The 81,770-nt window shown below is 73.9% G+C and carries 79 protein-coding genes, 2 pseudogenes and 1 riboswitch; of the genes and pseudogenes, 44 read left to right on the top strand and 37 right to left on the bottom strand.

Annotated elements, in window-relative coordinates; all coding sequences use genetic code 11:
- The first annotated feature begins 334 nt into the window (after positions 1 to 334).
- Positions 335 to 790, top strand: a complete 456-nt coding sequence (locus ACGFXC_RS34630; RefSeq protein ID WP_393718880.1) for a CAP domain-containing protein — start codon at positions 335 to 337, stop codon at positions 788 to 790.
- Positions 791 to 927: 137 nt separating this feature from the next.
- Here the strand turns inward: ACGFXC_RS34630 and ACGFXC_RS34635 are convergent, their stop codons facing one another.
- Complete coding sequence (locus ACGFXC_RS34635) at positions 928 to 1,371, bottom strand: peptidase inhibitor family I36 protein (protein ID WP_393718881.1); 444 nt, start codon at positions 1,369 to 1,371, stop codon at positions 928 to 930.
- A 51-nt stretch (positions 1,372 to 1,422) separates the two neighbouring features.
- The gene (locus ACGFXC_RS34640) at positions 1,423 to 2,694 is read right to left on the bottom strand and encodes an RICIN domain-containing protein (protein ID WP_393718882.1); all 1,272 of its coding nucleotides are present in this window, start codon (positions 2,692 to 2,694) and stop codon (positions 1,423 to 1,425) included.
- A gap of 323 nt (positions 2,695 to 3,017) precedes the next feature.
- Between ACGFXC_RS34640 and ACGFXC_RS34645 the strand changes: the two genes are divergently transcribed.
- Positions 3,018 to 4,478 (top strand): catalase, encoded by a 1,461-nt coding sequence (locus ACGFXC_RS34645; RefSeq protein WP_393718883.1) that lies wholly within the window; start codon positions 3,018 to 3,020, stop codon positions 4,476 to 4,478.
- 299 nt (positions 4,479 to 4,777) lie between these two features.
- On the opposite strand, the gene ACGFXC_RS34650 is transcribed toward ACGFXC_RS34645, so the two are convergent.
- The gene (locus ACGFXC_RS34650; protein WP_393718884.1) at positions 4,778 to 5,827 is read right to left on the bottom strand and encodes an SDR family NAD(P)-dependent oxidoreductase; all 1,050 of its coding nucleotides are present in this window, start codon (positions 5,825 to 5,827) and stop codon (positions 4,778 to 4,780) included.
- The gene (locus tag ACGFXC_RS34655; RefSeq protein ID WP_393718885.1) at positions 5,824 to 7,002 is read right to left on the bottom strand and encodes a glycosyltransferase; all 1,179 of its coding nucleotides are present in this window, start codon (positions 7,000 to 7,002) and stop codon (positions 5,824 to 5,826) included. Before ACGFXC_RS34655 ends, ACGFXC_RS34650 begins: the two co-directional genes overlap by 4 nt.
- A gap of 72 nt (positions 7,003 to 7,074) precedes the next feature.
- On the opposite strand from ACGFXC_RS34655, the gene ACGFXC_RS34660 reads away from it, so the two are divergent.
- Both ACGFXC_RS34660 and ACGFXC_RS34665 read left to right on the top strand, forming a co-directional pair.
- Positions 7,075 to 7,776: a response regulator transcription factor gene (locus ACGFXC_RS34660; protein WP_393718886.1), complete on the top strand. Its 702-nt coding sequence runs from the start codon at positions 7,075 to 7,077 to the stop codon at positions 7,774 to 7,776.
- The gene (locus ACGFXC_RS34665; RefSeq protein ID WP_393718887.1) at positions 7,773 to 9,158 is read left to right on the top strand and encodes a sensor histidine kinase; all 1,386 of its coding nucleotides are present in this window, start codon (positions 7,773 to 7,775) and stop codon (positions 9,156 to 9,158) included. The genes ACGFXC_RS34660 and ACGFXC_RS34665 overlap by 4 nt, the downstream gene beginning before the upstream one ends.
- A 52-nt stretch (positions 9,159 to 9,210) precedes the next feature.
- Here ACGFXC_RS34665 and ACGFXC_RS34670 read toward each other — a convergent pair whose 3' ends face one another.
- Positions 9,211 to 10,161: an MBL fold metallo-hydrolase gene (locus ACGFXC_RS34670; RefSeq protein WP_393718888.1), complete on the bottom strand. Its 951-nt coding sequence runs from the start codon at positions 10,159 to 10,161 to the stop codon at positions 9,211 to 9,213.
- An 80-nt stretch (positions 10,162 to 10,241) separates the two neighbouring features.
- On the opposite strand from ACGFXC_RS34670, the gene ACGFXC_RS34675 reads away from it, so the two are divergent.
- Positions 10,242 to 11,111: a LysR substrate-binding domain-containing protein gene (locus ACGFXC_RS34675; protein WP_393718889.1), complete on the top strand. Its 870-nt coding sequence runs from the start codon at positions 10,242 to 10,244 to the stop codon at positions 11,109 to 11,111.
- On the opposite strand, the gene ACGFXC_RS34680 is transcribed toward ACGFXC_RS34675, so the two are convergent.
- Entirely contained in the window at positions 11,081 to 11,632 is a 552-nt protein-coding gene (locus tag ACGFXC_RS34680; RefSeq protein ID WP_393718890.1) for a MarR family winged helix-turn-helix transcriptional regulator, read from the bottom strand. The two genes, ACGFXC_RS34675 and ACGFXC_RS34680, sit on opposite strands and share 31 nt — an antisense overlap.
- Positions 11,633 to 11,816: 184 nt before the next feature.
- Here ACGFXC_RS34680 and ACGFXC_RS34685 point away from each other — a divergent pair, with 184 nt between their 5' ends.
- Positions 11,817 to 12,881: an alkene reductase gene (locus tag ACGFXC_RS34685; RefSeq protein WP_393718891.1), complete on the top strand. Its 1,065-nt coding sequence runs from the start codon at positions 11,817 to 11,819 to the stop codon at positions 12,879 to 12,881.
- Between the two features lie 160 nt (positions 12,882 to 13,041).
- Here the strand turns inward: ACGFXC_RS34685 and ACGFXC_RS34690 are convergent, their stop codons facing one another.
- Both ACGFXC_RS34690 and ACGFXC_RS34695 read right to left on the bottom strand, forming a co-directional pair.
- Entirely contained in the window at positions 13,042 to 13,398 is a 357-nt protein-coding gene (locus ACGFXC_RS34690; protein ID WP_393718892.1) for a PRC-barrel domain containing protein, read from the bottom strand.
- A 115-nt stretch (positions 13,399 to 13,513) separates the two neighbouring features.
- Positions 13,514 to 14,293, bottom strand: coding sequence for an alpha/beta fold hydrolase (locus tag ACGFXC_RS34695; RefSeq protein WP_393718893.1), 780 nt, complete (start codon positions 14,291 to 14,293; stop codon positions 13,514 to 13,516).
- Positions 14,294 to 14,464: 171 nt separating this feature from the next.
- On the opposite strand from ACGFXC_RS34695, the gene ACGFXC_RS34700 reads away from it, so the two are divergent.
- A complete protein-coding gene (locus tag ACGFXC_RS34700) occupies positions 14,465 to 15,730 on the top strand; it encodes a PP2C family protein-serine/threonine phosphatase (RefSeq protein ID WP_393718894.1) in 1,266 nt (421 codons plus the stop codon).
- Between the two features lie 30 nt (positions 15,731 to 15,760).
- On the opposite strand, the gene ACGFXC_RS34705 is transcribed toward ACGFXC_RS34700, so the two are convergent.
- Positions 15,761 to 17,221: an MFS transporter gene (locus ACGFXC_RS34705; protein ID WP_393718895.1), complete on the bottom strand. Its 1,461-nt coding sequence runs from the start codon at positions 17,219 to 17,221 to the stop codon at positions 15,761 to 15,763.
- 180 nt (positions 17,222 to 17,401) lie between these two features.
- Between ACGFXC_RS34705 and ACGFXC_RS34710 the strand changes: the two genes are divergently transcribed.
- Positions 17,402 to 18,019 carry a TetR/AcrR family transcriptional regulator gene (locus ACGFXC_RS34710; RefSeq protein WP_393718896.1) on the top strand — a complete coding sequence of 206 codons (618 nt, stop codon included), beginning with the start codon at positions 17,402 to 17,404 and terminating at the stop codon, positions 18,017 to 18,019.
- 87 nt (positions 18,020 to 18,106) lie between these two features.
- Positions 18,107 to 18,707 (top strand): annotated as a pseudogene (locus ACGFXC_RS34715) (enoyl-[acyl-carrier-protein] reductase FabV); the annotation flags it as partial.
- A 45-nt stretch (positions 18,708 to 18,752) separates the two neighbouring features.
- Here the strand turns inward: ACGFXC_RS34715 and ACGFXC_RS34720 are convergent.
- From ACGFXC_RS34720 to ACGFXC_RS34735, 4 genes are all read right to left on the bottom strand, one after another.
- A complete protein-coding gene (locus ACGFXC_RS34720; protein ID WP_393718897.1) occupies positions 18,753 to 19,145 on the bottom strand; it encodes an STAS domain-containing protein in 393 nt (130 codons plus the stop codon).
- Positions 19,142 to 20,260: a B12-binding domain-containing protein gene (locus ACGFXC_RS34725; protein ID WP_393718898.1), complete on the bottom strand. Its 1,119-nt coding sequence runs from the start codon at positions 20,258 to 20,260 to the stop codon at positions 19,142 to 19,144. Before ACGFXC_RS34725 ends, ACGFXC_RS34720 begins: the two co-directional genes overlap by 4 nt.
- A complete protein-coding gene (locus tag ACGFXC_RS34730) occupies positions 20,257 to 21,915 on the bottom strand; it encodes a PP2C family protein-serine/threonine phosphatase (protein WP_393718899.1) in 1,659 nt (552 codons plus the stop codon). The genes ACGFXC_RS34725 and ACGFXC_RS34730 overlap by 4 nt, the downstream gene beginning before the upstream one ends.
- A gap of 225 nt (positions 21,916 to 22,140) precedes the next feature.
- Positions 22,141 to 22,641: a MarR family transcriptional regulator gene (locus tag ACGFXC_RS34735; protein WP_393718900.1), complete on the bottom strand. Its 501-nt coding sequence runs from the start codon at positions 22,639 to 22,641 to the stop codon at positions 22,141 to 22,143.
- 101 nt (positions 22,642 to 22,742) lie between these two features.
- Here ACGFXC_RS34735 and ACGFXC_RS34740 point away from each other — a divergent pair, with 101 nt between their 5' ends.
- From ACGFXC_RS34740 to ACGFXC_RS34775, 8 genes are all read left to right on the top strand, one after another.
- Positions 22,743 to 23,930, top strand: coding sequence for a PP2C family protein-serine/threonine phosphatase (locus ACGFXC_RS34740; protein ID WP_393718901.1), 1,188 nt, complete (start codon positions 22,743 to 22,745; stop codon positions 23,928 to 23,930).
- Positions 23,931 to 24,021: 91 nt separating this feature from the next.
- The gene (locus ACGFXC_RS34745; RefSeq protein ID WP_393718902.1) at positions 24,022 to 24,522 is read left to right on the top strand and encodes a MarR family winged helix-turn-helix transcriptional regulator; all 501 of its coding nucleotides are present in this window, start codon (positions 24,022 to 24,024) and stop codon (positions 24,520 to 24,522) included.
- Positions 24,523 to 24,691: 169 nt separating this feature from the next.
- The gene (locus ACGFXC_RS34750) at positions 24,692 to 25,975 is read left to right on the top strand and encodes a PP2C family protein-serine/threonine phosphatase (RefSeq protein WP_393718903.1); all 1,284 of its coding nucleotides are present in this window, start codon (positions 24,692 to 24,694) and stop codon (positions 25,973 to 25,975) included.
- 119 nt (positions 25,976 to 26,094) lie between these two features.
- Positions 26,095 to 27,684 (top strand): ATP-binding protein, encoded by a 1,590-nt coding sequence (locus ACGFXC_RS34755; protein WP_393718957.1) that lies wholly within the window; start codon positions 26,095 to 26,097, stop codon positions 27,682 to 27,684.
- Positions 27,681 to 28,139 (top strand): response regulator, encoded by a 459-nt coding sequence (locus ACGFXC_RS34760; RefSeq protein WP_393718904.1) that lies wholly within the window; start codon positions 27,681 to 27,683, stop codon positions 28,137 to 28,139. Before ACGFXC_RS34755 ends, ACGFXC_RS34760 begins: the two co-directional genes overlap by 4 nt.
- A 33-nt stretch (positions 28,140 to 28,172) precedes the next feature.
- Positions 28,173 to 28,535, top strand: coding sequence for an STAS domain-containing protein (locus tag ACGFXC_RS34765; protein WP_393718905.1), 363 nt, complete (start codon positions 28,173 to 28,175; stop codon positions 28,533 to 28,535).
- 109 nt (positions 28,536 to 28,644) lie between these two features.
- Positions 28,645 to 29,166, top strand: coding sequence for an ATP-binding protein (locus ACGFXC_RS34770; RefSeq protein ID WP_393718906.1), 522 nt, complete (start codon positions 28,645 to 28,647; stop codon positions 29,164 to 29,166).
- A gap of 175 nt (positions 29,167 to 29,341) precedes the next feature.
- Positions 29,342 to 30,571, top strand: a complete 1,230-nt coding sequence (locus ACGFXC_RS34775; RefSeq protein WP_393718907.1) for a phosphatidylserine/phosphatidylglycerophosphate/cardiolipin synthase family protein — start codon at positions 29,342 to 29,344, stop codon at positions 30,569 to 30,571.
- A gap of 6 nt (positions 30,572 to 30,577) precedes the next feature.
- Here ACGFXC_RS34775 and ACGFXC_RS34780 read toward each other — a convergent pair whose 3' ends face one another.
- The 4 genes from ACGFXC_RS34780 to ACGFXC_RS34795 form a co-directional block, all read right to left on the bottom strand.
- Positions 30,578 to 30,823 carry a hypothetical protein gene (locus tag ACGFXC_RS34780; RefSeq protein WP_393718908.1) on the bottom strand — a complete coding sequence of 82 codons (246 nt, stop codon included), beginning with the start codon at positions 30,821 to 30,823 and terminating at the stop codon, positions 30,578 to 30,580.
- Between the two features lie 503 nt (positions 30,824 to 31,326).
- On the bottom strand, positions 31,327 to 32,034 hold the full coding sequence (locus tag ACGFXC_RS34785) for a hypothetical protein (protein ID WP_393718909.1): 708 nt from the start codon (positions 32,032 to 32,034) through the stop codon (positions 31,327 to 31,329).
- Positions 32,031 to 33,275, bottom strand: a complete 1,245-nt coding sequence (locus ACGFXC_RS34790; RefSeq protein ID WP_393718910.1) for a 2-isopropylmalate synthase — start codon at positions 33,273 to 33,275, stop codon at positions 32,031 to 32,033. Before ACGFXC_RS34790 ends, ACGFXC_RS34785 begins: the two co-directional genes overlap by 4 nt.
- A gap of 110 nt (positions 33,276 to 33,385) precedes the next feature.
- On the bottom strand, positions 33,386 to 34,378 hold the full coding sequence (locus ACGFXC_RS34795) for a helix-turn-helix transcriptional regulator (protein ID WP_393718911.1): 993 nt from the start codon (positions 34,376 to 34,378) through the stop codon (positions 33,386 to 33,388).
- Between the two features lie 112 nt (positions 34,379 to 34,490).
- Here ACGFXC_RS34795 and ACGFXC_RS34800 point away from each other — a divergent pair, with 112 nt between their 5' ends.
- Positions 34,491 to 34,901 (top strand): DUF3224 domain-containing protein, encoded by a 411-nt coding sequence (locus ACGFXC_RS34800; protein ID WP_393718912.1) that lies wholly within the window; start codon positions 34,491 to 34,493, stop codon positions 34,899 to 34,901.
- Between the two features lie 143 nt (positions 34,902 to 35,044).
- Positions 35,045 to 35,320 (top strand): hypothetical protein, encoded by a 276-nt coding sequence (locus tag ACGFXC_RS34805; protein ID WP_393718913.1) that lies wholly within the window; start codon positions 35,045 to 35,047, stop codon positions 35,318 to 35,320.
- A gap of 35 nt (positions 35,321 to 35,355) precedes the next feature.
- Here the strand turns inward: ACGFXC_RS34805 and ACGFXC_RS34810 are convergent, their stop codons facing one another.
- From ACGFXC_RS34810 to ACGFXC_RS34825, 4 genes are read right to left on the bottom strand one after another with little or no spacing between them, the layout of a single operon-like run.
- Positions 35,356 to 36,354 carry a GNAT family N-acetyltransferase gene (locus tag ACGFXC_RS34810; RefSeq protein ID WP_393718914.1) on the bottom strand — a complete coding sequence of 333 codons (999 nt, stop codon included), beginning with the start codon at positions 36,352 to 36,354 and terminating at the stop codon, positions 35,356 to 35,358.
- Positions 36,355 to 36,356: 2 nt separating this feature from the next.
- Complete coding sequence (locus tag ACGFXC_RS34815) at positions 36,357 to 37,613, bottom strand: MFS transporter (RefSeq protein WP_393718915.1); 1,257 nt, start codon at positions 37,611 to 37,613, stop codon at positions 36,357 to 36,359.
- On the bottom strand, positions 37,610 to 38,848 hold the full coding sequence (locus ACGFXC_RS34820; protein ID WP_393718916.1) for an acetyl-CoA carboxylase biotin carboxylase subunit family protein: 1,239 nt from the start codon (positions 38,846 to 38,848) through the stop codon (positions 37,610 to 37,612). Before ACGFXC_RS34820 ends, ACGFXC_RS34815 begins: the two co-directional genes overlap by 4 nt.
- A gap of 32 nt (positions 38,849 to 38,880) precedes the next feature.
- Complete coding sequence (locus ACGFXC_RS34825; RefSeq protein WP_393718917.1) at positions 38,881 to 40,134, bottom strand: ATP-grasp domain-containing protein; 1,254 nt, start codon at positions 40,132 to 40,134, stop codon at positions 38,881 to 38,883.
- Between the two features lie 218 nt (positions 40,135 to 40,352).
- On the opposite strand from ACGFXC_RS34825, the gene ACGFXC_RS34830 reads away from it, so the two are divergent.
- Both ACGFXC_RS34830 and ACGFXC_RS34835 read left to right on the top strand, forming a co-directional pair.
- Entirely contained in the window at positions 40,353 to 41,795 is a 1,443-nt protein-coding gene (locus ACGFXC_RS34830) for a coproporphyrinogen-III oxidase family protein (protein WP_393718918.1), read from the top strand.
- Positions 41,792 to 42,886 carry a DUF1152 domain-containing protein gene (locus tag ACGFXC_RS34835; RefSeq protein WP_393718919.1) on the top strand — a complete coding sequence of 365 codons (1,095 nt, stop codon included), beginning with the start codon at positions 41,792 to 41,794 and terminating at the stop codon, positions 42,884 to 42,886. The genes ACGFXC_RS34830 and ACGFXC_RS34835 overlap by 4 nt, the downstream gene beginning before the upstream one ends.
- Here the strand turns inward: ACGFXC_RS34835 and ACGFXC_RS34840 are convergent.
- From ACGFXC_RS34840 to ACGFXC_RS34850, 3 genes are all read right to left on the bottom strand, one after another.
- Positions 42,879 to 43,772, bottom strand: a complete 894-nt coding sequence (locus ACGFXC_RS34840) for a YihY/virulence factor BrkB family protein (protein ID WP_393718920.1) — start codon at positions 43,770 to 43,772, stop codon at positions 42,879 to 42,881. The two genes, ACGFXC_RS34835 and ACGFXC_RS34840, sit on opposite strands and share 8 nt — an antisense overlap.
- 28 nt (positions 43,773 to 43,800) lie before the next feature.
- The gene (locus ACGFXC_RS34845; RefSeq protein ID WP_393718921.1) at positions 43,801 to 45,768 is read right to left on the bottom strand and encodes an NAD-binding lipoprotein; all 1,968 of its coding nucleotides are present in this window, start codon (positions 45,766 to 45,768) and stop codon (positions 43,801 to 43,803) included.
- Between the two features lie 264 nt (positions 45,769 to 46,032).
- Entirely contained in the window at positions 46,033 to 46,701 is a 669-nt protein-coding gene (locus ACGFXC_RS34850; protein ID WP_393718922.1) for a MerR family transcriptional regulator, read from the bottom strand.
- A 155-nt stretch (positions 46,702 to 46,856) separates the two neighbouring features.
- On the opposite strand from ACGFXC_RS34850, the gene ACGFXC_RS34855 reads away from it, so the two are divergent.
- The 7 genes and pseudogenes from ACGFXC_RS34855 to ACGFXC_RS34885 all read left to right on the top strand — a co-directional run.
- Positions 46,857 to 48,188: a YhgE/Pip family protein gene (locus tag ACGFXC_RS34855; RefSeq protein ID WP_393718923.1), complete on the top strand. Its 1,332-nt coding sequence runs from the start codon at positions 46,857 to 46,859 to the stop codon at positions 48,186 to 48,188.
- Between the two features lie 176 nt (positions 48,189 to 48,364).
- Positions 48,365 to 48,495: riboswitch (cobalamin riboswitch) on the top strand.
- Between the two features lie 42 nt (positions 48,496 to 48,537).
- Positions 48,538 to 50,322: a ribonucleoside triphosphate reductase gene (locus tag ACGFXC_RS34860; protein ID WP_393718924.1), complete on the top strand. Its 1,785-nt coding sequence runs from the start codon at positions 48,538 to 48,540 to the stop codon at positions 50,320 to 50,322.
- The gene (locus ACGFXC_RS34865; RefSeq protein ID WP_393718925.1) at positions 50,319 to 50,951 is read left to right on the top strand and encodes an anaerobic ribonucleoside-triphosphate reductase activating protein; all 633 of its coding nucleotides are present in this window, start codon (positions 50,319 to 50,321) and stop codon (positions 50,949 to 50,951) included. Before ACGFXC_RS34860 ends, ACGFXC_RS34865 begins: the two co-directional genes overlap by 4 nt.
- 73 nt (positions 50,952 to 51,024) lie before the next feature.
- A complete protein-coding gene (locus tag ACGFXC_RS34870) occupies positions 51,025 to 51,324 on the top strand; it encodes a DUF2188 domain-containing protein (protein ID WP_393718926.1) in 300 nt (99 codons plus the stop codon).
- A gap of 100 nt (positions 51,325 to 51,424) precedes the next feature.
- Entirely contained in the window at positions 51,425 to 52,654 is a 1,230-nt protein-coding gene (locus ACGFXC_RS34875; protein ID WP_393718927.1) for a spore photoproduct lyase family protein, read from the top strand.
- Positions 52,655 to 52,755: 101 nt separating this feature from the next.
- Positions 52,756 to 55,119 carry a phosphoketolase gene (locus ACGFXC_RS34880; protein ID WP_393718928.1) on the top strand — a complete coding sequence of 788 codons (2,364 nt, stop codon included), beginning with the start codon at positions 52,756 to 52,758 and terminating at the stop codon, positions 55,117 to 55,119.
- Positions 55,116 to 55,334: pseudogene (locus ACGFXC_RS34885) on the top strand (hypothetical protein); the annotation flags it as partial. The gene ACGFXC_RS34880 and the pseudogene ACGFXC_RS34885, both read left to right, overlap by 4 nt.
- A 21-nt stretch (positions 55,335 to 55,355) precedes the next feature.
- On the opposite strand, the gene ACGFXC_RS34890 reads toward ACGFXC_RS34885, so the two are convergent.
- Both ACGFXC_RS34890 and ACGFXC_RS34895 read right to left on the bottom strand, forming a co-directional pair.
- Positions 55,356 to 56,204 carry an ABC transporter ATP-binding protein gene (locus tag ACGFXC_RS34890; RefSeq protein WP_393718929.1) on the bottom strand — a complete coding sequence of 283 codons (849 nt, stop codon included), beginning with the start codon at positions 56,202 to 56,204 and terminating at the stop codon, positions 55,356 to 55,358.
- Between the two features lie 428 nt (positions 56,205 to 56,632).
- Entirely contained in the window at positions 56,633 to 57,250 is a 618-nt protein-coding gene (locus ACGFXC_RS34895) for a poly-gamma-glutamate hydrolase family protein (RefSeq protein ID WP_393718930.1), read from the bottom strand.
- A gap of 242 nt (positions 57,251 to 57,492) precedes the next feature.
- On the opposite strand from ACGFXC_RS34895, the gene ACGFXC_RS34900 reads away from it, so the two are divergent.
- The gene (locus ACGFXC_RS34900) at positions 57,493 to 57,957 is read left to right on the top strand and encodes a hypothetical protein (protein ID WP_393718931.1); all 465 of its coding nucleotides are present in this window, start codon (positions 57,493 to 57,495) and stop codon (positions 57,955 to 57,957) included.
- 72 nt (positions 57,958 to 58,029) lie between these two features.
- Here the strand turns inward: ACGFXC_RS34900 and ACGFXC_RS34905 are convergent, their stop codons facing one another.
- Together ACGFXC_RS34905 and ACGFXC_RS34910 are read right to left on the bottom strand one after the other, a co-directional pair.
- Complete coding sequence (locus ACGFXC_RS34905) at positions 58,030 to 60,252, bottom strand: helix-turn-helix domain-containing protein (RefSeq protein ID WP_393718932.1); 2,223 nt, start codon at positions 60,250 to 60,252, stop codon at positions 58,030 to 58,032.
- 195 nt (positions 60,253 to 60,447) lie between these two features.
- Entirely contained in the window at positions 60,448 to 60,663 is a 216-nt protein-coding gene (locus ACGFXC_RS34910) for a hypothetical protein (protein ID WP_393718958.1), read from the bottom strand.
- A 201-nt stretch (positions 60,664 to 60,864) separates the two neighbouring features.
- On the opposite strand from ACGFXC_RS34910, the gene ACGFXC_RS34915 reads away from it, so the two are divergent.
- Positions 60,865 to 61,206: a HopJ type III effector protein gene (locus ACGFXC_RS34915; RefSeq protein ID WP_393718933.1), complete on the top strand. Its 342-nt coding sequence runs from the start codon at positions 60,865 to 60,867 to the stop codon at positions 61,204 to 61,206.
- 73 nt (positions 61,207 to 61,279) lie between these two features.
- Here ACGFXC_RS34915 and ACGFXC_RS34920 read toward each other — a convergent pair whose 3' ends face one another.
- Positions 61,280 to 61,855, bottom strand: a complete 576-nt coding sequence (locus tag ACGFXC_RS34920; protein WP_393718934.1) for a TetR/AcrR family transcriptional regulator — start codon at positions 61,853 to 61,855, stop codon at positions 61,280 to 61,282.
- 70 nt (positions 61,856 to 61,925) lie between these two features.
- Between ACGFXC_RS34920 and ACGFXC_RS34925 the strand changes: the two genes are divergently transcribed.
- The gene (locus ACGFXC_RS34925; RefSeq protein ID WP_393718935.1) at positions 61,926 to 62,819 is read left to right on the top strand and encodes an NADP-dependent oxidoreductase; all 894 of its coding nucleotides are present in this window, start codon (positions 61,926 to 61,928) and stop codon (positions 62,817 to 62,819) included.
- Between the two features lie 106 nt (positions 62,820 to 62,925).
- Here ACGFXC_RS34925 and ACGFXC_RS34930 read toward each other — a convergent pair whose 3' ends face one another.
- Positions 62,926 to 63,141 carry a DUF6243 family protein gene (locus ACGFXC_RS34930; RefSeq protein WP_393718936.1) on the bottom strand — a complete coding sequence of 72 codons (216 nt, stop codon included), beginning with the start codon at positions 63,139 to 63,141 and terminating at the stop codon, positions 62,926 to 62,928.
- A 242-nt stretch (positions 63,142 to 63,383) separates the two neighbouring features.
- On the opposite strand from ACGFXC_RS34930, the gene ACGFXC_RS34935 reads away from it, so the two are divergent.
- On the top strand, positions 63,384 to 63,986 hold the full coding sequence (locus ACGFXC_RS34935; protein ID WP_393718937.1) for a DUF2867 domain-containing protein: 603 nt from the start codon (positions 63,384 to 63,386) through the stop codon (positions 63,984 to 63,986).
- Here the strand turns inward: ACGFXC_RS34935 and ACGFXC_RS34940 are convergent.
- Genes ACGFXC_RS34940 through ACGFXC_RS34955 form a run of 4 tightly spaced genes read right to left on the bottom strand, consistent with a single transcriptional unit; the run spans position 63,892 to position 66,615 of the window.
- Positions 63,892 to 64,404: a response regulator transcription factor gene (locus tag ACGFXC_RS34940; protein ID WP_393718938.1), complete on the bottom strand. Its 513-nt coding sequence runs from the start codon at positions 64,402 to 64,404 to the stop codon at positions 63,892 to 63,894. The two genes, ACGFXC_RS34935 and ACGFXC_RS34940, sit on opposite strands and share 95 nt — an antisense overlap.
- A complete protein-coding gene (locus ACGFXC_RS34945; RefSeq protein ID WP_393718939.1) occupies positions 64,401 to 65,576 on the bottom strand; it encodes a PAS domain S-box protein in 1,176 nt (391 codons plus the stop codon). Before ACGFXC_RS34945 ends, ACGFXC_RS34940 begins: the two co-directional genes overlap by 4 nt.
- The gene (locus ACGFXC_RS34950; RefSeq protein WP_393718940.1) at positions 65,573 to 66,262 is read right to left on the bottom strand and encodes a response regulator; all 690 of its coding nucleotides are present in this window, start codon (positions 66,260 to 66,262) and stop codon (positions 65,573 to 65,575) included. The genes ACGFXC_RS34945 and ACGFXC_RS34950 overlap by 4 nt, the downstream gene beginning before the upstream one ends.
- Positions 66,262 to 66,615, bottom strand: a complete 354-nt coding sequence (locus ACGFXC_RS34955; RefSeq protein ID WP_393718941.1) for an STAS domain-containing protein — start codon at positions 66,613 to 66,615, stop codon at positions 66,262 to 66,264. Before ACGFXC_RS34955 ends, ACGFXC_RS34950 begins: the two co-directional genes overlap by 1 nt.
- Before the next feature lie 283 nt (positions 66,616 to 66,898).
- On the opposite strand from ACGFXC_RS34955, the gene ACGFXC_RS34960 reads away from it, so the two are divergent.
- Positions 66,899 to 67,306 carry an ATP-binding protein gene (locus tag ACGFXC_RS34960; RefSeq protein WP_393718942.1) on the top strand — a complete coding sequence of 136 codons (408 nt, stop codon included), beginning with the start codon at positions 66,899 to 66,901 and terminating at the stop codon, positions 67,304 to 67,306.
- Positions 67,307 to 67,347: 41 nt separating this feature from the next.
- On the opposite strand, the gene ACGFXC_RS34965 is transcribed toward ACGFXC_RS34960, so the two are convergent.
- Both ACGFXC_RS34965 and ACGFXC_RS34970 read right to left on the bottom strand, forming a co-directional pair.
- Entirely contained in the window at positions 67,348 to 69,729 is a 2,382-nt protein-coding gene (locus tag ACGFXC_RS34965) for an FtsX-like permease family protein (RefSeq protein WP_393718943.1), read from the bottom strand.
- Positions 69,729 to 70,496, bottom strand: a complete 768-nt coding sequence (locus ACGFXC_RS34970) for an ABC transporter ATP-binding protein (RefSeq protein ID WP_393718944.1) — start codon at positions 70,494 to 70,496, stop codon at positions 69,729 to 69,731. The genes ACGFXC_RS34965 and ACGFXC_RS34970 overlap by 1 nt, the downstream gene beginning before the upstream one ends.
- A gap of 108 nt (positions 70,497 to 70,604) precedes the next feature.
- Between ACGFXC_RS34970 and ACGFXC_RS34975 the strand changes: the two genes are divergently transcribed.
- A complete protein-coding gene (locus ACGFXC_RS34975; protein WP_393718945.1) occupies positions 70,605 to 71,825 on the top strand; it encodes a sensor histidine kinase in 1,221 nt (406 codons plus the stop codon).
- Positions 71,810 to 72,457, top strand: coding sequence for a response regulator (locus ACGFXC_RS34980; protein WP_393718946.1), 648 nt, complete (start codon positions 71,810 to 71,812; stop codon positions 72,455 to 72,457). The genes ACGFXC_RS34975 and ACGFXC_RS34980 overlap by 16 nt, the downstream gene beginning before the upstream one ends.
- 51 nt (positions 72,458 to 72,508) lie before the next feature.
- On the opposite strand, the gene ACGFXC_RS34985 is transcribed toward ACGFXC_RS34980, so the two are convergent.
- Entirely contained in the window at positions 72,509 to 73,087 is a 579-nt protein-coding gene (locus tag ACGFXC_RS34985) for a TetR/AcrR family transcriptional regulator (protein WP_393718947.1), read from the bottom strand.
- A 91-nt stretch (positions 73,088 to 73,178) separates the two neighbouring features.
- On the opposite strand from ACGFXC_RS34985, the gene ACGFXC_RS34990 reads away from it, so the two are divergent.
- From ACGFXC_RS34990 to ACGFXC_RS35030, 9 genes are all read left to right on the top strand, one after another.
- Positions 73,179 to 73,625 carry an anthrone oxygenase family protein gene (locus tag ACGFXC_RS34990; protein WP_393718948.1) on the top strand — a complete coding sequence of 149 codons (447 nt, stop codon included), beginning with the start codon at positions 73,179 to 73,181 and terminating at the stop codon, positions 73,623 to 73,625.
- Between the two features lie 97 nt (positions 73,626 to 73,722).
- Entirely contained in the window at positions 73,723 to 74,442 is a 720-nt protein-coding gene (locus ACGFXC_RS34995) for a class I SAM-dependent methyltransferase (RefSeq protein WP_393718949.1), read from the top strand.
- A 123-nt stretch (positions 74,443 to 74,565) separates the two neighbouring features.
- Positions 74,566 to 74,970: a hypothetical protein gene (locus ACGFXC_RS35000; protein ID WP_393718950.1), complete on the top strand. Its 405-nt coding sequence runs from the start codon at positions 74,566 to 74,568 to the stop codon at positions 74,968 to 74,970.
- 228 nt (positions 74,971 to 75,198) lie between these two features.
- Positions 75,199 to 75,882 (top strand): carbonic anhydrase, encoded by a 684-nt coding sequence (locus ACGFXC_RS35005; RefSeq protein WP_393718951.1) that lies wholly within the window; start codon positions 75,199 to 75,201, stop codon positions 75,880 to 75,882.
- 47 nt (positions 75,883 to 75,929) lie between these two features.
- Entirely contained in the window at positions 75,930 to 77,546 is a 1,617-nt protein-coding gene (locus tag ACGFXC_RS35010) for a SulP family inorganic anion transporter (protein ID WP_393718952.1), read from the top strand.
- 241 nt (positions 77,547 to 77,787) lie between these two features.
- Entirely contained in the window at positions 77,788 to 77,940 is a 153-nt protein-coding gene (locus tag ACGFXC_RS35015; protein WP_393718953.1) for a hypothetical protein, read from the top strand.
- A gap of 94 nt (positions 77,941 to 78,034) precedes the next feature.
- A complete protein-coding gene (locus tag ACGFXC_RS35020) occupies positions 78,035 to 79,351 on the top strand; it encodes a hypothetical protein (RefSeq protein WP_393718954.1) in 1,317 nt (438 codons plus the stop codon).
- Positions 79,348 to 79,875, top strand: a complete 528-nt coding sequence (locus ACGFXC_RS35025; protein WP_393718955.1) for a hypothetical protein — start codon at positions 79,348 to 79,350, stop codon at positions 79,873 to 79,875. The genes ACGFXC_RS35020 and ACGFXC_RS35025 overlap by 4 nt, the downstream gene beginning before the upstream one ends.
- Positions 79,876 to 79,958: 83 nt before the next feature.
- Positions 79,959 to 81,584, top strand: a complete 1,626-nt coding sequence (locus tag ACGFXC_RS35030) for a flavin-containing monooxygenase (protein ID WP_393718956.1) — start codon at positions 79,959 to 79,961, stop codon at positions 81,582 to 81,584.
- Positions 81,585 to 81,770 lie beyond the last annotated feature (186 nt).

Raw genomic sequence — 81,770 nt, forward strand, 5'->3', positions numbered from 1 at the left:
GGGTGAGCGGTCTACGGTCCCGGTTCGTATGTGACGTGGGTCCTGTGGGCCGCCTCACCGGGAACGCCCCCGGATCTCACCCGCAGTGAGCGGGCCGCTCCGCCCTGACACCCCCTGGCCGGGCCGGTCGCCGGGCCGTCCGTCCGCCCCCGGCGGCGGCCGCGTCGCCCCCTCCCACCTGGGGGTTCGTCCCGGGGAGATGCGGCTGCGGGGGGTGCGGCGGAGAATCGGCGAGGGGTGGGGGCCGGCGGCGGCTCATCGGCTGTCGCTTCTCCTCGAGAGGGAAGGTGATTCCATGGTTTCCCGATCCGCTCGTATACGGCGTGGGTGCACCGTGGCGTGTGCTTCGTCGCTGCTGGTACTCACCGGCGCCATCGGTGCGGCAACGGCCGGCGCGGCATCCGCCACGGCCGGCACGCGCGCCGTGCTGCCGCTCGCGAACGACCCCAACAAGATCCTCGAACTCATCAACCAGGCCCGTCAGGCGGCGGGGTGCCAGCCGCTCACCATCGACCCCAAGGTGCAGGCGGCGGCGCAGGAGTACGCCAACGACACGACCACCAGCCACACGGGCTCGGACGGTTCCTCCGTCCAGGACCGGCTGCGCAAGGCCGGGGCCACCTTCAACGCGTCCGCCGAGAACATCGCCTGGGGTTCGGGCGACGAGAAGGTGCACGTCGACGGCTGGCTCAAGAGCGGCTTCCACGCGCCGAACATCAAGAACTGCAACTACACCAAGACCGGGGTCGCCGTCTCGGGCGACCGCATCGTCCAGGTCTTCACCGACTGAACGGGCGGCGCACCGGTGCCGGGGCGGCCCGCGGCCACCCCGCCCCGTCCGCTCGCCTCCTCCGCTCCTTCGGGGTGGCGCTTCCGTGGTCCGTGACCCGGCCACGGGACCGCCGCCCCGTCGCGTGTGCGCGGCGCTCAGGAGGGCCGGCAGCCGTGGAAGCGGGCGGAGTGGACGTGGCCGAAGGACGCCGGGAGGTGTGCGACACCCCGCCCGGGGGCCAGGGTCAGGCCGCGGCCCGCGTAGCCGGGCGCGTTGTACACGGTGACGCACCGGCCGGGGGTCGCACCGCCGTCCCGCCCGCCGGCGGCTCCGTTCCACACCGACGCCGCGTCGTTGAACCCGACGTAGGCCGTCGTCTCCGGAAATCGCGGCACGTCCTGCGCCGCCAGGCTCACCACGCCCGTGTACGCGGGACCGGTCCAGCCGCAGACCCACCCCGGCGCGCAGCGCTCTTCCCTGACCGCGGGTCCTTCCGGCGCCGCCCCGGCGGCCGCGGGGGCGAGGGCGGTGCCGAGGGCGAGGGCGAGGCACGCCGCGCCGAGGGCGCCGACGCGGCGGCCGGTGGGAAAGCGCTCCATGTCTCCATCCCACTCCCCCGCCGGGAAGATCGCACCCGGCGGGGCTGCTGATCAGCCCGTCGGCACCGTCCACTTCTGCTGGGGGGCGCCGGTGCAGGTCCACAGCTGCAGCCGGGTGCCGTTGGCGGAGCCGCCGCCCGTGGCGTCGAGGCACTTGTCCGCCTGCGGGTTCACGATGTCGCGGGCGCCGGAGACCGCCCAGCGCTGGGCAGCTGTCCCGTTGCAGTCGTAGAGCTGGACCGGGGTGCCGTCGGCGGTGCCGCCGCTGGTGACGTCGAGGCACTTGCCGAGGGCCCGTACCGTCCCGTCGGAGCCGAGGGTCCAGCGCTGGGCGCCGGTGCCGTTGCAGTCGTAGAGCTGGACGGGGGTGCCGTTCGCCGGGTTCGCCCCGGCCACGTCGACGCACTTGCCGGCCGACCCGCTGATCTGGCCGGTCCGGCCGCCGGGGGCGCTGTCGTACGAGGTCACCCGGACGTGGTCGACGACCAGCTGCTGGGGGAAGGCCGTGCTGCCGTCCGGGTCCCCCGGCCAGTAGCCGCCGACCGCGAGGTTCAGGATCAGGAAGAACGGCTTGTTGAAGGCCCAGGCGCGCCCGCCGAGGTCGGCGGGGGTCCGCCGCTGGTAGACGACTCCGTCGACGGACCAGGAGACGGAGTCGGGGGCCCAGTCGACGGCGAAGGTGTGGAAGGCGTCGGCGAAGGCCTGGCCGCCGGGGAGCGAGTACGCCGCACCGATTCCGCCGGCCCCGGAGTAGCCGGGCCCGTGCAGGGTGCCGTGTACGGTCGACGGTTCGAAACCGACGTTCTCCATCACGTCGATCTCGCCCGAGGCGGGCCAGCCGACCTGGCCGATGTCACTGCCGAGCATCCAGAAGGCGGGCCACATGCCCTGGCCCCGCGGCACCTTGGCCCGTGCCTCGACGTGCCCGTACGCCTGTGTGAAGCGGCCCGCGGTGTTCAGGCGGGCCGAGGTGTACTCGCAGCGGCCGTACCAGCAGGCGTAGCCGGCGGGGTCCTCCCGGCGGGCGGTGATGACGAGGTGGCCCTGACCGTCGAGCGCGGCGTTGCGGTTGCCCGCCGTGTAGTACTGCCGTTCGTGGTTGCTGACGTTGTCGCCGGTCTCGGTCTGCCACTTGCCGGTGTCGACGGCGGCTCCGGCCGGTCCGTCGAAGTCGTCGGAGAAGGTCACGGCCGCCTCGGCCCGTGCGGCGGAGGCGGGGGCGGGCTCGGCGGCACTGGTGGCGGGCGCGGCCATCGCGCCCCAGCACATCAGTGCGAGGGCGCACGAGAGCGCGCGCCGGTACCGGGTTGGGTGCACGGTCATCACTCGTTTCTGCCGTGGGGGGAGGAGCTGCGTGGGGGCGAAGATCCGAACAAGCAAACATGGGCATGACAAGTCATCGTCGGAGAACGAACGCGGAGGCGAGCGGTCCGCGCCCCTTCCTTCACTACTTGATTGAAGGCGCGCGGTACGACCCCGTCAAGACGTCGGCATCCGCGGCCGTCGCGCGGTGCGCGGCGGCGCGCGGCGGCGCCGGCGGGCTCCGGTTGCCCGGCGCGCATGGGCCGCGTGGACTGGGTAGGCGGGTGGACACCTTCCGGCGACCGCCGGGGGGCAGGCCGATCCCGCTCCAGGAGAGGACGCCCATGACGCAGGACGCACGGCAGAACCCGGTCCGGCACACGACCGACAACGTCGGCATCCCGGTGGAGAGCGACGAGCATTCGCTCACCGTCGGATCCGACGGACCCATCCTGCTCCAGGACCACTACCTGATCGAGAAGATGGCCCAGTTCAACCGCGAACGGGTCCCCGAACGGGTGGTGCACGCGAAGGGCTCGGGCGCGTACGGCATCTTCCAGGTGACGAACGACGTCAGCCAGTTCACCCGGGCCGACCTCTTCCAGCCCGGCCGACGGACCGAGATGCTGGCCCGCTTCTCGACCGTCGCCGGCGAGCAGGGTTCCCCCGACACCTGGCGCGACCCCCGCGGTTTCGCCCTGAAGTTCTACACCGAGCACGGCAACTACGACCTGGTCGGCAACAACACCCCGGTCTTCTTCGTACGCGACCCGATCAAGTTCCAGGACTTCATCCGCTCACAGAAGCGGCGGCCCGACAACGGGCTGCGCGACCACGACATGCAGTGGGACTTCTGGACGCTCTCCCCCGAATCGGCGCACCAGGTGACCTGGCTGATGGGCGACCGGGGCATCCCGAAGAGTTACCGCCACATGAACGGCTACGGCTCCCACACCTACCTGTGGATCAACGCGGGCGGCGAGAAGTTCTGGGTGAAGTACCACTTCAAGACCGACCAGGGCATCGACTTCCTCACCCAGGCGGACGCCGACCGGATCGCGGGCGAGGACCCCGATCACCACCGCCGCGACCTCTTCGACTCGATCGCGGGCGGCGAGGCGCCGAGCTGGACCCTGTACGTGCAGGTGATGCCGTACGAGGACGCGCCCGGCTACCGGTTCAACCCGTTCGACCTCACCAAGGTGTGGCCGCAGGGCGACTACCCGCTGATCGAGGTCGGCCGGATGACCCTGGACAAGAACCCGGCGGACTACTTCGTCCACATCGAGCAGTCCGCCTTCGAGCCCTCGAACCTCGTCCCGGGCATCGGCCCCTCGCCGGACAAGATGCTGCTGGGCCGGCTGTTCTCGTACCCGGACTCGCACCGCTACCGGATCGGGGCCAACTACAGCCAGCTCCCGCCGAACCGGGCGCGCTCGCTCGTGTCCTCGTACGCGAAGGACGGTGCCATGCGGTTCGAGCCCTCGACGGCGGCCCGTCCGTACGCGCCCAACTCCTACGGCGGTCCCGCGGCCGACGCCGCGCGCTCCGGCGGACCCGTCGGCTGGGCCTCGGCGGGCGAGATGGTCCGGGAGGCCTACGCCCTGCGCGCCCAGGACGACGACTGGGGCCAGCCGGGCACCCTGGTGCGCGAGGTGATGGACGACGCGGCGCGCGAGCGGCTGGTGTCGAACGTCGCCGGGCACCTGGCGGACGGCGTCAGCACCCCGGTGCTGGAGCGGGCCCTGCAGTACTGGCGCAACGTGGACCCGGCCGTGGGTGACAAGATCGCCGCGCACTTCTGAGCCGCCCGGTGCGTGGCCGGGCTCGGCCGGGGCAAGGGCGGTGCATGACAAGGAGCCAGAGGATCCGTTTACCGGAGCTCAGCGCGCGGGTCGGGCCCGCCCTGCCCGCCTTCCAGCGGTCGGTGCTGGAGGCGGTGCTGCACGGGCCGCGCCCCCGCCGGGCCGGACAGGCGCACGTGCCGCGCCGCGCCCCGGCGGACCGCCGCCGCGCGGCCGGCTAGAGGGCCCGGGGACCGGCCGCGCCGCCCGGATGCCGCACCGGGGCCGGGCGGGCGCGGGCGGCACCCGGGGGCCCGGCGTCAGACCTGGTAGCGGTCGGGGGCGAACCGGGAGAGGTTCTCGGCGACCCACCGCGAGGTGTGGCCCAGGCCCTCGGCCAGGGAGACCTTCGGGCTCCAGCCCGCCCATTCCCGGGCCCGGGAGTTGTCCGAGAGGAGCCGGTGGACCTCGCTGCCCGAGGGGCGCAGCCGGGACGGGTCCTCGACCACCTCCGCGTCCCGGCCGGAGGCCGCGATGAGCTCCCGGGCCAGGTCGCCGACCGAGATCTCCCGGCCCGTGCCCAGGTTGACGACCTCGCCGAGGGCCCGGTCGCACGCGGCCACCGCGAGGAAGCCCTCCGCCGTGTCCGTGACGTAGGTGAAGTCCCGCGTCGGCGTCAGGGACCCCAGGCGTATCTCGCGGGAGCCGGAGTGGAGCTGCGCCAGGATCGCGGGGATGACGGCGCGGGCCGACTGGCGGGGTCCGTAGGTGTTGAACGGCCGCACCACCGTCACCGGCAGCTCGAAGGCGTGGTGGAAGGAGAGCGCCAGCATGTCGGCGCCGATCTTCGACGCGGAGTACGGGGACTGCGGCTGGAGCGGGTGGCTCTCCGAGATCGGGACGCTCAGGGCGCTCCCGTATACCTCGCTGGTGGAGGTGTGCACGAGGCGGCGGACCCCGTGGCGCCGGCAGGCGTCGGCGACGTGCTGCGTCCCGGTGACGTTGGTCTGGACGTAGGCGCCCGGCGAGGTGTAGCTGTACGGGATGCCGATCAGCGCCGCCAGGTGGAAGACGGTGTCGCAGCCCGCGACGGCGTCGTCGATCCGGCCCGGGTCGCGGACGTCACCGGCCCACATCTCCACCGGGCCGTCCGGCGCGGCGAGGTGCCCGGCCAGGTGGCCCTTCTCCGCGTACGGCTTGTAGTGCACCAGGGCGCGGACCCGTGCGCCCCGGGCGGCGAGGAGGTCCACCAGCGTGGAGCCGATGAAGCCCTCGGCGCCGGTGACGAGGACGGTACGGCCGGCCCAGGGGTCCGCCGCCGGGACGGGCGCGGCAGCGGTGGTAACGGTCGGATTCGCGGCGGTGTTCACAGGCGCTCCAGGCTCGGGAGGGGGGTGGTGGGCAGGCCGGCCACGTTCAGGACGTACGCGGCCAGCAGTTGGGCGGCCCGCGCGTGCGGGCCGGGGTCGGCGGCGCCGGCCATCGACGCGAGGCGGGCCGGGTCGGCCAGCAGCGGGCCGATCCGGGCGGCCAGGGCCGCGGCGCCGGTCTCCCCGTCGGGCAGCAGCAGCCCGGCGCCCGCGTCGGACAGCACCCGGGCGTTGTGGGTCTGGTGGTCCCCGGGGGCGTGCGGGTACGGCACGAGCACGGCCGGGACCCCGGTCGCGGCGAGCTCCGCCACCGTCGCCGAACCGGCCCGGCACACCACCAGGTCGGCGGCCGCGTACACGAGGTCCATCCGGTCCAGGTAGGGCACTGCGCGGGCGATCAGCTGCCCGCCCCGTTCGGCGAGGTCCGCCACCGCGCCGGAGAGCGCGGCCGGACCCGTCTTGATCAGCAGGTGCACGTCCCGGCGGTCCTGCCACAGCGCGGCCAGCGCGACGGCGGCCCCGGTCAGCCGCAGGGCGCCGAGGCTGCCGCCGTTGAAGACGACCAGCCTGCGCCCGTGCGGCACCCCCAGGGCCCGGCGGGCCTCGGCGCGCAGCGCGGCCCGCTCCGCGGGGGGCCGGGCCGCGAGGAGCGAGAGGGCGGCCGATATCGGCATCCCGGTGGTCAGGGCCCGCTCGCCGCCCGCGAGGTGGGGGCGGGTGCGGTCGAAGGCGACCGCGACGTGCGGGGTGAGCCGGGCCGCGAACCGGTTGGCGCGGCCGGGGACCGCGTTGGACTCGTGGATGACCGCGGGCAGCCCCGCCAGCCGGGCACCGAGCACGGCGGGCGCGCTCGGGTAGCCGCCCATGCCGACGACGACCTGTGCGCCCTGGGCCCGGATGACGGACTTGGCCTGCCCGGCCGACCGCAGCAGCGCGGCGGGCAGCAGGTAGCGCCTGGCTCCCAGGGCCGGGTCGAAGGGGATCATGTCGACGGTGTGCAGGGGGTATCCGGCGGCCGGGATCAGTTCGGTCTCCAGGCCCCGTTCGGTGCCGACGAAGGAGATCTCGGCGCCGGGCACGGCCGTGCGCAGCGCTTCGGCGAGTGCCAGTCCGGGATAGATGTGGCCGCCGGTGCCGCCCGCGCCGATGACTACGGAGAGGTGTGGGGAGGTCATGGCGAGCACCCTGCCGGTGTGCCCTAAGAGGGTTCTAAGAGTTCCGGAACCGGGGTTTGGCAGGCTTTGTCCATGAGTTCCGCGAGCAGGTACCGGATTTTGGTGGTCGACGACGAGCCCGAGGTGCGGGCCGCCGTGCAGGACGGGCTCTCCGTCGAGGGGTACGAGGTGCGGGGGGCCGCCGACGGCCTGTCGGCGCTGTCCGAGGTGGCGGCGTGGGAACCGGATGCCCTGGTCCTGGACGTGATGATGCCGGTGCTGGACGGGCTGGGGGTCTGCCGTCAGCTGCGCGCGGTCGGCGACCGTACGCCCGTGCTCGTCCTGACCGCGCTGGACTCGGTCAGCGAACGGGTCGACGGGCTGGAGGCCGGCGCCGACGACTACCTCGTGAAGCCCTTCGCCCTGGACGAGCTCGTCGCCCGGGTGCGGGCCCTGCTGCGCCGGGCCGCGCCGGATCCGGCGGACGCGGGGCCGGTCTCCCTCGGCTACGCCGACCTCGTGCTGGACCCGCTGACGCGGACCGGGCGGCGCGGGGAGCGTGCGGTGGAGTTCAGCCGGACCGAGGCGGCGCTGCTGGAGCTGCTGCTGCGCCACCCCGGGCAGGTCCTGACGCGCGAGCTGATCCTGGAGCTGGTCTGGGGCCGCGACTTCGGGCCGGATTCCAATTCCCTCGCCGTCTACGTCGGCTACCTGCGCCGGAAGCTGGAGGCGGGCGGGGAGCCACGGCTGGTGCACACCGTCCACGGGGTGGGCTACCGGCTGGACGTGCGGTGACCCGGGGGTCCAGGAGACGCCTGGCTCCGTGGCGGCGGCGCCGGCCGCTGCGCACCCGCCTCGCGATCGCCGTCACCGCGGCGGTGGCCTTCGTCGCGGTCGGCGTCTGCGGCGCGGCCTTCCTCCAGGGCCGGGCCGCGCTGTACGGGCAGCTGGACCTGAGCCTGACGGAGGCGGCCCGGCGGGCCGCCGAGGAGTACGGGAACGCGCCGCCGGGGACGGCCTCCTGGTCGTGCCAGTACCTGGCGGCGCCCGCCTGCGTGCAGATCGTGCCCGCCGATCCGGGCGCGGACCCCAAGGGCGGCGAGCACGCGTACACGATGCCGGTGGCACCGCAGACCCGGCTGGTCGCCGGGCGGAAACTGGCCCCGTTCTACACCGACATCGTCGTCGAGGGCCATCCGGCCCGGATGCTCACCACGGACTTCCTCAAGGGCCGGGCCCTCCAGGTCGCCCTGCGCTCCGACACCGTGGAGCTCGGCATCGACAGGGCCGCCCGCTGGCTCGCGGTGACGGCCGCCGCCGGGGTGCTGCTGGCGGCCGTCCTCGGGTACTGGGTGTCGCGGACCGGCCTCGCGCCCGTCACCCGGCTGACGGCCACGGCCGAGCGGATCGCCGCCACCCGCGACGCGCGCCACCGCATCGACCTGCCGCCGCCCGGCCGGGAGGACGAGATCACCCGGCTGGCCCGGAGCTTCAACACCATGCTCGGGGAGCTGGAGCAGTCGGTCACCGCCCAGCGGCGCCTGGTGGCCGACGCCTCGCACGAACTGCGCACCCCGCTCACCGCCCTGCGCACCAACGCCGAACTGCTGGCCAGGGGCGAGCGGCTGACGCCGCAGCAGCGGGAGCGGGCGTCGCTGGCGCTGGGGCGGCAGCTACGGGAGGTGACGGGCCTGGTCAACGATCTGATCGAGCTGGCCCGCGACGAGGAGCCGCAGGCGCTGGTGGAGCCGGTACGGCTCGGGGCGCTGGTGGACCACTGCGCGGAGGCCGCCCGGACGCACTGGCCCAGCACGGAGTTCCGGGTCAGAACGGTTCCGGTGACGGTCGAGGGGGTGCCCGCCCGGCTCAGCCGGCTCGTCGGCAACCTGCTGGACAACGCGGCGAAGTTCAGTCCGCCCGGCCGGCCCGTGGAGGTGGAGCTGACCGTCCGGCCGGGCGGGGCGGCGGAACTGACCGTCCGTGACCACGGTCCGGGGATCGCCGAAGGGGACCTCCCGTACGTCTTCGACCGCTTCTACCGGGCCGGGAGCGCCCGCGCCCTGCCGGGCTCCGGGCTGGGCCTGGCGATGGCCCGCCAGATCGCCCGGGCGCACGGTGCCGAGCTGACGGCCGAGGCGGCGCCGGGCGGAGGGGCGCTGCTGCGGCTGAGTTTCTGAGGGGGCGGGCGCCCCGGGGCATCGGCGCACGGTGCGGTGCGTGCGGTGCGGGTCATCCGGAGCGCGTGAGCGTGGAGCGGGTCGAGTCCCCGGCGTCGGCCGGCTGTGCGGCGGCGTATTCGGCGCACAGGCAGCCGACGCCCTTCTCGATCCACTCCTGACCGGTCCATTCCGGGTGCCGTCCGGTCAGCAGTGCCCGGACTTCGGCCACGATCTCCTCGTCGGCCGTGGCGCGGTCGCGCCGGAGCCAGGTCTCGTCGCGCAGCTCGCGCAGGTAGTCGCGGACGTCGGCGAGCACCCCGGGGCCGCCGGCCTCGCCGTGGCCGGGTACCACCAGGCGGTGGCCGTCCGCCGCCAGCCGCTCCAGGACCGCGAGCCAGCCGACGCCCGAGACGTCGGTGTCGTGCGGCGGGAACCACGGGAAGATCGCGAACTGTCCCGTCTCCGCCAGGTCCCCGGTGAACAGCACGCCGGCGTCGGGCACTTCGATCACCTGGTCCCCCTTGGTGTGGCCCCGGCCGGTGGGCCGCAGGCGCACGGTGCGGCCGCCGAGGTCCAGCTCGTGGCCGTCCTCGTGGACCACGTCGGGGGTGGGTACGCGGACCTCGTCGTCGAGCCGGTCGGCGATGCTCCGGCCGAGGCCGCGGAACATCTCCAGGTAGCCGGCTCCCTTCGTCCTCAGGTCGTCCGCCTGGGCGCGGTTGGCGATGTACGTGGCCCGGCCGGCGAAGGCGTGCGCGCCGAAGGCGTGTTCGGGGTGGAAGTGCGTCGTGGTCAGGTACAGGCTGCGGCCCGCGGCCACCTCCGAGGCCAGGGCGAGGACCTCTTCGGCATTGGCGGTGCCCAGGCCCGTGTCGACGACGAGCACGGCCGACGCGCCGCCGATGATGCCGATGTTGGGGACCAGCGGGACCCCGCGGTTCGGGATCACCAGCACGTCGGGGGCGATCTCGCGGGCTCCGGCGACCTGCACGGCGGGGTCGGGAAGCGGTGTCTCGTTCATGCTCCGATTCCACCTCCCGGCGCCCCGGCCGTCCAGGACCGATGCGGAACACCCCGATACCGGACGGGTATCGTCGCAGCATGGAGCTGCGAACGTTGCGTTACTTCGTCGCGGTCGCGGAGGAACTCCACTTCGGCCGGGCCGCCGCCCGGCTGCACATGAGCCAGCCCCCGCTGAGCCGGGCGGTCAGGCACCTGGAGGCCGGCCTCGGCGCGACCCTGCTGCTCCGCTCCCCCGCCGGTGTGAGCCTCACTCCCGCCGGCGCGGTGCTGCTGGACGAGGCCCGCGCCCTGCTCGGCCGGGCCGACCGGGTGCGCGCACGCGTGGCCGCGGCGGCCGGGCCCGCCGTCCTGACCGTCGGCCTCCTCGGCGACGGCACCGATCTGGGCGCCGTCCGGCTGGCCGACGCGTACCGGGAACGCCACCCGGGCAGCGAGGTCCGGGTCCGCGAGGGCGACCTGACCGATCCGACCTGCGGGCTGCGCGCCGGAGCGGTCGACGTCGCCCTCACCCGGGCCCCGTTCGACGAGGACGGACTGCGCGTGCGCGCGCTGCGCGCCGACCCGGTCGGAGCGGTGCTCCGGGCCGACGATCCGCTGGCCCGGCGCGCGAGCCTGGAGCTGGTGGAGCTGGCCGGGCGCCGCTGGTTCCGGTTCCCCGAGGGCACCGATCCGCTGTGGTGTGCGTACTGGAGCGGCGGCGAGCGCCGCGAGGGGCCGGTGGTGCGGGCCGTGCAGGAGTGCCGTCAGGCCGTGCTCTGGAACGGCACGGTCGGCATGACCCCGCTCGGGCACGACGTGCCCGGGGGGCTGGTCACGGTACCGCTGTCCGGCATGGCGCCGAGCAGGGTGGTGGTGGCGTGGAACGAGGGGGACCAGAACCCGCTGATCCCCCCGTTCGTCCGGCTCGCGGCGGCCGCCTACCGGCGTTCGGGCGGCGACGCGGCCTGAGCGGTCCCGGCCCCGCACTCCGGCCCGCCGGTGCGGGCTAGCTCCGTCCACAGCGTGGTCTCGACCTTGCCCAGCAGACGGGCCAGTTCCGTGCGTTCGGCCGCGTCGAGCCCGTCGAGGGTCTGGCGTTCCAGCTCCCCCCAGGCCCGGCGGACCTCGACCAGCAGCCCGCAGCTGGTCTCCGTCGCCTCCACCAGGGAGGCCCGCCGGTCGGCCGGGTCGGGGCGGCGGCGCACGTGACCCGCGTGCTCCAGGCGCTGGAGCATCTTCGTCACCGTGGAGGGGTCGAGACCGACCGCCTTGATCAGCTCCGACTGGCGTACGGCCCCGCTGTCCCACAGGTGCATCATCAGGAACTCCTGCCCCGGGTGGAGACCCAGGTCGCGCAGGGCCCGGCCCGCCGCGATCCGGTGCAGGCGCGCGACCCGGCTGATCGCATGGCTCACCGGGCCGTCCAGCACGGCGCCGGGCATCGCGCACCCCGGAGTGGTGCGCTGCTCCTGGACGGGTTCCGCAGTCATCGGGGCGCGCCTCCTGGGCGGGGTGGGCGGATCGGGTCCGGCGGGGGCGGCCCACGCCGGGCCGCCGGGTCTCTGTCAGGGGAATCCTACCCGTCGCACCGGCATTGGATTGGTCGGCCAAGTATTGCGGTACGCTGACACCACAGCCACTCATTGGCCGACCAACTAACTTTGCGAGGCGAACATGACCAGCGCTTTCGAACCGGTCCGCATCCCCGGCACCACGCTGTCCAACCGGATCGCGCTGGCGCCGATGACCCGCAGCCGGGCGGGTGGCGGCGGCGTCGCGACCGCCCTCATGGCCGAGTACTACACCCAGCGCGCTTCGGCGGGCCTGCTCATCAGCGAGGGCATCCAGCCCTCCGCCGTCGGCCAGGGCTACCCGTTCACCCCCGGCCTGCACACCGCCGAGCAGATCGCGTCCTGGCGCGCGGTGACCGACTCCGTGCACGCGAGCGGTGGCCGGATCTTCGCCCAGCTGATGCACTCCGGCCGGATCGGCCACCCCTCGCTGCTGCCCGACGGACTCGTCCCCGTGGCCCCCTCGGCGGTGGCTCCCCAGGGACAGCTGTTCGCCGGGGACGGCATGAAGGACTTCGTGACCCCGCACGAGCTGACCGGGGCCGAGGTCCGCCAGACCATTGCGGACTACGCCGAGGCCGCCCGCAACGCGGTGGAGGCCGGGTTCGACGGCGTGGAACTGCACGGGGCCAACGGTTACCTGATCCACCAGTTCCTGGCCCCCGGCTCGAACCGGCGCACCGACGAGTGGGGCGGCCCGGTGGAGAACCGGATCCGCTTCGCGGTGGAGGCGGTCAAGGCGGTGGCCGCCGCGATCGGCGCCGAGCGGACCGCCCTGCGCGTCTCGCCCGGAAACCCGTACAACGACATCTCCGAGCCCGACCCGCAGCCCGCCTACGAGGCGCTCGTCAAGGAGATCGACGGGCTCGGGCTGGCCTACCTGCACGTCATGGAGCACGGCCCCGGGGCCAGGGAGGCCACGCTCGCGCTGCGCAAGCAGTTCTCCGGCCCGCTGGTGCTCAACCCGGCGACCGAAGGCCCCACGGACCACCGCGCCCTGCCCCTGATCGAGGACGGCCTCGCCGACCTGCTGGCCTTCGGGGCCCTCTTCCTGGCCAACCCCGACCTGCCCGGGCGGCTGCGTACCGAGGGCCCGTACAACGCCCCGGACCCGGCCACCTTCTTCGGCGGCGACGCCCGCGGCTACACGGACTACCCGGCCCGCTGACCGGGGGCCGTCCCGCGCCCGGCGGGGCGCACGGGGGAGCCCGGCTTACGCTGGAAGGGGGCGGCCGGCCCGATGAGCGGCCGTCGGCCGCCACCCGTGGGCACCTGCCCCCTCCCCCTCCGAGCAGGTGCCCACCCCCGCGCCACGGCGGCGCCGGGCGTCACCGTCCGGTGCCGGTGGCCCCGTAGTAGTCCGACATCGCGAGCCGGTAGTCGGGATCACCCAGGTGACGGTCGCGGTGGAATTCCGGCGAGTCCTTGACCTGGTCCTTCGACAGGTCGACATGCACGGTGTGCGCGGCCTCGTCGATCCGGGTGACGGTGCCCGCCGGGATCAGCACCTCCCGCCCGAAGATCCACGGCCCGGTGTCGACGACGAGGTAGGCGTCCGAAACGTCGGCCGAGTGCTTGTCGACCTTGCCGATCGTGCCGTCCGCCGCCGCGACGGTGTAGCCGGTGATGTCCTCGCCCGTGGGGTGGACGATGCCGGACCGGTAGGCCCACATGTCGTCGTGCATGATCCATCACTCCTCGTGTCCGGTCTTCCCGATGTACGCGTGCCCAGCCGCACGTGCCCCCCGCGCGGCCGCCCATGCGCACCGCTCCCGGCCCGGTTCTCCGGGTCCAACGGGTTCAGCGGGCGCGCTCCACGCGGGCGAGCCACTCGATGAGGAGGGCGCGCAGCAGTTCCGGCTGCTCGTGGGGCAGGGCGTGGCCCGCGTCGTCGGCGACGGCCAGCGAGGCGTGCGGGTGCCGGGCCGCGAGGTCGACGGCGGCCGCGTACCCGACCGTCGAGTCCAGCCGCCCCGCGACGACCACGGCCGGACCGGGGTAGGGCGGTGCGCCGTCGGGGGTGAGCTTCCACCGCGCGCCGATCCGCTCGGCCGCCGCCCGGTCCTCCAGGGCGGCGGCGGGCGCGACGTGGCGCTCGTAGCGGTCGAGCATCTCCGGGGTCTGGACCACGAAGTAGCTCCGGAATCCTTCGTCGCCCAGCTCCCCCGTCCCGGCGACGACGCGGTGCCCGGGGACCTCGCGCGGGCTCGGCGTCAGCGGACAGACGAGCGCCAGACCGGCGACGCGGCGCGGGTTTCGCGCGGCCATCGCCGCCGCGTAGTACGCGCCCGCCGAGTGGCCCGCGAGGAGGTACGCGTCCCCGCCCGTGACGGCGTCGGCGAAGCCGAGCAGCGCGGCGAGGACGTCGTCGGCGCAGCGCAGCGCGGCGGGTGCGGGGGTGCGGCCCGCTCCGGGGAGGTCGGGATAGATCCGCCGCAGCCCCGGGACGCCCCCGAGGGCCGGCTCGAAACACGCCTCGGCCTCGCGGTGGTCGACGCCTGCGCCGTGGAGCACCAGCACGGGGCGGCCGCTCCCGTGCTCCACGTGGTGCACCACCACCCCGCCGGCTCGGGTCTCCATGCCCGCATGCTAACCGCGTTCCGCGTGCGGTCCGCGGGAGGTGGCGGGGCGCGGCGGCCCGTCGTGTCGGACGCGGGTCCCGGGAGGGCGGCGGCGAGGATGGGCGGGACAGGTCGGCCGGCAACAGGCGAGGTGTGCGGTGTCTCGTGAGCGCGTGGGTACGGGTCAGCGGTGACGGCTCGGGAGCCGGGCGCCGCCGCGGCGCACGAGCTGGGGGCCGTACTGGCGCGGGTGCTGGAGAAGTCCCACGGCGCGTCCGCGGCGGAGCTGCCCGCTCTGATCGCCGGGGCCGGCGACCGGCTGGGCCTCGCGGGGACCCGGCTGTACCTGGCCGACGTCCAGCAGCTGCGGCTGGCGCCGCTGGCCGGGCCCGGCCGCGCGGACGAGGAGCCGGGCGGTTTCGACGTCGACCGGTCGCTGGCCGGTCTGGCGTACCGGACCCAGCGCGTCCAGCGGGCGCGGGACGAGGACACCGTCTGGTTCCCGATGGTCGACGGCATCGAGCGGATCGGCGTGATGCGGGCCGTGGTCCCCGGCGCGGACGGTGCACGGCTGGAGGCGGGCCGGGCGCTGGCGAGCCTGGCCGCGCTGCTGGTGGTCTCCAAGTCCTCGCACCACGACGCCCTCGTCCGGCGCGAGCGGTCGCGGCCGATGACCCTGCAGGCCGAGCTGCTGTGGGCGTTCCTGCCGCCGCGCACCATCGGCACCGGCCGGGCCACCTCCTCGGCGGCCCTGGAACCGGCGTACGACATCGGCGGCGACGCCTTCGACCACAGCTTCGCCGACGGCGTGCTGCACCTGGCACTGCTCGACGCGATGGGCCACGACCTCGCCTCGGGGGGCGCCAGCGCCGCCGGGCTCGCCGCGTACCGCTCCACCCGCCTCTCCGGCGGCACGCTCCCCGACGTGGTCGCGACCATCGACCGCACCCTGGTGCGGTGGATCCCCGAGCGGCTCATGACCGCGGTGATCGCCGAACTGGACACGCTGCACGGGGACTTCACATGGATCAACTGCGGCCATCCGGCGCCGCTCCTGATCCGGGACGGCCGCGTGCTCCAAGGCGCCCTCGAACGCCCCGCCCTGCTCCCCCTCGGTTTCGGGTTCCACACGCCGGAGCCGCCCGTACCGCAGCACGTCCGCCTCCAGCCCGGCGACCGCGTGCTGATCTACAGCGACGGCGTGACCGAAGCCCGCTCCCCGGACGGTGCCTTCTTCGGCGAACAGCGCCTGGCCGACACCGTCATCCGCGCCACGGCCTCGGGCGACACCGCCCCGGAGGCGCTCAGACGCCTCATCCAGCACCTCCTCACCCACCAGGAACAGCGCCTCAGGGACGACGCGACCATCCTGATGGCCGAATGGCACCCCGCGGGACGGAGCGCGCACGAGGGCGAGCGGCGGACACCGGGCGGAGGGGACCTCCCTCAGGAGTGACCCGCCCGGCTCCGGCGGCCGTGGGGGCGGCTACGTCCCCGCGGCCGCGCGGGCGGATTCCGCCGCCGGTCCGGCCGGGTCCCGGGGAGTGAGCGGCTGCGGGCGCGGGGCGGGGATGAGGGCGGCGACGGTCGCGGAGACGAGCGCGAGCGAGCCGCCCAGCAGCAGACCGGTGCGGAAGCCGCTCTCCGAGGTGAACGTGAACCCGCCGGCCGTGGTGGTCATGTGGGCCAGGACCACGCCGACCACGGCGGCGCCGACCGAGGTGCCCAGGGAACGCATGAGCGTGTTGAAGCCGTTCGCGGCGCCGGTCTCGGCGAGGGGCACCGCACCCATGATCAGGGCCGGCATGGCCCCGTAGGCGAGGGCGACGCCGCTGTTCATGATCATGGCGGCGACCATGAGCCCCGGGGCCGTGCCGGCCAGCAGCAGCGCCGCGCCGTAGCCCGCGGCCAGGACGAGGGCGCCGCAGACCAGCGTGACCTTGGGCCCCCTGGCATTGGTGAGCCTGCCCCCGAGCGGGGACACGGCCATCATCATCAGGCCGCCGGGCAGCATCCACAGGCCCGCCGCGAGCATGGACTGGCCCAGGCCGAAGCCGGTGGCCTCGGGATACTGGAGCAGCTGCGGGACGACCAGCATGCTCGCGTACATGCCGAAGCCGATGAAGACGGAGGCGAGGTTCGTCAGCAGGACGCGCGGCCGGACGGTGGTGCGCAGGTCCACCAGGGGGTGGGTGGTGCGCCACTCGAACCAGCCCCAGGCGCCGAGGACGACGACGGCACCGGCGAACAGGGCGAGGGTGGTGGCCGAACCCCAGCCCCAGTCGGCGCCCTTGGACACGGCGAGCAGCAGGCACACCAGGCCCGCGGCCAGGCCGAGCGCGCCGGTGAAGTCGAAGCGCTGGCCCCGGGCGCCGGCCGGGACGTCGGGGACGAAGGCCACGATCATGGCGGCGACGGCCGTCGCGAGCGCGGCGGCCCCCCAGAAGAGGAAGCGCCAGTCGGCGTACTGCGCGACCGCCGCGGAGAGCGGGAGGCCGATGCCGCCGCCGATGCCCATGGAGGCGCTGACCAGGGCGATGGAGGAGCTGAGCTTCTCGGCGGGCACGAGGTCGCGGAGCAGGGCTATCCCGAGGGGGATCATGCCCATGCCGATGCCTTGCAGGCCGCGCCCGACGATCATCGGGACGACGCTGCCCGAGAGCGCGCACACCACCGATCCGACGATCAGCGGGACGGCGCACGCCAGGAGCATGCGGCGCTTGCCGACCATGTCGCCCAGACGCCCGCTGATGGGGACGCACACGCCCGCGACGAGGAGCGTGGCGGTGACGACCCAGGCGGAGTTGGAGGAGGAGGTGTGCAGGAGCTTCGGCAGGTCGGCCAGGAGCGGGGTGACCAGGGTCTGCATGACGGCGGCGGTGACGCCCGCGAGGGCGAGCGTGGCGATCACTTTGCCGGTATGCGGAGCCGTGGGCGGCTGAGGCATGGGGAGGTCCCTCTGGGCGTGGGTCGGTCGCCCCGCCGTCCGGGGGCGGTGGGGCGGGTCGGGGCGGCTGGTACGGGCCCGCTCGACGAGCGCACCCTATTCAGTAGTCAACTATCACTTCACGGCTCGCGGGGTGTCAACTCGAACTGTTGGCCGGTCATCGGTTGTTAGGCTGGGCGCGTGCCCACCGAAACCCCCAGGCCACTGCGCGCCGACGCCTTGCGCAACGTCGAGAAGATCGTGCGGGCGGCACGCGACGTCTACGCCGAGCAGGGCCCCGAGGCGCCGCTCGACGAGATCGCCCGGCGGGCCGGGGTGGGCATCGCGACGCTCTTCCGCCGGTTCCCGGACAAGGCGGCCCTGCTGCGGGCGGTGATGGAACAGCAGTTCACCCAGCAGGTGCGCCCCGTCATCGACCACGCCCTCGACGACGAGGATCCGCGCCGGGGGCTCACCGCCGTGATCGAGGCCGCCCTCACCTCGGCGGCGGACGAGCACCACGTGCTCACGGCGGCGCGCAATGCCGGGATCCTGACGTCGGAGGCCGGCGCCCGCTTCTTCGACGCGCTCGACCCGCTGGTGACGCGGGGCCAGCAGGCCGGGGTCATCCGGGAGGACCTCGTACCCGACGACCTGAAGCGGGTCATGGGCATGCTCGTGAGCGTCCTGTGGACGATGGACCCGGGCGACGGCGGCTGGCGGCGCTACGTGACCCTCGTCCTGGACGGCCTGAGCCCCGCCGCCGCCAGCCCCCTGCCGAACCCCGCTCCCCCGCTGCTCCCCCGCCACCGCCCCTGACCCGCACGGAGCTCGCCGGGCCGGCCCGCGGCCGCCGCAGCCGTGCCGGAAGGGACGGGCTGGGGAAACCCTCCAAGCCGGGACGGGCGGGCGGTGCCGGAGCCGGTCACGGCCGGGGGCGAGGGGCCGGTGGCTCTGGTGATCGGCTCGTCCGCCGGGTACGGCCTGGCCGCCACGATCGCGGGGCTGGCCCGTATCGGCATCCGCGGCATCGGCGTGTGCTTCGAGAAGGCGCCCGGGCGGCGAACCGGTACGACCGGCTGGTACCGCACCGCCGCCACGGCCCGCCTCGCCCGGCAGCACGGGCGGGACATGGTCTTCCTCAACGGTGACGCGTTCAGCGACGCGGTGAAGGAGCAGGTCGCCGCTCTTCTCACCGAGCGGTTCGGGGGGCGGCTCGACTTCCTGGTCTACTCGGTGGCGGCTGTGGGACAAGTTGATGGGCGCCCGGCCCCTCGACCTCGACGAGGAGGGCCGGGTCCGTCTCGACACCTGGGAGCTGGACCCCGCCGTGCAGGACGCGGTCGCCGAGCGGTGGAGCGGCGCCACCAGCGACAGCATCGCCGCTCTCGCCGACCTCGACTGGTTCGGCGACGAGGTCCGCCGCCTCTACGGCTTCTCCGTCCCCGGCGTCGACTACACCGCGCCGGTGGAGACCGAGGTGCCCTGGCCGACTCCGGCTTCCTGAGCCGCGCCCGGCCACCGTACGACGGGCCGTCGGGCGGCCCGCCCGTCAGGGGTGCTCGCGGCCGAGGCGATCGTCCCGGACGGTCCTGACGGGAGCTCCGGTCAGGTGCTCCAGCGTGCCGGTCAGGGTGAGCAGCCGCTCCAGCGGGGGCCGCCGCCCGTCGAGGTGGAGGGCTACGCCCGCGGCGTTCGTGCGTCGTCTGACCATCAGCAGCGCCGACAGGCCCATCGAGTCGCACATGAGCAGACCGGCGCAGTCCAGGCGCAGGTGCCGGGCGTCCGGACGCGCACCGAGTTCTCGTTCCACCGCCTCCAGCAGGAGGTGGTACGTCTCGTGGTCGAGGTCGCCTTCGAGGGCGAGGGTGACGCCGCGGCCGTCCGCCGCGTCCGGCGCGGCGGGCGTCAGGGTCAGCGGCACGGGTGGTGGGGTGGTGGTCATCGGTGTGCTTCCGGAGCCGGAGGGTCGGGGGCGGTGCGGTCGGTCAGCTCCCGGGCCCCTTGGCGGATCAGCCGGGTCGCCCGGGGAAAGTCCCCGAGCTCGGCGCCGAGCAGGTCCAGGGTCGGGAGCAGCACGTTCGCGGGGACGTGACGGGCGGTGAGGATGTCGGTGGTCCAGCCCATGAAGCCGGTGAAGAGTTCCGCGTCGTCCACGTAGAGGGCGGCGCCGAGGAATTCGACGACGTGGGCGATGTCCTGCGCCGTCTGCTGGAGCTGCCACTCGGTGTACGCGCGAAGGGCGGGCAGGAGCTCGGTGAGGCCGGTCACGACGGCCTTGACCAGTTGCGGGGCGGACCGGGCGACCAGGGTGAATTCCTGGTCGCGCAGGTGGGGCAGGTCGTCGGCGGGTTCGTCCCCCGGACGCGGGCGGGGCAGCGGGCCCGCGGCCAGCCGGTCGGCGGCGGAGCGGGCATCGGGCGCCCAGGCGTCGGCGCCGAGCATCCGCGCGTAGCGGCCGTCCCGGCCGAAGGCCGGACCCCCCGCGAAGACGGGGACCCCGGCCGCCCGGCAGGCGGCGATGGTCGCGTGGGCCGCCGGGAGCCGGGTGGCGAGGGAGCCGGAGAGGGCGACCGCGGCGGGGCCGGTGCGGTGCAGGTGCGCGACGAGGCGCGGGGGCGGGACCAGGGTGCCGAGGTGGTCGACCTCCCAGCCGCGCAGCCGCAGGACCTCGGTCAGCAGCCTGGCGGGCAGGCCGTGCCACTCCCCGTCCACGCAGGCGACGGTCACGTGCCCGGCTCGCGGCCCCGGCGGGGGCTGTGCGCGGGGGTGGCGGACGAGGGCGGAGACGGAGCGGTCGTTGATGGTCGTCGCCGCGTGTTCCTGGGCCACGCTGATGCGGTCGGCCGCCCATTCCGTGCCGACCCGGCGCTGCACCGCCCCGATGACGTCCAGCAGGGCGCTCTCCGTGCCGACGCTCTCGGCGGCGGCGATGACGGTGTCCCGGGCGGCCGTCTCGTCCTGGGCGAGGACCGCGTCCCACAGGCGGTCCGCCCACTCCCGCGGCCCGGCCTCCCGGGCGGCGGCGCCGCCCTCGGGGTACGGGAGTGACGGGCTCATGCCGTGTACCTCCCCCGGCCGTGCCCGCCGACCGCGCTGAGGTGGTTGGTCCGCGGCGCGGTGATGGCGACGAGGGCCATGTCGTCGTGGCGGCCGCCGCCGATCCACTGGGCGGCCAGCATCTGCATGCGTTCCACGATCGCTTCGGCGGGCATGCCGGCGCACGCGGACAGGGCCCGCCTCATCCGGCCCTCGCCGAACAGTTCGCCGCCGAGCGGGCCGCCCTTGGCCTCGGTGAAGCCGTCGGTGAACAGCACGCAGGTCTCGCCCGGGGCGAGTTCCGCGCTCAGCGTCACGGCCTCCACCTCGGGCAGCGCCCCGACGAGCGTGCCGCGGGTCGGTACCTCCTCCACCGTGCCGTCGCCGCGGACGATCAGGGGCTGCGGGTGGCCGGCGCTGGTCAGCCGGAGCGTGACCTTGCCGTCGTGGCGGGCGGCGGAGGCCAGTACGAGGGTGGCGAAGCGGGCGTGGTGCGAGTTGAGCAGGGCGCCGTTGAGGAGGCGGAGCATCCGCCGGTGGTCGGACGCCATGGGCAGCAGGGCCTGGAGGGTGTTGCGGATCTTGCCCGTCAGTACGGCGGCGTCGAGCCCCTTGCCGCAGACGTCCCCGAGGACGACGAGGGTCTCGCCGCCGCCCGCTTCGCCGGCGTCCGCGTCCGGGGGCGGGGCCGGGTGGACGTCGTAGAAGTCGCCGCCGATCCGGTGCCCGTCGCCGGAGGGCCGGTAGCCCCCGGCGAATTCGATCCCGTCGATGTGGTGGAGCACGGGCGGCAGCAGGTCACGCATGAGGGTCTCGGTGATCGAGGTCTGTTCGGCGTAGAGGCGCGCGGCGGACATCGCGGCGCCCGCCCGGGCGGCGAACAGCCGGGCGAAGACCTCTTCGTTCTCGTCGAAGGCAGACGTGCCGCCGTGGCGCAGCAGGACGAGGGCTCCGGCGGCCACTCCGGGGCCGGGCAGCGGGGTGACGACCATCGAGCCGACGGTGCCGAAGCCGTCCGGGACCACCCAGGACGGTGCCAGAGCCGGATCGACCCAGCGGGAGGGCAGGGGCGGGAAGCCCTGGAGGGCCTCGGCCAGGCCGGGCAGTTCCGAGGGGTCGACAGCCAGCCGGGCGGCCCGGGCTTCCGCGCCCCGGCGGCAGGTGACGACGGCGTGGGTGCGGCCCGCGGCCGGGCCGATCACGACGGCTCCGTCGGCGAGGTGTTCCGCCGCGAGCTGTGCGGTCACGGCCATGCACCGGTCGGTGTTGAGGGAGGACAGCAGCGCGTTGGACGCCAGGCCCAGGAAGCGGGTCCGGCCGCGTTCGACGGCCAGCGCCTCGGCGGCGGTGCGGCGTTCGGTGTCGTCGATGAACCACCAGGCGACGTCGCCGTGGTCCAGGGTGGTCGGGTGCGCCGCGAAACTGCGGTCGCCGACGGCCCCGTCGGCCGGGGCGGCGGGCGGGGCGGAGCCCGGGAGCGGGCCGCCGGTCTTGAACAGGCGGTGGGCGGTGGTGATCCAGCGGGGCACCGCGGCACTGAGTTCGGCGCCGATCCGCGCCCCGGGAAAGAGGACGGCCGCGGCCTGGTTCACCAGGGACAGGGTCCCCTCGGGATCGACCACGAGGACGGGGCAGGGGGCGGTGGCGCACGCAAGTCCTGTGACGCTTCGGCTCATCGGGGCGGATCGCCCTGGGGAACTGGCCATAGACAAGGACTCGCAGTGCGGGCCCCTCACCTCTTCACTTCGGACGGCAAAATAGTTTCCCCTCGGCAACTATCCATCATCGGGCACGGCGGGCGCAATCCCGCCCGGCGCGACCGGGGCCGCCTCACCCGTCGTCGCGACAGCCCGTACTGGCGTGCGTCCGGGCGGATGACGGTCCCTCACGACGCCTTCCGGTCAGGCGGTACGGGACGTCAGCCCCTCCGGGGCCGGCAGTCTCAGCGGCCGCGCGACCGCCGCGCAGAAGTCGGCCAGGCCCACGGCCAGGGCCGCCCGCGAGGCGGCGGGCATGGCGGCCATCGCCTCCGTCAGCGCCGCCTCCCTGCGGGCCCGCAGCTGCGCCAGGTAGGCCCGGCCCGCGTGGGTCAGCCCCAGCCGGATCTCGCGGCGGTCGTCGAGCCCGGGCTGCCGTTCGAGGAACCCCACGGCCTGGAGGCGGTCGCACAGCCGGGTGACCGACGGCGGAGCGGCTCCCAGCAGCCTGCCGAGCGTGCCGAGGTTCATCCCGTCGTTCCCGTCGATCAGGAACAGGACCCGGGCCTGGGCCGAGGAGACCGGTGGGGCGCAGACGGTGTCGCGGCCGCGCTCCCAGACGACCTCCAGCAGCTCGATCATGTCGCTCACCTCCGCCACCGCCGCCGTCCCGGGCCGGGCGGGGTCGACCGGCCGCTGACTCATGTGACACTCCCTACCGGATGTACGAGCCGCCGCTCCCCGACGGACCGGCGGCTTCGTGGTCCCCCATATTGGCAGTTCCGAGAGAGGCAGGACCCAGGCCGGTGGCACGACCCGAGGGAGTGGAGCGCATTCTGCGGAATGCGGCCCCGCACGAGTTGTTCGACAAGGTTCGCGACGTACTGCTCGACCGGTACCGCGCGCACTTCGTGGAACTGTTGATGGCGGACTACGCCATGACCAGACTCCAGCCCGTCACCGCACTTCCCTTCACCGCCGATCCCGTGTCGGTGCACAACAGTCCGCAGGGCCGCGCCTTCGGCGCCCAGGAGCCGTACGTCACCGAGCTGGACACCGAGGTGACCGTCCATCTGCCGGTGAGCGTGCGCGGCGACCGCATCGGCGTGCTGAGCGCGTACTTCCCGGCGCAGGTGTTCGAGGCGTCCCTGGTCGGGGAGCTGCAGGACGTGGCCGACGCGCTGGGCCACGAGATCCTCGTCGCCGAGCGCGACACGGACCTCTTCCTCCAGGCGAGGCGGGCGACCCGGCTGACGCTGGCCGCCGAGATGCAGTGGCAGCTGCTGCCCGGACGCTCCTGTTCCCGTCCGGAGTACGACCTCGGGGCGCAGCTGGAGCCCGCCTACGCCATCTACGGCGACAGCTTCGACTGGTCGGCCTCCGCCGAGCACCTGACGCTGACCGTCAACAACGGCATGGGGCAGGGCATCGAGGCGGCCCTGCTGACCAACCTCGCCGTCAGCGCCCTGCGCAACGCCCGGCGGGCCGGTCTGGGCCTCGTCGACCAGGCGTCGCTGGCGGACCAGGCGGTGTACGGCCAGTACCAGGGGCGCCAGCACCTGGCGATGCTCCTGCTCCGCTTCTGCCTGGACACGGGCGCGGTCGACGTCATCGACGCCGGATCGCCCCGGATCTGGCGGCTCCGGCAGGGCGTGGTGGAACCGATCGACCTGGAGGCCCAGCTGCCGCTCGGCATGTTCGAGGACACCGTCTACACCTGTCAGCGCTTCCGGGTCCTGCCCGGGGACCGGCTGTTCTTCCTGAGCGACGGGGTCTACGACGTGGCCTCGCCCGGCGGCGAGCTGTACAGCCTGCACGCGCTGACCCGGGCTGTCATCAGCACCCGGCTGCTGCCGCCCTCCCAGGTCCCGCGGGCGATCCTGGAGGAGCTGTCGGGGCACCGGGGGCAGATCCAGGCCGCCGACGACGCCATGGTGGTGTGCCTCGACTGGCGCGGCCGGGCCGCCGTGGAGCCGGGCGCCGGGCAGGTGTGACCCGCGGCGGGGGCGGCCGGCCGGGCCACCGGGCGTCCCCGCCGGATGCCGGAAGGCGACATCGGGCGGTACCGGTGGCACAGTGGGCACCATGCCCCGTTCCGTCGGTCCACCCGGCCCCTACGAGGACCCGTCCGCGGCGATGAGCGCCGCGGCGGAGCTCCTCGAGGTGCTCCGCGCCCGGGGCCAGGACACCGCGGCGCCCGCCGTCTCCCCCTCGCAGATGCGGGCCCTGCTGGTCGTGGAGGACTCCGCGGGGATCAACCTGCGGACGCTCGGCGCCGTGCTGGGCTCCCGGCCCCCTTCGGTCACGCGGCTGTGCGACCGGCTGGAGGCCATGGGATTGCTCACACGGTCCACGAGCCCGACCAGCCGGCGGGAGATCGAGCTGCGCCTGACCGCGCGGGGCGGCGCGCTGCTGGACGAGCAGCGGGCCATCCGGCTGCGCGAGATGTCGGCGGTGCTCGGGCGGATGGAGCCGGCGGCGCTGGACGCCCTGCTGCTGGGCCTGGCAGCCTTCCGGGAGGCGGCCGACGGTCTCTACACGGTGCCCGTCCCGGGCTCCGGGGGGCCGTTCTCCGACAGTGCCTGAAGGCAGTCGGGGAGAGTACGGTTCCCTACTGCGCCCCGTGTGGCGGGACAGGGTAATTGACTTGTTAAAACATTGCCTAACGGCAAATGATCACTCTAAGCTGACCCCCGACGCAACCTGGCGTCCGTCGGACGTCCGCGCTCCGTGGCGAGAAGGGAAACACGACGCCATGGGGAGCACCCTCGACCTGGGGTCACAGCACCCTGGTGGCGGCAGGCCACCACACATAGTGAATACGCCCCGGCAGGCCTCCGCCGCCGAACAGGACCGTTCCCTGGCCCTCTGGAGCGGCGTGCCGCCGTACGTCCTCCTCATCGAGGACGACGAGGGCGACGCCCTGCTCGTCGAAGAACTGGTGGAGGACAGCGGGATCGACGTCCGTCTCGGACGGGCCCGCTCCCTCGCCGACGCCCTGCGCCTGCTCGACGCCGAGCCGCCCCAGTGCGTCCTGCTCGACCTGCACCTGCCGGACGCCGAGGGGATCGACGGCCTCAACAAGGTGCTGGCCGTGTCCGCCGAGGCCGCCGTGGTGGTCCTCACCGGGCTGTCCGAGGAACAGGCCGGTCTGACGGCCGTGGCGGCCGGGGCCCAGGACTACCTGGTCAAGGGCCGTCTGGAAGCCGACGTCTTCATGCGGGCCATCCGCTACGCGATCCAGCGCAAGCGGACCGAGCTCGCCGCCGTCGCCCTGGCCGCGGGCAAGCTGCACGCCGAGGAGAACGCCCGCCTGGAGCGCGGCCTGCTGCCGACACCGCTCCTGCTGGACGATTCGGTCACGGTCTGTGCCCGCTACCAGCCCGGCCGGGCCCAGACCCTGCTCGGCGGGGACTTCTACGACGTCGTCCAGACCCCGGACGGGGCGACGCACGCCGTCGTGGGCGACGTCTCGGGACACGGACCCGGCGAGGCGGCCCTCGGCGTGTGCCTGCGCGTGGCCTGGCGGGCCTTCGTCATGGCCGGTGCCCGCGGCGCGGAGCTGCTGCGGCTCCTGGAACAGATCCTGCTGGCGGAGCGGGCCGGGCCCGAGATCTTCGCCACGCTCATCGCCGTCACCCGCGCTCCCGGCGCCGACACCGTCCGCGTACAGCGTGCCGGCCACCCGGGCCTCCTGCTGAGGTCGGCGGCGGGAGTGGAACTGCACGAGGTGCCCGGGGGCCCCGCCCTGGGCATCATGCCCGGCTGGGGCGCGGGCTGGCCCGTCACGGAGGTCCCGGCGGGTCCCGCCGACGCCGTGGTGCTCTTCACCGACGGCCTCATCGAGGGGCGCGTCGGGCCGGGCTCCGACCGCCTCGACGAGACGGGCCTGCTCGACATCGCCCGACGGCACAAGGGCCTGCCCGCCGACCCCTTCGTCGACACCCTGATCCGCGAGGCCCAGGGCCTCGCCGCGGACTGGGGCGGCCTGGCCGACGACGTCGCCGTACTCCACCTCGAATGGAACACCTCCGCGTGAGCTCCGCAGAACGCACACCGCCCGCCCCCGACCGCTCCCCCGGCCGGCGCGCCGGGTCCGTCCGCCGCGGGCTGAGCCTGCAGACGTGGCTGACGGCCGTCCTGACCCTGCTGGCGCTCATGGTCCTCGGCACGGGCGTGGTGGGGGCCTCCCTGCTGTCGCGCACCACGGCCGCCGGCGACCGGCTCGTGGACGGGGTGCTGCCCGCCCAGCGGGAGGCGCTCCGGCTGGAGACGGCCCTGCTGGACCAGGAGACCGGGGTCCGCGGCTACCTCCTCGCCGACGAGCCGGCCCTCCTCGAACCGTACGAGCGGGGCCGGGAGAGCGAGCGCGCGGCGGTCGGGAAGCTGTCGGCGGTCCTCGACGGCGACCGTGACGTACAGGCCGACCTGGCGGCCGTGGAGGAAGCCGCACGGGTCTGGCGCGACGAGTTCGCCACCCCCGCCATCGCGTCGGTCGAGGGCGGCGGCCCGCCGCCCTCGCTCCAGGCGGGCAAGGACCGCTTCGACGAGCTGCGCCGGCGGATCGCGGCCCAGCAGGACCGGCTGAACCGCGTACAGACCGAGGCCCGCGAGACCTTCGGTGAGGCCCGCTCGGAGCGCGACCACATCCTCCTGGCCATCGGCGCCGCCTTCCTCCTCGCGGGCGCCGCTCTCGGCGTCCTGCTCCACGTGGCCGTCCTGCGGCCGCTCGCGCTGGTGCGGACGGCGTCCCAGCGGGTCGCGGGCGGAGCCTTCGAGGAGGAGATCCCGCAGCGCGGGCCCTCCGACCTGCGCTCGCTCGCGGAGGCGGTGGAGGCCATGCGCCACCGGACCGTCGAGGAACTGAACGCCTCGCAGCGCAACGCCGAACAGCTCGAACGCACGGCCGCGGAGCTCGACGCACAGGCGGCCGAGCTGCGCCGGTCCAACGCCGAGCTGGAGCAGTTCGCGTACGTCGCCTCGCACGACCTCCAGGAGCCGCTGCGCAAGGTGGCCTCCTTCTGCCAGCTCCTGGAGAAGCGGTACGGGGACCAGCTCGACGCGCGCGGCACCCAGTACATCGCCTTCGCCGTCGACGGCGCCAAGCGCATGCAGGTGCTGATCAACGACCTGCTCACCTTCTCCCGGGTCGGCCGGGTCCAGGACGCCCGCGAGAGCGTCGCCCTGGACGGCACGCTGGACCGGGCGCTGCGCAACCTCGCCGCCGCCGTGGAGGAGAGCGACGCCGAGATCGTCCGGCCGCAGCGGCTTCCCGAGGTGGTGGGCGATCCCACGCTGCTGACGATGCTCTGGCAGAACCTGATCGCCAACGCGGTCAAGTTCCGCTCCCCCGAGCGCACGCCACGGGTGGAGATCGAGCTGGTCGAGGGCGACGCCGCCGGGCAACCCGGTTTCCACACGTTCGCGGTCACGGACAACGGCATCGGCATCCCGGCCGAGTTCGCCGAGAAGGTGTTCGTGATCTTCCAGCGGCTGCACGGCCGCGAGACCTACGGCGGCACCGGCATCGGCCTTTCGCTCTGCAAGAAGATCGTCGAGCACGCGGGCGGGAGCATCCGGATCGACACCGAGCACACCGGGGGCACCCGGATCGTGTTCACCGTGCCCGCCGCCGCCGTCACCCCGGCCGCCGACGGCGACGCCACCGGGCGGGAAACCGTCCCCTCCCCGCCCCCAGCCCCCACAGCCCCCGCGGCCTCCGCGGCCAGCGAAGGAAGCAGCCGATGAACCAGCCCACCGACCGGCCCTCGACCGTTCCCGCCGAAGTCCTGCTCGTCGAGGACGACGCGGGCGACGAGCTGATGACCCGCGAGGCCTTCGAGGACAACAAGATCGGCAACGTGCTGCACGTGGTGCGGGACGGGCTGGAAGCGCTGGACTTCCTCTACCGGCGCGGGGAGCACACCGGCGCGCCGCGCCCCGATCTGATCCTCCTCGATCTGAACCTGCCCAAGTACGACGGCAGGCAGGTGCTCGAACAGATCAAGACGGATCCGGAGCTGAGCCATATTCCCGTGGTCGTGCTCACCACCTCGGCGGCCGAGGAGGACATCCTGCGCAGCTACAAGCTGCACGCCAACGCGTACGTGACGAAGCCGGTCGATCTGGATCAGTTCATCCGGGCGATCCAGCAGATCGACGACTTCTTCGTCACCGTGGTGAAACTGCCGCGGTCCGTCTGAGCGGTCCGAGACCAAGAAAGCGAAGTGGGGAACATGGACACGCACGGAAGCGACGCACCCAACTACGTCGAGGCACGGTCCGAGGGGGCCGTGCGCATCGTCGTGATGGCGGGCGAGTTCGACATGGACACCTCGGGTGAGCTGCGGACGGCACTGGATCCGGAGACGGCCGGCATATCCCGGTTCGTCCTCGACGTCGCGGGCGTCACCTTCGTGGATTCGACCGCCCTCAGCCTCATGCTGCAGCCCGCGCTGAACCGGCCGGTGGTCCTGGCGGGGAACGTGCCGCACCGGCTGGCCCGGCTGCTCGAAATCACCGGTGCAGACCAGGTGTTCGCCTTCGCACCCACCGTGGCCGAGGGGACGGTCGCGCCGATGCCCCCGCGGCGTGGCTGAGCCGCGCCCGGCACCGCGAGTGAGCGGGGCAACGTTTACCTCTGCGATTGGCGACGCCGAGGCAGGGCAGACGAAGACGGTCCGGCCGTAACCGACGAGGAGGTGAACGGTGCTGTACGACGAGAACGGGACGGTGCACCCGGTCCCCCGCAGTGCCGCGCAGGCACGGGAGCGGGTGCGGGCTCTCGTGGAGTCCTGCGCCGCGTCCCACGGCGCGGCGGACGCCGTCCGCGCGGAAGAGGTCCTCGCCGACGTGCTGCTCGTGACCTCGGAGCTGGTGACGAACGCCGTCCGGCACGGCGGCGGCCTCCTCGGCTTCAGCGCCTCCGTCTGCGCCGACGGGCTCCGGCTCGAGGTCACCGACGCCAGCAGCGCCCTCCCCGTCCTCCTCCCGCGGACCGCGGGCACGGTCCGCATCGGCGGGTTCGGGTGGCCGCTGGTCTGCCGGCTCGCGCGGAGCGTGGCGATCCGGCAGACGGCCCAGGGCGGCAAGCGGATCGAGGTCCTCGTGCCGCTGGACGCGACGGCGGACGCCGCGGCTCCGGCGGATGCCACGGCGCACGCGGAACACGCGGAACACGCCGAACACGCGGACAGCGCGGACCACGGCGATCTCGCCGACCGGTACTGACCGCCCCCTGCCGGTTTGAGCTCCGCGCTCCCGGTCATACGAGGGGTCGTACGAAACAAGGACGTGCAAGACGTGTTCGAGCGCTGACCCGCGCCCAGGCCCGGGTCCGCCGCGGTCCCGGATTCCAGTGGAGTCCGGGACCGCGGCACGCGCGAACGACAGGGGGGGGACCCGTATGACCCAGACCGAACAGCAGCTCACGGGCCTGGCGGACACCGGTACCGCGGCCGGAGCGAGAGCCGGAGTCCAGGACGAGCGGATCCACCGCATCCGGCGCCGCCTGGAGCGGCTGATCGGCATCGCCGCGACCGAGGGCAACTCCGTACGCCCGCTGCGCAACGGCGACGAGATCTTCGCCGCGATGCTGGAGGCCGTCGGTTCCGCGCGGCACACCATCGACATGATGACCTTCGTCTACTGGAGGGGCGACATCGCGCGCCGGTTCGCCGAGGCCCTGGCGGACCGGGCCCGGGCCGGAGTGCGGGTGAGGCTGCTCCTCGACGGGTTCGGCAGCCGGCTCATAGAACGTGACCTCCTGAACCGCATGAGCGAGGCGGGGGTCGACGTCGCCTGGTTCCGCAAGCCCGCCTCCCTCTCACCGCTGAAGCAGAACCACCGCTGCCACCGCAAGGTCCTCGTCGTCGACGAACGGACCGCCTTCACCGGAGGCGTCGGCATCGCCGAGGAATGGTGCGGCGACGCACGCAATCCGCAGGAGTGGCGGGACACCCACGCCGAGGTGCGCGGGCCCGCCGTCGACGGCATCGCCGCGGCCTTCGCCCAGAACTGGGCCGAGTGCCATACCGAACTCTTCGACGAGCGCGACCGGTTCGTGAGCCACGAGCCCGTGGGGTCCGCCGTCGTCCAGGTGGTGCGCGGGTCGGCCGCCTTCGGCTGGCAGGACATGCAGACGCTGATGCGCGTGGTCCTCGAATCGGCCGAGGAACGCGTGCGCCTGGCGACCGCCTACTTCGCCCCGGACGACTACTTCGTCGGCCTGCTCTGCGCCACGGCCCGCCGGGGCGTCACGGTGGAGATCCTGCTGCCCGGGCCGCACACGGACAAGCGCGTGTGCCTGCTGGCGGGCCAGCACCACTACGAGGCGCTGATCGCCAGCGGGGTGCGGATCCACCAGTACCAGCCGACGATGATGCACGCCAAGGTCCTGACCATGGACGGCGTGGTCTCCCTCATCGGGTCGTCGAACTTCAACCGCCGCTCCCTCGACCACGACGAGGAGGTCATGCTGGCCGTGATGGACATCGCGTTCACCGAGACCCTGGACGGCCACTACGACGAGGACCTGAAGGCCAGCACCCGGATCGCCGAGGCGCGCTGGAAGCGCCGCTCGCTCCTCCAGCGCGCCCGGGAACTGTCGGTCCTGCCGGTGCGCCGCTTCCTCTGAGCTGTTCTAGTACCAGAGGTACAGGGCCCAGGACCAGTTGAAGTCGGTGAACTCGCAGGTGAAGGGGTGGCCCTTGGCCTGGCCGGCGGCGCGGCAGGCCTCCGGGCCGGCGTAGAAGCCCGAGAAGTGCGACGAGGACGGCGCGGCCGTCGCCGGCTGGGCGGGCTCGGCCGCGCGGGCGGTCACGGCCGTACCGCTCAGGGCGAGCGCACTCCCCAGGGCCGGGCCTACCGGTGCATGACGCGTGGGCATGGTGTTCCCCTCTCTTGCTCATGACGCCGCCGGGCGCGCGCAGCGGTCCGCCTGGCGGACGGCCGTCTCCGCAACCAGTCAACGGACCCCGGGCCCGAGCCGTCCAGAGGCAACGGCCCACGGCAGCGAAACCACCCGCCCGGGCCACCCAGGGGGTGACAGCCGCCGCCGTGCTCTGGTACAAGACCGACGCCCCGCCCCGGCCCCCACCCCCCGCACATGTCCCGGCAACCGGACAGGCCGCGGCGGGCGCCGGGATCGTCGTCGTCGAGCGCCGCGCCGACGACCCCGCCACCGGTGGCCTGCTCGCCCCGCTCGGCCACGCCCCCACCCTCCGCCTCCTCGACGAGGCGGCCGGGGTGGTCACCGTGCACGCGGTCGTCCTCGATCCGGCGGGCGGGGCCCCGGTGCGGGCGAGCGCGTCCGGGGGCGCGGACGGGGCCGGCGCCGTCGGGCGGGAGGCCGGGCTGCGGCTGCTCGGCGGACCCGCCCGAGCGGGCACCTCAGCGCCCGAAGGTGCGGGCGTACAGGTCGCGCAGATAGGCGTCGGCCGGGCCGTATGCCCGGTCCTGGGCGCCGGGCCGGTGCAGCCGCAGCTCTCCGCCGGGCAGGACCCGTACGGTGGTGGTCGCCTGACGGGCCGTCGGCGCCGGCCCGTCGCCGCCCCGGTCCGGCGGCCGCAGTACGGACACGGTGGGCGGGAACATCGCCAGCGCCCCGGCGGCATCGGCGACGGGCGGCAGGCCGGTGCGGTTGGCGCTGCTCACGTACAGGAGCGGGTGCGCGTCCAGCAGCGGGCGCAACGGCTCCCAGTACGCCCCGAACAGCAGCATCCACCCGTCCTTGACCGCCGGGTCCGACCAGGACGGCCGTACGGCGCCGGGGCGCACCGGCAGCAGGACGGTCAGGTGTTCTCCGGCCAGCAGGTGCCGGACCGGCGCGTGGTGCGCGGGGGCGAGGTCCCACAGGCCGGCGAGGGCGTCCAGGGTGTCGGCGTGGTGGGCCCACAGGGCGACGGGCTGGTCAGCCGGACGTCCCTTCGCCCCGTTGACGGCGGGGGCGGTGGTGGCCGCGACGACGTGGGTCAGCGGGGCGGGATTGGGGAGCACCACGGCCCGCCCGGCCAGGAGCTCGCGGCCGGCCCGGTCCGGCCCCACCGCCGCACGGGGCGCCGGGCCCGGAGCCACGGGCGGGTTCACCGGCGGGTTCACGGGCGCCCCGCGGCGACGGTGCGGGTGAGGCCCGCGAGGTAGTGGCCGAAGGCGGCGTCGTCGACGACGGCCCGGCCGGTCCGGTAGGCCAGGGATTTGGCCCAGGTCATGGCCGTCCGGGTCTGCTCGGGGTCGAGGGTGTGTCCGAGGCGGGCGGCGACGGCGGTGACGACGCGTGCGCTGGCCAGGTGCGTGAGGACCACGCTCGGTGCGATCCCCAGCGTCTCGTGCGGGTCGTACGGCTGGAACAGTCCCGGGTGGACGAAGGGCGTGCCGGTGGAGACGGTGGCGACGCCGGTACCGACGATCGGGGTGGTGACGCCCAGCGGCGCTCCGGTCTCCTCGGCCACGCTCCGCGCGATGCCCGGCAGCCGCGTGAGGTCGGGGGCGGTCCGCCAGGGCCGCGCGTCCGGGCCGAGCAGCTCCGTGGCGTGGCGGGTGAGGAGGAAGAGCAGTTGCTCGGTGGCGACCATGCCCGAGCGTTCGGCGATGCCGAGCCAGGAGCTCGACGTCACCCGGACTCCGGCCGCCAGCGCCGCCAGGCTGTTGGCCAGGCCCAGTCCGAGGTCGTTGTGGAGGTGGGAGGCGAGCACGACCCGCTCATCGCAGGCCGCCCGCACCCGGGTGAACATCTCGCCCGCCGCGTGCGGCAATTGGCATCCGGTGGTGTCGGCCAGGACGACGAGCCCGGCGCCCGCGCCGGTCACGGCCCCGGCGCAGTCGGCCATCAGGGCGTGGTCGGCGCGGGAGGCGTCGGCGAGGCATACGTCGACGGCCACGTCCGCGTCCCGGTCGCGGGCCCGTTTGACGAGGTCCACCGCGGCCGCGAGCGCCCGGTCCGCGTCGGTGTGCACCATCACCCGGGCCATGGCGTCCGACGCGGGCACCACCACCATCACCCGTGAGTGCCGGCTCCCGCGCACCGAGGCGAGGGCCTGGGTCAGGTCGCGGGCGGTGCCCCGGCACACGGCGGCGACGCTCACCGCGCCCTCCGCTTCGGCCGCCACCTGCCGTACCGCCTCGAACTCCTCGGCGCACACGGCGGGGAAGCCGGCGGCGAAGACCACGTGCTCGGGGCCGTGGGGGCCGAAGATCCGGCCCGTCTCGCGGGCCAGTCGCACCCGGAACCCGGCGCTCATCAGCGTCTTGGCCTGGGCTCCGTCCCGGGCGGACTCCTCCCACACCACGCATCCGCCCGACCGGGCGGTGCCGCGTACGACGTCGACGTCCACCTCGTCCATTGCCCCTCCTCCCCCGGCGCGCCGTTCGGCTCCGTTCGGCGCCGTTCGGATCCCCGCTGGAGGAACGATCCCGCCGGACCGGGCGGCGCGAGTGCCCGCACCCCTGAGGATCACCCGATCGGGTGATCCGGGCCGGGCGGCGGCGTGTAGCGCTTCGCCAGGGCCCGGACGGTGCGGCCGACGGCCTCGCGCAGCTCCGGCGGGCCGAGGACCTCTGCCTCGCCGCCGAGCCCGAGCAGGTCACCGACGGCCACGGCGGGGGATTCCACGGACAGCCGCACCTCCACCCAGCCCTCCGGGCCGGGCGGCCCGGCCCCTTCGAGGGCGCGGCGGCCCGCCGCGCCGAACCGCACGGGCAGCAGCCGCGCCGCGCGGGGCGAGACCCGTAGCCGGGCGGTGTCGTGGTGCAACGCGGCCTCCATGCGCCGGGAGGAGTGTTCCCAGTAGGCCGCCAGGGCGAAGCCGGCCGGCCGTTCGAAGGTCTCCGGCAGGCGCTCCACCGCCAGGAACCGGGAGACCCGGTAGGTGCGTACGGACCCCTCCCCTAGCGCCACCACGTACCAGATGCCCGCTTTGAGGACGAGGCCCAGCGGGTGCAGCTCGCGGTGGACCTCGCCGCGCCAGCGCCGGTAGTGGGTGCGCAGTACGTGCTGTTCCCACACCGCGCGGGCGAGGGCCGCCAGATGGGGTACCGGATCGGCGTCGCGGAACCAGGCCGGCGCGTCCAGGTGGAAGCGGTCCTGGACGCGTCGGGCCCGGTCGGCGAGTGCGGCCGGGAGCGCGGCCCGGAACTTGAGCTGAGCGGTGGTCAGCTCCGCGCCCAGGCCCAGTTCGTTCGCCGGACCGGGGACCGCGGCGAGGAAGAGCGATCCGGCCTCGGCGTCGGTCAGCCCCGTCAGTCTCGTGCGGTAGCCGTCCATCAGGCGATAGCCGCCGGCCGGCCCGCGGTCGGCGAGGACGGGGACGCCCGAGGCGGCGAGCGCCTCGACGTCGCGGTAGACGGTGCGGACGGACACCTCCAGTGCGGCGGCCAGTTCGGGGGCCGTCATCCGGCCGCGGTTCTGGAGCAGCAGGAGCAGGGACAGAAGCCGGTCGGCGCGCATGGGGCCATTGTGGCCATCGTGTCGTCGTACCTGACAAGAGGTGTCAGGTACGACGGTCAGGCTGGGGGTGCACCGCGCGGGGAAGACCGTGCGGCCGGACCAGAGGACGACCATGCCCGTACGCACCACCGGCCACTTCACCGCCGCCGACTGGGAGGAGCAGCCGCTCGGTCCGGGCGGGGACGCCTGCCCCAGGCTCGCCCGCGCCCGCGTGGCCAACACCTTCACCGGCGGTATCGAAGCCGCGGGAACCACCTGCGACTACACGATCGCCTACGTGACCGGGACGACCGGCACGTTCGCCGGCATGGAGCTGCTGGAGGGCCGTCTCGACGGACGCGAGGGCGGTTTCGCCGTCGAGGAGCGCGGCTCGTTCGACGCCGACGGCACCGTGCGCTGCACCTTCGAGGTGGTGCCGGGATCGGGTACCGGGGAGCTGACCGGGCTGCGCGGCACCGGCGGCTTCACCGCCCGGCACGGCGAACCGTCGGTCGCGTACGCCTTCGCCTACGACCTCGGCTGAGCGCGGGCCCGGGGGGGCGGCAGCGGTCGTGGTGGGGAGGGGCCGGCCGTACGGTGGGAGGAAGAGACGGCAGCGTCCGCGCCCCGCACCCCGGGCGGCCGTCCCGCCGGGGTGCGGGGCGGAACCGAGAGCGGGTGGGTCCCATGCGCACGTCAATCCGGATCGCCGGTGTCCTGACCGGAGTGACCCTGTCCCTGGGCGGCGCGTCGCTCGCCGCCCCCGCCGCGCACGCCGACATCCCGGCGTGTGCGCGGCTCGCGACGCAGGCGGGCGCCACCCCCGGCGACTGGGTCACCGTGGCCTGCCGGCTCGGTGTCTCCGGCGATCTGCAGGGCTGCGCGAGCGGTCTGACCGGGGCCGGGGCGCCGGGCGGCGCGGCGAACGGCGCCTGCCGGCTCGCGGCCCACGAACCCCGGTAGGCCACGGGCGGCAACCGGGCGCCGGTCAGTGCCGGTCAGTGCCGGTCGACCAGGGCGTACAGGCCCGACGTCCCCGCGCCGCGGCGGCGCTTGGCCTCCATCGCCGTCATGCCCGCGTGCAGGGCGGTGGCGCCGTGGGCGTAGGCGTCCTCGATGGGCAGGTAGTACATGAGGTTGAAGTACGCGTGGGGCGCGGGGTGGCGGCGGTCGAGGGCGACCGCGCGGATCCACGTCGTCGTCCCGTAGTGGTAGAAGAGGCAGAAGCCGGTCATCCGGTCCGCGTCGTGGGCCGAGACCACGCGCGCCGCGCCGCCCATCGCCGTGGCCTGGCGCTTGAGCAGGGCGGTCATCGCGTCGACGCCGTCCCGGTCGTGCCCGTGGCCCTGCTGGTGTCCGGCGAGGAGGACCGCCGCGTCCTCGTAGCAGTCCGCGAGCACCTGTCGGCGGACCTCGACGGCGGCCGCGGCGAACTCGCGCCGTTCGCGGCGGACGCCGACGCGGCGCCGTGCCGGCAGGGAGGAGACGTAGTCGTCGATGCCCGTGCCCGGCAGGGGGATGAGGGCGTCGTCCTCCAGGTGGTGGGCGGGCTCCGGGTAGAGGGGGGCGAGCCGGGCGGTGGCCGCGGCGGTGAGGTAGGGCCACCAGTGCGTCGTGCCGTGGTGGCGGGCGAAGCCGCGTGCGGCGTCCCGCAGGCGGGTGAGGCAGGCGTCCCGCGTACCGGGGGCGAGGCCGGGGGCGGTGAGCGGGGTGTTGTGGTAGCCGCGCCGGGCGCCGGCGATCACGCGGGGCCGCAGGTGCGGGGGCAGGACGGTCCCGGGCTGGTAGCTGTCGTTGGGTTCGTCGTGCACGAAGTGCAACGGGGCGGCGGCGAGCAGGGCGCCGTCGGGGTCCCGTACGAGCGCGTACGCACGGGTGGCGGTGGGGTCCTCCTCCTCGCCGGCCAGCCACCGGTGGGAGAGGTAGAGGCCGGCCGGGCGGGCGAGGTGCTCCCACTCGGCGGCGGGTACCTCGTGGACGGACTCGACGGTGCTCACGATCAACGGGGGTTCCTCCGGCGGTGGCGGTTGGGGGCCTTGAGGGCGGGGGCGGCGAGTACGCCGATCAGGCAGGCGGCGGCTTCGACGCCCCACGGGAGGACGGGACCGGCCTCCAGCAGCAGGGTGAACAGGGCGGGGGCGGCGACCATGCCGACGGCCCACGAGAACTGGTACAGGCCCTGCGTGAAGCCCCCGGCCGCCTGCGGGGTGAGGCTCACCGACAGTTCGCTCAGCGCCGGGCCGAGGAGGATCTCCGCCACGCTGAACAGGGCGATGGCCACGACGAGGGCCGCCCAGACGGTGGCGGCGGCCCCGGGGAGCGCGGGCAGCGCGAACACCCCCATCCCCACGGTCATGATCAGGTACCCGACGGCCACCGCGCGGCGGGGCACCTTGGGCGCCAGGTGCGCGGTGACGACCGTCGAACACGCCGAGACGATGACGGTGTTGATGACGAACAGCATGCTGGCCGCCGAGGCGGGCAGGCCCAGGGCGCGGGTGGTGTAGACGGCGACGAGGACGGAGAGGACGGCCTGCGCGAGGACGTAGGGCAGGTTGACGGCCACGAGCAGGAAGTAGCGGCGGGTGTGGTCGGCCCGGGTCACGAGGGCGTCCGGCGGTGCGGCGTCCGGCCCGGGCGCGGTGGTGGGCAGGGCGGCGAAGCAGGCGGCGGCCAGCAGGTAGGTGGCGGCGTCGACGGCGATCAGCCAGCGCAGCGAACCGTTCCCGAACAGGGTCAGGGCGCCCGCCGCGGCGGCGGACCCGGCGGCGAGGCCCACGTTGCGCAGCGAGCCGGTGAACGCGAACCAGGAGCGGCGTTCGTCGGCTTGGGTGACGTGCGTGATCAGGGTGCGCTGCGCGGTGAAGTACATGTTGATGCCGGCCTGGACGAGCACGTACACGGCGGCGATGTGCCACGGGTCGCGGGCGAGCAGGAACAGGGCGAACCCGGCGGCGGAGAGGACGTTCGCCCACACCACGACGCGCTGGGGTCCGACGCGGTCCATGAGGCGGCCGGCGAGGAAGGTGACGGGCAGGGCGAGGGCCTGCCCGACCGTCATCGCCGCGCCCACCCGCGCCAGCGGCAGGCCCTGGACGTCGGTGAAGTACAGGAGTCCCAGCGGCAGGAGCATGCCGTTGCCGACGGAGTCGATGAGGTTGCCGGTGATGAAGAGGCCGTGCCCGCGCAGGGCGGGCAGGCCGAGGCGGTCCGCCGCGGTGCGCGGGCGGCGGGCCGTCGTGGTGGCCGCGCTCACCGGTTCAGCAGGGCGGTGATCCTGCCCAGGACATCGGGTGCGGGGAAGCCGGTGGTGTCGTGGAGCTCCGTCAGGGCCTTCACGGTCCGGTCCTCCTCGCCCTCGGCGAGGGTGATCACGACGATGTCTCCGCGGGAGGCTCCGTCGATCACGAGTTCGTGCGCGGTGACCACCCGGACGAGCCGGCGGAGTCCGGCCAGCGCCTGCGGCGGGATGCCGTCCCCGGCGAGGAACTCGATCGCCCAGCCGGTCCGTCGCACCCTGCCCGCGGCCAGGGGGAGACCGCGGGCCATGCGGGCGAGGGAGGTGAAGGTGTTGGTGCCGGACGCGGCGCAGGAGAGGGTGGTGGCGCCGCCGATGCGCGGGTTGACCTCCAGGACCACGAACCGGCCGGCGGTGTAGATCATGTCGACGTTCACGGAGCCGTGGACCCCCAGCTCCGCGCAGAAGTCCACGAGGGTGCGGGCCACTTCGGCGAAGGCGGCGTCCGCCTCCTCGCGGGGGCCGCACCAGCGCAGGCCGGCGAAGGTGAAGACGGGCTCGGGCCCGGCGCGTCCGGTCCAGCACGGGGGGAGGACCTGGTAGGCGCCGGGGCTCCCGACGATGTCGACGCTGCACAGGTCGCCCTCGACGACCTGTTCCACCACCGCCGACACGGCCCCGGAGCCGGGGTCGCGGTAGGTGTCCAGGTGGGTGTCCAGTTCGGCGGGCGAGCGCAGGGTGCGGATGCCCATGCTGGTCGAGTCCCATACGGGCTTCGCCATCAGCGGGTATCCGGTGCGTGCGGCCAGCACGCGCAGCGCGTCCCGGTAGCCGGGCACCGCGAGGCCCCGCCCCGCCAGCAGGTCGGAGTCCACGCGGAAGCCGTCCGGCACCGCCAGCCCGGCCCGCTCGCACAGTTGCTTGGTCTCCCACTTGTCCACGAGCCGCAGCGTCGACGCGAGCGGGGTCATCACGGTGGGGATGCCCGCCGCTTCCAGGAAGGCCTTGGCCGCGGCGTCGCGCACCGCGTTCTCGCACGGCAGCGAGATCGACACGGCGGCGTCCGCGCCCCAGGCGGTGACCGCGTCCGCGAGCCGGCGCGGCGTCACCGTCCGGTCGAGCCGTTGCCGGTGGCCGGGGAAGTCCTCGTCACCGGCGGCGCCGCTGGTGTGGAACAGCCCGGCCTCGATGCCCTCGTCGGCGAGCGCGCGGACGGCCCGCTGGATGTAGGGGTCGGCGCGCTGGATGCGCACCGACCGGAGGAAAGCGATCTTCCGCACCTGCTTCAGCCCACTTCCACTCGGGAGCGGGCGGCGGCCCGCCCGGCCAGCCCGCGCGCCTGATCGGCCGTCTCCGCCCGGGCGACCACGTGCCCGATCCGGCAGGCCGAGTCGGCGGGCTCCGGCACCGTCTGTCCCGGACTCAGGTGGACCTCGGCGTGCGTACCGGGCAGCTCCGGGATGACCACCTGGCGCAGCACTCCCCCGCGTTCCGGCAGCAGGAAGCGGATCGACGCCGCCCGTGTGCGGGTGGGGACGGTGTCGGGCAGCAGGCCGAGGACGGCCTGGAGGTGGGCCACGGCCTCGTTCACTCCCGTCGCGGCCTCGACGACCTCGCACAGGTTGTCCCCGGGCAGCCGGGCGCCGGTCTCGATCACGTACGGCGTGTCCGAGCCCGGCGGGATCTTCACCTCCGTGTGTGCGATCCCGTTGCGGACGCCGACGGCCAGCGCGGCCCGCGCCGCGGTGTGCTGCACCTTCCTGACCAGCGCCGCGGGCAGGCCGGAGGGGCAGGTGTGTCCGGTCTCGATGCGGTAGCGGCCCTCGGTGGTGTCCTTCGCGACGACGGGCAGCGGATAGGCCACCCCGTCGGCGACGACCGTGTCGCAGGAGTACTCCTCGCCCGGGACGTACTCCTGGAGCAGGGCGCGGGCGTCGAGCTCCAGGCCGTGCGGGCGGGCGTGCGTGTACTGCCGGGCCGCGGCGACGGCGTCGGCGAGCCGGTCCGGGCCGTCGACCACGGACACGCCCCACGAGCCGCCCTGCTCGGCGGGCTTGACGACCAGCGGCCAGCCCAGCCCGTGTTCCCGCGCCGCCCGGTGGGCCTCGGCGGCGTCGTGCGCGACCGCCCAGCGGGGGGCGGGGATCCCGGCGGCCGCGAACGCCTCGCCCATCAGGACCTTGTTGCGGGCCGCCCGGGCGAGCCGGGGGTCGTTGCCGGGCAGGCCGAGCCGTTCGGCGAGCAGCGCGGCGAGCGGGGTGAACAGCTCGAAGCAGGGGGCGACGCCGGCGATGTCGTGCCGCCGGCAGAAGGCGTCCATGTCCTCCAGCGCCCTCGGGGTGTCGGTCAGGTCCGTGGCGCAGACGCCCGCGAGGGCGGCCCGCAGCCAGTCCGGGTAGCCGTCGTGGACGTCCTCGTGGGTGGCCGCGTACAGGCGCACCCCCAGCCGGCCGGCCGCCTCGACGAGGAACCGTCCCGCGTTCCCCATCGGCTCGATCACCAGCACTCCCGGCCCCTGCGGGCCCGCCCCGATATTCATTCCTCCAGCAAAGCCGTGGGGCGGCCGTGGCGGCTATGGGCCTGACAGACGAAAACAACTCGTCCCACAGCATGGCCTTTTGGAGCATTCGCCAACGAACTGGTCAGTAGCGGGACGGTATTTGGTGCGGCTACCCGATGGGCCCCGACGAGCGTCCCGTGATCGGATCGCCAGGCTGGGTAAACCCGCGCCCGCAATTCGTACGGGAAGGCAACACCGTGACCAGCAGGCTGCACCAGGAGCTCGCCGCCCACATCGACCAGGGCGTCATTCCGCCCTACCAGTACTCGTACCCGCCCCGCTCCACGTACCGGCCGCTGCCGGAGGGCAAGTGGACCGTCCCCGACGTGTGGGCGGCCGACCTCGCCAACCACCAGGTTCCCGAGCTCAACCTCTACCTGCACGTCCCCTTCTGCGACCGCAAATGCGGGTTCTGCAACCTGTACACCATCATCAGCACCGACGAGGACGTCTACGACGCCTACACCGACGCGCTCTGTACGCAGATCCGCGATCACGCGGAGGTCATCCAGGCCCGGCGGCTGCGCACCATCTACATAGGCGGCGGCACCCCCGCCCTGCTGAAGCCCCGTCACTTCGAGCAGATCTTCGCCACCATCGGCGAGGTCTACCCCAACTGGCGCTCCACGGCGGAGGAGGTCGCCGTGGAAGCCACCCCGTCGTCGATCGCCGACGCGCCCGAGGAGTTCAAGGCCCTCATCGAGATGGGCCTGACCCGTGCCAACGTCGGCATCCAGTCCCTCGTGCCGCGCGAGATCCGCGAGGCCGGCCGCGGCGGCGAGGACGAGGACGTCATCCGGCGTGCCGTCCGCACGGCCCAGGAGCTCGGCCTGCCGGACCTGTCCACCGATCTGATCATGGGCTTCGCGGGGCAGACCCCCGAAACCTGGCGGCAGAGCGTGGACGAGCTGGCCGCGCTCCAGCCCACCACCATCAGCACGTACTTCCTCACGGTGCGGCCGGACGCCTGGTTCTCCCGGACCGGCGCCTACCAGTACATGTGGCAGCCCGAGCTGTACGAGCGCTACGACTACGCCCGCCAGGTCTTCCTCGACCACGGCTACGTCCAGGAGGGCTCAGTCCGCTACAAGAAGCCCGGCCGCGGCGGCTACGTCCAGAAGGTGCTCACCTTCCACGGCGTGCCCCTGCTCGGTCTCGGCGTCGGCGCCCGCTCGTACACCAGCGTGCTCGACTACATGTGCGGCAGCGTGAAGCCGTCCGCGGCCGAGGTCGCCGACTACATCAGGCGGGCCAAGAACCACGAACTCGCCCCCGTCACCGGCTTCGAGCTCACCGCCGAGGAGCTCGTCCGCAAGCGCCTCGTCCTCGACACCTTCGACCTCGACCTCGGCGAGCTCGACCGCTTCGGCTACCAGAAGCACGCCGCCGAGTTCGAACCCGTCCTGGAAGCGGCCGAATCCAACGGGCTGATCCACCGCCTGGGCCGGCGCGTGCAGTTGACCCCCAAGGGCTTCAAGTACCGCGACGTGCTGTCCTGGATGTTCTACTCCGGCTCCGTCAAGGACCTCGACCGCGCGTACTACGAGCAGCTCCACGCGGCGAACAAGCGCGCCCAGAAGAACATGGGCGCGACACCGGTGCGCATCACCGGCATCGACCTGCGCGAGGGCGCCGCGTGAGCGACCTGTACGTCGCAGCGGGCGGCGGCGGGGATCCCGTCGGGACCCTCGTCGCCGCCCGCGCCCTCACGGGTGAGCGGGCCGGCCCCGGCCACCCGCCGCTGATCGCCACCTACGCGTGGGAGCGCCCGGAGGTCGACCCGACCTCCGGCCCGCTCGGCGAGCGGGACTTCGACGGGCTCGTGTACGCGGGCCGGGAAGCCGGGGACGGCCCGGAGGCCGGCTTCGCGGCCTTCACGCCCGCCACCCGGGCCCGCCCGCCGGCCGGCTCCACCATGCCCGCGCTGGCCGGGGACCTGCCGGCCCGGCTGCTGCTCCTCGACCCCGCCCGGGGACTCGCCTCTCTGGCCCGGCAGATCGCGGCCATGGCCGCGGCCGCGGGCGGCCGGATCCGGATCGTCGACATCGGCGGCGACATCCTGACCCACGGCGACGAGCCCGGCCTGTGCAGCCCGTTCGGTGACGCCCTCACCCTCGCCGCCTGCCACCTCACCGGCATCCCCACCACCGTCCACGTCGCCGGGCCCGGTCTCGACGGGGAGATCGGCGAGGAGCTCCTGCTGGAACGGCTCGCCACCGGCGTCCCCCTGGTCCCGGACCGGGCCGCGACGGCGGCGGCCGCCCGGGCGCTGGCCTGGCACCCCTCGGAGGCGTCCGCGCTGTGGGCCGCCGCCGTGCACGGGGTGCGCGGGACCGTCCGTACCGTCAACCACGTCATCCCGCTGACGGAGGTCTCTCCACGGCTGTACCCCCTGCCGCTCCACGAGGCCATCGGTCACAATCCGGTGGCCCGGGCCCTCCTCGACGAGCACCCGGCGACCCTGGAAGCCGCCGCCGGCGTCTCCCAGCGGCTCACCGGCATTCCCGGGCTGGAGAGCGAACGCGCCCGGACGCCCCGGCAGGAACCTCCGGCCGGGGGGACGGCCCTCCTCGACCGGGACCTGACGCTCAAGACGCTGCGCGAAGCGGCCGACGGAGCCGGCCACATCACGCTGCGCCACGCGGCCCGCACCCTGGGCCTGACCTGGACGGACATCCCCGCCCTGCGGGCGCTCCTGGCCGTGGACACCCCGCTGCTGCGGGTCAGCTGACCGGCCCGGGTCCCGGCCCGGCCGGGCCGGGACCCGACAGGACCGCGTTGAGCTGGGCGCCGGTGAGCAGGGCGAGGTTGGTGAACCAGAGCCACACGAGGAACACCACCGCCCCGGCCAGCGACCCGTACAGCCGGTTGTACGTGCCGAACTCGGTGTAGACGGTGAACAGCACCGAAGCCCCGAGCCACAGCAGCGCCGCCAGGAGGCCGCCCGCCAGCCCCCGCCGCAGCCCCCGGGCCCCCGGCGGGCCCGTCCGGAAGAGGATCAGGATCAGGGAGGCGACGACGACCAGCAGCACCGGCCACCGCAGGACGGCCATCGTGTTGCCGCCCCCGAGCCCGAGGGCGGTTCCGGCGCGGCGCGCGAAGGGGCCGCCCAGCACCAGCGTCGCCGCGCCGACCACGAGCAGCGCCAGCAGACCGGCGGCGGTCAGCACCAGGGTGTGGGCGGCGTGCAGGGAGGTGCGGGTGTCGGGGATCCGGTGCATCGCGTGCAGGGCGCGGCGGAAGACGGCCAGGTAACTGGAGGCCGACCACAGCGCGCTCAGCACGCCGCTGACGAGCAGCACCCACATCGAGGAGTGCTGCGCCGTCAGTCCCGCCAGCGCCTCCCGCAGCACCTGGGCCGACTGGGGCGGCGCGTAGGAGGTGAGGTCGGCGATCAGCCGCTCGCGGGTGTCCGCGCCCGCGAGGCCGACCAGGGAGACCGATACGAGCAGGGCGGGGACCAGCGCGAGCACGGCGTAGTAGGTCAGTGCGGCCGCCGAGTCGGCGACGTTGTCGTCCCAGACCCGGGTCGCGGTGCGCCGCAGGGCCAGGACCGTCCGCGTCGTACGGGCGGGTCTCTTGGTGCGTCCGGAGCTCCGGAGGGTGTTGGTGGCCACGGGGCCCTCCTGCCCCTCACCACGCCTTTCACGCGGGTTCGCGGGTGTCCGCGCCGGATTGCGGGGCGAGCGGGAGCCGGGGGGACGGCGCGGTACCGGCGGCCGGGGCGGGAGCGGCGGGAGAGGCCGGTCCGGGAGCGAGGACGAGTACGGAGTCCTGCGGACCGAAGCGGACCGCGTCCCGCTTGTCCGGATTGATGCGCAGGCCGTACGCGGGACCCTCCGCGCCGTCCGCGCCGTCCGCGCCGTCCGGCTGGGTCCGGTATCCGATGACGCAGTGGCCGCGGCGGCGCCCGGCCTCGACCACCGTGGCGTAGCCGACGGGGCGTCCGGTCACCACGTAGTCGGCGGCCGGCCTCAGGTGGAGGGTGTCCCCGCTGGACGCGAGCAGACAGTCGAAGACCGCTCCGAGGGCCCCGTCCTCCGCGATCTGTGTCATCAGCAGGCTGATCAGGCGGCTGCCGACGATGAAGTCGGCGCCCTCCCGGGCGGGGGCGAGCAGCCGGTTGCGGTCGTCGGCCATCTCGGTCACCACCGCCAGTTCCCGGCCCGCGGCCTGCTCCAGGGCCCGCAGGTGCAGCAGCGTCACCAGGGTCCGGTCGTCCCCGGCGAGCGGGAGGCCGCCCGCCTCCGGGCCGTCGTAGCCGAGGACGACGGCGCGGTCGAAGCCCAGCGGGTCGAGCCCGGCCAGGACGTCCGGGTCGGTGACGTCGCCGTCGAGGACGGTGACCGGCATCCGCCGCCCGGGGACGCGGGCGCAGCGGTCGGCCTCCTTCAAGTGGTCCTCGCCCTCCGCCATCACCACCAGGACGGAGCCGTCGGGCACCCCGGAGTCGAGCTGCTCGATGATGCGGGGGGCCCGGGGGTTCCAGCCGAGCAGCAGGAACCGTTCGGCGGCGGGCCGCGAGGGCGGAGCGGTGACGACCGCCCCGTCGTCGACGGGCAGCGGGCCGGCGGCCCGGACGGCCGTGTCGTCGTCCTCGGTGATCACCACGATCCGGTCCCCGGCGCCGAGGACGCTCGTCGAGGGCGGGTTGAGTTCCACCCGCCCGTCGGCGCGCAGGAGACCGATCACGCTGGAGTCGGCGTACGCGAACAGGAGCTCGCCGAAGGTGCTTCCGGCGAGGCCGCCGGCGGGCACGGTGTAGATCTCGTCCCCGTCGAAGTCCAGTAAGGCGCGGTAGACGAGGGAGAGGCCGGGCTCGCAGGAGGTCCGCGCGATCAGCCGGGCGGTGATGTCCTCGATGTTCAGGACGTGCCCGTGCGGGCCGGCGGCCAGGTCGGCGGCCCGTTTGTGCCGTCCGTCGCGTACGGCCGCGACGACGCCGGGCCGCCCGGGTCCGGCGAATCCGCGCACGGCGGCCTCCAGGGCGAGCAGGGTCTTCACCACGTGGGCGTCGCCCTCCTCTCCGTCGTGGGTCAGGACCAGCACGGCGCGGGCCGTCTCGGGGGCGACCAGGGAGACGACGGCGGGGTCGGTGGTCGTGCCGCTGCGGCAGATCAGCCGGGTGCGGCCGAGGCGTCCGACGGCGGCGGCGATCTCGTCCTCCATCTCCGCCTTGTCCCTGGGGCCGAGGACCGCGAGGGCGGCCCGGCGCCGGTTGGCGTTGGCGGTGATCAGTTCGGAGACGATCGGGAAGACCTGGTCGGACCAGCCGAGCAGGACCGTGTGCCCGGACTCCAGGACGGTGGAGCGGCCCCGCCGCAGCGCGAGGACCTTGTCGTTGAGGCCGGTGGTGATGAGGCTGACCAGGGTGGAGACGAACAGCAGCGCGACGAGGGCGAGCACCACCGAGAGGAAGACGTACAGGGGGCTGCCGACGGCCCCGCCGAGCTTGAGGGTCTGGCCGACGCTCACCCACACGGCCAGGGCCCGGCCGGAGAGGGTGGTCGGGCCGTGGTCATCGGCCCACACCAGGGCCGCGCTGGCCGGGACGACGATGGCCAGGCACATCAGTACGAGCCAGCCGATCAGCACCGCCGTGCCGCGGGCCACTATCGTGTCGAACCAGTAGCGCGTGCGCGCCCAGGGGGGTGTGCGTCGTCCTGCCCGGGCTGCGGGCTTGGGTCCTGGCAACCGGCGTTCCTCGCTCGGATGGCGCGTCGGGCGGCCACCGTGCCGCGGACCGCCCGGCACCGACGGGTGGGTGCACGTCACACCTTAAGGGCGTGTCACGGTACGGAAACGGCATAGGGGCTAAACCCATCCGCAGCGTGACGAAGGGGACTCGTTTTCGGATTCGGACGCCCCGCGTACGCACTACCGGGGCGCGGCGGCCCCGTCTGCGCCCGCGGCGCGGCGGCGGACCTGGTCCTCCTGGGCGAGGCGGCGCAGCAGTTCGAAGACCGGGGCGCAGATGGCGAAGACGATGACCGCCCGCTCCGCCAGCGCCACCGGGTCCTCCAGACCGGCCGCGCGCTCCAGGTCCAGCCGGGCCACCGACTCGGCGAGGCGCGCGTAGGCGGCGAGCTCGCCCGGGGCGTACTGCGCGTCGAGCCGGCGCAGTTCCCGCAGGGCCGTGGTCAGCCCCTGTACGTGGGGCGAGGTGCCGGGCGCCTGCCAGTCCAGGGCCGCGAGCAGCTCCGCCACCTCCGCCGCGGCGGCCGGGCCGGCCCCGTCGTCCCCCTCCTGCCCCGGGCCGCTCTGGGCGGACACGGGCACCGGCAGGGCGTAGCTGACGGCTCCGAGGGCGCCCTCGGAGGTGTCGGCCTGGTCGACGGCCCCGAGCACCTCCCGGGTGGCGGCGATGGACAGGCCGCCGAGCGTGGTGAGCGCCTTGATCAGGCGCAGCCGCTGCGCGTGCTCGTCCCCGTACTCGGCGATGGTCGCGGCGGTGGCCCGGCCCGCGGGCAACAGGCCCTGGCGCAGGAAGTACTTGATGCTGGCGACCGGTACGCCGGTGCGGCGGCTGAGCTCCGAGATCTTCATGCGGCTTCCCTGCTCGTCACGCGGTCCGGCGTCCGTCCGGCTTTCCGTCGGGTGTCCGTCGTCGGCGATTGGACACCACAACAAGATACTGCCACTATCCAGTGCCTGGATACCTTAAGTATCCAGCGTTCGAACGCAGCCGCACCGGAGAATCGATGCCTCAGCCCACTCCCCCCTCCGTGCTCCGCCGACCCCAGTTGTGGATCGGTACGGGACTCATCGCCGCAGTGGTCTCCATGATGTTCGCCCTGCTCTACGTCGGCGGCAACGTCAACCCCAGGGGCAACCTGCGCGACCTGCCCGTGGCCCTGGTCAACGCCGACGCCGGCGCCGACGCGGGCGGCCGCCACCTCGCCCTGGGCGATCAGGTCGTCGCGGGGATCGAGAAGGCCGCCGAGGGCGACCGGAGCATCGACTGGCAGGTGGTCAGCCGCGAGGAGGCCGACGCGCGGCTGGGCAGCGGCAAGGTCTTCGGCGCCCTCGTCATACCCGCGGACTTCTCCGCGACGGTGACCGCGCTCACCGCCCCGCAGCCCGTGGCGCAGACCAAGCCCGCTCCGCCGACGCTCACCGTGCTGACCAACCAGGCCGCCGGCAGCATCGGCTCCTCCATGTCCTCCCAGGCCGCCCAGAAGGCCGCGCATTCCGCCTCGGCGTCGATCGGCCAGGAGCTCCTCAAGCAGGCCGCCGCCCAGAAGACCCCGCTCCCCACGGCCGCACAGCTCAAGCTGGCCGACCCGGTGACCGTGACCGTCGCCGACGGCCACCCCCTCGGGTCACGCTCCGCCATGGGCCTGAGCGCCTTCTACTACGCGCTGGTCCTGGTCGTCTGCGGCATGCTCGGCGCCAACGTGGTCAACTCCCAGGTCGACACCGCGCTCGGCTACCTGCACACGGACTTCGGCCCCTTCCGCAAGCGCGAGCCCGTGCAGCAAACCAGCCGCGTCCGCACCCTGGCCATCGGCATGGCGCTGATGCTCGGCCTGTCGGTGGTCATGGGCACCCTGGTCGAGGTCGCCACGGTCGGCATCCTCGACATGGACGCCTCCCACCTCGGCCTGCTGTGGCTCTACTCGGTCGCCACCATCGCGGTCGTCGGTCTGGGCAGCCTCGCCCTGTTCGCGGCCTTCGGCACCCCGGGCATGCTGCTCGCCACCATCGTCTTCGTCGCGATGGCCGTCCCCTCCTCCGGTGCCACCGTGCCGCTCCAGGCGCTGCCCGGGTTCTTCCGCGCCCTCGCCGAGTTCGAGCCGCTGCGCCAGATCACCGAGGGCCTGCGCTCGCTGTTCTACTACGGGGCACAGGCCGACGCGGGCCTGACCCGGGCCTGGGCCTCGATGGGCGTCGCCCTCGTCGCCGCGCTGGTCTTCGGCTTCGCGGTCACCCGCCTCTACGACCGCCGCGGACTGCACCGCATCCCGCACCCGGACGGCGGGACCCCGGCCCCCGACGCCGCCCCGGCCGGCCCGGCGCCCGCCAACGCCTGACGAAGCTCCCCCGGAACAGATGCGCGGGACGGCCACCGGCCGCCCGCGCATCTGCGCGTCCGCACGTCCGCACACCGGCGCCGGACCGAGGTCCCCTCGGGTCAGGACCTAGGTCACCACTACATTTTGGGTGGGCGTGTCGACTGAACACCAGATGTAGTGTTCGAGAGGTCGGTTCGACGTCAGTGCACGGTGGTCCGTGCACGCGTCGGGCAAGAGGGAATCCGGTGTGAATCCGGAGCTGCCCCGCAACGGTATGCCCCCCGTGGGGGCGAGTCCGACACCTGCCGGCACCGGACGCACGATCCGTGCGCCCGGCACATTCCGTACGCCTCGTGGGAGGGCTGTCGTGACGCAGATCAACGCCGCCGAATCGGTGACCGAGTACCTGGACCGCAGCGACTGGCGGGTCAACGCCAACGCGAACCAGGGCTACTCGCTCGGCGGGCTCATCCTCAACACGGCCGGGAAGGTCGTCGCCAACTACTGGCTCGACCAGGTCTACTCGAAGGCCGTGGGAAGCGCCCACCGCGAGGGCGACTTCCACATACACGACCTGGACATGCTCTCCGGATACTGCGCGGGCTGGTCGCTGCGCACCCTGCTGGCCGAGGGCCTGGGCGGGGTGCCCGGACAGATCGATTCCGCGCCGCCCCGGCACTTCTCCTCGGCCGTCGGCCAGATCGTCAACTTCCTCGGGACGCTGCAGAACGAGTGGGCCGGTGCTCAGGCGTTCAGTTCCTTCGACACCTACATGGCACCGTTCGTACGCAAGGACGCGATGACGTACGACGACGTCCGCCAGTGCGTGCAGGAAATGGTGCACAACCTCAACGTCCCGTCCCGGTGGGGCACTCAGACGCCCTTCACCAACCTCACCTTCGACTGGACCTGTCCCGAGGACCTGCGCGAGCAGGTGCCGGTCGTCGGCGGCGAGGAGATGGGCTTCTCCTACGGTGAGCTGCAAGCCGAAATGGACCTGGTCAACCGCGCCTACATCGAGGTGATGACGGCCGGTGACGCCACCGGCCGGGTCTTCACCTTCCCGATCCCCACGTACAACATCACCCGGGACTTCCCCTGGGAGAGCGAGAACGCCGAGCGGCTCTTCGCCATGACCGCGAAGTACGGGCTGCCGTACTTCCAGAACTTCATCAACTCCGCACTGGAACCCGGCCAGATCCGCTCCATGTGCTGCCGGCTCCAGCTGGACCTGACCGAACTCCTCAAGCGGGGCAACGGTCTGTTCGGCAGCGCCGAGCAGACCGGCTCGCTCGGAGTCGTCACGATCAACTGCGCACGTCTGGGACACCTGCACGCGGGCGACGAGGCAGGGCTGTTCACGGCGCTCGACCGGCTGCTGCGCCTGGCCAAGGAGAGCCTGGAGGTCAAACGCGTCACCGTCCAGGACCTGATCGACGACGGACTGTTCCCCTACACCAAGCGCTACCTGGGTACGTTGCGCAACCACTTCTCGACCATCGGTGTGAACGGGGTCAACGAGATGATCCGCAACTTCACCCACGACGCGGCCGACATCACCTCCCCCGAGGGGCACGCCCTGGCCCTGCGCCTGCTCGATCACGTACGGGGACGGATGGTCGAGTTCCAGGAACAGACCGGCCACCTCTACAACCTCGAGGCCACCCCCGCGGAGGGCACCACCTACCGCCTCGCCAAGGAGGACCGGCTCCGCTTCCCCGGCATCCTGCAGGCGGGCACCGATGGGAACCCGTACTACACCAACTCCTCCCAGCTGCCCGTCGGCTGGACCGACGCCCCCTTCGAGGCGCTGGAACGCCAGGGCGAACTCCAGACGAAGTACACCGGCGGCACCGTCCTGCACCTGTACATGTCCGAACGCATCTCCACCGCGGAGGCCTGCCGCAACCTCGTCCGCCGCTCCCTGGAACGCTTTTCGCTGCCCTACCTCACCGTGACGCCGACCTTCTCGATCTGCGCCGAGCACGGATACCTGGCCGGGGAGCAGAGCGTCTGTCCCACCTGCTCGGGCCGCTGCGAGGTGTGGACCCGCGTCATGGGCTACCACCGGCCCGTCTCCTCGTTCAACATCGGCAAGAAGGGCGAGCACGCCGAGCGCACGCACTTCACGCAGGCGGCGGTCCCCGCGTGATCCGGATCGGAGGCTGGTCCCGGCTGTCCACCTGCGACTGGCCGGGCCGCCTCGTGACCACCGTCTTCTGCCAGGGCTGCCCCTGGCGCTGCGGCTACTGCCACAACCCCGGGCTCCTCGATCCGCGGGCGGCGGCCCCGGTCCCGTGGGCCGAGGTCGCCGCGCACCTCGCTCGCCGCCGGGGTCTGCTCGACGGCATCGTGTTCTCCGGAGGCGAGCCCCTGCTCCAGGCGCGGCTCGCCGACGCGGCGCGATCCGCCCGGGACCTGGGCCACGAGGTCGGCCTGCACACCGGGGGCGCCCACCCCCGCCGGTTCGCAGAGCTGCTGTCCGCAGGACTTCTCGACTGGGTCGGCTTCGACGTCAAAGCCCACCCCGACGGCTACGACCGCATCACCGGCGTCCGCAACAGCGCCGGTCCGGCCGGACGCAGCCTGCGGCTCCTGCGCGACTCGGGCGTCCCCTGCCGGCTCCGCACCACGGTCGACCCGTCGCTCATGAACGGCGACGATCTCGCCGCCCTCACCGACTGGCTCGACGACGAGGGACTGCACGATCACACCTGGCAGCAGGCGCGGGCCGTGGCCGTACGACCCGCGCGGCCGGGACCGCTGCCGGTGGGAGAATGAAGGGGAGTACGGATTGCGCCGCGAGCGGCCGGGGCCGCCGCGAGGGCGCACCCGGCAGGCGAGGAGCAGGGCCATGGCAGTGCGACAGACCGTCTACCACGTCTCCCCCTCCGGCGAGCGGGCGGCGGCCGCCGGCGTGAAGTGGCAGGTCGAGGGAAGAGAAGGCCGCCGTCTGCTCCACGAACCCCACCGGACGCAGAAGGACGCCATCGACTCCGCCCGCCGCCACGCCCACGCACATGCCCCCGCGCAGGTCATCGTCCATGCCGTGGACGGGCACATCCGATCCGCGTACACCTACGGCGACGCACCCGAGCGGGTGGGTCCGGGCGGGCGCGGCCGGAAGGCGGGCGAACCGGGAGGCATCCACTAGAACGCCGTTAGGGTGGAAGGTCCCGCTGTCACCTGCTGCAGCGCGCCGTGGGGCCGCCGGAAGGCGCGTCCGGCGGCGTGCGGATCCCGGAGCGCGCTTCATGGACGAGTCCCGGTCACCCGGCCGCACCGGACGGCCGCGCGGACCCTCCGCAGGTGGCCCGGAGCCTGATGCCCTCTTCGGCCTGGACGACCTCCCGGGCGGCCCCGGCCAGGCCCGGCCCGGGGCCGCTGCCCGGCCCGTCGGTCCCTCGTTCCGCGACTCCCCGTGCGCCCGGCGCCTGCTGTCCGTACGGGAGATCCACGCCGAGCCCGCGGCAGCGGCGTCGCCCCGCGGCCGGCAGGTCCTCGCCCGCTTCCCGCAGGCCCGCGTCGTCGAGGTCGACTCGCACTGGCGCATCCCGGAGCTGCACGGCAACGAGGGGAGCCTCGACCGCTGGGTGCGGATCAAGAGCGAGGTCCTGGTCCTGGGCGAGAAGAAGACACTGGCCACCCGGCCGAACGGCAGGTCCGCCGACTGGATCGCCCCCGGTCCGGCGAACGGCTGCGCGATGGCCTGTGCGTACTGCTACGTACCGCGCCGCAAGGGCTACGCCAACCCGATCACCGTCTTCACGAACATCGAGCAGATCACCGCGCACCTCGACCGGCACATCACCCGCCAGGGCCCCAAGCGGGAGCCCAACCAGTGCGACCCGAGCGCCTGGGTCTACGACATCGGCGAGAACAGCGACTGCTCCGTGGACGCCCTCATCAGTGACAACGTCGCCGATCTGGTGCACGCGTTCGCCCGCCGCCCCACCGCCAAGGCGTCCTTCGCCACCAAGTACGTCAACCCCGATCTCTTGCTGCTCGATCCGCGCGGGCGCACCCGCGTACGGTTCTCCGTCATGCCGCCGCAGGATTCCCGGCTGCTCGACATCCGCACGAGCCCCGTCGAGGAGCGCATCGCGGCGGCCGCCGACTTCCTGGAGGCCGGCTACGAGGTCCACTTCAACCTCTCCCCCGTCGTCATCCGGCCGGGATGGGAGCGGGACTGGGGGCTGCTGCTGCGCCACCTGGACGACGTCCTGCCGCCGGCGGTCAAGGAGCAGGCCGCTGCGGAGGTGATCATGCTGACCCACAACCGGGACCTGCACGAGCTGAACCTGGCCTGGCATCCGCGCGCCGAGGACACGCTCTGGCGCCCGGAGCTCCAGCAGGCCAAACGCTCCGAGAACGGCAGCTGGAACGTCCGGTACCGCAACGCCGAGAAGGCGCGGGCCGTCGACACCCTCCGCGGCCTGGTCGCCGCCCGTGCCCCCTGGCTGCGCATCCGCTACGCCTTCTGACGGGCCGCGTACGGCGGTGTGCGGGGAGCCTTGGTTGGGCGGCGGCGGCCTGGGCAGGCGGGCAGGCATCCCGCGTCATCCCGACGAATCGGAGCAGCGTCGTGACCTCGGCCGCCCAGAACCAGCAGAGCGCCTCCGCATCCGGTCCCTATGTGCGGGCCGCGGACTACGTCGCCGCAGCACTGATCTTCCTGCAGGACAATCTGCTGCTGCGTGAGCCGCTGCGCCCCGAACACGTCAAACCCCGGCTCCTGGGGCACTGGGGAACCTGTCCCGGCATCACCCGGGTCTACGCCGCGCTCAACGGTCTCGTACGGGAACGGGGCGCGGACGTCCTGCTGGTGGTCGGGCCGGGCCACGGTGGGCCGGCCGTCCATGCCGGCCTGTGGCTGGAGGGCACGCACGAGGACCAGGACCCCGCACTGGCCAGGACCGGTGCCGGTCTGCGCGAACTGGCCCGCCGGTACTGTGCGCCGGACGGCTTCCCCAGCCACCTCTCCCCCGCCGTGCCGGGCACCCTCCACGAGGGTGGTGAGCTGGGATACGGGCTGGCGACCGCCTTCGGCGCCGCGCTGGACGCGCCGGACCGGGTCGTGGCCTGCATCGTCGGTGACGGTGAGGCGGAGACGGGTCCGGCCGCCGGGTCCTGGCACTCGCCCAAGTACCTCGACCCGGTGACCGGTGGTGCGGTGCTGCCCGTCCTGCATCTCAACGGATACAAGATCTCCTCGCCGACGGTCTTCGCGACGATGACGGACGACGAGCTCGTTTCCCTCTTCCGTGGCTACGGCTGGGATCCGCGCATCGTGGACGTCGGCGGCGAGCCGCCCGGTGACCCGCTGGGCGCCGCGGTCCTCGACGCGCACGGGGCCATCCGCGGCATCCAGCGGCGCGCCCGCGGCGGTGCGGCGCCGGCCCGCCCCGCCTGGCCCATGATCGTGCTGCGCAGCCTCAAGGGGCAGGGGGCCCCGGCCGAGGTCGAGGGCAAGGTGATCGAAGGCAGCTTCCACGCCCATCAGGTGCCCCTCCCCGAGGTTCGGGAGGATCCGCGTCAGCTGGCGGCCCTGGAGGGCTGGCTGCGCTCCTACCGGCCGGCCGAGCTGTTCGACGCCGAGGGGCGGCCCGCTCCGGAGGTTCTCGCCGCAATCCCGGAAGCCGGAGCCCGCCTCGGTGCCCAGCCCGCGGCGAACGGCGGTCTGCTGCGCCGCCGGCTGCCGTTGCCGCCCCTCGCACCGCATGCGGTGGCGGTGGACAAGGGCCACGGGTCGGCGACCGCGAGCCCGACCCGGGTCCTCGGCGGCTGGCTGGCCGGCCTCATGGAGGCGACGGCGGACCGGCGGGACTTCCGTATCGTCTCCCCCGACGAGCTGGCCTCCAACAAACTCGACGCCGTCCTGGCCGCCACCGGCCGTGCCTACTCCTGGCCGGTCGACGAGTACGCCGAGGACCTGGCCCCGGACGGCCGGGTGATGGAGGTGCTCTCCGAGCACAACTGCCAGGGCTGGCTCCAGGGGTACCTGCTCTCCGGCCGTCATGGACTCTTCCCCACGTACGAGGCGTTCGCCGCGGTCGTCGACAGCATGGCCAACCAGCACGCGAAGTGGCTGAAGATGTCCCGGGAGGTCCCCTGGCGGGCGCCGGTCAGCAGCCTCACCTACCTGCTCAGCAGCGAGGGCTGGCGACAGGAGCACAACGGGTACAGCCACCAGGGCCCCGGCTTCATCAGCAACCTGCTGAACCGCAAGGCCACCGTCACCGGCGTCTACCTGCCGCCCGACGCCAACACCCTGCTCGTCACGATGGAACGGCTCCTGGACGAGACGGGGAAGATCAACGCCGTGGTGGCCGGCAAGCACGACGCCGCCCAATGGCTCGGCCTCGACGCGGCCCGCGAGCACTGCCGGGCCGGCGCCTCGCAGTGGACCTGGGCGAGCACCGCCGACGGCGAGGACCCCGAAGTCGTCCTGGCGTGCGCCGGCGGCATCCCCACCGTCGAATCCCTGGCGGCCGCCGAGCTGCTGCGCCGTGATCTGCCCGAGGCCCGGATCCGCTTCGTCAACGTCATCGACCTGTGCGCCCTCGCCCCGCCGGACCGCCACCCTCACGGCCTGCCGGACGAGCGGTTCAGCGCCCTGTTCGGGCGGGAGACACCGGTCGTGTTCGACTTCCACGGCTATCCCTCGGCCGTCCACCAGCTCCTCCACGGCCGGCCCCGCCCCGACCGGTTCCATGTCCGCGGGTACGTGGAGGAGGGCACGACCACCACCCCGTACGACCTCCTCGCCCTCAACGGCACCAGCCGTCATGACCTCGCCGCCACGGTCCTGGCCCATGCCGAGCCGCACTCCGGCCGGAGCCGGCAGCTCGCCGAGCGGTACACGGCCCACCGCGACGCGCTGCGCCGCGAGCTGCGCCGCACCGGCGTGGACCCGGCCGAGATCACCGACTGGAGGTGGACGGGATGACCGGCAACGTCCTGGTGACCGACGCCGGCTCCGCCAGCCTCCACCTCGCGATCGTCGACGCGCACGAGAACGTGGAGCTGCGGCAGGCCGCGAGGCTCCTGGAGCGCCGCCCCGCGGAGCTGCAGCTGCTCCCCACCCACCTCGGCGGCGGCTGCTCCGCCTGCGCGGTCCGCGGCGGCACGAGCGTGGACACCCCCATGGGGATGACGCCCTCCGAAGACGGGGGTGACGGTCGGTCAGGTCTGGGGCGGACGGTTCGGTGCGGCGGCTTGGACGTACCAGCGGCCGTTGATGTGGTGGGTGTGCAGGGGCCGGCCGAAGCAGTCGCTCATGGCCTCGTCGGTGAGCACCTCGGTGGGAGTGCCGTGGTGGGTGATGTGCCCGTCGCGGACGAGCAGGGCGTGGGTGGTGGTCGCGGGAACCTCCTCCAGGTGGTGGGTGACGGTGACGGTGGCCAGGGCGGGGCGGGTGCGGGCGAGGTTTTCCAGTGCGGTGATCAGGTCCTCGCGCGCGGGCAGGTCGAGGCCGCCGAAGGGCTCGTCGAGCAGGAGGAGGGCGGGGTCGGCCATCAGGGCGCGGGCGATGCGTACCCGTGCGCGTTCGCCCTGGGAGCAGACTCGGATCGGGCGGTCGAGGAGGTCCTCGCAGCCGAGCAGGGCGAGCAGAGCGCGGGCCTTGGTGCGGGCCGGTCCGTCGTACTCGTTCCACAGGGGCTGGATGGTGCCGCTCTTGCCGGTCAGGACGACCGTCAGCGCGGTGGCGCCTTCGGAGTCCAGGAGGCGCTGGGCCGTGGTGACCAGGCCGATGTGGCGGCGCAGTTCGCGCAGGTCGACGGTGCCGAGACGGTGGCCGAGCACATCGGCGGTGCCGTTGGTGGGGTGGCGGGTGCAGGCGAGCAGGGAGAGCAGGGTGCTCTTGCCCGCGCCGTTGCGGCCGAGGACCGTCCAGTGCTGTCCGTAGTCGATGTGCCAGTCGGCGCCGGTCAGCAGGACCCGGCCGCCGGCGCGGACTTCGGCTCGTTGCAGGCGGACGGCGGGCCGGGCGGGGTCGGGTGTCAGCCTCGGGGTGGACGGCGGCGTGTTCACGGGGTGGGTGCTCCTTGCGGGGGATGGGAGTCTTCACGGCGTGGGTCCGGGACGTACGGGGACGGCGGCGTGGTGTGCGGCGCCTGGTCGTATGCCGTCCGCGGCGCGACCGGGTCCGGCGTTCGCCGGGCGCCGGGAGGTGCGCTCCTGCTGGGGCGCGTCGTGGATCCCGGGAGCGCCCGGTATGGCGATGGCCGGGCCCGGAGCGGGTCGGTAGCCGGTGTCACCGCGGTGGTACCGGGTGACGGCCACCGTGAACACGAGAGCGGCGGTGATCAGGAGGATAGCGCCCGCCGGGACCAGGCCGTGAGATCCGTAGCGCCCCGTACGGCCGTCCGACGGGGCCCTGCGTCGCCGGCTGGCCACGGCCCTGCGCAAGCGGCTCGCCGCTTCGCCGACGGCCCGTCAGCAGGTTGGTCACCGCCGTCTCAGTAGACGAAGAGGCTCCTGCGTGCCAGCTGCTCGGCCTCCATCGCCGTGATGGCCGCACGGCAGGCATCGACGAACTTCCAGAACTCCGCGGTGGTGGTGGAGGCACGGTTGGCCGCACCGGAAAAGTTGCCGAAGAGGCTCTGACGCAGTTCGGTGGTGATCTCCAGCTGGCCGCCGCCTTCGCCCGTCAGGGTGCGATTGCAGATGTTCTCGGGCAGATCGCCGTTGAGGTCCTCCGGGTTGCCGCCCAGAACCTGGAAGCCCGCGGCGGCCAGCTTCGTCGCAAGCAGCTGACGGAACCGGGCGTTGAGCCCGCCGACCACGACCGCCTTGGGCTGGCCTGCGGGCGCCCCGGCCTGGGAAGCGGTGCAGCCGTGCAGGCTGAGTACGTTCGCGCTGCCGGCCGCCATGGACCGTGCGATCGAGTCGTCGCAGTGCGAGGCGGTGACGTGCAGGTCGCTGTTGTTGGTGGCGCGCATGCCCTCGAGCATCCAGTAGTCGTACACCGGGCTGCCCACCGCGACCGGGGCGAGGGTGTCGGGGCGGTAGCCCGATATGCCCAGGCACAGCTCGGACGTACCCATCTCGATGCCGCCGCCATGGATGGCCAGCACGGTGGTCAGACGGGGAAGGGGGGTGGCGGGCTTGTCGTTGTCGAAGGCTTCGTGCCGCGGCGGCCGGGGTTGCGGCCAGACCGGTGAGGAGCGGGCCGCCCGCGGCCGCGGCCACGAGGGAAGTGAGGACGGTCCTGCGACTGGCGTGGGGCTGGGACATCGTTCTTCCTTCGGTGCTGTGCGGACTGGTTCACGACGGTGCGGGGCCCGCGTCGAGCAGGCCTTCGCCGAGAATGTTCCCCGTGCAGAACAATGACGAGATCGGTGAACACACGGGTGAGGCGAGATTGTCCGCCGCGGAGGCTGAGGAGCTCTTCAGTCTGATGAGCGACCTGGGGGCGCTGATGGTCTCGGTGAAGGTCGAGGCCGAAACTCCCGTAGCCGGGGCGGCCGTTCGGCTCGCCGAACGGATCCGTACACGACTCGGGCAACCGGACTGTCGCATCCAGGACGACAACGACGGCGCAGACGCAGTACTGGGACCGGTCAGCGGGTGCTCCGACGATCCCGGCTCCGTGTTGAGAGCTGCGATGACCGCTCTGGGAGGCATCTGGGGAGACGTCACCGTCACGACGAACAGCTCGGGACCGGTGCACTACGTCATCCGCGCCGCCGAACAGAGCCCGCAGGGTGACGGGCCCACGCGGATTCATCTCTGGGCAGCCAGTGGATGGGCGCTCGTCCGCTCCATCGAGAATCTCTCCTGACCGCCGAGTCGGCGCCCGGCGGCGTGCGCCGGCGGTGACGTGAACGGGCCGGGCTCCGGGCGGTCGTGGGGTTCAGGGGCGGGTCGTGAGGCGGGCGACGGCCTTGTCGTAGCGGGTCTGGAGTTCCGCGTCCGGCGATACGCGCAGCAGGGCGCCGAGGGCCCGTACCGCGCCGTCCTCGTAGCCGGAGGACTCCGCCTCCCGGGCCGCCAGCTGGAGTTGGCCGATGCCCTCGGGCTCGTACCCGAGGCCCAGCAGGGCTTCGCCCCGCACCATGAGCAGCAGTACGCGGGGGATGTCGGCCGTGTCCGACCGGTCGTCGAAGGCCAGTGCCGCGGTGGCGGTGTCGAGGGCCGGGCGCCATGTCCCGGCGTCGGCCCAATGCCGGGCCAGGTGCTGCATGGCCAGCCTTTCCATGGTCCGGTCACCGGCCGCGCGCGCCAGCTCCACCGCCCGCTCGCATCCCCGTGCGGCCTCGTCCAGGCCGCCGAGCGCCGCTTGTGCCTGGGCCAGGACGATCAGGGCGTTCGCCTCGGCCACCGCGTCGCCGGCGCGGGAGGCGAGCGCGGAGGCGGCCGCCAGGTGGGTCAGTGCCTCCGCGATGCGGCCCTCCTCGATCAGCACCCAGCCCAGTACGTTCAGCACCCGTGACTCGCCGTGCTGGTCGCCGTCGGCCCGGGCCGCTTCGAGCCCGGTCTCCAGGAGCGGGGCCCAGCCGTCGCGGACCCGCCACACGATCAGCGGCCACATGGCCAGGACGATCCGCCAGGTCCTGGCGTGCAGTCCGGCGGCCCGCGCCGCGGCCACCGCGAGGGTGAGGTCGTCCCGCTCGGCCGTGTACCAGGCCACGGCGGCGGAGCGGTCTGCGAGGTGGCGTACCGCGGCGGGCGGCAGGTGGTCCGCCGGCAGCGGGAAGCAGTACTCGTTGCCGGGCTCTGCGGCCGCCACGGCCGCCAGGGCCGTGGCGACGTAGTGGTCGAGCACGCGCTTCAGCGCCTCCGGACCGCCGTCCAGGCCGCGTGCGTAGAGCCGTACGAGATCGTGCATCGTCCAGCGGCCGGGCGCCGTCTCCGTGACGAGGTGCGCGACGGCCAGCCGTTCCAGCGCGCTCTCGGCGGCCGCCGGGTCCGTGCCCGCCAGGGCCGCGGCCGCGTACCGGTCGACGTGGGTGCCGGGATGGCGGCCGAGATGGGCGAACTGGCGCGAGACCTGCGGCGGGAGCTGTTGCAGCGTCACGCGCAGCGCCGCCCGCACGCCGGTGTCCTCCACGTCCAGCAGGCTCAGCCTACGCGTCTCGTCGGACAGCTCGGCGGCCATCGCGCCCAGCGACCAGTCGGGCCGCCCGGCCAGCCGGGCGGCCGCCACGCGCAGTGCGAGGGGCAGCCCGTCGCACAGTTCGGCCAGCCGTCGCGCGGCCTCCGGCTCGGCGCGCACCCGCTCCGTGCCGAGCACCTCGGCGAGGAGCAGCGTGCCCTCCTCGGGCCCGAGGACGTCGACGGCGACGGGCCGGGCGGTGTCGGTGACGATCAGCCCCGGCAGCCGGTTCCGGCTGGTGACGACGGTGACGCAGGCGCGGCCGCCCGGCAGGAGCGGCCTGACCTGCTCGGAGTCCCGTGCGTTGTCGAGCACCACGAGGAGCCGGCGGCCGGCGGCGAGGGAGCGGAACAGGGCGGCCGCCCCGTTCGCCGACTCCGGGATGCGGCCGAGCGGCACACCGAGCGCGAGGAGGAACTCGCGCAGCACTTCCATGAGGGCCGGCTCGCCCGTGTCGCCGAAGCCGCGCAGGTCGGCGTAGAGGCGACCGTCGGGAAACCCGCTTCGGCCGTGGTGGGCCCAGTGCAGCACGAGGGCCGTCTTCCCGACGCCGGCGGGCCCGATGACCAGGCAGACGGGTGCTTCGCCCTCGGCGGCCCGGGACAGCGCGCCGAGCTCCGCCGTCCGTCCGTGGAAGCCGCGGGGGGCGCGCGGCAGCAGGTCGGGCGCGTGCGTCAACGTGACGGCGGCCGGGCCGCCGGCGGGGCGGGGAACGTCGGTCGCGGCGGTCCGGCGGGGGCGCCCCAGGCTCGCGGCGTGCTCCAGTTCGCGGGCACCGGCCGCCTCCAGGCCCAGGGCCGCGGCCAGCGCCCGTACGGTGCGGCGCTGCGGCCCCCGGGAGTGTCCGCGCTCCATGTACGACAGCGCCCGCACGCTCACTCCGGCGGCGTGCGCCAGCTCCTCCTGGCTCAGCCCCGCCCCCTTGCGCAGCGCGTGCAGCAGCGCGCCGAAGCCGCCGGTGGCCGGTGTACCGGTGTCCATGTCTGGAAAGTCCCCTGGTCAATGCGGCCCAGCCACAACGCCGTACCTCGCCCGCAAAAGTATGCCCGAGATTATTTTTGCGGGTGGACGGTGGAGGGGCCGTGGCGCCGCAGCCCAGGCCGTACCCGTGGCGACTCCACCGGCAAAACTACGGTCCGGCGCGCTTCTGCGGGTGGGGATGCGGCGGACCGGCCGTCAGACGGGGTCGGTCGCGAACAGTTCGAGGTGGGAGCAGTGCGGGCAGCGGTACGCCTCTATGCGGCGCCGGGGCCGGCCCAGGCGTTTGGCACCGCCGAACAGGCCGCGTTCCAGCGGGCCGGCGATCCACCGGGCGTATCCCCGGGCGCCCTCTCCCGCGTCCTCGACGAAACCCGGCTCCAGGCCGGCACCACCGCAGTACGTACATCTCATCGCGTCCACCGGGCGAGTGTACGAGCCTCCCGCGGACCCGCCCCACCCCCTGGATGGGGGCCCGCGTCATGCCGGTTCGCGGACGTCGCGCCCCTCGCGTTCCGCATGGGGGACACGATCCTCACCCATTGCTCCCTGAAGGTAGTGTCGTCCGGTCGCGGACGGTGATCGAACCGTCCGCTCGAACCAGGGGATACCGAGATGACCGATCTGAATGCGCTGCGGGCGAGCCTCGCCTCGGGCGAGCACGAGTTCGCCGACACGCTGGCCTTCGTCGCCGCGCACTACGCGTACCAGCCGCAGGCGTTCCGCAACGGGGACCTGGCCAATGCCGCGGGCGAGAACGAGGGGTCCTGCAAGACGCTCGGACTGGCCCTGCTGGAAGGACTGAGCGACCAGGAGGCGCTGCTGGCGTTCGGTGAGCACTACCGCGACGTGCTGGCGACGCCGGACGGCACCGATCACGCCAACATCCGCAACCTCGTGGCCCACGGCCTGGCCGGGGTGAGCTTCGCCGGACAGCCGCTGGCCCGCACGGCCTGACGGAGGGCTGCCCGAGGGGTGCCGAAGGGCTGCGGGGGCCGGGGCAGGGGGCGGCGCGCGGTGGGTCCCCGGCTCAGGGCGCGGTGGCTTCCCAGGCCGCGCCGATCATCCGGAAGACCTCGTCCACCGTGGCGGCCGGATCGTCGGCCCGGCAGGCCAGCGCGTAGGCGTCGATGGTGAAGCGGGCGGTCGCCCGGCAGGCCGTCACGCTCCGGGACAGGTGCGGGTCGGCGGCCAGGGCGGCTGCCAGTGCCTGCGCGTGCCGCAGGCCCATCGACTCCTCGTACTCCCGCAGCGCCGGCGATCCTTCGATCATGCGCCGGACGGGGGCACTGCCCTGAGCCGTGCAGTGCCGCACCAGACCGTGGACCTCGTGGCGCAGCGCCGGGATGACCGGCTCGTGCGCGGGCCGGTCGGTGACCGCCCGCGTGAGGCGCTGCTCGAAGTCCTGATCGCGCTCGAACACCAGGGCCTCTTTCGAGGCGAAGTGGGCGAAGACGGTGGTGACGGCCACGTCGGCCCCGGCTGCCACGTCACGGATTCCCACGGCGTCGTAGCCGCGCTCCAGGAAGAGCCGCAGCGCGGTGTCGGCGATCTTCTGACGGGTCGCGGCCTTCTTGCGTTCGCGGCGTCCGGGCGGCTCGGTCATGCGCCGACCCTATCAGGTATGAGTACGTAACCGTTGTGAAACCCTAACCGTTATGCCTATCGTCGTCCGCATGAGGAAAATCAGCTTTGCCGAGTTCGGCGGCCCCGAGGTCCTGCGGTTGGTGGAAGCCGAGGAGCCCCGCGCGAGCCCCGGCCGGATACGCATCGCCGTACGGGCGGCGGGTGTCAACCCCGTGGACTGGCGGATCCGGGAGGGCCAGGTCCTCGGCGCCCATCCGGTCCGGCTGCCCGCCGGGGTCGGACTGGACGCCGCCGGGGTGGTGGACGAGGTCGGCGAGGGGGTGCAGGGGGTCGAGGCCGGCGACCGCGTGTTCGGCGAGGGCGTCGACACGTACGCCGAGTTCGCCGTGCTGTCGGCCTGGGCCCGGATGCCGGAGGGACTGACCTTCGAGGAGGCGGCCGGGTACCCGTCGGTGGTGGAGACCGCGCTGCGCGTCATCCGGGAGGTCGGCGTACGGCCCGGCCAGACGCTGCTGGTCAGCGGCGCGTCCGGCGGCGTCGGCTCGGCGGTGCTGCAGATCGCCCGCGCGCGCGGCATCAGGGTGATCGGCACGGCCGGGGCCGCGAACCAGGACTACCTGCGCGGCCTGGGCGCCCTCGCCACGACCTACGGCGAAGGCTGGGCCGACCGGGTGCGGCTCCTGGGGCGAATCGACGCGGCCCTCGACCTGGCGGGCTCGGGCGTGATCCGCGAACTCGTCGGGCTGACCGGGGACCCGGGCAAGGTCGTCTCGATCGCCGACCTCGGTGCGCCGCAGCTGGGCGTCCGCTTCTCCGGCGCGGCCGGGAGCGTGCCGGACGCGCTCGCCGAGGCCGTCGACCTCATCTCCCGGGGCGCGCTCCACATCCCGGTCGAGAAGACGTACCCGCTCGCCGAGGCGGCGGCGGCGCACGCCGACAGCCGCACCGGCCACGCCCGGGGGCGCCGGGTCCTGGCCGTCTGACGGGATGCGCGACCGGCGCCCGGTACGACGCCGCACGCGGCGGGGCCCGGACCGCGCCGTAGCGGTCCGGGCCCCGCCCCGTGCGGTGTCGCCACGCGGCGGCGCGTCAGCTCTGCGCGGTGTCGTCGCCCGTCGGCGCGGCGCCTTCGGCCAGGCCGGCCTTCTCGCGCATCTTGCGCACCAGCTCCGCCTTCTGGTCGGCGGCACCCTGCCGGTCGCGGTTGCGGTGCGGACCGTTGTTCTGCCGTTCCGCGCGGGAGAGCTTCTTGCGCTGACCGCCGCCCTGGCCCACGGGATTGTTGATGTTCTTGCTGTCGGTCACGGGTTCTCCCCGGTCGTGATGTGAAGTGATCTGCGGACTCATGGGTGGGGGACGGTCGCGGCGACGCGGAGGACGTCAGCGGGGGCCCGTCACGCGCTCACTCGTGAATCGGCGTCTGGAAGGACATGACAAAGACGGTACCCGGTTCCGCCGGAGCCGCACACCACGCTCTTCGCCGCCCGCGCTCGCCACCCGGGTCTAGGCTCGGATCCATGCGGCACCGTACGGACAGGGGCCCCGACATGCGACTTCCACGAACCGCCCACACCCGCCGTCCCTGGCGGATCCACGGCATCGTCGGCGACTTCACGGTCGAGGACGTGTGGGCCCTGCCCACGCCCGGCGGCCCCGACGACATGCCCGAGCTGGTGCGACAGATCGCCCGGTCCATCCGGGAGGGCATGAACGGGGACACCGCGCCGACCCGGTTGCTCTTCACCGTCCGCCGGCGGATCGGAGGGCTGCTCGGCTGGGACGCGCGCGCGACCGGCATCGGCGCCCGTACGGCTTCCCTGCGCGGGCGGCTGCCGGCCGACCTGCGCGACGGGCCACGGGGCCCCGACCTCGGCCCGTCCCCGTTCACCTCGCTCTACGAGACCGGCGACGAGTGGGCGGCGGAGATGGCCAACAAGACCGTGCACGCGGTGCTGCACCTGGGCTGGGTCGGCGACGGCTCGGGGGGCCATCGCGGGCAGCTGGCCGTCCTGGTCAAGCCGAACGGTCCGCTGGGCCGCCTCTACATGCTCGCGATCAGACCCTTCCGCCACCTGTGGGTGTATCCCGCGCTGACGCGCTCCATCGGACGCACGTGGCGGGCCGGCACTGCAGGTCGCGCGGGGCGGTGATCCCGGTGCGGGCCGTGGGGGGCGGGGCCCCGGTCCCCCGGGCGCGGATCTCAGCCAGCAGCCGGGCATTGGTGACGCCCTTGACCAGGTATCCGGTGACGCCGGCCGCGGCCATCTCGGTGCGCGGGCCCTGGTCCCCGTAGGCCGAGAAGGCCAGGATCCGCACGCCGGGGACGGCGCGGAGGATCTGCTGGGCGGTGTAGGGGCCGCCGCCGGGGAAGCGTACGTCGAGCACCACCACGTGGGGCAGTTGCGCGGTGGCGAGCCGGATCGCCTCGGCGGCGTCGGCCGCGCTGCCGACCAGGGCGAGGTCGTCCTGGGCCCGGACGACGTCCGCCAGCGCCGCGCGCAGCATCGTGTTGTCGTCGCAGATCAGTACGCGCAGGCGGGGCGGGGGCGGCGGGGCGGAAGGGGTCACGACGGCTCCCCCGGCTGCGTCGGGCAGTCGTCGCTGGTGGTGTGTGCGCCCGGGAGCGGTTCGTCGAGCACACCGGGGGGCAGGTCGGGAACCCAGAATTCCACGGTGGTGCCGGTGCCGGGCTCGCTGCGGAACGTCCACCAGCCGCCCGCGGTCTCGGCCCGTTCGCGCATCTCCATCAGCCCGAAGTGTTCGTGCAGCCGGTGGGCGAGCGCCGGCTGACTGGTGCCGTCGTCGGCCACCTTGACCAGCAGACCCCGGTCCACGGTCGTGACGCTGATCCGCACGGTGCGCGCTCTGGCGTGCTTGTGCACGTTCAGCAGTGCTTCCTGCACGATGCGGAAGATGGTGATCGCGGTTTCCGGGGCCGGTTCCCGCCGCACGTCGTGGTGCAGGGACTGCCCGAGACCCCAGTCTGCGCCGACCACGTCGCTGAGGTGCTGGGACAGCGACTCGACCAGGCCGTGCCGGTCGAGTCCGGGCGGCTGGAGCCGGAAGGTGAGGTTGCGCAGGCGGCCCACGGCCTCGCGCACGGAGGCGTCGAGCCGGGTGAGCTCGCCCGCGTAGGGGTCCTCGGACGTGTCGGCGAGGAGCTGGAGCCGCATCCCGACGGCGACCATGGCCTGGATGGTGTCGTCGTGGACGTCCCAGGCGATGCGGCGGCGTTCCAGCTCCTGTGCCTGTACGAGGTGGGTGAACAGGCGGCGGCGTTCGCTGAGCGCCTGTTCCGCGGCGCGGCGTTCGGTCATGTCCCGGGTGACCTTGCCGAAGCCGCGCAGTTCGCCCGTCTCGCCGAAGAGGGGGGTGATGACCACGTTGGCCCAGAAGCGGGAGCCGTCCTTGCGGATGCGCCAGCCTTCGTCCTCCAGGCGGCCGTCGGCGATGGCCGCCTCGAGCTCCAGGCCGGGTTTGTCGGCGGCGATGTCCTCCGGCGGGTAGAAGACGGAGAAGTGCTTGCCGATGATGTCCGGGGCGCCGTAGCCCTTGATCCGTTCGGCGCCCGCGTTCCAGCTGGACACGTGGCCCGTGGGGTCGAGCATGAAGATGCCGTAGTCGAGGACGCTGGTGACGAGCAGGGTGAACGCCGTCTCGGTCGGCGCGAGTACGCCGCTCCGCCCGGCGGGGTCGACCGCGTCGCCCCCGGGCAGGGCCGCGGTCCCGGCCCCGGTCACGGGAGGAGGCCCTCGCGGCGGGCGACGACGACCGCCTCCAGCTGGGACCGGGCACCGAGCTTCTCCAGGACCCGCTGGACGTGGTTCCTGGTGGTGTTGAGCGCGACGCCGAGCCGCCGGCTGATCTCGGCGCTGCCCAGGCCGTCGCCGAGCAGGAGGAGTGTTTCGCGCTCGCGCGGGGTGAGCGCGGCGCCCGGGGCGGTGGTCCGGCCGGTCAGCCGGTCGAGCGCTCCGCCGAGCAGGCCCTTGCTGAAGGCCGGTTCCCCTGCGGCGACCAGGCGTACGCCGTTCTGCAGTTCGGCCAGGTTCCCGGCCTTGAGGATGAGCCCCGCGCCGCCGGCTTCGGTGACCTGGGCCGCCACGGCCGGGCTCCCCTCTCCGGTCAGCACCAGTACCCGGGTGCCGCGGGCCGCGGCCTTCAGCGCGGCGATGGCGGGGATGCCGTCCCCGTCGGGCAGTCGCCGGTCGAGCACCACCACCGCGGGGCGCAGCCGGGCGGCGTCGGTGAGCGCGTCCCGCAGGGAGAGGCTGCGGCCGACCACCAGCAGGTCGTCGGTGCGGTCGAGGGCGAGCCGGATCGCTTCGGCGACCATGTCGTGGTCCTCGACGAGCAGGATGGTGATGCGCCCGTCGGCGGAGCGCGGCACGGTGTCCGCAGGGGCCTGCGGAGTCGGGGTCGGAGGCATCAGAGAACGGTCCTCGGTGGTAGACGCGGCAGGGTGTCGGCGAACACTTCGTCGACACCCGTGAGGGCGAACAGCCGGGCCACCTGCGCGAGGGCGCCCTCCACGCGCAGCTCGGTCGCGATGCCATCCGCCGTGGCCTTGGCCTCCACCAGGACGTTGAGCCCGGCGCAGTCGCAGAAGCGCAGGTCCCACAGGTCCAGCACCACGCGGTCGGGCCTGTGTGCGAAACACTCGGCGAGGGCGGTGCGCAGCTGCGGGACGCCGTCCAGGTCCAGCGCGCCGACGAGCCGCAGACAGGTCGCGCGGACGTCCCGGCCGGACGCGGTGATCACCTGGAATCCCGGGCCGGTCATGTCGCAGCCTCCCTCGTGTGCAACCCCCCGCCTGGATGACGGACACCAGGCAAGAGTAGTGAACCTGCACTAGATGAGAACCCGTTTACCCGAACGGGTCACCCCGCACCGGGTGGATCGGCACGGCGGCAGGGCGGAGACGGCGGACGGGGCGTTCGACCCCTCAGCGTTCGCGCCGGGCCTGGGTACCCTGCTGGGTGGGGCGAGGCCGTGCGACGGGGCCGCTGCGGAGCAGCCGGTCGGCAGCGGTGGGACACGCAGGCTCCGAGGAAGGGGAATCGGGATGGAACTCCAGCAGGCCGGCCCGCACGACGCCCGTACGGCAGGCGTGTGCCTGGACCTTGACGGCGGTCCCGGCTGCATAGCCGTGGCCCGGGACGTGCTCGCCGCCTTCCTCCGCGAACGGGCCTCGCACGCCCACCACCCCTTCCACGCCGACGTGGTGCTGGTCGCCTCCGAACTGGCGACCAACGCCGTGCGGCATGCCGGCGGGCCCTTCAGCCTGGAGCTCGGGCTGCTTCCGGACGGGATCGGGATCGCGGTGCGGGACTCCAGCCCCGCCCTCCCCCGCTCCCGGCCCGCCGACGGGACCGGCGGCCGCGGGTGGCCCATCGTCGAGAGCCTCGCCCGCCAGGTGTCCGTCTTCTCCGACGACGACGGCAAGACCGTGTACGTGGAGCTCGCCTGGTAGACCGCCCGGCGCGCGGCCGGGGCGGGGGCCGGGGCCGGGGCTCACGCCGTCCTGCTGCGTAGCGTGCGCCAGGTGACCGTGACCGCGGCCGCGGTGGCCGCCAGGAGCGTGCCGGTGACCGTCCGGACGACGGCCGCGGTGTCCAGGTGCAGGCCCACGTCGGCCGAGGTGGCCTGCGAGAGGCCGGAGGCCATGGCCGCGAGCGGTGGCAGCGTCACGAGGATCCCGAGGGCGGCGCCCACGGTCACGACCATCGCCGCCTCGCCGGCCGCGAGGAGCAGCAGTTGGCGGGCGGTACCGCCCGCGGACCCCAGCACGGCGAGGTCGCGGCGCCGGCCGTGGGCGGCCATGGCCGTGCTGTTGACGACGGCGATCGCGCTGTAGCCGACGGCGATGACCATCAGCATGCCGGCCAGGCTGTCGGTGAGCCTCGCGTCGGTGCGGTAGTCGGCCAGGGCGTACTCCGCGGCGTCGTGCAGGGCGGTGCCCGGGACGGCGCCGGAGGCGCGGGCGCCGTCCGGAACGAAGACGTCGTCGTTGAGTGCGGCCGGGTCGTGGGCGCGGACCAGCTCGCGGGCGACCACGAAGTCGCCCCGGGCCGGATCGTCGGGCAGTACCGCACCGACGCGCAGGGTCACGCTCGCGCCGTCGGCGAACCGGACGGCGACGCTCTCGCCCTGCGTCAGGCCCAGTTGCCGGGCGGTCCGCTCGCCGAGTACGGCCTCGCCGGGCGTGTTCCAGCGCTGGTCGCGGGTGCCCAGGACGTCGAGGACGGTGACTCCGTCCGCGGCCGCCGCGACGAAGGCGCGGGTGGGCAGGGCGGCCTTGCCCACCGGGTTGGCGGTGACGACCTCGTCGGTGTTGCCGGGGGTGCCGTGCGGGGTGACGATCGTCTGGCCGGCGACCTTGAGGGCTTCGCCCGCCGGGTAGGCCACGCGCATCGTCTCCACGATGCCGCTGAGCAGCACCGCGAAGCCCACGGCGGCGATCACGGGGGCCACCAGGGAGGCGGCCCGGCGGGGGTGGGCGAGGAGCTCGGCCCGGAGCAGGACCGGAGCCGCCGCGGCGCTGCGCCCGAACGGCGCGGTCAGGGCCCGGCCGAGGGGGCCCACGAGGGCCGGGGCCAGCAGGGCCGCAGCGACGATGAGCGTCATGGTGGCGAGAATCGCCGTGTTGATCCGGTCGTCGGCGCCGGTGGTGGCGGTGCCGACGGCGAGGGCGGCCCCGGCGCCGAGCGCGGTCAGAGCCGCTGCCCAACGGCCCCGTCCCATCGCTTTGCTGACGCTGCGGCGTTCGAGGAGGGCCTCGATCGGGGCCACCCGCGCGGCCTTGCGGCCGGCGGCCCAGGCACCGATGACGCTGACTCCGGCGCCGATCGCGCAGGCCGTGAGCAGGGGCCAGGCGGTGATGGTGATCGTCAGGTCCGGTGGCGTCACGTCCAGGTCGCGCATGACGGCGCGCAGCAGCGGGGTCGCGGCGAGGCCGGTCAGGGCGCCGGCGATCGAGCCGAGTGCGCCGACGACGGCGGCCTCGCCGAGGATCATGCGGCGGATCTGGTCCGGTCCGGCGCCGATGGTGCGCAGCAGGCCGATCTCGCGGCGGCGCATGCCGGTCGCCAGGACCAGCAGGGAGGCGACGACGAAGACCGTGGTGAACAGCGCGAGTACGGCCATGGCGGTGACGAGCTGGACGCCCAGGAAGCGTTTGTGCTCGATGTACGCGGGCTGGAGCGCCGAGCGGGCGTCGCCGGTGACGACGGTGGCCGCGCGGCCCAGGGCCTTCTGGGCGCGGGCGGCGAGCGCCGGGGCGGAGGCGCCCCGTTCGGCGATCAGGCCGATGGCGCGGACACCGGGCTGCCGGGCCGCGGCGAAGGCCTCGCTGAAGTAGTAGCCGGGGCCGTCCACGGTGCCGACGACGGTGAACCGCTCCCGTCCCGTGGTGATGTTGACGGTGAGCTCGCTGTTCATGGCCGCGCCCAGGGCCTGGTCGACCACCACCTCGCGGTCCGTGGCCGGGGGGCGGCCGGAGACCAGCCGGTGGGGGGCCATGCGGGCGCTGTCCCAGCCGTGACCGGCTTCCAGGGCTGCCTCGTCGGCCACGGGTGCGTCGCCGATGACCGCCTGGGCGTAGAAGGAGCGGTCCATGACGACGGCGGCGACCGAGGGGAGTCCGTCGAGCCGGGCCGCGAGGGACCGGGCCTCGGCCGGGCTCCAGGGGATCCGGTCCTCGCGGCCGCCGTCCGGGCCGAGGGCCTGTGGGGCCAGGGCGAGGGCGGCGGTGGCGGCGTACCGGGGCCCGACGGTGGGCCGGGAGGAGTCGTAGAGGACCAGGGTGGTGGTGATGAGTGCCGTGCCGAGCAGGACGGCGATGAAGGCGCCGAGGAATCCGGACCGGTGCGCGCGGACGTTCGCGAGGATCAGCATCACGCCTCCAGCCCGGCCATGTGGGCGGCGATCGCGGCGGCGTTGGCACCGTCGCGGTCCCGGTCCAGCGGGATCCGGTCGGCGATCCGGCCGTCCTTGAGGAAGACGACGACGTCGGCGACGGCCGCCGCCACGGGGTCGTGGGTCACCATCAGAGTGCTCTGGCCCTCCTGGTCGACGAGCATCCGCATCATGCGCAGCACTTCGCGCGAGGAGACGGTGTCCAGGGCTCCGGTGGGTTCGTCGGCGAACAGCACGTCGGGGCGGGTGACCAGGGCGCGGGCGAGGGCCACGCGCTGCTGCTGACCGCCGGAGAGCTCGCTGGGGCGGTGGTCCGCGCGGTCGGCCAGCCCGACCGCGGCGAGCGCGCCGGCGACCTGATCGCGGCCGGCCCGGCGGCCGGCGAACCGGGACGGCAGCTCGACGTTCTGGGCCGCCGTCAGCGATTCGACGAGGTTGAAGGCCTGGAAGACGAATCCGATGTGGTCGCGGCGCAGGACGGTGCGTTCGCGTTCGCTCTGCCGGCCGATGTCGGCTCCGGCGAGGACGATCCGTCCCCCGGTCGGCTGTTCCAGGCCCGCCGCGCAGTGCAGCAGGGTGGACTTGCCGGAGCCGGAGGGGCCCATGATGGCGGTGAAGGTGCCGCGCGGGAAGCCGATGGAGACGCCGTCCAGCGCGGTCACGGCGCGGTCTCCGGCGCCGTGGACCTTGCGCACGGCGTGCAGTTCGACCGCGTCCGGTACGGGGGTCCGCCTTGTTGTGGTCATGGACCGATTCCACGGTACGGGGGGTGGGCGGGGCACTGGTCCGGCCTCTACCTCCGAGGTAGAGCCAGCTCTACCGACCCGGCCCCGACGGCCGATTACCGTGGGCCCATGCGTCCTACGACGGCCTGGCAGGCCATGGCCCAGCGCCCCTTGAGCTTCCTGACGTCGAGCTGGCCCTGGCGGTCCCTGGCCTATCTGACGGGGGGCGTCGTGGTGGGCGCGGTGGCCGTCGCGGTCCTCGCCGCGGGCCTCGCGGCGGGTCTGGCGACGCTGGTGGTGCTGATCGGTGCCGTACCCCTGGTGGGGGTGGTGCTCGCCGCCACCGTGGTGGCCGGTGTGGAGCGGCGGCGGTTGCGGCTGGTGGACCTCGACCGGCTGCCCGATCCGCACCGCCGTGCGGAGGCGCCCGGTGTCAGGAGCTGGGTGCTGACCCGGCTGAGGGAGCAGGTCACCTGGCGGGAGCTGGTCTTCGCCCTGGTCTCGGCGGCCGCGCTGTGGTGGCTGGACCTGCTGGTGCTGGGGTTCTGCTTCGGGGTACCGGCGGTCACCCTCGCCTCGGTGGACGGCGACACCTGGCCCTGGACGGTCTTCGGCGCCGTCGTGCTGCTCGCCTCGCCCTACACGGTGACCTCGTGGGCGGGCGCGCGGGCCGCGATGACCCGTACCTTCCTCGCCCCGCGCGACCGCGAGCTCGGCGAGGAGCTGCGCGAGGTGCGCGCCTCGCAGTCCCGCCTGCTGGACTCCTTCGACGCGGAGCGGGTACGGATCGAACGCGATCTGCACGACGGGGCCCAGCAGCGGCTGGTCTCCCTGGGGATGACCCTGGCGCTGCTGCGGCTGGAGACCCCGCAGGATTCCGCGCAGGCGGGGCTGCTCGACCAGGCAGAGGCCCAGCTGTCCACCGCGCACCGGGAGTTGCGGGCGCTGGTCCGCGGGCTCAATCCGCCGGTGCTGGCCGATCACGGGCTGGCCGCGGCGATCGAGGACTACGCGGGCCGGTTCCCGATCCCGGTCACCGTCGACCTGCGGCTGCCCGAACGGCTGCCCAGGAAGCTGGAGACGAGCATGTACTACCTGATCAACGAGGCCATGACGAACATCGCCAAACACAGTGGGGCCCGGGTCGCGCAGGTGCGCGGGCGCTACCATTCCGACTTGTTGATCTTCGACATCACGGACGACGGCCGTGGCGGGGTCGATCCGCAGGCGGGCGGCGGGGTGACCGGGCTCGCCGACCGGATCACGGCGCTCGACGGCCGGCTGCGGGTCTCCAGTCCGGTCGGCGGTCCCACCCTGCTGCATGTGGAGGTTCCGTGTCGCTTCGCCTGATCGTGGCGGAAGACGCCGTCCTGTTGCGCGAGGGCCTGGTCGGGCTGTTGCGGCGGTTCGGCCACCAGGTGGTCGCGGAGGCCGGTGACGCCGACGCCCTGCTCGCGGCCGTGCGCGCCGGCCGGCCCGATCTGATCGTCACCGACGTGCGGATGCCGCCCTCGATGCGCGACGACGGCCTGCGGGCGGCGGTGGCCCTGCGCGGGGAGTTCCCCCGGCTGCCCGTGCTCGTGCTGAGCCAGTACGTGGAACGCTCCTACGCGCTGCGCCTGCTGGACTCCGACGGCGGGGCCGGGGTGGGGTACCTGCTCAAGGAGCGGGTGAGCGCGGTGAGCGAGTTCACCGCGGCGATCGAGCGGGTCGCCGCCGGCGGGACCGTCGTGGACCCCGAGGTGATCCACCAGCTCCTGCGGCTGCGCCAGGACCCCTTGGAGCGGCTCAGCCCTCGTGAGCGCGAGGTGCTCGGCCTGGTGGCTCAGGGCCGCTCCAACGCCAGTCTCGCGGCACGGCTGTTCATCAGCGAGGCCGCCGTGAACAAGCACATCGGCAACATCTTCGCCAAGCTGGACCTGCCGGTGGACACCGACGGCCACCGCAGGGTGCTGGCGGTGCTGGCGTACCTGCGGGCGTGACGCCGGCCGGGGGTGACCCGGCGCAGGCCCGCCGGCGCGCCGGGCGGGGCGTCAGGGACGGGTGAGGCGGTCCACCAGGAGCCGGAGCCGGCGGTCGGCTTCCAGCGGGGGCAGCCGGCCCGCCCGGGTCAGGGTGGCCAGGCCGTGCAGGGCCGCCCAGAAGACCTCGGTGAACAGCTCCGGGGCGACCGTTTCGCCGGCGACGGGGCCGAGGTTCTCCAGCAGGGCGGCGAAGGCGTCCTTCAGGGGCTCCGGGGTGTCCTCCCGCGCGAACGGCAGGCCGCCGTCGAGCCGGAACATGGCGTCGTACACCGCCGGGTTGCGCTCGGCGAAGCCGAGATAGGCGCGGGCGAGGGCGGCGGCCCGATCGCGCGGGCCGTCCGCGGCGCGGGCCGCGACCCGCAGCTCGGCGGCCATCTCGGCGGCGCCTTCGAGGGCGACGGCGCCGATGATCTCGCGCTTGCCGCGGAAGTGGCTGTAGAGGACGGGCTGGCTGTACTCGATGCGCTCGGCGAGACGGCGGGTGGTGACCGCGTCCCAGCCCTGCTGCTCGGCGAGTTCGCGGGCCGTCGCCAAGATGAGGCGCTCGCGGTCCGCCCGTTCGCGTTCCTTGCGTTCCTGTACCGACATGATTCGATCCTAGCAGCGCTAGACAAACGAGCGACAGTCGGACTAGCGTTGCATCATCAGCTAGCAGCGCTAGATATCCGGAGGGGTCATCATGCTCAACGCACTCGAGGTCTTCACCACCGTGACCGTCGGCGTGATGGTCGGGGTCGAATTCTGCGTGGCCTTCTTCGTCAATCCGATCCTGGCCGGCCTGCCCGGCGACACCGGCCTGCGCGGCCGCTCCCACGGGGCCCGGCTGCTCGGCGCCGTGATGCCGTTCTGGTACATCGGCTCGCTCGTCCTCGCCGCGATCTGGGCCGTCGCCGGCCGGCACCGGCCGGGCGCCGGCCTCGTCGTCATCGCCGCCGGGCTGCTGGTCCTGAGCGTGGTCCTGTCGGTCCTGCTGCTCGTCCCGGTCAACGACCGGGTCAAGACCTGGAACGCCGAGGGCCTGCCGGCCGACTGGAAGGAGCAGCTGAACCACTGGGACCGCTTCCACTACGCCCGCGTCGCCGTCATCATCGCCGCCTTCGCCCTGCTGGTGACCGCCCTCGTGTGAACCGCCCGTTCGTGAGGGGTGGGCCGGCCGCGCGCGGGGTAGCCACCGGGCACGGCGGCCCCCACGCATCCGGCGCCGCACAGCACGAGGAGAGCCCATGACCGTGTCCGACCGCTACCGCACCTCCTGGGACGGGTTCTGGGAGCAGAGCTCCGGCGAACCGGGCGAGCCCTTCTGGGACGCGGACCCGGCCCTGACGGCGCGGCGCGACCTCGACCACCTCGCCCCGTACGCCGACCACTCCCTCCCGGTCGCCGACCTCGGCTGCGGCAACGGCACCCAGACCCGCTTCCTCGCCACCCGCTTCGCGCGCGCCGTCGGCGTCGACCTCTCCGCCGCCGCCGTCGGCCACGCCCGCCGCGCCGACCCGGCCGGCGCCGCCGCGTACGAACAGCTCAACCTCGCCGACCCGGTCCAGACCGGCGCCCTGCACGAGCGCCTCGGCGACACCAACGTCTACATGCGGGCCGTCCTGCATCAGAGCGACCCCGAGGACCGCCCCGCGGTCGCCGCCGCCGTCGCCCGGCTGGTCGGCGCGCAGGGCCGCGCCCTCGTCCTGGAACCGACCGGCGAGGCCAAGGACGTCATCGCCGCCATCGCCGCGCGGCCCGGCGGCCCCTCCCCCAAGCTGCGCCGCGTCAAGGAACACGACCTGCGCCCGGGCGAGGTCGCCGAGGGCGAGGTGGCGGGCCTGCTGCGCGCGGCCGGCCTCAGCGTCCTCGCCGAGGGCACGACCGCCCTCGCCATGAGCGAGACCCGTGCCGACGGCTCGCCGGTGGAGCTCCCGGCGCGCTGGTTCGTCGCCGGCCGCCCCTGAGCGAGCGCCGGGTACGGTGCGCGCTGCCCCGCGCGCCCGGGCCGGCCCGTGGGCGGTGGTACTCACGGCGGGGTGAGTACCCGCCCCCTGGCCGGTGACCGGCGTGCCCGCAAGGCTGGGGGCATGCGCCAGAAGCGACCGACCACCGCCCTGCTCCTGCCCACCCTGCTGTCGGCCCTCGTCGCGGTGGCGGCGTGGGCCGCCTGGCTGGGCTGGGACCAGCACCGCGACGTGCACCCCGACGGCTCGGTCACCGGTCCGTACGAGGCCTGGCAGGTGATCGGGCTGGTCCTGACCCTGGTGGCGTCGGCGGCCTGGGCCGGGTCCCGGCGGCAGGTCGGGGGCACGGTGCTGGGCACCGCGACCGGGCTGACCGCCGCGGCCTACGCCGACTGGTCGGACGACAGCAGCGGCCTCTTCGTCATCGGCGTGGGCCTGATCGCGACGGCAAGTCTCCTCGGGAGCTGGGCCGTTGCCTCCCTCGCCCGTTCCGTCACCGGGGACGCTCGCGGGCACGGGCCGCACTAGAGACCCTCGGCCACCGCGTCCGTGTCTGATACGGACATCCGGCCCTGGCACAAAACACTCTCCCAAAGACAGGTATGGAGCTGGCAAAATGTTGGGCACGGTCCGCTCGGACCGCGCAGTCGGGCGCCCCGGCCTCGCCCCACGGGACCGCGCCGGAGCCCCGCTCCCCCGACCCGACCACACCGCGCCCCGGCACCCTGCCGTGACGGGCGCAGGAGGCAGGCCAGCATGAAGTCACTCATCGACCACGCGCGCGCGTTCGCGGCGCACCACGTCGCCGATCCCCGGCACGCCGACACCTTCCGGGCCCTGGAGGCGGGCCAGTCGCCCCAGGCCCTCTTCATCACCTGTTCGGACTCGCGCGTCGTCCCCGCCCTGATCACCGGCGCGCGGCCGGGCGAGCTCTTCGAACTCCGCACGGCGGGCAATGTCGTCCCGCCCTATCCACGGACGGCCGGCGACCGCCCGCTGGGCGAGGCGGCCACCATCGAGTACGCGGTGCGCGTGCTCGGCGTCCGCGACATCGTCGTCTGCGGGCATTCGCACTGTGGTGCGATCGGCGCCCTGGTCCGGGGCGAGGACCTCTCCACCGTGCCCGCCGTCCGCGGCTGGCTGGAGCACTCCGTCCCCTCCGGCGCCCCGGTGCGCTCCCTGGAGGCCGGAGCGCCGGACGTGGCCGAAGCCGTACAGGCCCATGTCGTCGCGCAGTTGGCGGCCTTACGGGGCTACCCCTGCGTCGACGAGCGCCGGGCGCGGGGTTCGCTGGCCCTGCACGGCTGGTACTACGAGGTGCACACCGGCGCCGTCACCGCCTACCGGCCCCGGGCGGACGGCGCGCGGGCCGCGCACGAACCTGCGGCAGACGCGGGCCCTGCCGTAGACGCGGGCCGCCCCGCGTTCGGGCCGCTGTGAACCGCTCCGGGCCCGGTGACGGCCCCGCACCCGCACCCGTTTCGGCCATGCGCTCCCACCTGCGCTCGTCCTTCGGAGAACTGCGCCGGCCCCATGTGCTGCGCCAGGACGTGCTCGCCTCGCTGGTCGTCTTCCTCGTCGCCCTGCCCCTGTGCGTGGGCGTCGCCGTCGCGTCCGGGGTGCCCGCCGAACTGGGCCTGATCACGGGCATCGTGGGCGGCCTGGTGGTGGGGTTCCTGCCCGGCAGCACGCTCCAGGTCAGCGGCCCGGCGGCCGGGCTGACGGTGCTGGTCTTCGAGGCCGTCCAGGAGTTCGGGCTCGGCCTGCTCGGGGCGATCGTGCTCCTGACGGGCGTGCTCCAGATCCTGCTCGGACTGCTGCGCTGCGGGCGATGGTTCCGCGCCATCTCCGTCTCGGTCGTGCAGGGCATGCTGGCGGGGATCGGGCTGGTCCTGGTCTTCGGCCAGCTCTACACCATGGCCGCGGCCCGGCAACCGCGCTCCGGCCTGGACAAGATCCTCGGCCTGCCGGGGCTCGTCGTCGACGTCGTCGCCGGTCCCGGCGCCCAGACCGCCGTGGCCGTGGGGCTCGGCACCATCGCCGTGCTCGTCTTGTGGCCCAGGATGCCCGCCTCCGTCCGGGTGGTGCCCGCACCGCTCGCCGCCGTGGCACTGGCCACCCTCGCGTCGGCCGTCTTCAGCCTGGACGTGGCGCCCGTGACGGTACGGGGCCTGCTGGAGGGCATCCAGCCGCCCGGCCTCGGCGAACTGGCGGAACTGGGCGGGCTCGCCGTGCTCGGCACCGTCGTCGCCTTCACCCTCATCGCGTCCGCCGAATCCCTCTTCAGCGCCGCCGCCGTGGACCGGATGCACACCGGGCCGCGCACGCACTACGACAAGGAACTGGTGGCGCAGGGCGTCGGCAACAGCCTGTGCGGCCTGCTGGGCGCACTGCCCATGACGGCCGTCATCGTCCGCAGCTCGGCCAACGTGCAGGCGGGGGCGCGCACTTCGCTCTCCCGGATCCTGCACGGAGTATGGCTCGCGCTGTTCGCGGTGCTGCTGCCGGCCGCCATCGGCGTCATCCCGCTGGCCGCCCTGGCGGGCGTACTGGTGCACGCGGGCTGCAAGCTGGTGCCGGTCAAGGAGATCGCCCCCCTGGTGCGCCGCGACCGGGGCGAGGCGCTGATCCTCGGCGTCACGGCCGTCGCGATCGTGGTGACGAACCTGTTCGAAGGTGTCGTCCTGGGGCTGGTCCTCGCGGTGGCCAAGTGCGCCTGGGACACCTCGCACGTCCAGGTCGACCTGCGCGAACTCACCGACGGACGGATGGTGTTGACCCTGACGGGCCATGCCACCTTCCTGCGGCTGCCCCGGACGCTGGAGACGCTGGAGTCGCTGCCGAAGGACCGTCCCGTCGAGCTGGACCTGCGCGGCGTGCACCACCTCGACGTGGCCTGCCAGACGGCCCTGGAGGGCTGGGCGCTGCGGCACCGGGCAGCGGGCGGCGGGCCGGTACGCCTGGTCACCGGTGACACCGGGCCGCGGCTGCCGTGGGCGGACGGCCCCGCGACGGTGGGCGCCACGAGCGGCGGCGCGCCGGGCCGGGAGCGCAGATCGAGCCGTGATGACCGTCCCGGGCCCGCCGGAGCCGGTCAGGACTGACACCGGGAGGGCTCTGCCCGCACGGTGCGAGAGCTGGTGGAGGGGCCCGCGGGAGAATCCCGCCGGGTCTCGCACCGGGCTGCCCGCGCACGGGCGCGCGGCGCCCACGGTCACTTTGCGCCAAGGGATTTGACCCATCCTTGACAGGTGATTGACCGTCTCTTTACGTTCTGGGGGCGGGTCGCCGACGGGGGGACCGCGGCGCCCGCGTTCCCCGATCCGCCCTACCAGGAGGACCACCATGGACCGGCTCATCGAGCACATGACCCAGGACGCCGTCTGGGCCCAGTGGGTCGCCGCCAACTCGGCGCAGGGCGCCAAGGACGGCTGCATCAGCGCGACGTCGAAGGAGGGCTGCATCAGCGTCACCGGCAAGACCGGCTGCATCTCCTGATCCGCTCCGCCCGCACCGGGGGCCGGCGCCGTCCGCGCACGGCGCCGGCCTCCGGCTCCCGGCTCCCCGACCCACCGACCGCACGGAGGCCCCGATGAATCCGCTGCCCAGCCCCCACGTCGTGGACCGGGTACGGGACATTCCGCTCTACCGCGAGAGCGTCGCCCGAGGCGACTTCCCGATCCTGGAGAAGCCCGAGATCGCCCGCGGGTTCCCCGACAACTGGATGACGCCCCGGCTGGCCGCGGCCCTCGCCGCGGGAGAAGCCGAGTTCGTCCTGTCGACGGGCACGAACAACGCCCGGATGCAGCTGATCCGGCCGCCCTACTTCCTGCTCCGCTCCTACTACCGGCTCTGGAGCGAACACCCCGACCTGCGGGCCACCTGGGCGGCGGACGCCAAGCGCGTCTCCCTGACCACCGTCCTCGCCACCGAGCACGTCGCCCGGGTCAACGCCGGCAAGCCGGGGGCCACGGCCGGTGAGCGCTGGCTGGACGACCGCACGCTCTACCTCAACCGCACCCTCGACCCGGCCGCCTGGACCCGCGGCGAGGTGCGGACGATGCTCGCCGAGATCCGGGAGATCGCCGACGCCCACCCCGAGGGCACCTACCACCTGGACTGCTCGGGCTACCACCTCGCCCACCTCGTGCGGAAGGCCGACGCCTGGCGGCTGTGGGACGAGTTCCCGCGGCCCGCCGGCATCGTCCACGCCTACGAGTACACCCCGCTCAACGTCCGCGCCCTGCTGCGCGAGCGTTTCGACTGTCCCGTCGTCGACCTCTTCGGCAGCACCGAGCTCGGCTACCTCTACTCCAGCGACCCCCGCACCGGCCGGTACCGGCCCCACCTGGAGGACATGAGCGTCGAGCTCATCCCCGTAGCGCCCGGCAGCGGCATCCACAGCCTCATCGTCACCAGCCTGCGCAACCCGCACATGCCCCTGGTGCGCTACCGCTCCGGCGACTGCGTGCGCACCTCCGACGGCAGCGACGACCCGGAGCGGATCACCGCCTTCTGCGGCCGGGAGAAGGAGCTCCTCGGCACGCCGCACGGGCCCGTCTCCCAGGCCGACCTCGACGTGCGCGTCGCGGACGTCTGCGAGCGGGTGTTCCTCTACCAGTACCGGCCGGGCCCGACCGGGACCGCGCCCGGGGCCGGGAGCGCCGCCACCCTCGCGTACGTGACCTTCGACGGCCGTCCGCTCGACGCCGCCCGGGCCTGCCGGCTCGGCGCCGCCGTCCGCGACCTCACCGGGCGGCCGTGCACCCCGGCCCACGTGGCGCACCTGCCGATCGGCCGCTCCGGCAAGTACGCCTGGCTGCGGCCCGAGCCGGAACCCGGACCGGAACCCGGACCGGAGCCCGGACCGGAACCCGTACGCCGCCCCGGACAGGAGCCGCCCGCATGACCCCGGCCGCCGCACCCCACGCCCCCGGCGCCGCCGACCTCCTGGGCGCGGCCCTCCACGAGGAAACCGTCCGGCACTTCACCACGAAGACCGGGCACGAACGCGGCCACGTCGAGCACCAGGTGCGCGAATGCCTGCGCTACCTCTACCTGGTCTCCCTCCACCCCGACCGGCTCGGCGGCCTCTTCCTCCCCGTGGAGCAGGAGATCGACGAGATCTGGCACTTCCTCATCCTGCAGACCCGCGAGTACCGGGACCTGTGCGAGGAACGCCTGCCCGGCCGGCGCTTCGTCCACCACCGCAGCATCGCCTACGGCGACTACCAGGACGGCGGCGAACTCCCGCGCGGGCGCGAGAGGTCCGCCGAGGAGGCCCTGCGCTGGATCCCCCTGTACACCGCCGCCTTCGGCCCCTTCGACCGGGACGCCCTGCCGCACTGGACCATCGTCGCCTTCCTCAACGGGCAGCTGGGCATGGGGCTGGCGGAGATCTCCGCGCTGGCACCGTCCGCACCCCCGGCCTGAGGACCACGGACCCGCCCGCACCGTCCGCACCGTCCGCCCCCGCCGGCAGGGGCCGGGCGCCCCGAACCCACCAGGAGAACGGCATGCCCAGTGCCCACCGGCCCTCCCGCGCCGCCCCCACGCTCGACGCGGTCGTGATCGGGGCGGGCTTCTCCGGCCTGTACCAGCTCCACCGACTGCGCGAACTCGGCCTGCGGGTAAGGGTGTTCGAGGCGTGCGAGGACGTCGGCGGCACCTGGTTCCGCAACCGCTACCCCGGCGCGCGGTGCGACATCGAGAGCACCTCGTACTCCTACTCCTTCTCCCCCGAACTGGACCAGGAGTGGGCGTGGAGCGAGCGCTACGCGTCCCAGCCGGAGCTGCTGCGCTACCTCCAACACGTCGCCGACCGCTTCGGCCTGCGCAAGGACATCCGGCTGCGCACCCGGGTGGAGCGCGCGGTGTACGACGAGGACGCGCACACCTGGGAGGTCACCACCGGGACGGGCGAGCGGGTGAGCACCCGGTTCCTCGTCCTGGCCACCGGCTGCATGTCGGCCGTGAAGGAAACGGAGATCCCCGGGGCCGCCGGCTTCGCGGGGCGCTCCCTGCACACCGCCGACTGGCCGCACGAGGACGTGGACCTCGCCGGGCGGCGGGTCGCCGTGATCGGTACGGGCTGCTCCGCCGTCCAGGCCGTCCCGCTGCTCGCCGGGCGGGCGGCGTCGCTGACGGTCTTCCAGCGCACCGCCGTCTACGCGCTCCCCGCCCGCAACCGGCCCCTGTCCACAGCGGAGGCCGCCGCGTTCAAGGCCGGGTACCCGCGGTTCCGCGCGGCGCAGCGGCGGTCGCGGGGAGGCACCGTCTTCGACCCGCCGGCCGGGCCGGCCCTGGGGGCGACCGAGTCCGAGCGGCACGCCGCGTACGCCCTGGGCTGGGAATCCGGCCTGCTCAGCGGGCTCCTGCGGACGTACACCGACCTCCTCACCGACCCGCGGGCCAACGAGACGGTCGCCGAGTTCGTCCGCGCCAGGATCCGGGCGGCCATCAACGACCCCGACACCGCTGAGGTGTTGACTCCGCGCGGGTTCCCGTACGGCACCAAACGGCCGTGCCTGGACACCGGCTACTACGCCACCTTCAACGAGCCGCACGTCAGCGTCGTGGACCTCGCGCGGGATCCGATCGTGGAGATCACACCCCGGGGCATCAGGACCGCCGGCCGTGAGCACGCGGCCGACGTCATCGTCCATGCCACCGGCTTCGACGCGATGACCGGATCCCAGGTCGCCATCGACATCGTGGGCAAGGGCGGCACCACGCTGAGGGAGAAGTGGGCCGACGGGCCGCGCACCCACCTGGGACTGCTCTCGGCCGGGTTCCCCAACCTGTTCACCGTCCTCGGGCCGCTGAGCCCTTCCGTGCTGAGCAACGCCGTGGTCGCGATCGAGCAGCACGTGGAGTGGATCACCGACTGCATCGCCTTCATGCGGGACCGTTCCCACACGGAGATCGACGCCACCGCACGGGCGGAGGAGGCGTGGGGCGAGCACGTCGCCTCCCTCGCCGGCCGGACGCTCTACCGGGACGTCGCCTCCTGGTACAACGGGGCGAACGTACCGGGCAAGCCCCGGGTGTTCCTGGCCTACCCCGCGGGCCTGGACCGCTACCGCGAGGAGTGCGACGCCCGCGCGGCGGCCGGCTACAGCGGCTTCACCCTGTCCGGCTGAGCGGCGGGCGCCGGCACGGGGAGCGGTTTCCCGGAGCGGCGCCGCGAGGGCCTCCGCGGGCCGGCCCCGATCGATTCCCCTTCGAGGAGATCTCTTTTCCGTGGTGCCAGCATCACTGCTCCAGGCTCCACTCGGGACGAAGGGACCAAGAAAATGACCAAGTCGGGACGCAGGCTCGGTATCGCC

It is taken from the genome of Streptomyces sp. NPDC048507, from assembly GCF_043199995.1.
GTDB lineage: Bacteria > Actinomycetota > Actinomycetes > Streptomycetales > Streptomycetaceae > Streptomyces.

Coding starts and splice junctions, on each gene's coding strand:
- ACGFXC_RS34690 (WP_393718892.1), bottom strand. CDS start 13,398: ATGCACGACGACATGTGGGCCTACCGGTCCGGCATCGTCCACCCCACG.
- ACGFXC_RS34745 (WP_393718902.1), top strand. CDS start 24,022: ATGCCCCGTTCCGTCGGTCCACCCGGCCCCTACGAGGACCCGTCCGCG.
- ACGFXC_RS34975 (WP_393718945.1), top strand. CDS start 70,605: ATGCGTCCTACGACGGCCTGGCAGGCCATGGCCCAGCGCCCCTTGAGC.
- ACGFXC_RS34640 (WP_393718882.1), bottom strand. CDS start 2,694: ATGACCGTGCACCCAACCCGGTACCGGCGCGCGCTCTCGTGCGCCCTC.
- ACGFXC_RS34685 (WP_393718891.1), top strand. CDS start 11,817: ATGACCAGCGCTTTCGAACCGGTCCGCATCCCCGGCACCACGCTGTCC.
- ACGFXC_RS34800 (WP_393718912.1), top strand. CDS start 34,491: ATGCCCGTACGCACCACCGGCCACTTCACCGCCGCCGACTGGGAGGAG.
- ACGFXC_RS34790 (WP_393718910.1), bottom strand. CDS start 33,275: ATGGACGAGGTGGACGTCGACGTCGTACGCGGCACCGCCCGGTCGGGC.
- ACGFXC_RS34655 (WP_393718885.1), bottom strand. CDS start 7,002: ATGACCTCCCCACACCTCTCCGTAGTCATCGGCGCGGGCGGCACCGGC.
- ACGFXC_RS34985 (WP_393718947.1), bottom strand. CDS start 73,087: ATGTCGGTACAGGAACGCAAGGAACGCGAACGGGCGGACCGCGAGCGC.
- ACGFXC_RS34905 (WP_393718932.1), bottom strand. CDS start 60,252: ATGGACACCGGTACACCGGCCACCGGCGGCTTCGGCGCGCTGCTGCAC.
- ACGFXC_RS34695 (WP_393718893.1), bottom strand. CDS start 14,293: ATGGAGACCCGAGCCGGCGGGGTGGTGGTGCACCACGTGGAGCACGGG.
- ACGFXC_RS34705 (WP_393718895.1), bottom strand. CDS start 17,221: ATGCCTCAGCCGCCCACGGCTCCGCATACCGGCAAAGTGATCGCCACG.
- ACGFXC_RS34755 (WP_393718957.1), top strand. CDS start 26,095: ATGGTCCTCGGCACGGGCGTGGTGGGGGCCTCCCTGCTGTCGCGCACC.
- ACGFXC_RS34795 (WP_393718911.1), bottom strand. CDS start 34,378: ATGCGCGCCGACCGGCTTCTGTCCCTGCTCCTGCTGCTCCAGAACCGC.
- ACGFXC_RS34765 (WP_393718905.1), top strand. CDS start 28,173: ATGGACACGCACGGAAGCGACGCACCCAACTACGTCGAGGCACGGTCC.
- ACGFXC_RS34920 (WP_393718934.1), bottom strand. CDS start 61,855: ATGACCGAGCCGCCCGGACGCCGCGAACGCAAGAAGGCCGCGACCCGT.
- ACGFXC_RS34935 (WP_393718937.1), top strand. CDS start 63,384: ATGCGACTTCCACGAACCGCCCACACCCGCCGTCCCTGGCGGATCCAC.
- ACGFXC_RS34670 (WP_393718888.1), bottom strand. CDS start 10,161: ATGAACGAGACACCGCTTCCCGACCCCGCCGTGCAGGTCGCCGGAGCC.
- ACGFXC_RS34910 (WP_393718958.1), bottom strand. CDS start 60,663: ATGAGATGTACGTACTGCGGTGGTGCCGGCCTGGAGCCGGGTTTCGTC.
- ACGFXC_RS34870 (WP_393718926.1), top strand. CDS start 51,025: ATGGCAGTGCGACAGACCGTCTACCACGTCTCCCCCTCCGGCGAGCGG.
- ACGFXC_RS34990 (WP_393718948.1), top strand. CDS start 73,179: ATGCTCAACGCACTCGAGGTCTTCACCACCGTGACCGTCGGCGTGATG.
- ACGFXC_RS35015 (WP_393718953.1), top strand. CDS start 77,788: ATGGACCGGCTCATCGAGCACATGACCCAGGACGCCGTCTGGGCCCAG.
- ACGFXC_RS35005 (WP_393718951.1), top strand. CDS start 75,199: ATGAAGTCACTCATCGACCACGCGCGCGCGTTCGCGGCGCACCACGTC.
- ACGFXC_RS35000 (WP_393718950.1), top strand. CDS start 74,566: ATGCGCCAGAAGCGACCGACCACCGCCCTGCTCCTGCCCACCCTGCTG.
- ACGFXC_RS34660 (WP_393718886.1), top strand. CDS start 7,075: ATGAGTTCCGCGAGCAGGTACCGGATTTTGGTGGTCGACGACGAGCCC.
- ACGFXC_RS34645 (WP_393718883.1), top strand. CDS start 3,018: ATGACGCAGGACGCACGGCAGAACCCGGTCCGGCACACGACCGACAAC.
- ACGFXC_RS34760 (WP_393718904.1), top strand. CDS start 27,681: ATGAACCAGCCCACCGACCGGCCCTCGACCGTTCCCGCCGAAGTCCTG.
- ACGFXC_RS35030 (WP_393718956.1), top strand. CDS start 79,959: ATGCCCAGTGCCCACCGGCCCTCCCGCGCCGCCCCCACGCTCGACGCG.
- ACGFXC_RS34925 (WP_393718935.1), top strand. CDS start 61,926: ATGAGGAAAATCAGCTTTGCCGAGTTCGGCGGCCCCGAGGTCCTGCGG.
- ACGFXC_RS34960 (WP_393718942.1), top strand. CDS start 66,899: ATGGAACTCCAGCAGGCCGGCCCGCACGACGCCCGTACGGCAGGCGTG.
- ACGFXC_RS34750 (WP_393718903.1), top strand. CDS start 24,692: ATGGGGAGCACCCTCGACCTGGGGTCACAGCACCCTGGTGGCGGCAGG.
- ACGFXC_RS34965 (WP_393718943.1), bottom strand. CDS start 69,729: ATGCTGATCCTCGCGAACGTCCGCGCGCACCGGTCCGGATTCCTCGGC.
- ACGFXC_RS34730 (WP_393718899.1), bottom strand. CDS start 21,915: ATGAGCCGAAGCGTCACAGGACTTGCGTGCGCCACCGCCCCCTGCCCC.
- ACGFXC_RS34680 (WP_393718890.1), bottom strand. CDS start 11,632: ATGACTGCGGAACCCGTCCAGGAGCAGCGCACCACTCCGGGGTGCGCG.
- ACGFXC_RS34970 (WP_393718944.1), bottom strand. CDS start 70,496: ATGACCACAACAAGGCGGACCCCCGTACCGGACGCGGTCGAACTGCAC.
- ACGFXC_RS34875 (WP_393718927.1), top strand. CDS start 51,425: ATGGACGAGTCCCGGTCACCCGGCCGCACCGGACGGCCGCGCGGACCC.
- ACGFXC_RS34635 (WP_393718881.1), bottom strand. CDS start 1,371: ATGGAGCGCTTTCCCACCGGCCGCCGCGTCGGCGCCCTCGGCGCGGCG.
- ACGFXC_RS35025 (WP_393718955.1), top strand. CDS start 79,348: ATGACCCCGGCCGCCGCACCCCACGCCCCCGGCGCCGCCGACCTCCTG.
- ACGFXC_RS34675 (WP_393718889.1), top strand. CDS start 10,242: ATGGAGCTGCGAACGTTGCGTTACTTCGTCGCGGTCGCGGAGGAACTC.
- ACGFXC_RS34915 (WP_393718933.1), top strand. CDS start 60,865: ATGACCGATCTGAATGCGCTGCGGGCGAGCCTCGCCTCGGGCGAGCAC.
- ACGFXC_RS34775 (WP_393718907.1), top strand. CDS start 29,342: ATGACCCAGACCGAACAGCAGCTCACGGGCCTGGCGGACACCGGTACC.
- ACGFXC_RS34955 (WP_393718941.1), bottom strand. CDS start 66,615: ATGACCGGCCCGGGATTCCAGGTGATCACCGCGTCCGGCCGGGACGTC.
- ACGFXC_RS34725 (WP_393718898.1), bottom strand. CDS start 20,260: ATGAGCCCGTCACTCCCGTACCCCGAGGGCGGCGCCGCCGCCCGGGAG.
- ACGFXC_RS34720 (WP_393718897.1), bottom strand. CDS start 19,145: ATGACCACCACCCCACCACCCGTGCCGCTGACCCTGACGCCCGCCGCG.
- ACGFXC_RS34855 (WP_393718923.1), top strand. CDS start 46,857: ATGCCTCAGCCCACTCCCCCCTCCGTGCTCCGCCGACCCCAGTTGTGG.
- ACGFXC_RS34825 (WP_393718917.1), bottom strand. CDS start 40,134: ATGAATATCGGGGCGGGCCCGCAGGGGCCGGGAGTGCTGGTGATCGAG.
- ACGFXC_RS34805 (WP_393718913.1), top strand. CDS start 35,045: ATGCGCACGTCAATCCGGATCGCCGGTGTCCTGACCGGAGTGACCCTG.
- ACGFXC_RS34850 (WP_393718922.1), bottom strand. CDS start 46,701: ATGAAGATCTCGGAGCTCAGCCGCCGCACCGGCGTACCGGTCGCCAGC.
- ACGFXC_RS34950 (WP_393718940.1), bottom strand. CDS start 66,262: ATGCCTCCGACCCCGACTCCGCAGGCCCCTGCGGACACCGTGCCGCGC.
- ACGFXC_RS35020 (WP_393718954.1), top strand. CDS start 78,035: ATGAATCCGCTGCCCAGCCCCCACGTCGTGGACCGGGTACGGGACATT.
- ACGFXC_RS34735 (WP_393718900.1), bottom strand. CDS start 22,641: ATGAGTCAGCGGCCGGTCGACCCCGCCCGGCCCGGGACGGCGGCGGTG.
- ACGFXC_RS34780 (WP_393718908.1), bottom strand. CDS start 30,823: ATGCCCACGCGTCATGCACCGGTAGGCCCGGCCCTGGGGAGTGCGCTC.
- ACGFXC_RS34995 (WP_393718949.1), top strand. CDS start 73,723: ATGACCGTGTCCGACCGCTACCGCACCTCCTGGGACGGGTTCTGGGAG.
- ACGFXC_RS35010 (WP_393718952.1), top strand. CDS start 75,930: ATGCGCTCCCACCTGCGCTCGTCCTTCGGAGAACTGCGCCGGCCCCAT.